The sequence below is a fragment of the Mycobacterium sp. PSTR-4-N genome (assembly GCF_022348085.1).
In the GTDB taxonomy this organism is placed as follows: domain Bacteria; phylum Actinomycetota; class Actinomycetes; order Mycobacteriales; family Mycobacteriaceae; genus Mycobacterium.
The window spans coordinates 109,572-224,482 of record NZ_JAKRFN010000001.1 but is presented as its reverse complement, the minus strand read 5'-3'; the positions used below and the strand labels follow the sequence as shown (position 1 = coordinate 224,482).

Genomic DNA, 114,911 nt, shown 5'->3' with positions numbered 1-114,911 from the left:
TCTCGGCCGAGCCGTTGCGCGCGTTGTTGGCGGTACCGATCATGGTGCGCGAGAGACACTTCGGCACGCTGTATCTGCTCCACGATGAGCCGGGGCGGACGTTCTCCGACCTCCAGGACGCCGCGGTACGGGCGATGGCCACCGCGGCGGCGTCCGCGATCGACAACGCCCGGCTCTTCGAACGGGAACGCGAAGCGGCGAAATGGACGAAGGCCAGTCGCGAAATCACCACCGCGCTTCTGTCCGGCGACCCACGGACCGGACCGTTGCGGTTGATCGTGGACCTTGCCCTGGAACTCGCCGACGCCGAGCAGGCCATCCTGCTGGTTCCCCGTGAACCGGACCTTCCCGCCGACGACGTCGCAACGCTGGTCGTCGCCGCCACGGCGGGGCGGTATGCCGCCGAGGTGATCGGCCGCCAGGTCCCGATGGACGGTTCGACCACCGGAGGCGTCGCGAGGCGGGGACTGCCGCTCATCACCGACTCTTTCCAGTATCCGATCGAGGGTTTCACCGACGTGGGGGAGCGCTCGGCGATCGTGATGCCGCTGATCGCCGACGACACGGTGCTCGGTGTGATCGCTGTCGCCCGGCGCCCGCATCAACCCCCCTTCGGCAACGATTATCTCGAGTTGGTCAGCGATTTCGCCCGGCACGCCGCGATCGCCCTCGCGCTGGCCGCCAGCCGAGAGCACGCACTCAACCGTGAACTGGCACAGGCCGAAACGGTCGACGACGCCCTGCGGGCAGCGGTCGACGAACTACGCAGGCTGTGGCGGGCCAGACGAGTGATGGCGGTGATCTTTCCCGACCGGGCCGACACCGAACCCCGGGTGGTCACCTGCACCGAGTCGACACAGTGGCCGGATCTGTCGACACAGGCACGCGACCAACTGCGTGAGGTCCGCGCCGGCGAGCTGCTCACGCCCGTGATGCCGGAGGCGGGCGTGGCGGCGGTCGCGATCGGCCACCCCGACGGAGTGCTCGTGGTCCGTATCGAGTTGGCCGGAGCGCGGGCGTTCACCTTGGAAGACCAAACCCTGTTGACGGTGCTGGCGGGCCGGTTGAGCCAGGGATTGCACCGCGTGCACCAGGTGGATCAGCAGCGGGAGACCGCTCTGGCCCTCCAGCACGCGATCCTCGGCCCGGCCCGTCTGCCGCCCGGGTTCGCCGTGCGTTACCAGGCGGCGAGCCGGCCGCTCCAGGTGGGCGGGGACTGGTTCGACGTCGTCGACCTCGACGACAACCATGTCGCACTGATCGTCGGTGACTGCGTGGGCCACGGGCTGACCGCCGCCACCATCATGGGGCAGGTGCGAAGTGCCTGTCGTGCATTGCTTTTCGACAACCCCAGTCCGGCCGCGGCATTGTCGCGGCTCGATCGGTTCGCGGCGCGCCTGCCCGGGGCGCAGTGTACGACCGCCGTGTGCGCGATCCTCGACACGGCGTCGGGGGAACTGGTGTACTCCAGCGCCGGACATCCGCCGCCGGCGCTGGTTCTGGCCGACGGATCGATCGACGTACTGGACGGCGGTCACACGATCGCGCTGGGCGTCCGCACCGGCTGGCCGCGTCCCGAAGCACGTGTCGTCGTGCCCGCGGGTGCCACGCTGATGCTCTACACCGACGGCCTGGTCGAGCGGCGGGGGGCGACGCTGGACGACGGTCTCGCCCGCGCCCTGGACATGGTCGGCGAGCACCGCGGCACCGCGCTCGACGAGCTGGTGGACACCGTCATGTCCGGCCTCGCACCCGACGAGGGATACCACGACGACGTCGTGCTGCTTCTGTACCGGCCCACCGCGCCGCTGGAGCTCTCGTTCCCCGCGCACGCCGACCAGCTGGCACCCGCCCGCACAGCGTTGCGCGACTGGCTGCACAGCGCCGGCGTCAGTCCGCAGCAGACCGTCGACATTCTCGTCGCCACCGGCGAAGCGGTCGCCAACGCCATCGAGCACGGTCACCGCGACCACCCCGGCGGGACCGTCGTACTGCGCGCGGCCGCATCCGCAGATCGGATTCGCGTAACGATCACCGATACCGGCGCCTGGAAGATCCCCGATGCCGAGCCCGATCCGATGCGCGGCCGCGGGGTCGCGCTGATGCGCCTGCTGATGGACGACATCACCGTCGACCACTGTGAGGCGGGAACCACCGTTGCACTTTCGGCGAGGATCCTCTGATGCCCACACAGTTCTCCTTCGACGTCGTCGTCGACACGAGGCACCGCCGCCTGGTCGCGGCGGGTGAGATCGACCTCAGCAACATCGGCGCCTTCAGGCAGGCCCTGACCGACGCCGCCGCCGACGCCACGAGATCGGGCACCGCATTGGTCGTCGACCTCGCCGCCGTCGGCTACCTGGACAGCGCCGCGATCAACGCGCTGTACGCCGCCGCCGACGACATCGCCCTCATCGTCGCCGCGCCGCTGTTGCTGACGACCCTACGAGTCAGCGGCCTGGCGGAGGTCATCACCGTCGACACGGCGTCGCACGACCCAGGCGATCCGACCGTCTGACCCGGCGCCTTGCCTGGGCGCACCGGCATTGGCACCCTCGGTGGGTGCCCTCCTGCGTCCTGGCCGCCGCGCGACGGCGGTCCCTGCCGATCGCAGGTCTGGTGATCGGCGTGGTCGTCATGCTTGCCGCACCGTCTCCGCTGGGCGTGGACACCTCGGTCGCGATACCCCGGGCACACGCCGCGCCCGCATACGGGTACTCGGCGCCGCAGGCGGACCTGCCGGCGGTCTCGGCGCTGATGTCGTCGGCGATCGCCGCGCGCCACCTGCCCGGGGCGGTGGTGATGGTCGGCCATGACGGGCAGGTCGCGCTACTGCGGGCTTACGGTGTGCGCAAACCCGCGGGTGAACCGGGCGTCGACGGATTCGCCACCCCCGCGGAACCCATGACGGAGGACACCGTGTTCGACGTCGCGTCGTTGACCAAGGTCCTGGCCACCGCCACAGCCGTCATGCAGCTGTACGAGCAGGGGAAGGTGCGCCTCGACGACCCCGTGCAAACGTACCTCCCGGCGTTCAACCCAGCGCACGACCCGCACCGCGCCGCCGTCACCGTCCGGACCCTGCTCACCCACACCTCGGGTCTGCCCGGCGACGTGAACCTCGACGACCCGTGGGGACTCGCCCACACGGACCGGGCCGAAGGGATGAGACGGGCACTGAGCGCGCCGCTGGAGATGCCTCCCGGCGCGGTGTTCCGCTACTCGGACATCAATTTCGAGCTCCTCGGTGCGCTCGTCGAGGCCGTGACCGGCGAACCGGAGGACGTCTATGCGCGGCGAAACGTGTTCGTGCCGTTGGGAATGACAGAGACGCGGTACCTGCCCTCGACCGGTCCAGTGGCGCGCAACCACACGCTGCTGAGTCGCGTCGCTCCGACACGCCTCGACACGGAGGGTCGGCCATCGACCAATCCGCACTTCGGTTCGGTGATGCGGGGCGTCGTCGACGACCCCACGTCGCGCCGCATGGGTGGGGTCGCCGGACACGCCGGCGTGTTCTCCACGGCGGCCGACGTCGGGCGCTTCGCCCAGGCGCTGCTGGACCGCCTCGCGGGGCGCCCCAGCGCTTTCCCGCTCCGACGATCGACTCTGCAGACCATGACGGCGCCGAATCGGCCGAGCGCTCCCGGCGCCGTGCGCGGCGTGCGCGGGCTCGGGTGGGACATCGACACCGGATACTCCGGGTCGCGCGGCACGGTCTTTTCGGTCGGCAGTTTCGGGCACACCGGTTTCACCGGGACCTCGCTGTGGATCGACCCCGGCTCGGACAGCTACGTGGTGGTCCTGTCCAACGCCGTGCACACCCCCGGCAGCCCGCCGATCTCCCGATTGGCCGGTGCCGTGGCCACCGCGGCCGCCCGCGCGCTGGGCGTCGCGCACCCAGGGTGACCGTTCGACGAACAACGGGACTTCCGGCCCTTAACGACGGCCGGGTAGCGACGTAGCAAGGACATATGAGCCAGAAGGTCACGACTTCCCCGACCATCGACGTCGATGTCACCGTCCGCGGCGATCTGCCCGGTGCCGCCGACTACGCGCGCACGAAGATCGGCGAGCTCGGTCGAGTGTCGCACCGGCGCGTCCTGTCCGCCCGCGTGCGGCTGAGCCGCCACCACGACCCCGCAGTCGACGCGCCGGTCGTCGCCCAGGCCAATCTGATCGTCGGCGGCCGACTGGTGCGCGCCCAGGTGCACGCGGTCACCGCACGAGAGGCGGTCGATCTCCTCCAGGCCAAATTGCGCCGACAGCTCGAACACTTCGCGCTACGACGGGGTGATCGACGCGCCGGGGTGCCTGCGTGGCGTCGAGAACAACGAGCGGTTCAGCCACCGCCCGACGCCACGCCGGCTGTCGGCCGGGTGCGGATCAGCCGTCGCAAAACCTATGCGATGACGCCCTGCACCGTCGACGACGCCATCGACGAAATGGAGCTCCTCGACTACCGGTTCCACCTGTTCACCGAGATCGGATCGGGAACCGTCGGTCTGCTGTATCGCACCGACGACGGCCGCCACCGCCTCGCGCTGGTGTCACCGTCGGTGCGCGATCAGCTGGCACCGTTCGAGGAACCCGTGACCGTCAGCCCCCACCCGCTTTCGTGTCTGCGTGAACAGGACGCACGGGAACGCCTGAGCCTGCTGGGACTGCCGTTCCTGTTCTACATCGACGCCGAAGCCGGTCGTGCCTGCGTGCTCTACCGCCGGTACGACGGGCAGTACGGGTTGATCACCCCGGCGGTCCAGCCGATCCCGCAGGTGAGCCCGCAGGTCCCTCCGCTGTAGGTCTTTAGACCCTCTACATCAATCCCCTCGAGACGACATCCTGTGAGCGGACGTCTCCGCCGAATCGATGAGGATGGACACAGATGACCTCGCAGCTGCCCAATTCCGCCATTCTGCGGTGGGCGCTGGCGCAAGCCGTGCAGGCTCCGTCGGTCCACAATTCGCAGCCGTGGCTGTGGCAGGTGGGGGAGCGCAGCGTCGACCTGTACGCGAATCCCGATCTGGCGCTGCCCCATACCGATCCTGACTCCCGCGACCTCATTCTCAGCTGCGGCGCAGCGCTCAACCACGCGCAGATCGCGTTGGCCGCGGTGGGCTGGCAGGCGAAGATCCGCAGGTTCCCCGACGATGCGCAGCCCGATCACCTCGCCACTGTCGAGCTCCATCGATATCGGCCCATCGAAGCGGACATCGCGCTGGCGGCCGCCATCCCGCGGCGCCGTACCGATCGACGCAACTACAGCAGCCGGCCGGTGCCCGGCGCCGCGATCGCGATGATGGGAGCTCGGGCCGCCCGCTCAGGCGTCATGCTCCGCCAGTTCGACGAGCTGACCACTCTGAGGCGTCGCGTCATGGAAGCGGAGGGACGTCACAACACCGATCCCGGCTACGTGGCCGAATTGACCACCTGGAGCGGCCGGTACGGGTCCACCGCCGGCGTGCCTGCTCGGAGCACACCCGACCCCGACCCGCGGGCGGTGATTCCCGCTCGCGTGTTCGCCGGGGCGGCACTGCAGCAACCGGCCGACGCCGAACCCGCACAGGACAACGGCGCGGTCATCGCGTTGGGCACCGTCGCCGACGACCGACTGTCCCGACTCCGCGCCGGGGAGGCGACCAGCCTGGTGCTCCTCACAGCGACGGTGGCGGGACTCGCGAGTTGTCCCATCACCGGTCCCCTTGAATTCCCCGACCTGCGGGCCGCGGTGGCGCAGGACGTGTTCGGCTCCAGCGGCTACGCGCAGATGGTGTTGCGCGTCGGGTGGGCACCCGCCAACGCCGATGCGCTTCCCCCGACGCCGCGTCGCCCGCTGCACCAGGTCGTCAGCTGGTCCGACCGCGCGCGAGTCGGATAGTGGCCGCGGAGTCATCGTGCGCCCCAACCCGCATCCCGCAGCGACCGCGTTCAGCGTCTGGCTGAGCCGGCTGTCGGGCCACCACCCGCTGGTTCGGTTCAGTGACCGCGTCGAGGCCATCGGTCTGTTGGTCGTCATCGCCGCAGCGCTGTTCGCTCTGTCACCCGCCGATTCGGTGAGAACCTCTGTCCAGGAACAATTCTCCCAGTCCTTTGCCGCGCAGCGTGCCGAGCGGCGGCCCGTCGAGGCGATCGTCACCGGCGACAGCCGCGTCACGGCGCAGGTGTACGACAACCCCTACCTCACACCGATCCGGTGGCAGGTCGACGGCATCGCCCATACCGACGAGGTGCGTACGGCGAAAATGACCGCCGGTGAGCACCTCACGATCTGGGTCGATGCTGCGGGAGATCGTCGGGCGGCTCCGATGACCGACCGGGATGCGGCCGTGCAGGCCGTGATCGCAGCAGCGGCGGTGTGGTTCACGCTCGCCGGCACCGCGCTCGGAGGGTGGGCGGTCCTGCGGATGCGGCTCGACCGACGCCGCCACGCCGACTGGGACCGCGATCTGCGCCGCCTGACGGACAACGGCGGACGCACGAACAACACTGCGTGATCGCGACGATGCCCGAGCGCCGGTAGTGAGGTTGGTCCCGGGGGCAGGGGACATCGTCCCCTTCTGCCGGTGCGCACACTGGCCCGAGAGTGAGAGGGTGGAGCATCTGACCAATCTGGACGCCGGTTTCCTGGAAGCCGAAGACTCCGACTGTCACGTCAGTCTCGCAGTGGGGGGCCTGTCCATCCTCGAAGGTCCCATGCCCGACGTCGACGCGCTCGTCGACGGGATCGCCGACCGGATCGCCGACATCCCCCGGTTCCGGCAGGTGTTGCACACCCATCTGCTCGATTTGGGCCCGCCGGAGTGGGCGGATGACCCGAATTTCGAGCTTTCACACCATATTCGGCGCGCTGCCCTGCCCAGTCCCGGCGACGAGGACGCGCTCGACCAGTTCGTCGGTGACGTCATGGGACGTCGGCTCGACCGAGACCGACCACTGTGGGAATGCTGGATCATCGAGGGTCTGGCCGAAGGCAAGTGGGCGATGCTGATAAAGATCCACCACTGCATCGCCGACGGCATCGCCACCATGCACCTGTTCTCCCGGCTCGTCGACTCCCAACAGACGCCCGGCTACGACACCGAGATCCGTGCCGCCCGGCAATCGAAGGAGAACCAGTCGCCCCTTGCGCAGTGGGGATTGAATCCTGTGCGCTGGGTGCGCGGCATGGGCCGGGCGGCGATCTCCGCGACCCGGATCTCCGCGCTGGCCGTCGGCGGAGCCGTCGAGGTGACCAGCGGCATCATCAGGCCCGCGCAGACGTCGTCTCTCAACGGCCCGGTGTCGTCGATGCGGCGCTTCAGTTTCGGCGTCGTCCCCATGAGCGACGTTGCCCGCATTTGTGATTCGTACGGTGTGACCGTGAACGACGTCGCACTCGCCGCGATCACCAGCAGCTACCGCGCGGCGCTGGAGCGGCGAGGGGAAACGCCCAAGCGGACATCGCTGCGCACCCTGGTGCCGGTCTCGATCCGCTCGAACGACGCCTCGGCCCGCACCGACAACCGGGTGTCGCTGATGCTGCCGGCATTGCCCGCCGACACAGCGGACCCGGTCGAGCAGTTGCACACGGTGCACCGGAGGCTCTCTCGCGCCAAGGGCAGTGGGCAGCGGGAGGCGGGCGGCGTCTTCGTCGCGCTGTCGAACGTGATGCCGTTCCCGCTCACGGCGTGGGCGGTGCGGGCGTTCACCCGGCTGCCGCAACGCGGAATCGTCACGCTGGCGACCAATGTTCCCGGACCCCGGGAGCGGATGACGATACTGGGCCGCAGCATCATTCGCGTGGTCCCCATCCCTCCGATCGCGATGCGATTGCGCACCGGGGTGGCGATCCTCACCTACGCCGACGAGTTGGTCTTCGGGATTCTCGGAGATTACGACGCGGCGGCCGACGTCGACCAACTCGCCGCCGGGATCGAATCCGCGGTGCAGACGCTGGCCGCCGCGGTCGGCTGAGGGGGCGGCGGGTAACGCGGTAGACAAGATCGAGGACTAGACGTCGTTTGCATCCCTCTCGATGTCGCGCCTCTCTATTTCGTAGATCACTGCGCCGACGACCCGCGGAACCGCGGCTGCCACGGCACGGCTCAAGCCGCAGCCGTGGCCGACGTCGGCGGCATCGACGGTGAACACCACTGTGTGCGCCGGCGCACGCCCCAGTGCCCGGCCCAGCGCGAGCACCGCGGCCAGGTCCACACCGTGCGAACTCACTGCGGTCGGCGGTCGCTGCGGGGGTAGCCAGCGCCGGATTCGGCCGGGGACCGCGCCGTCGCCGGCGGCGGCGTCGACGATGACCGCCAACGTGACGTCCCCGATGGCGTCGAGGATCGCCGCCGGATCATCCTGCGCGACAGCGACTCTGACGCCCGACATCTCGAGGCGCGCCACGGCGGCGGCCACGACCGGCCCGACTCCGTCGTCACGCCGGAACCCGTTACCGATCCCGACCACGGCAGCGCTCATCGCCTTCGGATGTGCAATGTCAGGAAGTGCGCCGAGCACGAGATGCACGGGTCGTGGTTGCGGATCGCCCGCTCGCACAACGCGGTCAGCGCAGCGTCGTCGAGCGTCGGATTCGCGGTGATCAGCAGAGCCATCTCGTGCTCTATCGCGGCCTGATTCTGCGCCGTCGGCGGCACCATCGTCGCCGCGCGCACCAGTCCGTCGTCGTCGATCTCGTACCGGTGGTAGAGCAGTCCGCGTGGCGCTTCGCTGACACCGTGACCGACGCCTGCCCGCACCGGAACCTCGACCGACGGCCGCGCGGGTGGTTCGTACGTCTCGATGATGCGCAGCGCTTCGTCGATCGCGTACACCACCTCGACCGCGCGAACCAGAATGCTGCGGAACGGATTACGACATGCCGCCGAGAGCCCGGCCTCGGCGGCCGCCTGCTTCGCCACGGGAGACAGCTGTGCTGAATTCAGTGAGTAGCGGGCCAGGGGACCGGTGAGGTAGCGGCCACCGTCCAGTGTCGCCTGCAGTGCGGTGGAGTGCGGCACCTGGGACTCGACGACGTGGTCGCTGAATTCGTCGACGGCGAAGGGGTCTCCCGCGCTGCGGGCGATGGTTCCGTTCTCGATCGGATAGTGATCGTGATGGGTCAGCGCGACGAACTCGTGATCGACCTCCATGTCGGGGAACTCCAGACGGCTGAGCCTGCCCAGGGTGTGCATCGCGTCGTCGAGCGCCCGGCGCAGCATCTGTCCCAGCGGCCGCAATTGCGCCGCCGGGGGAGTCGCATAGAACCCGCCGAGCTTCACGTTCACCGGATGGATCGCCCGCCCGCCGATCTGCTCCATCACCTGGTTGCCGGCCTTTTTCAGCGCCAGACCGCGCTCCACCAACTCCCGGTGGTCGGCGGCCATCGTGACCACGTCGGGGTAGCCCAGGAAATCGGGCAGGTGCAGAAGGAACATGTGCAGCGCATGGCTGTGAATCCATTCGCCGCAGTACAGTAGGCGGCGCAGCGCTGCCAGTTGCGGATCGATCGTGACGCCGCAGGCGTTTTCGATCGCGTTGCATGCGCTGATCTGATAGGCGACCGGGCAGATGCCGCACACCCGGGCGGTGATGTCGGGCGGTTCGGTGTAGGACCGGCCGCGCAGCAGTGCCTCGAAGAACCGCGGTGCCTCGTAGATGCTGAGTTCGACGTGCTCGACCACGCCGTCGGCCATCGTGACGTTGAGCGCCCCTTCGCCTTCCACGCGCGTCAGCGCGCCCACGGTGAGCGTGCGGGTCTCGCGTTCGCGCGGCCCGCTCATTCCTCGCTCCGCTGCGCGGCGAAACGCGGCGCGTTGAAGGTGGTGAACACCCGCTCGACGTCACCGGAGGACATGCCGTCGCGGTGCAGCAGCGGAATCAGCGCGGCGGTGTTGGGGGTGGCCGCCGGACCGAAGCAGCCGTAGCAGCCCCGCGAGAAGGACGGACACAGCGCGCCACAACCGGCGTGGGTGACCGGACCGAGACAGGGCGTCCCGTCGGCGACGACCACACACGTCACTCCGCGTGCTTTGCACTCGGTGCACACCGTCTTGGCGGGCAACCGCGGCTTACGGCCGACCAGCAGCGCGGCCAGCGTCTCGAGCAGTTGCCCGCGATCGATCGGACACCCCTGCAGCTGGTAGTCGACCGGCACGTGGTCCGACGCCGGCGTCGAGGTGGCCAGGGTGTCGATGTACTCCGGTCGTGCGTAGACCACGGACGTGAACTCGTCGATGTCGGCGAAGTTGCGCAGCGCCTGGATCCCGCCCCCGGTAGCACATGCCCCGATGGTCACCAGAACGCCGGACTGCGAACGGATCTCGACGATCCGCCGTCGGTCGGCGGCGGTGGTGATCGAACCTTCGACCAGCGACACGTCGTACGGGCCCGCCATGATCGCGCTGGACGCCTCGAGGAAAGTGGCGATCTGCACCTGACCCGCCAGGGTCAGCAGGTCGTCTTCGCAATCGAGCAGGCTCAGCTGGCACCCGTCGCACGACGCGAACTTCCACACGGCCAGGGTCGGCGCGGTCATCTACAGCTCCCCGATCCTCAGTAGTGGCTCCGCGATGTCGTAGCCGACGACGGCACCGTCACGGCACAGCAGCAGCGGCCCGAGTTGGCAGTGCCCGCACCAGCCGATACCGCAGGCCATGTTGCGTTCGAGGGAGACGCGAATATCGCTGCTTCGCATGCCCTTCCGGGTCAGTTCGGCCGCACCGTTGCGCATCATGACCTCCGGCCCGCACAGGAATGCGGTGGTGATCGCAGGGCGCAGCGGTAGCCTGCGCAGCGGTTCGGTGACGAAGCCGACCTCCCCCGGCCAGCCCTGCACCGGCACGTCGACGGTGAGGTGGACGTCGATCTCGGACCGCCGGCGCCATGAGTCGAGCTCGGCGGCGAACAAGAAGTCCGCGCGTGCGCGCGCACCGGCGATCAGGGTGACGCGACCGAAGCGCTCGCGGGCGCGCAGGGCAGCGAGCACGACCGGGCGCAGCGGTGCCAATCCCACACCGCCCGCGACGATCACGAGATCGCGATCCGCTGCCCGATGCACGTCCCACGCGGTCCCGAACGGTCCGCGCAACCCCACCACCGACCCCGGCTCGGCATCGTGGAGTTTCCGGCTCACCGCGCCGACAGCGCGGATCGTGTGGGTGATCGTGTGATCGCCGCGTTCGGGGACACCGCTGACCGAGATGGCGACCTCACCGACGCCGAAGGCGTACATCATCATGAACTGACCGGGAGCCGGGGAGGGGAGCGCGTCGCCGACGGGGGACAGCCGAAGTGTTGCCGTGTCGCGGTTCTCGGCGACACGACCGAGCACCCGGTAGGGCATCGGCGCCATGGCCGAGGTCACGCCGGAGGGGAAGGTCGAGGTCGAGGCGTCAGGCATCGTCGGCCTGCGCGTGCAGCGTCGCCATTTCTTCCGTGATGTCGATTCCCGTGGGGCACCAGGCGATACACCGCCCGCACCCGACGCATCCCGAGGTGCCGAATTGGTCGTGCCAGGTGCCGAGCTTGTGTGTCAGCCAGTGTCGATAGCGGGAGGAGCCCGACCGCCGGGTACTGCCCTCGTGAATGAACGTGAACTCGAACTCGAAGCACGACGACCACGACATCCACCGCTCGGCGTAGGTGCCGGTGAGATCGGTGACGTCCTCGACGCTGGTGCAAAAACACGTCGGACACACCATCGTGCAGTTGCCGCAGGTGAGACAGCGCGATGCCACCTCGTCCCACTGCGCCGATTCTCGTGAGTCCACGAGTAGCGACCGGAGGTCACCGTCAGGCATCTGCCGGCCCATGTGTCCAGCGGCCTCGGCCACCTCGGCGCGGGCGCTGTCGATCTCGTCGGGGTCCGCGGTGCGGTGAGCCAGCCGGCCCAGCACATCGGCGCCGGCTGGACTGCCCACGTCGACGACGTAGCGGCTACCGTCGGAATCCGTGCGTTCGGTGAGCGCCAGGTCGTACCCGGGCCCGACGGCGGGGCCGGTGCCCATCGACGCGCAGAAGCACAACCCGCCGGGTTCGGTGCAGTTGACCGCGACGATGAAGGCCCGCCCGAGGCGGCCGGTGAAGTGACGGTGGACGTGGGCGCCGGCGCCGAGCACGCCGTCGAGGATCGCCATCGATGCGAGATCGCACGCACGCACCCCGAGGAACGCGTACCGCGGCGCCTCGTCAGCACGCTCGGCATCTGGCTCGGCCTCGCTCGACCAGACCTTCTGTCGGGGCGGGTGCAGGAACTGCTTCCACGACCCTGGCCCGGCGGAATGGCCGAACGCCGCGTCGTCGTCGCGTCTGCGCATTCGGTACCGGCCCGGCGCCACGTCCACGCCCCACCCGACGGGCAGGTCGTCGGCGCTGTCGAGCTCGTCGAGCACGATGGCGCTGCCGGACACGGTCGGTCCCACCACGCGATAGCCGAGGTCCTTCAGCACGGACACCAGCTGCTCCAAGCCTGCGGTGTCGATCACCGCCACTTCCATGCCGCCATCGTGGGCCGCCTGCCCGCCGTGGGCGAGGGCTCGCAGTCACACGTTTGGGTGACTTTGGACCGCATGGAGCGCTCCCGCTGCGGAGCTAGTGTCAGCTATGGCTCACAAGACCGCGCCCGTGTCGGTGCTCGCCGCGTCGGAATGCTGGGATCGGCTGGCGAGTGTCTCGCTCGGACGACTCGTCACAAGCGTCGACGGCGAACCGTCGATCTTCCCGGTGAACTACGCCGTGCAGAATCGGACGATCCTGTTCCGCACCGCCGAAGGCACCAAGTTGGTGAGCGCCGCGATCAACAGCACGGTGCTGTTCGAAGCCGACGATCACACCGTCACCGACGGCTGGAGCGTGATTGTCACGGGGAGTGCGCGGTCCCTTCGCACAGACGAGGAGATCGCCGAAGCGGAGGCAACGAACCTTCGTCCGTGGACGATCCCGGAAAAATCCCACTACGTGCGCATCAGGCCCCTGAACGTCACGGGCCGGCATTTTGCTTTCGGTGGAGAACACCGCTGATCTCGACGACAAACAGTGACAAAATGGCGACGTGAGTTCTGCCGGTGGCGCGAAGGGAGACCCGGGGGGGCGGCCGCTTCGCGACACCCTCTCCCAGCTTCGTCTGCGGGAACTGCTGATCGAGGTCCAGGAACGCGTCGAGCAGATCGTGGAGGGTCGTGATCGGCTCGACGGGCTGGTCGAGGCGATGCTCGTGGTGACCTCCGGCCTCGAACTCGACGAAACGCTCAAGACGATCGTGCACACCGCGATCGACCTCGTCGACGCCCGCTACGGCGCGCTGGGGGTGCGCGGCGACGACCACGAACTGCTGGAGTTCATCTACCAGGGCATCGACGAGGAAGCCCGCGAACTGATCGGCCACCTACCCGAGGGTCGGGGTGTGCTCGGCGTGCTACTCGACGATCCCAAGCCCATCCGGTTGGACAACATCAGCCACCACGCTGCCTCGGTCGGGTTTCCGGCGAACCATCCGCCGATGCGAACGTTTCTCGGTGTTCCGGTCCGCATCCGGGACGAGGTGTTCGGCAACCTGTACCTCACCGAGAAGGCCGACGGGCAACCGTTCAGCGAGGACGACGAGGTTCTCGTCCAAGCGCTCGCGGCGGCGGCCGGCATCGCGATCGACAACGCCCGCCTCTACGAACAGTCTAAGATCCGCCAGTCCTGGATCGAGGCGACCCGCGACATCGGCACCGAACTATTGGGCGGCACCGATCCCGCGGCGGTCTTTCGCCTGATGGCCGAGGAGTGCCGCACGCTCAGCGGCGCCGTGGCGTCGATCGTCGCGGTTCGGGCCGACCTCGACGAGCCGGTCGGTGAGGTCGACGAGCTCACCGTCGCGGCCACCAGCGGATCCGGTCCCGGAACAGACATGGCGTCGATTCCGGTGGCAGGCACCGACGTCGGCGCGGTGTTCGCCGAGCAGCGGCCGGACCGGTTCGACGTGCTGGAATTGGCGCCCGGATGCGTCGCCGACGGCCCCGCGCTGGTCGTGCCGCTGCGTGCCACCGATACCGTGGCCGGCGTTCTGATCGCGCTACGGCCTGCCGGAGTCCTCGCGTTCAATGCCGGTGAGGTCGACATGATGGCCGCGTTCGTGGATCAGGCGGCGCTGGCGTGGCAGCTGGCGACCACGCAGCGCCGGCTGCGCGAACTCGACGTCCTCTCCGACCGCGACCGGATCGCCCGCGATCTGCACGACCACGTGATCCAGCGGTTGTTCGCCGTCGGGTTGGCGCTGCAGGGCACCATCCCGCGGGCCCGAAGCGCCGAGGTGCAGCAACGGCTCAGTGAGTCCGTCGACGATCTGCAGCAGGTGATCCAGGAGATCCGGACCGCGATCTTCGATCTGCACGGCGGCCAGTCGGGCATCACCCGCCTGCGGCAGCGGCTCGACGAAGCGATCGCGCAGTTCGCGACCCCGAAGATCCGGACGACCGTGCAGTATTCGGGACCGCTGTCGGTGGTCGAGGCGGGACTCGCCGACCACGCCGAAGCGGTGGTTCGGGAAGCGGTCAGCAATGCAGTCCGCCACGCGGATGCCACCTCGCTGGCGATCACCGTCGCCGCCAACGACGAGTTGGTCATCGAGGTGATCGACAACGGCCGGGGCATCAGCGGCTCGATCACCGGCTCCGGGTTGACCAACCTGGGCCAGCGCGCCGCGGATGCGGGCGGATCGTTGACGATCGGACCCGCCGACGGTGGCGGCACCCGATTGAGATGGGCTGTGCCCCTTCATTAGTGGGCGTCAGGGCGTCAGCTGGATCTTGACGTGGCCCGCCGATCTGGACATCGCGGCTGCATAGGCGTCTGCGGCGTCGGTCAACGGCATGGTGGCGGTGAAGATTCCGCTCACATCGAGACGACCGGAGCGCAGCAGCGGGATCAGCTCCGGCCACGTCTGCTGCACCGGCGCCGTCGTCCATCGGATCGTCAGACTGCGTAACAGTCCCAGCAGTGCCGGAAACGGGTACGGCGCCAAGTCGTGCACCCCGACCACCGACACCGTGCCGCCGACCCGCACGGCGGCGATCGCGTCGTCGAGGGTGGTGTCGGTGCCGACCGCGTCGATCACCGCGTCCGCGCCCAGGCCGTTCGTCGCCTCCAGGACGGTGGCTGCCGCAGGCGGCGGTGCCGGGATGGCGCCGGCCAGTGTGGCCCGGTCACGCCGATACTCCACCGGGTCGATCGCGAAAACCCGTGCCGCACCCAGGAACAGGGCACTGCGGAGGGCGCACTGGCCGACCGCTCCTGCGCCGATGACCGCGACGGTACCGCCGACCGGGATGTCCGCGCGTCGGGCCGCCGCCCACCCGGTCGCGAGATTGTCGGTGAGCAGCAGCGCCGCCTCGGTGTCGATACCGTCCGGGATGCGCAGCAGCTGGAAATCGGCGGCCGGGACAGCCATCAGATCAGCCTGTGCGCCGCCCAGCACACCCGCACCGAAGATCTGCGGACCCGACACGCAGCGGACCGGATCGGAGGTGGCGCAGCCCGCGCAGCGGCCGCAGCCCGCCACCGACGACACCAGCACTCGCTCTCCGACCGCGACACTCCTTACCTCCGAACCGATCTCGCGTACGACGCCGACGGCTTCGTGGCCGACCGACACCGGCTCGGCCATCGGGTAGTGGCCTTCCAGGAAGTGGAGGTCGGATCCGCAGATCGCGGTCGCCGCGACCTCGATGACTGCTCCGTCGGGCCCGGGCAGCACCGGATCGGGTCGGTCGTCGACACGCACCGTGCCACCCGGGTCGACGACCACCGCGCGCATGTCAGGCCGTCCCGTCGCGGTCGACGGATGCGTCGATGCGGAAGTGGCTGAAGTCGGGCCGGGCCACCGCGTCATGGTATTCGCAGAGCCGCCACGGACTCACGGTGTGGATCTCCCCGCTGCTGGTCTTGAAGTAGGAGTGCTCGACGGCCGGGTGCGCCCACACGGTCTGGGTGATCCGCTCCTGCGTGCGTCGGTGCCAGTCCCGCGTCGGTTCGGGCAGCGGTTCCATGGCGCGCGCACCACTGTCGATCAGATGGGCAAGGCAGGCATTGATGTAGCGCATCTGCAGTTCCGAGTGCATGATCAGGCTGCCGCCGTGCGCCAGATGCGTTCCCGGGCCGTAGGTCATGAAGAAGTTCGGGAAGCCCGGCACGGTGATGCCGAGGTAGGCGTGCGGCCGCTGCCCCCAGACGTCGTGCAGATCCGCTCCGCCGCGCCCGGTCACCGTCATCGGCAGCAGGAGATCGGTGGCTCGAAAACCGGTGGCGTACACGATCACATCGGCGTCGTAGGCGGTGCCGTCCGTCGTCACGACGCCGCCGGGGGTCACCTCCTGTAGCGGTGTGCGGACCAGCGTGACGTTGGGCCTCTTCAGTGTGGCAAGCCAGCTTCCGTTGTCCTGCAGGGTCCGCTTCGCCGTGGCCGGATAGTCGGGCAGGACCCGGGCCAGCAGATCGTCGTCGTCGCCGACCTGGGAAGTGATCCATTCGGTGAACATCATGCGCGCCAACGCATTGATCTCGCTGACGGCGTGGTGTTGATCTACGTAGTCGGGGTCGACGCGGGCGGCGTCGAGGCCCTTGTCCGCCCCCGGCCAGAACAGCAGGAACCGGTACCAGCGGGCGTAACCGGGCAGGTTCTCCAGCGCCCAGCGCGCGCCGTCGGGGACCGGATCGTGGTACATCGGATTCGGGAACATCCACTGTGCGGTGCGCTGGAACACGGTGAGCTGGGCCACCGTGTCGGCGATCGCGGGCGCTATCTGGAACCCGCTGGCGCCGGCGCCGACCAGCGCGACCCGCCGTCCGGTCAGGTCGACGTCGCGGTCCCACCGCGCCGAGTGAAATGACGGCCCCGCAAACGACTCTCGGCCGGGGATGTCGGGCAGAGCGGGACGGTTGAGCTGACCGACCGCGGTGATCAGCGCGTCGGCGGTCAGCGTCTGCACGGTCTGGCCCGTGCGCACGTCGACGTGCCACCTCGAGCTCTCGTCGTCCCAGCGTGCCGAGCACACCTCCGTGTTCCACCGCACGTGCTCGCGCAAGCCGTGCCGGTCCATCACGTCGGCGAAGTAGGCGGCCAGTTCCGGCTGCTCGGCGAAGAAGTGTTCCCAGTGCGTGCCGGGTTCGAAGCTGTAGCTGTACAGGTGATTGGCGACGTCGACCCGCGCACCGGGGTAGCGGTTCTCCCACCACGTTCCACCAGGGCCGGCGTTCTTCTCGATGATCTCGAAGGCAATCCCGGCCTGCTGCAGCCGAATCCCGGCCAGGATGCCGGATTCGCCACAGCCGATCACGAGTACCCGCCGGCCCGCCGCGCGAGCGGGGTCCACCGACGCGGGCCGCCGCGGATCGGTGCCTTCGAGATCGAGTTCCTCGAGAACCAGCGCGATGTTGGCTTCGTCGACGGGTTCGCAGGCCGCCCAGTCGAGCATCTCCCTGACCAGTTCGGCGGGCAGCGGCGGCAGGGGCGGGCAGCCGCGGTCGCGATAGTCCACGATCACCGGCAGCGCTGCCGCCCTGGCGCGGGCTTTGTCCTCTTCGCTCATGAAGCCCTGGATCTCGTTGAGGAACAGGCCAGCCTGGGCGAAGTCGCGGATGAAGCGCGGATCGCCCGTGAGGTGAACCATCGACAGCAGCAGCGCGGGGATGCTGACATCGACCAGCGCAGCGGCGATGTCGTCGGTGGAGGTGTCGAACCGCCGGGCTGCGTGCACCGTCCGCGTCACTGAGCCTCCCGATCGCCATATCGCAACGTTGCGTAGCGTAACTGGCGGCTAGGTGTTGCGCAATGACACCGACATCGACGCGGCTCAGACGGCAGGAAGGGTCAGCGGTTTGCGCTTCTTGTCCTCGTACATCAGCTGATCGGCGTGGGCGAGCAACTCGTCGAGCGTGCTGACATCGGTCGGCGGAACCTCCAGAACCCCGACGCTGGCGGCCAGTCTGTAGGGTCGCTCGCACAAGCCCTGGAAGTCCCGTAGCGCGTCGGTCAGGCGCTGCTTCAGGGTCGCGCCGTCGCCGCCGTAATCCACGAGCAGCGCGCAGAATTCGTCACCACCGAGGCGTGCCACGATGTCCGACGGTCGGACCGCTGTACGCAGAACACTGCCCACGTCGGCGATCAGGCGGTCGCCGACTTCGTGGCCTGCCTCGTCATTGACCCGTTTGAGTCCGTCCACGTCGAGATAGGCCAGCAGGCAACGTCGCCCACGACTGCGCGCTATCCGCAGGGCCTCCTCGGCCAGCAGGTGGAATCCACGTCTGTTCGCCAGGCCGGTCAGATCGTCGGTCCGCGAGAGACGATGGATCTCCTCGTTGGCCCGTTCCAGATCTGCAGTGCGGTCCCGGACGCGCTGCTCCAACTCCTCGTTGACGGCCACGTTCTCCATGGCTATCGATGTCGAGTCGGCCAGCGCCTGGAGCAGTGACACCTCCCGGGCGGTGGGTTCGTGTTCCCGGGCCCAGTAGTTGCCGATCGCACCGACGGGATCGAGGGTGCGGATGGGCACCATCACGAGGCTGCGGACGAACGTGGGTCGGTACGCGGCATGAGGTACCCGGGGGTCACTGTAGATGTCGGGAATCACCGCCGGAGTTCGATTCAACATCGCCCAGCCGCTGATGCAGATCTCCATCGGGAACCGGCTGCCCTTCCACAGTGGGGCGATCGCGTCCTCGTCCGCGTAGTAGCACTTGCCGTCGTCGCGGAGTACGAAAGTGGCTCCGTCACAACCCGTCAGCTCACGAGCGGCGGTACGCACGATCGCCTGGATCTCTGCGAGGCTGCGCGCCAGCGACAGCTCCTGTACGGCGTGCAGAAGGCGGGTGAGGCCGCGTGCGTCGCCGGGGACCTCGGACACATCGGGCACGTTCGGAATCTCCATGCGAACCTCCGCCTGGCGTCGCCGTTCCAGTCCCCGGTGGCCACACGATACACCGCACCGGGTCGGCCGGCCGCCGGAATCGCGGACGAGGCGAAAGATCACGTGACGTAAATCGCCTGCGCAGAGTGGGTTCGCAGGCGCACAATCGAGGAGTCATGTGCCGGCGGTCGGGCGCTGGGGCCAGTCCACCGGCAGGTCCGCGCCAAAGCGCGGAATCGACGAAGGGGACATGACATGACGAGAAAATGGATGATCGCGGGGGCGGCGGCAGCGGTGGCCGGAGCCGGACTTGCGACAGGGGTGTCGGCGGCGCCGGCGGGCGCGCAACCGTGCAGCAATGCGGTGGTGTTCGGAAACGGCGGTGGGCGTTGCGATTCCCTGCCCGGACCGGACGGCACCTTCCAGCGCTGTGACACCGTGTACGTGCTGGGTATCGGGGGCACCAACTGCTACCAGGTACCCGTCGGCCCACCGCCTGCCTGATCGCCGGAAGTGTCGGCGTCCGCTGTTGTAGCCTCACCGCATGGAAGTACTACGGTCCGTAGTGGTCTTGCTGCACCTCGTCGGTTTCGCGGTCACTTTCGGGGCCTGGGTCGCCGAGGCGGCGGCCCGCCGGTTCGTCACCACCCGGTTGATGGACTACGGCCTGCTGGTCTCACTGCTCACCGGCCTAGCGCTGGCCGCGCCATGGCCGGCCGGGGTCGAGCTGAACTATCCCAAGATCGGGGTGAAGCTCGTCATCCTCGTCGTCCTCGGTGGCGTACTCGGTATGGGCAACGCGCGACAGCGGCGGACGGGAAACCCGGTGCCCCGCCCGCTGTTCCTGTCGGTCGGGGTGCTGGCGCTGACTGCGGCCGCAGTCGCCGTGGTGTGGTGATCGGCTGTCCTCACTGCTCGCCGAGACCCATCAGCTCGGTCACCTGGTGGTCGCGTCCTGCGGTGTAGCCGCCGTCCACCGCGATGGCCTGACCGCTGACGAAACTGGCGTCCGCCGACAACAGGAACGCCGCGACGGCGGCGACCTCGTCGGGCCGGCCGAACCTGCGCAGCTTGTGCTCGTGGCGCACACCTTCGCGCGGGCCGGCCATCCCATCGAGGCCCATCACCGACTCGAACAGCGGCGTCTCGATGAAGCCGGGGCAGATCACGTTGGCGCGAATTCCGCTCGGCCCGTAGTCGATCGCAGCGTTCTTGGTGAGTAGGACGACCCCACCCTTCGACGCGTTGTAGGCACTGCCGCCGGCCGTGCCCTCGAGGCCCTCGACGCTCGACAGGGTCACCACCGCGCCGCGCTCTCCGTCGACTCGATCCTGTGTCACCATCTGGGCCAGGGCTGCGCGCAGCACCACGAAGGTGCCCTTGAGGTTCACGTCGATGACGCGGTCCCATTCCCGGTCGGGCAGCACATGGATCGGTCCGCCACCGCCGACGCCAGCGGAGTGCACCACGCCGTCGAGGCGGCCGGCCAGCTCGACGACGCGCTGCACCGCGCCGTCCACCGCGGCGGCGTCGAGCACGTCGCCGCGCACGTGGTCCCCGGCGGGCGGGGCGTCGGCCGCCAAGTCCAATCCGACGACGATCGCACCTTCGCCCGCCAACCGCCGCACGGTCGCCTCGCCGATGCCCGATGCGGCGCCGGTGACCAGAATCCCTTTGCCCGCAAGCCCGTTCATCGGCACAGTATGGCCGACGGGCCACCGGCGGGGCCGCGGATCCGGCAGCACGGCGAATCGCGACCATCCACCCGCCACGATCTGTATGGTGAGGATGCTCACCGGCACCGCTGAGGCAGGAGATCCGCATGACAGCTCGGTTGGCCGGCAAGGTCGCCCTCATCAGCGGAGCCGCCCGCGGGATGGGGGCCTCGCACGCGCGGGAGATGGTGGCCCACGGCGCCAAGGTGGTGTGCGGCGACATCCTCGACGCCGATGGTGAACGCGTGGCCGCGGAGCTCGGAGAGCACGCGCGTTACGTGCACCTCGACGTCACCGACCCCGACGACTGGCACTCGGCGGTGGCCGTCGCGCAGGACGCGTTCGGTTCACTCGACGTCCTGGTCAACAACGCCGGGATCCTCAACATCGGAACGGTCGAGGATTACGACATGGCCGAGTGGCAGCGCATCCTCGACATCAATCTCACCGGCGTCTTCCTGGGCATCCGCGCTGCGGCCGGCCCGATGAAGGCGGCGGGCCGTGGATCGATCATCAACATCTCCTCCATCGAGGGGATGGCCGGCACGATCGCCTGCCACGGCTACACCGCCACCAAATTCGCGGTGCGCGGTCTGACCAAATCGACCGCGTTGGAGTTGGGGCCGTTCGGTATCCGGGTGAACTCGGTACATCCGGGACTCGTGAAGACGCCGATGGCCGACTGGGTGCCCGAGGACATCTTCACCACCGCGCTCGGGCGCATCGCCCAACCCGTCGAGGTCAGCAACCTGGTGGTGTATCTGGCCAGCGACGAGTCGAGCTACTCGACAGGTGCCGAATTCGTGGTCGACGGCGGCACCATCGCGGGTCTTGCACACAAGGATTTCTCCGCCGTCGACGTCGAGGCCCAGCCCGACTGGATCACCTAATCGGCCGACTGGCGGTCCATCCGTCGACCCAACTCGGCCCGCGATGTGATGCCGAGTTTGCGGTAGATGCGAGTGAGGTTGTGCTCGACGGTCTTGGCGCTGATGAACATGGCCGCGGCGATGTTCTTGTTCGTCGCTCCCGAGGCGGCCATCTCGGCCACCCGGAGCTCCGACGGTGTGAGCGCCGTGAGGTCGTCGGAGGGCGCCACCACCGTTCGGGACAGCTCGGCGCGCGCACGCCGCGCCCACAGTGGGGTTCCGAGGTGCTCGAACGTCTCCAGTGCACCGGTCAATGTCGTTGCGGCGAGCTGCTTTTGCCGCAATCGACGCTGGAGCTGGCCCAGCACCAGGTGAGTGCGCGCCCGCTCGAACGGCATCGGGAGCCGGTCGTGTTCCATCAGCGCCCGGTGCGCAGCCTGCTCGGCGTCGGCCACCTGCCCCGCCGCGGCGAGCACGACGGCGCGACACCGGGCGCCGACCGCCCTCATCCACCCCCGGTCGTGCTCTGCGCCGTCGCGTTCCAACGCGGCGGTCAGCCTGTCGGCCTCGTCGAGTCGGCCCACCGCGACCATGGCCTCGATGACGTCGGGAACATGCCACCCGTAGGCGATCTCGGTCGACAGGCCGGGTTCGGCGAGAAACGACACATCGAGCGCAGCCAGTGCCTCACGATGCCGGCCCAGCGATTCCTCGAGGAAGCAGAGCGCCATCCCCGGCCAGTCGGCGATGTGCGAGGCAGTACGACCGCGGGTGGCCGCGACGACGCGACTGGCATCGGTGCGGGCATCGTCCTCGTGCCCCAGGAACGACGAGACCACCGCACGCACCGTCAGCGGGATGATCAGAACGTCCTCGCCGCCGAGCTGCTCGGCCCGTTCCACCGCATCGGCGGCCTCCACCGCGGCCTCGGCGAAGCGCCCACGCCAGATGTGGTTCATCGCAAGGAAACCCGCGATCGCCATCATGTCGCTTTCCGCCCCGCGCTCCGCGCACACCACCCTCAGCGCGGTCAACTGCTCATGGGCTTGGGTGAGCTTTCCCGTCCAGGACAGCGTGAGCGCGTGCACAAGCGGCGCCCGGAAGATGATGGGGACGTCGAACGCGCTGTCGTAGCACTCCAGCGCGCGGCGAAGCGCCCGCTGGTCGAGTCCGCGCCCGTTCTGGAAGTCGACGTACACCGACCAGGCCAGCGCCGCGCTGATGATGGCGGGTACGCCGAGCTCCTCGGCCAGCTTCACCGCGTCGCGACCGTGGCGTCGCGCGTCATCCGGCTCGCCGATGTTGTTGAGCGCGAAGGATAATCGCAGAAGCACCTGGATCAGCACGGCGCTGTTGCCCGCGGCGTCGTCCGCCGCGCCGCGCAACAGCTCCACCGCGTCGCTGTGTTGGTTCTGATACATCAGCACGGTGGCGAGCAGGCTCGCCGCCAACGCGCGCACGATGTCCGGCTCGCCGGGCGGTATGTCGGCGAGCAACTCACCCGCGCGGGTCACATTGCCGGCCAGGAAATGGTTCTCGGCGGACTTGAGCCGACGCACCGCGGTGTCCCCGCCCAGCCCGATCGCCAGGTCGACCAACTCCGCGGCCGCGGCCGGCGCGCCGCGGGCGCGTGCTGAATCCGCCGCGGCATCCAGCGCGGTGAAGATCTCTCGCGTGCCCGTCGCCGACGCCAGCGCCAGGTGGCGGGCGCGGACCTCGGGCAGCGCCACCGCGGAGGCCAGCCTGCGGTGCATCGCCCGGCGGGCCGGCGATCCGGCGTCGGCATAGACCCCACTGGCCAGCAGGGGATGGCTGAATCGGACCTGATTGCCGGCCAGGGTGAGAACCCCCGCCTCCTCGGCGCGTTCGACGAGGGCGATGACCTCGTCACGGCTCGCGCCGATGGCGTCGGCCAGCACGTCCACGCGTGCGTCGGCCAGGCAGGCCACGCACAGCAGGAATTCGCGCACCTGATCGTCGAGCGAGCCGATGCGGGCTCGTACCACCTCGTTGAGGGTGGGAGGCAGCGCCTGTTCGGCCGGCGCGTGGCCGTCTCCGATCGCGCGGGCCAGCTCCACGGCGAAAAACGGGTTGCCGCCGGAGATCTCGGCGATGCGCAGGATCGTCGGACGGGAGAATGTGCGGCCCGTGCGTTCGGAGATCAGTGTGTGCAACGCGGCGCTGTCGAGCGGACGCACCGCGCTGCGGTGGATGCCGTCGGGTCTGTTCAGCGTCAACCACATCGTCGTCGCGCCGTCACCGGGGTGGCACCGTTCGGTGAGCAACACCCCGAACCGGCCCTGCAGCCGGCGTGCGGCGAAGGCGACCGCTGTGCGGCTCGAGATGTCCATCCACTGGACGTCGTCGATCGCGACCAGGACGGGACCGGCCTCGGCCAGCGCGCGCAGAACCGCGATGAACGCCGCGGCCACCACTCGGTGGTCGGTCGCCGGGCCGTCGTCGCCGGCCCGGAGGAGCACCCGGTCCAGTGCGAGCCGCTGCAGAGGAGGCAGTGCGGCGAGGAGGCCGGTGTCGACATCGGCGAGTAGATCGGCCAGCGCGGCGAACGCCATCACCGATTCCGCCTGCCCTACCCGCGCACTCAGCACCCGGAAGCCATCGGCGCGTGCCTGTTCGACCAAGGAGAGCCACAGGGTGGTCTTCCCGATCCCGGCCTCGCCCTCGATGACCAGCCCGGTCGGTCGCTGGGATGCCGCATCGAGAAAGCCAGCAACCTGTGGATCGACCGTCGATCCTCGTGGAGCGGGCGCCATGATGGTCACTATCGTAGCGGGCAAAGCAGTGCCCGATGACACAGAATTCGCGCCCGTACCGCCGCGGCCGCGAGTCAGCGCAGCGTCACGACGACTTTGCCGCGCGCGGTCCGATCCTCCAGCGATGCGATGGCCTCGCCGGCGCGCTCCAGCGGGTAGACGTCTGGTTCCGGCGGTCGCACCGCGCCGGAGGCCAGCAGCGGCGCGAGCTCGGCCCACTGCTCGGTGAGATAACCCGGGTGCGTCATCGTCCACGCCCCCCAGCCCACGCCGACGGCGTCGACATTGTTGAGCAGCAGCCGGTTGACCTTGACCGTCGGGATGTCGCCGCCGGTGAAACCGACGACCAGCAGGCGGCCGCCCGGCGCCAGTGAGCGCAGCGAGTCGGTGAAGCGGTCCCCGCCGACCGGGTCCAGGACGATGTCGACGCCTCGGCCACCGGTCAGTTCCTTCACCGCGTCTTTGAATCCGTCGGCGAGCACCACGTCCGACGCCCCGGCCGCGCGAGCCACCTCGGCCTTCGCGTCCGTGCTGACGACGGCGATCGTGCGAGCGGCGCCGAAGGCGGGCGCCAGGCGAAGCGTCGAGGTGCCGATACCACCGGCGGCGCCGTGCACGAGCACGGTCTCGCCGTCACGCAGCCTGCCGCGAGTGCGCAACGCGAAGTGCACGGTCAAATCGTTGAACAGCAACCCGGCGCCGGCTTCGAAGGACACGGCGTCGGGCAGTGCGAACACCCGCTCCGGTTGCAGTGCAACCACTTCGGCCATCGCGCCGGACAGCATCGTCAGGCCGGCGACCCGATCACCCGGGCGGACGTGGGCGCCGTCGGGCGCGCTGCGGACCACCCCGGCGATCTCGGCACCCGGGACGTAGGGGAGTTCGGGCTTGTACTGGTAGAGCCCGCGGGACTGCAGCGCATCGGGAAAGGCGACGCCCGCGGCGTGCACCTCGACGACCACGGATTCCTCGGTGGCAGCCGGTTCGTCGATCTCGACCAGCTCGGCGGCGCTGGGCCCGTCCAGCCTGCGGATGTGGATTGCGCGCATGCCGACCATTGAACAACACCGAACAACACCGAACAGCACCGGAGAGTCGCGGCCGCAGCGATACGGTGGGCAGGGCATCATTGCGCGGATGCAACGACGGGGAACAGGAATGGCCGCACGCAGCCGGACGAGGGGCACGAGTTTCGCGCCCGCCCGTGACCTGGCGCCCGGCCGCGTCGTCGACGTGCGATCCCGCGACGGTGTCCGCCTGCACACCGAGGTGTTCGGGCCCGAGGACGCGCCCGCCGTGGTGTTGGCGCACGGCATCACGTGTTCGCTGCGGGTGTGGGCGTGTCAGATCGCCGACCTGGCCCAGGACCACCGCGTGATCGCCTTCGATCACCGTGGACACGGGCGCAGCGGCGTGCCGCCGCGGCGCGGCGGGTACAGCATCGACCACCTCGCCGGTGATCTCGACGCGGTGCTGCGCGCCACGCTGGCTCCCGGTGAGCGCGCCGTCATCGCCGGGCACTCCATGGGCGGTATCGCGATCACATCCTGGGCGGAGCGCTATCCGCACCGCGTCGCCGAGTGTGCGGCTGCGGCGGCGTTGATCAACACCACGACCGGTGATCTCCTGCGGCACGTGAACCTGCTGCCGGTACCGCCGTCGCTCGCCGCTGCGCGGGTGCGGGCGGGCGGCACACTGCTGCGGACGTTCGGGGGAGCGCCGCTGATGCGCATGACCGACGGACCCAGTCGCAGGTTCGTGAAGATGATCGCGGTGGGCCGCGACGCCGAATCCGCGGTCAGCGACTTCGTGTTCGAGCTGTTCCACACCACCCCGCCCGCCGGCCGCGGCGGTTGGGCGCGGGTGCTGGTGGACCACATGGGACCCCAGCACATCAGCCTGAAGAGCCTCACCGTCCCGACGGTGGTGATCGGGAGCACGAAAGACCGTCTGCTGCCCATCATCTCGTCACGGCGTATCGCTGCCACGGCGCCGAACCTGGCCCGCTTCGTCGAGGTGCCGGGCGGCCACTGCGCGATTCTGGAACAGCCCGCCGAGGTCAACGCGCAGCTGCGCTGGCTGATCGGGCAGACTCAGGATCGTCGCGTCAGCTCCTGATGTGCCTCGGCGGCCGCGCGCTGCCCCGAGCGCACGGCTCCGTCGAGGAAGCCCGGCCACACATCGGCGGTTTCGGTGCCTGCCCAGAAGATCCCGTCGACCGGGGCGCGCAACAACCGTCCGTGGGCCGTCCACGATCCCGGCGGGACCGCCGCCGTCGGGCCGCCCGCGGCGAACGGCTCAGCGCCCCAGCAGTGGTCGAGATAGTCCACCGGGTGCGCCGCCGCGTCGCCGAACAGCGCGGCGAAGTTCGACAGCGCGACTTCGCGACGCTGCTCAGGGGGCAGGGGATCGAACAGGCGCGCGTCGGTGAAGCCGAGCAGCACCCCCGGACCGGCGTCGCCGGGGCTGACGTCGAAGGTGATGAACACCGGGCCCTCGTCGGACAGAGCTTCCCCCGAATAGCCGTTCTCGCGCCAGAACGGCCGCTCGTAGGCGGCATAGGCCTTGCTCAGATGCCCCTGGGGCCAGTGCCGGGCCAGCGCGTCGTAGCCGTCGGGAAGGGCCGGCTCGAACGCGATGGCGGTGCGGTGCTCGGGCGGTACCGCGACGATCACGGCGTCACCGGTGAATTCACCGCGGTCGGACACCACGGTCAGGGCGCCGTGGCGGCGTTCGATACGCCGCACCGGGGCGCCCAGCACCACCCGCTCGCCGAGTTCTGCGGCCATCCGGACGGCGATCTGCTGGGTGCCTGCCAGGAAGCGGTCCTGCTGCGCCCCGCCCTTGACGTCGAGCATGCGGTCGAGGCCGCCGGCGGCCTTCACATAGCGCACGGCGTGCAGCATCGACACCGCGTCCGGCTCACATCCCCACGTCACGCGGGCCATGACCGCCATCAGATCGCGCGTCGAGGCACTCGCGTGCATCGACCGCAGCCACCCCTCGAGGGTGAGCGCGTCGAGCTGCCCCGCGAGGGGTGAGGACCACGGATCGGCGACGGGCACCTTCTGGCTGATCCGGCCGAACCGCCACTGGATGCGGGATACGTCGAGGAGTTCGAGGATCGAGAGGCGGGGGATGGTGCTGCGGTAGGTGCGCACCCGACCGCGCCACCGGATCAGGTTCCTGCCGTGGCTGTAGGTCGGCACGGTCTGGCAGCCCAGCTCGCGGGCCAGCGCCAGCACGGCGTCCTGCGTCGGCCCCACGAACGTCGCGCCGAGGTCGACGGGCACTCCGCCGACCTCGCCGGTGTAGGAGCGACCTCCCACGCGGTCGCGGCCCTCGACCACCACGACGTCGCGCCCCAGGCGCGTCAGCTCCCGCGCTGCCGACAGTCCTGCGAAACCGGCTCCCACGATCACCACGTCTGCCATGAAGCGATTCTGGCGTGCCCGTCGTCGCCTGGCGACGATTTGCACGCCGAAGTCGCGGGCACGGGTAAGACTGCAGCCGTGGCGATCACTGTGCGGGAACTGGTCGGGGTCGAGCGCCTCGGGCTGCGGCTGGTCGCGGGTCAGTCGGCGGCGGACAGTCCGATCGCCTGGGCGCACGCGATCGAGCTGGCCGACCCCACTCCCTACCTCGCCGGCGGCGAACTCGTGATGACCACAGGGATCAACATCGGTGCCGACGCCGCCGCGCAGTCCGCGTACGTGACACGGTTGGCCGAGGCGGGCAGCGCGGCGCTGGCCGTCGACACCGGCACGACGCTGCGCGAAATCCCCGCAGGCGTACTCGATGCCGGCGACAGGGCGGGCCTGCCCGTGCTCGAAGTCCCACCGTCGACGCCTTTCATCGCGATCACCAAGACGGTCATCGACGCGTTGGCCGACGACGAACTGCGCGCGGTGCAGCAGGTGGTCGATGGTCAGGAGGTGCTCGCCCGGGCGACGGTCAGCGGCGGCATCCCCGGGGTGGTCGACGCGCTGGCCGACCGGCTTGCCGCGACAGTGGTCGTGCTCGGTGCCGATCGCAGCGTGCTGGCGGCGGCGGGGCCGCAGCGGGCCCGACTGCTCGCAGCGCTCACCGACAGCGCGCCCGCGGCGCGGCGCGGCGCCTACGTCACGGGGGACTCCGACGCGTTCATCACTGTGCAGAATCTGTCTGCGGCACAATCACATCGGGGTCGATTGGCGATCCGATCGACGGCCCCCCTGTCCACCGCGGACCGCTTTCTCCTCGCCCATGCCGTGTCGCTGGTCTCGATCGCACTGGAGAAGCCGACGGGTGTCGTCGAGGCCGAGCAGCGCCTGCGCAGCGCTGTCACCCGCGAGTTGCTGCGGGGGTCGGGTCTGGTCGACGACGGCGTGCTGCGGTACTTCGGGTTCGCGCCGCATGACGAGGTGGTCGTGGTGTTGCTCACCGAGGTGGGCCCGATGCTTGCGGCGCAACAGGAGTGGGGCCGTCGTCTCGCCGCAGCCGGGCCCTACCTGATGGTCCATCTGACGACGACGGGCTCTGAGCTGGTCATCGTGGTGCCCGCTACGGCGCGCCTCGCCGACACCGGATCGGTCCGGGCGCCGGTGGGCGGGGCGAGCGGCCCGGTGCCGCTGAGCGACATCGCCGTTGGCCTCGAGCAGGCTCGTATCGCCTGCCATGCCGGTGGGGCGCGGTTCACGCACTTCCCCGAGCTGGGACCCCTCGATGTGCTGCTGGCCGGCCGCACCGCGGCTGAATTGGCCGTTCTCGCTGCCCCTTTGACGGCGTTGAGTGTGGATTTGGTGGCGACTCTGGAGGCTTATCTGCGGCACAACGGTCACCTCGAGGGCGCCGCAACCGCCACCGGGGTGCACCGACACACGCTGCGCCACCGGATGCGGCGCATCGGCGACGCCCTCGACGACGACCTCGACGACGCCGACACCCGGACGCGGCTGTGGCTCGCGATCAGGGCGAGGCAGCTGCTGGCCGACCGGCCTCAGCCGCCCAGCGGCGGAGGCCCCGAGCGGTAGCTGACCGGGGTGGCCGACAGCGTGACCGGGTTGGCGACCTGCGGGGTGTCCGTATCGGGCATCGCCACCGTGGCTTCGATACCGAGCGAGCGGGCGTACGCGAACGCCTCGGCGACGTCGTTGATCGGTCCGGCAGGCACCCCCGCCGAGGTCAGTTCGGCATACCAATGATCGGCGCCGAAGCGGGCCATCTGGGCTTCGATCAACGCGCACAACACTTCTCGGTTCTGCACGCGGGCCGGGTTGGTGGCGAACCGCGGGTCTTCACCCCAGTCCGCCTGGCCGAGCGCCGCGGCGAAGGCGCGGAACTGCTTGTCGTTGCCGACCGCCACGGCGATCGGCCGGTCGGCGGTGTCGAATGTCTGGTACGGCGCGACGCTGGGGTGGCGATTGCCCATCATCTGTGGCACCACCCCGGCGCCCAGGTATCCCGACGCTTGATTCACCAAGGAGGACAGCAGCACCGACAGCAGGTTGGTGTCCACCCGCTGGCCCTCGCCGGTGCGCTCCCGGTGGTTCAGAGCGGCCAGGATGCCGCTGAGTGCGTGTAGGCCGGCGAGGACGTCGACCAGTGCCACACCGACCTTGGTGGGGTCCCCGGGTTCGGTGCCGGTGACGCTCATCAGCCCGCCGACGGCCTGCAGCAGCAGGTCGTATCCGGGGAGGTCGGCTCCCTGCGCGCGCCCGAATCCGGTGATCGAGCAGTAGATGACGTCGGGGCGTACCGCCCGGACGTCGTCGTAGCCGAGCCCGAGTTTCTCCATGGTGCCTGCGCGGAAGTTCTCGACCACGATGTCGGCCCTGCCGACCAGCTCGCGGGCCCGTTGCAGGTCCGCCGGATCGGTCAGATCCAGTGCCACGGATCGCTTGTTGCGGTTGACCGCGTTGTAATAGGTTGCGACGCCGGCGGAATCGTAGGGCGGCCCCCAGTGCCGGGTGTCGTCACCGATCTGCGGCCGCTCGACCTTGATCACCTCGGCGCCGAAGTCACCGAGCATCATGGTCGCGTAGGGCCCGGCCAGCACACGGCTGAAGTCGACGACCACGATGCCGTCGAGTGCGCCGCCGGTCATGCGACCGGCCTACCGCCGCGCAGGTACACGGTGGTGGTGTGGGTGAAGAAGTCGCGGGCGGCGGCGCCCTGTTCCTTGGGGCCCAGCCCGCTCTTCTTCGCCCCGCCGAACGGTACGTGCGGGTCGGCGCCGGCCGACTCCGAATTGATGTGCAGCACACCGACGTCGATGCGTTCCACCGCGTGCAGGGCCCGGGTGAGATCCTGGGTGAACACCGCCGCGGAGAGCCCGAACTCGCTGTCGTTGGCCAGGGTGAACGCCTCGTCGGCGTCGATGGCCCGCTTGACGGCCAGCACCGGACCGAACAACTCCTCGGTCCACGCGTCCGCCTGCCCGGCGCCCAGTTCGAGGACCGTGGGGGCGACGAAGTAGCCGTCGGCGCGGGCGTCGGAGTAGGGGGCGCCTCCTGTGCGCACCGTGGCACCCTGCCCGGTCGCCATCGCGATCCCGGTGGAGATGCTCTGTTGCGCCTGGGCACTGATGACCGGGCCCATCTCGGTGGCGTCCTCGGTGGGATCGCCGACGCGCAGTGCCGCCGCGCGCTCACACACCGCGTCGACGAATCGATCGGCGATGCCTTCGGTCACGATGAGTCGTGATGTGGCCGTACACTTCTGGCCGGTCGAGCGGAACGCGCCGAGCAGTACCTGCTCCACCGCGAGATCGACATCGGCGTCGTCGAGCACCACAGCGGCGTTCTTGCCACCCATCTCGGCCTGTACCGGAACACCGCGTGCCGCTGCCGCCGCGGCGATCCGGCGCCCGACACCGGTGGAGCCGGTGAACGTGATCGCGTCGATCCGAGGGTGACGGACGAGCGCGTCGCCGATCTCAGAGTCGCCGACCACGAGGTTGAGCACCCCGGGCGGCACTCCCGCCGAGGTGAGTGCGTCGGCGAGGCGCAGCGCCAGCAGCGGCACCGTACTGGCGGGCTTCCACACCACCGTGTTGCCGAACACCAGAGCCGGTGCGATCTTCCACGCCGGGATCGCGATGGGGAAGTTGAACGGTGTGATCACTGCGACCACGCCGAGAGGCTTGCGCGTCACCAGGATCTGTTCGCCCGCGCGCGGGGAGGCGTAGATCTCGCCGGCCTGCCGGTCGCCCTCGTTGCCGTAGTAGCGCAGGATCTGCGCCGCCCGGCGTACCTCGCCGACTCCCTCGGCCTTGGTCTTGCCCTCCTCGGCGGCCAGCTCGAGGCCCCACGCCGCGGCGTGGCCGTCGACGATGTCGGCCGCGGCCAGCAGGACCGCACCGCGCTGGTGGATCGGCATCGCCGCCCACGCGGTGGCCGCGTCGCTCGCCGCGGCGACCGCGGCGTCGACGTCGGCCGTCAGGGCTCCGCCGCCCTCGGCGACCACCACGTCCGGCCGGGCCGGGTTGCGGCTGACGATGGTCTCCCCGCGGCCGGGCACCCACTGCCCGGCGATCAGATGCTCGATCGCAGCGGTCATGACCTGAATGCGGCGTGCCCGGTCAGCGCCTTGCCGATCGAGAGCATGTGCATCTCGGAGGTGCCCTCGTAGGTGAGCACGGATTCGAGGTTGTTGGCGTGCCGAAGCGGTGAGTACTCCAGTGTGATCCCGCTGCCGCCCAACAGGGTTCGGCACTCCCGCGCGATCGCGAGCGCCTCGCGGACGTTGTTGAGCTTGCCGAGGCTGATCTGCTCGGGCCGAACGCCGTCGCTGTCCTTGATCCGGCCCAGGTGCAGTGCCAGCAACATGCCCTTGCCGAGCTCCACCGTCATGTTGGCGAGCTTCTCCTGCGTGAGCTGGTAGCTCGACAGCGGCTTGTCGAACACGTCGCGCGACTGGGTGTAGGCGATCGCGGTCTCCAGGCAGTCGCGCGCCGCACCGAGCGAGCCGAAGACGATGCCGAAGCGGGCTTCGTTGAGGCACGACAGCGGCGCGCCGAGACCGTGGGCGTGCGGCAGCTGCGCCGAGGCGGGCAGGCGCACCTCGTCGAGCACCAGCTCCGAGGTCACCGACGCGCGCAGCGACAGCTTGCGATGAATCGCGTTGGCGGTGAAGCCGGGAGTGTCGGTGGGCACCAGGAAGCCGCGAATGCCGTCGTCGGTCTGTGCCCACACGGTCGCGACGTCGGCCAGGTTGCCGTTCGTGATCCACATCTTCGTGCCGGTGAGCACCCAGTCCGACCCGTCGCGGCGGGCCCGGGTACGCATCCCGGCGGGATTGGAGCCGAAGTCCGGCTCGGTCAGGCCGAAGCAGCCGACGGCGTCCCCGGTCGCGAGCCTGGGCAGCCACTCCTGCTTCTGCTCGTCGGAGCCGTAGCGGTGGATCGAGAACATCGACAGCGACCCCTGGACCGAGACGAAGCTGCGGAACCCACTGTCACCGGCTTCGAGCTCCATGCACGCCAGGCCGTAGCTGACCGCGTTGGTGCCGGCGCAGCCGTACCCCTGAAGGTGCATGCCCAGCAACCCCAGCGAGCCGAACTCCTTGGCCAGCTCCCTGGGCAGGGTGGCCGACTCGAACCAGTTCTCGACCTCCGGTCGCAGCGTGGTGTCGACGAATTTGCGCACCGTCGCGGCGATCTCTCGCTCCTCGTCGTCGAGCAGGCGTGCGATGTCGAACAGCTCCAACGGCGCGTAGGTGCTCTTCGTCGCTGCGGGGGCGGTGGCGGTCATGGGGACTCCGTTCGGTCTCGAGCGTCGCCGGCGTGCGCTCGGCTACCACGGTAGACACCGGGGCCGCCGCGGTACATGTCCAGGGTGTACAGCGAATGGCTGTTGCTTGTACGCGATGGCCAGCAGCTATTGCGGTGGATCGTGGCCACGGTGTGTCTGGATCTCCTACAGTGGGCGGTACGCCTGCGGACCACAGGAGGTACGGGTGGAGGACATCTCGGACGTCGTGATCATCGGTGCCGGCATCTCGGGCATCGGCGCGGCCTACCGGATCTCGGAACGCAACCCCGGCGTGCGGTACACGATCCTGGAACGACGCTCCCGCATCGGCGGCACCTGGGACCTGTTCCGCTATCCCGGAATCCGCTCCGACAGCGACATCTTCACGCTCTCGTTCCCGTGGGAGCCATGGACCCGCCGGGAGAACGTCGCCGACGGCGAGCACATCCGCGACTACCTGACCGAGACCGCGCGCAAGCACGGCATCGACCGGCACATCCAGTTCGACACCCACGTCACCTCCGTCGAGTGGGACTCGGGCAGCGACACCTGGACGGTGCGGGCCCGACAGCACGGTCAGGAGATGGTGTTCCGCGGTCGGTTCCTATTCTGCGGGACCGGCTACTACAGCTACGACGACCCCTACCGGCCCGACATCGCCGGGCTCGATTCCTTCGGCGGACAGGTGATCCACCCGCAGTTCTGGCCCGAGGATCTCGACCTCACCGGCAAGCGCGCGGTGGTGATCGGCAGCGGCGCCACCGCGATCAGCCTGATCCCCGCCCTCAGCGACAAGGCCGCGCACGTCACGATGCTGCAGCGCTCACCGACCTACATGATGTCCATGGCGCGCATCGACCCCATGGTCGACGCCATTCGCAGGCTGCTGCCGCGCCGGCTGTCCCATACGGTGGTGCGCTTCCGGAACGCGATGTTCCACGTGCTGACGTATTTCATGTTCCGCAAGGCGCCCCGCTTCGGGCGCTGGCTGATCCGCAACCGGACGGCCGCGGCACTGCCTCCCGGTTACGACGTCGACGTGCATTTCAAGCCGCGATACAACCCCTGGGACCAGCGGATGTGCCTGGTGCTCGACCATGACCTGTTCGAGCACATCAGCGCGGGTCGGGCCGAGGTCGTCACCGACACCATCGACCACGTCGACGAGAGCGGCATCGTGCTGACGTCCGGCAGGCGCCTCGACGCCGACGTCATCGTGACCGCGACCGGCCTGCAACTGCAGGCCCTCGGCGGCATCCGGGTGTTGGTCGACGGTGCGGAGATCGAGCCGACCGACCGGTTCGTCTACAAGGAGTACCTGCTGGAGGATCTGCCGAACATGGCGTGGTGCATCGGCTACACGAACGCGTCGTGGACGCTGCGGGCCGACATGACGGCGAAGGCCGTGGCGAAGCTGATCGCCTACATGCGAACTCACGGCTACACGCACGCCTATCCGCATCGCGGCGACGCCCCGATCACCGAGAAGCCGACGTTCGATCTCGAGGCCGGGTACATCAAACGAGCACCGCACGCGCTGCCCCGATCCGGCACGCGCCGTCCCTGGAACGTGCGCCACAACTACGTGCTCGACGTCATCGATCACCGCTTCGACCGCATCGAGGAGTCGATGGTGTTCGGCCGCGCCGCCGTGCGGGAACCGCACCCCGCCTGAGCGCAGAGCTCAGGGCGCGACGGAGAGCCAGTCGGCGAAGCCGGACGGATCGTGGCGGCCGAGCGCGCCGTGCTCGAACAGGCCCCAGCCTTCACGCTCGGTGCCGTCGGCGTCGCGGCACACAGCGCGGCCGACATGATCGATCACCCCGAACCCCGCGCGGCCGATGATCGCCGGATCGGTCATGTCGTAGGTCAGACGCTCGGTGAAGCGCTCGCCCCGCCACATGCCGTGCAGCCAGTCGGAGTCCCCGCCGTAGCCACCGCCGATGTGGATCGGCACCGGGAGTTTCGACTCGACGTCGAAATGCACTGCACTGCCGTCGCTTCCGGTCGCCTCGAGGGTGGCACCGGTGGGGATCCGGGTGCCGGAGCGGTAGTGGATGGTCACCCGCGGCCAGCCGAGCTGTTCGACACGGCCGTCCTTCCAGATCCGCGTGCAGTCGTTGAGTGAGCGGAAGCCCTGCGGATCCTCCTGGATGATGATCACGATCCCGAAGTCGTCGAAGGCCATCGGCACATAGAGCCACCACATGCCCTCGAACGGTGGGTCGTCGGGTCGTCCCGCGGGTTCCGCTTCGCCGACGGGACGGATTCCCCAGGACCGGTCGCGGGTGCCGATCCAGCGCGCGGGATCGACCGTGATGTCCTCACCATCGATCGACAGCTGCCCGCTCCAGGACCCCACCTGGGCGAAACGCTGGGCGTCCAACGTGACCCGGGTGCCGCGCCGCATGATGTGCGGCTGCTCCTGGACGACGTCGAACAACCCCTCCCAGGTGAGATCGGCCGCGATGCCCTCGGTGTCGTCGCAGACGATGCGCAGCTTGCGCAGCGGTTCGATCACCTCGACGCGGTAGCCGCCGACGTTCTGGTTGAGCCGATCCTGGTCGATGGCGTCGGACAGATGGACCGCGGTCTGGGTGTCGCCGCGCCTCACGAGGAGGAAAGCGTCCTTCACGCCGAGGTTGGGGTAGTAGCCGATGCCGCTGATCACGAAGATGTCGCCGGTGCGGTCGTGGGCGTTGAAATACGACCGGTCGTAGAAGTTGCGGTCCGAGGACCCCGGCCACGCGATCGGCTGCGGAAGTTGATGTACCGGATATTCGTCCATGGGTCCGAGCATCACGCGGTCTCTCCTAACAACTTCTTCAGCAGTGAGGCGTGGTAGAAGAGCGACTCGACGTCGTCGGGCTGCTCGATCTCGCCGAAGTGCACGCGCCGCGCCCCGGTCCGCATGAACACACAGCACCACACCACCGCGGAGTAGACGTGGAACCAGCGCAGGTCGCCGACCTCGACGCCGGTGAGCTCCCGATACGTGGCGCGGATGTCGTCCTCGGTCAGGAAGTCCGGCATCCCGGGCAGGCCGGCGAGCTTGGTCAGCTCCTGGAACACCATGTGCGCGAAGCCGAGCCACGCCACGTCGAGTTCGCGGGGGCCGACGGTGGCCATCTCCCAGTCGAGGACGGCGACGGGGGAGAAGTCGCGGTAGATCACATTGCCGATGCGTGAATCACCCCATGCGAGAACGGGTTCGGCCGCTGCGACGTCGGAGGGGAAATGCTGCTCGAGCCACGTCAGCGCGCGCTCGACCAGGGGTGCGCGACCGATGTCGGGCACGCAGAACTCGTACCAGTGCCTCAACCACCCGAAGTGGCGGTGCAGTGCGGTCTCGCCGGGGGGATCGACGTCCTGCAGGAAGCCGAATGTCTGCTGTGCGTTGGGGATCGAATGGAGCTTCGCCAGCACCGCGATCGTCTCGTCCTGGAGGCGGCGCTGCTGGGCCGGGTCGGCGTCGAACAGCCAGTTGCCACCGAAGGTGTAGGGCATGACGTCGGGTGGGACGACTCCGTCAACGCGATCCATCAGGAAGAACGGCCGGCCGAGGACGTCACCGGTCGGCTCGAGCCACCGCACCTGGGGCACCGGCACGTCGGTCAGCTCACCGACCAGCCGGATGACCTCGTGCTGGTGATCGAGTCGATAGTGGCCGAACACCGGAACGTCGGCGTCCGACGGTGCGACGCGGGCCACCCAGCGCTGCTCGACAGGGCGGCCGCCGTGGGTCCAGCGACCCGATAGCAGGATGGTCTCCGACGACATACCGTTGGCGTCGATGCCGCTGTCGACGGTGATCTCAGGGATGGTGTCGGGCATCAGGGACGACAGCCAGCGCGACAGCTGGGCCGGCACATCGGTCATGTCGCGGCTCGACCGCTGGAGTCGCTCGACGTCTTCGACTGCGGGCTCGCCGCCGGTGACGCCGCTGGTGTGGCTGGGCACGAGAAGCTCCTTCCCGCCACGGATTCGACGCCGCGGCACCGCGAATACGTTACGGTGGGTAGCGTTATGAAAGCAGACCCGCCGTCGGCTGACAAGCCCCCGAGCGCCGGACGTCCACGCGATCCCCGCATCGACGCCGCCATTCTGCGTGCCACCGCCGACCTGCTGGTCGAGATCGGTTATCCCAACGTGACGATGGCCGCTGTCGCCGAGCGGGCGGGAACGACCAAAACCGCGCTCTACCGCCGGTGGTCGAGCAAGGCGGAACTCATCCACGAGGCGGTGTTCCCGGTGACGCCGACGGCGATCGACGCGCCGCCGGGCGACATCGCCGCCGATCTACGAGCGATGGTGGCGGCCGCGCGAGACGTGTTCACCAGCCCGGTCGTCGCGGCCGCGCTCCCGGGGTTGATCTCCGACGTGTCGGCGGACCCTGCGCTGCTGGGCCGCGTCAGCGCCCGCTTCACGGGTCTATTCGACGCGGTGCGGACACGGTTGCGCGACGCCGTGGATCGCGGCGAGGTCCGCGCGGACGTCGACCCCGACGGCCTCGTCCATTTGATCGGCGGGGCAACGATGTTGGCGATGCTGCAGGCTCCCGACCACCTGGCGAGCCCGGCGTGGGTGGACAGCACCACCTCGATCCTGCTGCACGGGGTGGTCACCTAGTTTCGGCGAAAGCGCGCGTCTGCACGCCGACGCGCCGCCACAGCTGGCATTTCGCGCGCGCTCGCGGCCCGTCAGGGCAGGAATCGCCCCGCCGCGTCGACGACGTCGAGCAGCGGTTGCGGCAGCGCGCCGAGCAGGAACGTCACGATCGCGGTCACCGCGACGACGCCCGTCGTCAGGACGCTCGGCACCACCACGGTGGGGGCGTCGTCGGGCCGGTCGGTGAAGAACATCAGCACGATCACCCGCACGTAGAAGTACGCCGCGATCGCACTGGCGATCACACCGACCACCACCAGCGGAATCGCCCCGCCCTCGCCGGCCGCCTTGAACACCGCGAACTTGCTGACGAACCCACTCGTCAGCGGAATTCCCGCGAACGCCAACAGGAACAGCGAGAACACGATGCCCACCACAGGGTAACGCTTACCCAGCCCGGCCCACCGCGCCAGCGCGGTGTCCTCCTCGCCGTCGGCGTCACGCACCAGACTGACCACCGCGAACGCGCCCACCGTGGAGAACCCGTAGGCGAACAGATAGAACAGCGTTGCGGAGAGGCCCGATTCGGTACCGGCGACCACGCCGGTCAGGATGAATCCGCTGTGCGCGACCGCGGAGTAGGCCAGGATGCGCTTCACGTCGTTCTGCGTGACGGCGGTGATCGTGCCCACCGCCATCGTGGCGATCGCGACCGCCCACAGCACCGGGCGCCAGTCGTCGTGCAGCCCTGGCACAGCCACCGAGAACACCCGCAGCATCGCGCCGAACGCGGCGATCTTGGTGGCGGCGGCCATGAACGCCGTGATGGGCGTCGGCGCTCCTTGATAGACGTCGGGAATCCAGGAATGGAACGGCACCGCGCCCACTTTGAACAGCACCCCGACCAGCAGCAGGGCGATGCCCACCAGTGCGAGCGACGGAGTGTCCGAATCGTCGGACACCGCTGCCGCGATGCCCGGCAGAGACAGCGTTCCCGCGTAGCCGTACAGCATCGCTGCGCCGTAGAGAAAGAACGCCGACGAGAAGGCGCCCAGCAGAAAGTACTTCAGCGACGACTCCTGCGACAGCAACCGCCGCCGGCGGGCCAACCCGCACAGCAGATACAGCGGCAGCGACAGCACCTCCAGCGCGATGAACATCGTCAGCAGGTCGTTGGCCGCGGGGAACAGCAGCATGCCGCCGACGGCGAACATGGTCAGCGGAAAAACCTCGGTCTGGACGACACCCGCTGTGGTGGCTTGTTTCTCGGCGACGCTGCCGGCCACCGCCGAGGCCTGCGGGGTGAACGCGTCCAGCCCTCCGCCCTGGTCGGCCCGGTCCGGCATCGCGATGCGCCGCTCGCCGATGAGCAGCACGCCGAGGACGGCCACCAGCAGGATCGTGCCCTGGAGGAACACCGCGGGCTTGTCGACCGCGACCGCGCCCATCACCGCGGCCACCCCGTCGCCGCCCGCGATCTCTCGCGCCACCAGCAGGACCGCGACGAACGCGCCGACCAGCGCCACCAGGCTGAGCGCGATCTGCGCGCGATACCGATGCTCGCGCGGCAGAAGAGCTTCCAGCAGGACGCCGAGCACCGCCGCGCCGAACACGATCAACATCGGGGCGATCAAGCTGTACTCGACCGACGGCGTTGGAATGGTCATCGCACCGGTCCTTCCGCCGTCCCCGTGGCCGGTGTCGGGTCGGGCCGGTCGATCGTGGTGAGCGTGTGCGTGACCGCCGGATCGATGACGTCGAGCGCCGGTTTGGGATACACGCCGAGGACCAGCAGCAGCGCGAGCAGCGGTGCGACGACGGCGAGTTCGCGGGGCCGCAGGTCGGGCAGGCGCGACTCGCCGTCGGTCAGCGCCTCCGGGGTGGGGCCGGTCATCATCCGCTGATACGTCCACAGGATGTAGATCGCCGACAGCACGAGCGCGCTCGCGGCCAGCACGCCGAACACCGGATAGCGGGTGAACGTGCCGATCAGGACCAGGAACTCACTGATGAACGGAGCCAGACCCGGCAGCGACAGCGTCGCCAGGCCGGCGACCAGGAAGGTGCCGGCCAGCACCGGTGCGACCTTCTGCACCCCGCCGTAGGCGCTGATGAGGCGAGACCCCCGCCGCGACACCAGGAATCCGGCGATCAGGAACAGTGCAGCCGTCGAGATGCCGTGGTTGACCATGTACAGCGTCGACCCCGCCTGACCCTGGCTGGTCATCACGAAGATGCCCAGGATGATGAAACCGAAATGCGAGATCGACGTGTAGGCGATCAGCCTCATCACATCGGTCTGACCGATCGCGACGACCGCGCCGTAGATGATCCCGATCACTGCCAGCGTGATGATCAGCGGACTGAAATAGGTTGCGGAGTCGGGGAACAGGGGCAGGCAGTACCGGATCATGCCGAACGTGCCGACCTTGTCCATGATCGCCATCATCAGGACCGCGCTCGCCGGGGTCGCCTCGACCGCGGCGTCGGGCAGCCAACGGTGCAGCGGCCACAGCGGCGCCTTGATCGCGAATGCGAACATGAACCCACCGAACAGCAGGTGCATGACGATCGGGTTCATCACGAAGTCGCCGGCCGCGACCGCGGCGACGATCGCCCGCAGGTCGAAGGTGCCGGCATCGAACGCGTCGCTCGACGCGGTCGCGACGTAGAGGCCGACCACGGCGGCGAGCATGATGAGGCCGCCGAAGAGGTTGTACAGCAGGAACTTCACCGCGGCCCGGCCGCGCTCGCGGCCACCGAACCCGCCGATGAGGAAGTACATCGGGATGAGCATGGCCTCGAAGAACACATAGAACAGCAGGATGTCCAGTGACACCAGCGAGATCAGGACCATGCCCTCGACGGCCAGCGTCAGCGCGACGTAGACGTGCACCGAACGGCCGTCCCAGCTGATCCGGTCACCCGCGTCGTTCCAGCCGGCGACCATCAACAAAGGAACCAGCACCGCGGTGAGCACCACCAGGGCGAGCGCGATGCCGTCGACGCCGAGGATGTAACCGGTGCCGAAAGACGGTATCCAGCGGTAGTTCTCGACGAACTGGTACTGCTCCCCGCCGGGGTCGAAGCCGACCGCGACGACAACGGTGACCGCGAGGACCACCAGTGACACCGCGAGCGCGACCCACTTCGCCAGCGACCGCGCCGTCGCGGGCAGCAGCATGACCGCCACCGCACCCACCATCGGAACCGCCCACAGGACCGTCAACCACGGCACGGTCGTCACCACAGGTTCACCGCCAAGATCAGGGCGACCACGAACGTCGCGCCGGCGAGCATGGACAACGCGTACGAGCGGGCGAATCCCGTCTGCACGCCGCGCAGACCGTCGGACACCCGGCCGATCGCCGCGGCGAGCCCGCCGGCGGCGCCGTCGACCACCTCGTCGTCCAGTTCGGTGAGCCCCCTGGTCAGTTGGGCGCCCGGCGCCATCAGCACGCGTTCGTTGAACGCGTCGCCGTACAGGTCGCGCCGCGCCGCGACCGTGAGCGCCGAGCCCTGCGGCGCCTCGTCAGGTACCGAGCGGGCGCCGTACATCCGGTAGGCGACCGCGATGCCGACCGCGACGACAGCCAGCACGATCACGGTGACCACCCACACGGGCAGCACATGATGCACCTCGTGCGCGCCGACCACCGGTTCCAGCCAGTGCTCCAACGTGCCCCCGATCGCCAGCGCGGCCCCCGCGCCCACCGAGCCGATCGCCAGCAGGATCATCGGCCACGTCATCACCGCGGGCGCCTCATGCGGATGCGCCGTTGACGCCCAGCGCTTCTCCCCGAAGAACGTCATCAACATCACCCGTGTCATGTAGAACGCGGTGATACCGGCGCCGAGAATCGTTGCCGAGCCGAGGATCACGCCCTTCGCGCCGCCGGCGCCGAGGGCCGCCTCGATGATGCCGTCCTTGGAGAAGAACCCGGCCAGCGGCGGGATGCCGATGATCGCGAGATAGCCGAGGCCGAACGTCGCGAACGTGATCGGCAGCGCCGTGCGCAGACCGCCGTACCGGCGCATGTTCACCTCGTCGTCCATGGCGTGCATCACCGAGCCGGCGCCGAGGAACAGCCCGGCCTTGAAGAAGCCGTGGGTCAGCAGGTGCATGATCGCGAACGCGTAGCCGGCCGGGCCGAGACCGGCGGCCAGCACCATGTAACCGATCTGGCTCATCGTCGACGCGGCGAGCGCCTTCTTGATGTCGTCCTTGGCGCAGCCGATGACAGCCCCGAACAACAGCGTGACCGCACCGACGACCACCACGGCGGTCTGCGCGTGCGGCGCGAGGTCGTAGACCGGCGCCGAGCGCACGATCAGGTACACCCCGGCGGTGACCATCGTGGCGGCGTGGATGAGCGCCGACACCGGGGTGGGGCCCTCCATCGCGTCACCGAGCCACGACTGCAGCGGCACCTGCGCGGACTTGCCGCATGCGGCGAGCAGCAGCATGAAGCCGATCGCCGTCAGCGTCCCCTCGCCCAGTTGCGGTGCCGCGCTGAACACCGCCTCGAACGACACGGCCCCCAGCGCCGAGAACATCACCATCAGCGCCACCGCGAGACCGATGTCACCGACCCGGTTGACGACGAACGCCTTCTTGGCGGCCGTGGCGGCCGACGGCTTGTGCGACCAGAAGCCGATCAGGAGGTAGGACGCCAGACCCACGCCCTCCCAGCCCATGTAAAGCCCGAGGTAGTTGTCGGCCAGCACCAGCAGCAGCATCGCCGACAGGAACAGGTTGAGATAGCCGAAGAACCGCCGGCGGTCCGGGTCGTCGGCCATGTAGCCGATCGAGTAGATGTGGATCAGCGAACCCACACCGGTGATCAGCAGCGCGAAGCACATCGACAACTGATCCAGTTGCAGGCCGAAGTCCACCTGCAGGCCGCCGACCGGAACCCAGCGGAACAGCGTCTCGTGCACGGCGCGCTGCTCGGTGGCGCGGCCCAGCATCGCGACGAAGAGCGTTGCGGCGCAGGCGAATGAGGCCAGCGCCGCGGCCGTGCCCAGGAGGTGACCCCATCGGTCGGTCCGGCGTCCGCCCAGCAACAGCACAGCCGCGCCGCCCAGCGGCAGGGCGATCAGGAGCCACACGGGAAGTGTCATCGGTGCCCTAGTGCCTCAGCAGGCTGGCGTCGTCGACATTGGCGGAGCGTCGTGTCCGGAAGATCGTCATGATGATCGCCAACCCGATCACGACCTCACAGGCGGCGACCACCATCGTGAAGAAGGCCACCACCTGACCGTCGAGGGTGCCGTGGACGCGGGAGAACGTGACGAACGCGAGGTTGCAGGCGTTGAGCATCAGCTCGACGCACATGAACATCACGATCGCGTTGCGGCGCAGCAGGACTCCGGCGGCGCCGATGGTGAAGAGCAGCGCCGACAGATAGAGGTAGTTGTCCGGGCTCACCGCAGTTCCCGATTCCCGTCCCGGCCGGTCTCGGCCGGTCCTGTGTCGCTGGGGACGGGACGTAGCTGCAGGATCGCGCTGACCGACAGCTCCGACCCGCGCCCGTCGGGCAGCCGCGCGGGGATGTCGACCGCGTTGTGCCTGGCGTAGACGCCGGGGTTGGGCAGCGTGGTGGGGTGACCGCCGGGCGCGAACCGCTCGATCGCCAACTCCCGCTGGGTTTTCCGGCGTTCGAACCGCTCTCGGTGTGCGAGCACCATGGCTCCCAGCGCGGCCGTGATGAGCAGTGCGCCGGTCAGCTCGAACGCCCACAGATATTTCGTGAACAGCAGTGCAGCCAGACCTTCGACGTTGCCTTCGGAAGCGAGGCTCGCCGAGCGACCCGGGGATGGAGCATTCGCCTGCGCAGGACCGGTGAACCCGGTCGTCGACACCGTGCCGATCCCCGCGATCAGCAGCACGCCGAAGCCGACGCCGACCACGATCGCCGCGATGCGTTGCCCCCGCAGCGTCTCCACCAACGACTCCGAGGAATCCACCCCGATCAGCATCAGCACGAACAGGAACAGCATCATCACCGCGCCCGTGTACACCACCACCTGTACGACGCCGAGGAACGGGGCGTCGGCGGCGATGTAGAGCACCGCGAGCGCGATCATCGTGACCGCGAGCGAGATCGCCGAATACACCGCCTTGGGCGCTGACACGACGCCGAGTGCGCCGATCACCGCGACCACGGCGAGCACCCAGAACAGAACCGCCTCACCCATGGGTCACCGTGCTTCCAAGGGCTTGATGTGGCCCAGGTAGTAGTCGTCGTCGGTGCTGCCCGGGGCCATGGCGTGCGGGGGTGCTTCCATGCCGGGACTCAACGGGGCGAGCAGTTTGTCCTTGCCGTAGATCAGATCCGACCGGTTGTCGTCGGCCAGCTCGTAGTCGTTGGTCATGGTCAGCGCGCGGGTCGGGCACGCCTCGATGCACAGCCCGCAGCCGATGCATCGCAGATAGTTGATCTGATAGACCCTGCCGTAACGCTCACCGGGGGAGAATCGCTCCTCCTCGGTGTTGTCGGCGCCCTCGACGAAGATCGCGTCGGCCGGGCAGGCCCAGGCGCACAACTCGCACCCGATGCACTTCTCGAGGCCGTCGGGGTAGCGGTTCAGTTGGTGCCGGCCGTGGTAGCGCTTCGCGACCGGGCCTGGCTTCTCCGGATACTCCTCGGTGACAGGCTTTTTGAACATCGCCCCGAAGGTGACGGCGAATCCTGCGATCGCGTCGAGGAACCTAGGCATCGGCACGCTCCTTCCGGGACGTCTGAGGCATCGGGGGCACCGGGAAGGCACCGGACACTGCCGGGGGGACGGGGGCGGGGGAGGACGCCTCCCGGCGCGCCCGCCGGGATCGCCACGAGAACATCACCAGTGCCGCAAGGGCGACCGCGGCGAGACCGATCAGCGCGGTCACCCAGGTCGGCAGGCCCTCCTCGCCGAGCGAGCGGGTGACGGCGACGACCATGATCCACGCCAGCGACACGGGGATCAGGATCTTCCAGCCCAGCGCCATGAACTGGTCGTAGCGCAACCGGGGCAGGGTCGCGCGCAGCCACATGAACACGAACAGGAACATCCAGACCTTGGCGGTGAACCACAGCAGCGGCCACCACCCGTGGTTCGCGCCGTCCCACAGGCTCAGCGGTAGCGGCGCGTGCCACCCGCCGAGGAACAGGGTGGTGGCCAACGCCGACACGGTGGTCATGTTGACGTATTCGGCGAGCATGAACATCGCGAACTTGAGCGACGAGTACTCGGTGTGGAAGCCGCCGACGAGCTCGCCTTCGGCTTCGGGCAGATCGAAGGGCGCCCGGTTGGTTTCGCCCACCATCGAGGTCAGATACACCAGGAACGACGGCAGCAGCAGGAACACGAACCAGGTGTTCTCCTGCGCGGCGACGATGCCCGAGGTCGACATGGTGCCGGAGTAGATGAACACCGCCGCGAACGACAGTGCCATCGCGATCTCGTACGAGACCACCTGCGCCGACGACCGCAGCCCACCGAGCAGCGGGTACACCGACCCCGATGCCCAGCCCGCGAGCACGATGCCGTACACCCCGATCGAGGTGACCGCGAGGATGTAGAGCACCGCCACCGGCAGATCCGTCAGCTGCAACGCGGTGCGGTGCCCGAACACCGAGATCTCCCCGCCCAGAGGGATCACGGCGAACGCCATGAACGCGGGGATCACCGAGATGACCGGCGCGGCCAGGTAGATCCACTTGTCGACCCCCGCCGGGATGAGCCCTTCCTTGAGTGCGAGTTTCACCCCGTCGGCTAGCGACTGCAGCAGCCCGTGCGGACCCACCCGATTGGGGCCCAGCCGCATCTGCATGCGGCCCAAGATCTTTCGCTCCAGCAGGATTGCGACGAGCACGGTCAGCACCAGGAACACGAAGATCCCGAGGGCTTTGGCGAGGATCAGCCACCACGGGTCATGGCCGAACAACGTGGGATCGGGGTAGGTCGTCGGCGTCACGGCTGCTCCCGCCCGATCGACACCACGGCACCCGATGACACACCCAGCGTCGCGTGCACCGTGCAGCCCGGGGAATTGGTCGGGAGCCAGACCACCCGGTCGGCCATCTCGGTCACCACCAGTGGCAGCGTGATCGAGCCCCGCTCGGTGGACACGGTCACCGGATCGCCCGGCTGGACGGCGATCTCGGCGGCCGTGGTCGCTGACATCCGTGCCACCGGAGCGTGTGCGGTGCCGGCGAGGTGCGGTTCGCCGTCCTGCAACCGACCGTGGTCGAGCAGGAGCCGCCAGGTCGCCAGGATCGCCTCGCCCGCGGCCGGTTCCGGCTGCGGCGTCGAGATCGGGCCGTCGTTGCCGGTCCGGTCGCCCGACCACAACCCGATGCGGGCCCGCTCGTCGGCGACGACCGCCGCCGAGGGGGTGCCCAGGTCGATGCCGAGCTCGTCGGCGAGGAATCCGAGCACCCGGAAATCGGGTAGCGCGTTGGTCTGCAGCGACGGCTCGAAGGGACGGATGCGGCCCTCCCAGTTGACAAAGGAGCCGGCCTTCTCCACGACAGGCGCGACGGGGAACACCACGTCAGCGCGGTCGGTGACAGCGCTGCGGCGCATCTCGAGGCTGACGACGAACGGTGCCGTGTCCAGGGCTGCGCGTGCGGCCGCCGGGTCGGGCAGGTCATCGAGCTCCACACCGCCGATCACCAGCGCATCGAGGTCACCGGAGGCAGCGGCCGCCAGGATTCCGGTGGTGTCGCGTCCGCGCCCCGCAGGTAGCGCGTCGACGTTCCATTTCTTCGCCATCAGCGTCCGGGCGGCGTCGTCGTGCACGGGGTGGCCGCCGGGCAGCAGGGTGGGCAGCGCACCGGCGTCCACGGCGCCGCGGTCGCCGGCCCGGCGCGGTACCCATGCCAGCCGCGCTCCGGTGCCGGCCGCGAGCCGCGCCGCCGCGGACAGCGCGCCGGGTGCGCTCGCGAGCCGTTCACCGACCAGGATCACCGCTCCGGGCATCGCCATCAGAACGTTGCCGGCGAGCCCGTCGATTGCGGCGGCCTCCGCGCCGGGTGCGGCGCAGACCAGCTCGCCGGACAGTTTGCGCAGACCGCGCGAGGCGAACGGCGCCACCGACAGCACCTGTAGACCTCGCTTCCGGACCGCCTTGCGCAGCCGCAGGAACACGATCGGCGATTCGTCTTCGGGCTCGAAACCGGCGAGCAGCACTGCCGGTGCGTTCTCCAGATCCGCATACGTGACATCCATCGGCAGCCCGGCGACGTGCGTACCGAGGAAAGCCGTCTCCTCATCGCTGTGCGGACGACTACGGAAGTCGATGTCGTTGCTGTTCAACACGATTCGGGCGAACTTCGAGTAGATGTAGGCGTCCTCGGCCGTGCAGCGCCCACCGACGAGCACGCCGGCGCGACCCTCCGCCGCGGCGAGCCGCCGGGCCGTGACACTGAGCGCCTCGGACCACGACGCGGGACGTAGAGCGCCGTCCTCGCGCATCAGCGGTGTGGTGATGCGGTCGCCGACCGTCGCGTAGGTGAATGCCCAGCGACCCTTGTCGCAGTTCCACTCCTCGTTGACCTCGGGATCGTCACCGGCGAGGCGGCGCAACACCTTTCCCCGACGATGGTCGGTGCGCTGCGCGCAGCCCGACGCGCAGTGTTCACACACGCTCGGGCTGGACACGAGATCGAAGGGCCGCGCGCGGAACCGGTAGGCGGTGCCCGTCAGCGCGCCGACCGGGCAGATCTGCACGGTGTTGCCGGAGAAGTACGACTGGAACGGTTCACCGGTCGCGATCCCGACCTGCTGGCTCGCGCCGCGCTCGAGCAGGTCGATGAACCGGTCGCCGGCGATCTGATCGGAGAACCGGGTGCACCGCGCGCACAGCACGCAGCGTTCGCGGTCGAGCAGCACCTGCGACGAGATCGCGATCGGCTTGGGGAAGGTCCGCTTGACGTCGTCGAAGCGGGTTTCGGTGCGGCCGTGCGACATCGCCTGGTTCTGCAGCGGGCATTCACCGCCCTTGTCGCAGATCGGGCAGTCCAGCGGATGGTTGATCAGCAGCAGTTCCATCACACCGTGCTGCGCCTTGTCGGCCGCTTCGGAGGTGTGCTGGGTGCGCACCACCATGTCGGGGGAGACCGTGGTGGTGCACGACGCCAACGGCTTCCGCTGTCCTTCGACCTCCACCAGGCACTGCCGGCAGGCGCCGACGGGGTCGAGCAGGGGGTGGTCGCAGAAGCGGGGGATCTGCACGCCCATCAGTTCGGCAGCGCGGATCACCAACGTGCCCTTGGGCACGCTCACCTCGGTGCCGTCGATGGTCAGGGTGACCATCTCGACCGCCGGGGCGTCGTGACTGTGCTCAGCCAGCGTCATACGTACCCCCCTTTGTTCCGGCGAGCAGACGCGAACTCGAGCAATCTCGCGGCGTGTCCACTCGAGTTCGCGTCTGCTCGCGCGAAAGAAGGTGCGTCATGCGCCCACTCCCTCCGGTGCGGCCAGCATCGACGCGTACGGGTCGAAGGGGCACCCCGCCCCGCCCAGATGGGCCTCGTACTCGTCGCGGAAGTACTCCAGCGACGACAGAATCGGGCTCGCCGCGCCGTCACCCAACGCACAGAACGACTTGCCGAAGATGTTGTCGGAGATGTCGAGCAGCTTGTCGAGATCCTCCTCGGTGCCCCGGCCCGTCTCCAGGCGCTCGTAGATCTGCGCCAGCCAGTAGGTGCCCTCCCGGCACGGCGTGCATTTGCCGCACGACTCGTGGGCGTAGAACTGCGTCCAGCGCCGGACCGCGCGCACCACGCACGTGGTGTCGTCGAAGATCTGCAGTGCCTTCGTGCCGAGCATCGATCCGACGCCGGCCATCCCTTCGTAATCCAGGGGCACGTCGAGATGCTCGGCCGTCAACAGTGGCGTCGACGAGCCGCCCGGCGTCCAGAATTTCAGCTCGTGGCCGGCCCTTACCCCGCCGGCATAGTCGAGCAACTCCCGCAGCGTGATGCCCAGGGGTGCCTCGTACTGGCCGGGCGTCGTGACATGACCGGACAGCGAGTACAGCGTGAACCCCGGCGACTTCTCCGAGCCCATCGACCGGAACCAGTCCACGCCGTTGCGCAGGATCGGCGGCACGCTCGCGATCGACTCGACGTTGTTGACCACCGTCGGGCAGGCGTATAGACCGGCGACGGCCGGGAACGGCGGCCGCAGTCGCGGCTGACCCCGCCGCCCCTCCAGCGAGTCCAGCAGTGCGGTCTCCTCGCCGCAGATGTAGGCGCCTGCGCCGGCGTGCACCACGAGCTCGAGATCGAATCCCGATCCGCCGATGTCGGTGCCCAGGTAACCGGCCGCATATGCCTCCGCGACGGCGGCCTGCAGCCGGCGCAACACCGGAAGCACCTCACCGCGCAGATAGATGAACGCATGGTGGGCGCGGATCGCATACGCGGCGATGATGGCACCCTCGACCAGGAAGTGCGGCGTGGTCAGCATCAGCGGCATGTCTTTGCAGGTGCCGGGTTCCGATTCGTCGGCGTTGATCACCAGGTAGTGCGGTTTGGCAGCCGCGCCCTCGTCGCCCTGGGGAATGAACGACCACTTGGTTCCCGTCGGGAAGCCCGCGCCGCCGCGGCCGCGCAGTCCCGAGTCCTTGACCAGGGTGATGACCTCGTCGGGGCCCATCGCCAGGGCTTTGCCGAGCGCTTCGTAGCCGCCGTGGCGACGATAGGTGTCCATGGTCCACGGCTGGGGTTCGTCCCAGAAGCTGCTCAGTACCGGAGTCAGTGCAGTCATGAGGCATCCGTCGCGGTCGGATCGGTGTCGGCGGTGTCCCCGCGCGCGGGGACCTCGGCCGACGGTGCGGGTGCAGGCTCGTCTTTCACGGCCTCGGTGGCCGCGGCCTGCTCGTGGCCCGGGGCCGGGGAGGTGCTGTCGGTGGCGGGCGCGTCGGCCTCCGGCGCGCTCATCCCACGCTCGTGGGCGATTCGCAGACCTGCCAGCGTCGCAGCCCCCGGGCCCGCCGCGTCAGCACCGGCGGCGGGATGTCCAACGCCGGCAAGGATTCTCGCCGTCTCGCGGAACGTGCACAGCGAGCCGCTGCGCGACGGCGTCGGCGGCTGACCCGCCTGCAATGCGTCCACCAGATCACGCGCCGACGACGGGGTCTGGTTGTCGAAGAACTCCCAGTTCACCATCACCACGGGCGCGTAGTCGCAGGCCGCATTGCACTCGACGTGCTCGAGGGTGATCCGACCGTCCAGGGTGTTCTGCCCGGCGAGGATTCCGAGGTGCTCCTGCAACGAGTCCAGGATCGCGTCCCCTCCCATCACCGCGCACAGCGTGTTGGTGCACACGCCCACCAGGTAGTCGCCCGTGGGCGTACGGCGGTACATCGAATAGAACGTCGCGACAGCCGTCACCTCGGCCGGTGTCAAGCCCAGACGTTCTGCGCAGAAAGCGATTCCGGCCGGAGTGAGATAGCCGTCCTCGGCCTGCACCAGGTGCAGCAGCGGCAGCAGCGCCGACCGCGCGTCGGGGTAGCGGCCGACGATCTCCTCGGCGTCGCGCGTCAACCGCGCCGTGACGTCGGCCGGATACGTGGCCGGCCCGTGGATCGGCGGACCCGGTTCGTCAGGACGCTGGCCGAGCTCCAGAAAAACACTCACCGGTCCACCCCGCCCATCACCGGATCGATCGACGCCACCGCCGCGATCGCGTCGGCCACCATGCCGCCTTCGCACATCGCCGCCACCGCCTGCAGATTCGTGAACGAGGGGTCGCGGTAGTGCACGCGATACGGCCGGGTCCCGCCGTCGGAGACCATGTGCACCCCGAGTTCGCCTCGGGGCGATTCGACGGCGGCGTACACCTGCCCGGCCGGCACCCGGAAACCCTCGGTGACGATCTTGAAGTGATGGATCAGGCCCTCCATCGACCGTCCCATGATCTTCGCGATGTGCTCATCGGAGTTACCCAGACCATCCGGACCCACCTTCAGGTCCGCAGGCCACGCGAGCTTCTTGTCGTCGATCATCACCGGGGCCCCGGCCAGCCTCTCGAGGCGCTCCACGCACTGCTCGACGATCCTGAGGGACTCGCGCATCTCTTTGACCCGAATCAGATAGCGGCCGTACGAATCACAGCGATCGTCAGTGATGACGTCGAAGTCGTACGTCTCGTACCCGCAGTACGGCTGCGCTTTGCGCAGATCGTGCGGAAGTCCTGTCGAGCGCAGCACCGGCCCGGTGATGCCCAGCGCCATGCATCCCGTCAGATCCAGGTAGCCGACGCCGAGAGTGCGTGCTTTCCAGATGTAGTTCTCGTTGAGCAGGTTCTCCAGATCGCGCAGTCGCTGGGGCAGCAGCGTCAACAGCTCGTGCAGCTGCGGCATGGCCTCGTCCGGCAGATCGACAGCGACACCACCCGGCCGGATGTAGGCATGGTTCATCCGCAGGCCGGTGATCGTCTCGAACACCGAGAGGATGAGTTCGCGCTCGCGGAAACCGAGGAACATCGCCGTCATCGCGCCGAGTTCCATGCCGCCGGTCGCCAGCGCGACCAGATGGCTGGAGATGCGGTTGAGCTCCATCATCATCACCCGGATCACCGAGGCTCGTTCGGGGATCTCGTCGGTGACGTCGAGGAGCTTCTCGACTCCCAGGCAGTACACCGTCTCGTTGAAGAACGGGGACAGGTAGTCCATCCGGGTCACGAAGGTGACACCCTGTGTCCACGTCCGGAATTCGAGGTTCTTCTCGATACCGGTGTGCAGATAACCGATACCGCAACGGGCCTCGACGATCGTCTCACCCTCGATCTCGAGGATGAGCCGCAGCACCCCGTGGGTCGACGGATGTTGCGGACCCATGTTGACCACGATCCGTTCGCCGGCGTGCTCGCCGGCATTCTCGCGCGCGGCGGTGACGACCTGGTCCCAATCCTGGCCGCCGACGACGACCACCCTCTCCGGGCGGTGTTCTGAGATGGTCATCAGTTGTAGGACCTCCGCTGATCGGGCGGCGGGATCTGGGCCCCGTGGTACTCGACCGGCACGCCGCCCAGCGGGTAGTCCTTGCGTTGCGGGTGGCCGACCCAGTCGTCGGGCATCTCGATCCTGGTCAGCGACGGATGCCCGTCGAAGACGATGCCGAAGAAGTCGTAGGTCTCCCGCTCATGCCAGTCGGTGGTCGGGTACACCGAGAACAGCGACGGGATGTGCGGATCACCTTCCGGCGCAGTCACTTCCACCCGGATGCGGCGGTTGTGGGTGATCGACATCAGCGGATACACCGCATGCAGCTCCCGCCCCGTGTCGTCGGGGTAGTGCACGCCGCTGACCCCCAGGCAGAGCTCGAAGCGCAGAGCGGCATCGTCGCGCAGGGCCTGCGCGACGTCGACCAGTCGTCCGCGGTGTACCTCCAGGGTGAGCTCTCCCCGGAACACGACGACCCTCTCGATCGCCTCGGCCGTCACGTCCTCACCGAGGGCGGCGGTCACCGCGTCGACGACCTCGTCGAAGTAGCCACCGTAGGGCCGCGGGCTGCTACCCGGTAGCGCGACCGGCCGGATCAGCCGGCCGTAACCGGACGTGTCCCCACTACCCTTCGCGCCGAACATGCCGCGCCGCACGCCGATCACCTCGGGGCCGGTGCCCTCGGTGCCGGTCACCTCAGCAGGCCTTTCAGCTCGATCGTCGGCGGCACCGCGAGCGCCGCCTGCTCGGCCTCCCTGACGGCCTCCTCGCGGTTGACCCCGAGCGGCATCTGCTGAATCTTGTCGTGCAGCTTGAGGATCGCGTGCAACAGCATCTCCGGACGGGGCGGGCAACCGGGCAGGTAGATGTCCACCGGCACCACGTGGTCGACGCCCTGCACCACCGCGTAGTTGTTGAACATCCCGCCCGACGACGCGCACACACCCATGGCCAGCACCCATTTCGGCTCGGCCATCTGGTCGTAGATCTGGCGCAGCACCGGGGCCATCTTCTGGCTGACCCGGCCCGCGACGATCATCAGATCGGCCTGCCGCGGTGTCGCGGAGAACCGCTCCATGCCGAAGCGGGAGATGTCGAACCGAGGTCCCGCCGTCGCCATCATCTCGATCGCGCAGCACGCCAGCCCGAAGGTCGCCGGCCACAGCGAGCCCTTGCGGACGTAGCCGGCGACCGCCTCGACCGTGGAGAGCAGGATGCCGCCGGGCAACCGTTCCTCTAGTCCCATTGCAGGCCTCCTCTGCGCCACACGTAGGCGTAGGCGACGAAGACGATCACCATGAACAGCAGCATCTCGACCAGCGCGAACACGCCGAGACTGTCGAACGCGACGGCCCACGGGTACAGGAACACGATCTCGATGTCGAAGACGATGAACAGCATCGCGGTCAGGTAGTAGCGAATGGGGAAACGCTGACCGGTGGCGGCGGCCGCGGGATCGCCGGCGTCCATCGGCTCGATGCCGCACTCGTAGGCCTCGAGCTTGGCGCGGTTGTAGCGACGTGGACCGATAAGGACCGCGATGCCCACCGAACCGACCGCGAACACGGCAGCTATCGCACCAAGCACCAGGATCGGGGTGTACAGGCTCATGCTGCGTAGGAGCTCCTCGCGGGCTGTCGATGTGAGCTTTCACACACCCTAACCCTGATAGCGACCTGCGCCATACATTTTGATGAGTATCTCTAAAGGAGTGTCAGGTCGCCCCGGTGACGTCCCGAAAAAGCAAGCGTGACAGGGCGTTAACGTGCGGCTCCGGTCACTGACGGGGCCGTAAGAGCGACACGACGGCGTCGCCGAGCCGGATCGGGTCGATGGGGTGGGGTACCGCGGCCTCGGCACGTGACCAGCGTGCGAGCCAGGCGTCGTCCGGTCGCCCGGTGAGCACCAGCACCGGCGGGCAGTCGTCGACCTCGTCCTTGAGCTGTTTCGCGATTCCCATTCCGCCCACCGGGGTGGCCTCGCCGTCGAGGATCGCCAGGTCGAAGCCACCCGCGTCCATCTGCTGGATCACCATCGGCCCGGTGGCGACCTCGACGTAGTTCAGTTCGGGGAGGTCCGGATGCACCCGTTTTCCGAGCGTCAGCTGCACCTGCTCGCGCGTGCGCGGGTTGCTGCTGTAGACGAGGACCCTCAGCGCGAGTTGCGGCTCGGACGACGACGGCAGCACCATGAGCGCGATGGTAGCCGCGGCGCGTGCGTCGGAGATGCCGTTCGGAGCTCGACCGTTGACCTCAACATTCGTTCAGGTTGAACACTGGGCGAATGGACCAGACACCCGCCCTCGCCCGATTCGACGACTCCTACAAGAACCGGACCCCACCATGGGTCATCGGCGAGCCGCAGCCGGCGATCGTCGCGCTCGAACGCAACGGCCACATCCGCGGCCGCGTGCTCGACATCGGCTGCGGAACCGGCGAGCACACCATCCTGCTCACCCGGCTCGGCTACGACGTGCTGGGCGTCGACGGCGCCCCCACGGCCGTCGAGCAGGCCCGGCGCAACGCCGCGGCCCACGGCGTCGATGCGCGGTTCGCCGTCCGCGACGCCCTCGACCTCGGCGCATCGCCGACCTTCGACACCGTGGTCGACAGCGCCCTGTTCCACATCTTCGATGCCGAGGACCGGGTGCGGTACGTGCACAGCCTGCGCACCGCCACGCCGCCGGGCGCGCTGGTGGCGGTGCTCGCGCTCTCCGACGCCGGGCGCGGGTTCGGACCGCAGGTCAGCGAGGAGGATCTGCGCGGCGCGTTCGCCGAGGGCTGGTCGGTCGAAGAGCTCAGCCCGACGACGTATCGCGGCGTGGTCACCGACCTGCACGCCGACGCGCTCGGCCTCGAGGTGGGCAGCCGGGTCGACGAGCCCGCGTTGCTGTTGCGGGCGCGCCGCGACTGACCGGTCGACCGTCAGCGCTCACCGTAGCCGGGGTGGTCGATCGACAGCCGGTGCGCCACCAGCACTCGCAGACAGGACATGACGTCCTCGGCGCGGTCGTCGAGGTCGCCGGCGCGGATGGCGTAGGCGAGTTCGGCCTCGTCGGCAACCCCCAGTGCGGTCAGCGCGTCCTGCACCGAAGACCCCGTCTCGCAGAGCAATTCGCGTTCGACGATGCGCAGGACGTTCGCCGCGACCCGGGCGTGGAAGCCGACCTGGCCACCGCACGCGGCCCGAACGTCGGTCTCCAGGAACATCGCGACGGCGGCGACGAGCTCGGCGGCGGTGGGACGGGCGGTCATGGACCCCCACCGGAGAGCAGATCGAGCAGATCCCATTCCGTTTCGCTGACCCGTCGCCCGATCGCGGCGAGTTCGACCGACGGCGTCTCCCCGCAGAGATGACGTTCGGCCTGGTGCCGGCAGATCACTCCCCAGCGCAGCGTGGCCACGGTCAGCCACCAGCGCAGCGCGGACCGGTCGACGTGGATGCCTGCCGCATCTTCGTAGGCCCGCACGAACGTCTCGACGCTGCCGAGGCCGCCGGCGCCGAGCGCCGCCGGCGCGCCGAAGCGCCAGGCGCGGATGCAGAACCAGGCCAGGTCCTCATAGACCTCGCCGATGTGAGTCAGTTCCCAGTCGAGGACGGCCGCCAGGCCGGTGTCGTCGACGATCAGGTTTCCCATCCGAAAGTCGCCGTGCACGAGCCGCATCGGTGACGGGGCCGGTCGCTGATCGGCGAGCCGGCGGAAGGTCCACTCGAATGTGGCTGTGGTGTCTCCGATCTCGTCGAGCCGGGCACGCCAGCCGGCGAGGTCATCGGGGGCGCTCAAGCCCGCACCGTCGATGTCGGCCCGGTGGATCGCCGCGAGCGCTTCGGCGCACTGGCGCAACAGCCGGGCCCGGCCGTCGTCGTCGAGCGCACGGAAGATGCGTCGCACGATCGTCTCCCCGGGTACCGCGTCGCAGATCAGAAACGGGCTGCCGACGTCGTCCGCCGAATCGCTGGCCGTCAGGATGTGCGGCACCGGGGCGCCAGCGGCCGCGGCGCGCTGCTGCACCGTGGCCTCGAGCTCCATCCCGGCGTGGATGTCGTCCGGGGGTCCGGTGCGCAGGATCAGAGCTCGCCGGGTCTCGCCCACCGCGTCGAACGCCCACGTGGTGCGGCTCGCGCCACCGGTCAGCCGGGTCAGGTTGTCGACCGTGACGTCGCCGAGCAGCGGGTTCAACACCTCGCGCAGCTGGTCGGCCAGACTCATTTCCGGCCGAATCCGAAGAGCCGCTGGGCGACGCGACGGATCTGGATCTCCTCGGCGCCCTCGGTGATGCGGTACCGGCGGTGGTGGCGGTAGATGTGCTCGAACGGTTCGTGTCTGCTGTATCCGACCCCGCCGTGCACCTGCATCGCGCGGTCGGCCGCCTCGCAGACCAGGCGATTGGCGCGGTAGTTGGCCATCGACACCTTGTCGGAGACCTCCATGTGGTGGTTGGCGTCGAGCTGGGTGGCCGCGTAGTACACCAGCAGCCGCACCATCTGGGCCTCGGTCTGCAACTCCACCAGCGGCCACTGCACGGCCTGGTTGACCGCCAGCGGCTTGCCGAACACCGACCGATGGTTCGCGTAGCCGATTGCCCGATCGATGCAGTACTGGGCTGCCCCGAGGCTGCTCGCCGCCTGTCGAATCCTGTTCTCGTGCAGGAATGTCTGCCCGACGTCGAGGCCGTGGCCGACCTCACCGAGGACTGCCTCGGCGGGGACCCGAACGTTGTCGAGGACGACCTCACCGTGGTCGGTGGGCATGTTGAACGTCCACCAGTAGTACGGCACGGTGAAGCCGGGCGAGTCGGTCGGGACGAGGAATGCGGTGATGCCGCGGGCCTGGCCGGGTTCCCCCGAAGTGCGCGCGAAGATCAGGTCGTGGGTGGCCCGGTGTACGCCGGTGTTCCAGCGTTTGGCGCCGTCGATCACCCAGTCGTCTCCGTCGCGCACCGCCGTCGTCTCCAGCCAGGTGGCGTCGGAGCCGTGGTTCGGTTCGGTCAGCCCGAAAGCCATCGACCGCTCGCCGGTGATCAACGCCTCGGTCCACGCGGCCTTCTGCTCGTCGGTGCCGAACCGGTCCATCATGATGACCTGCGGGAAGTTTCCCACGATCGACGACTCGTCCTGCAGGTCGTTGTGCAGCCCGAGCCCCTTGTGCGCCAGGTGTTCCCGGATGACGGCCATGTCGATGTTGCTGCCGCCGCGCCCCCCGAACTGGGCCGGCAACCCGTAGCGCAGCCACCCCGCCGCGTCCGCGCGCCGCCGCATCTCGTCGAGCAAGTCCTCCCATTCGCGGCGTGGCACTCCACCGTTGTCCCAATCGGTGCGAGCGTGCTCGCGCCGGTGGTCGAAGTACTGGATGTGTTCGCGCTCGAGCGGCGCGATCTCGGCCTCGATGAACGCGTCCATCTCCGCCAGCAGCCCCGGAAGGTGTTCGGGGAGGCTGAAATCCACGGTGATCTCCTTGCTGGTCGTTACTGCCCGTACAGTGTCTTCTTCCAGATTCGCGACAGCGTGGCGATCGCGTCGTCGTCGCTCATCGTGATCCCGACGCCCGCCCCGGTGTCGCCGACGAACACGGTGGTGAAGTTCTCGAACAGCAGCGCGATGGCCGCTGCGGTGTGCTCGGGGTCCAGGTCGGCGGCGAAGCCCTGGTCCTGCGCGCGGCGCACCGACGCGGCGACGATGTCGATGCCGAAGCGGCGGAACTCGTTCTGCAGGGCGGCGAACCTCGGCTGGGTGGCCGCGAGTTGTGCGACCGCGATCATGATGCCGATGTTCTGCGTGAACATCGTCCAGTAACCGGTGACGACGGTGGTGAAGAACGCGTCGTCGTCGGGGGACTGGGGAAGCGGCACGCTCAGGCCCGACGGCGCCACGACCTCGTGCAGGAAGGATTCGGCGAGGTCGGCCAGCAGGTCTTCCTTGTCGGCGAAGTACCGGTAGAACGCGGCGGTGGACCGGCCGGCCGCCGAGGTGATGTCACCCAGCGTGGTGCCGTGGAAGCCGCGCTCGGCGAACAGGTTTCGGGCGGCCTGCTCGATCGCCAGGCGGGTCTGACGGCCTTTCGCGCTCAACTCCGACGGGCTGGGCGGCACGCCGTCAGCCCAGGATCCGGTCGCCGGCACGTAACACCGCACCGGGGAGTTCGTGGCCGACGGCGTCCTGGGCGACCCGGGCGGCGGCGATCGCCTTCTCGAGGTCGACATCGACCCCGATGCCGCAGTCGCGCAACAGGTACACCAGGTCCTCGGTGGCGATGTTGCCGCTGGCGCCGGGCGCGAACGGGCAGCCGCCCAGCCCGCCGACCGAGGCGTCCAGCCGGGTCACCCCCGCCTGGATCGCGGCATAGGCGCTGGCCAGGCCCGCGCCGCGGGTGTTGTGGAAGTGCGCACCCAGCGGCAGGTCGCCGATCAGCGGCCGCACCAGTGCGACCAGTTCGGTGACCCGACGCGGGGTCGCTGTGCCGATCGTGTCGGCGATGGCGAGCCGGTCGGCGCCGCCGTCCAGCGCCGCGGTGAGCACGTCGATCACCCGATCGGTCGGCGTCGGCCCGTCGAACGGACAGTCCCAGGCGGTGGCGACGATGACCTCCACACGGGCGCCCGCATCGTGGGCGATCGCCACGATGTCCGGGATCGCCGCGGCCGCCTCGGCCGACGTACGGCCGACGTTGGCGCGGCTGTGTCCGTCGGCGGCCGACACCACGTACTCGATGGACTGCAGCTCCGCGGCGATCGCGCGCCGGGCACCGGTGGGGCTGGCCACCAGTGCCGAGAACTCGATGTCGGGGAAGTCGCCGAGGTGCTCGGCGAGCTCGGCGGCGTCGGCCAGGGCCGGCACCTTCGACGGCGAGACGAACGCGGTGGCCTCCATCTCGCGCACCCCGGTCGCGGCGATGGCGGCGAGCAGTTCCCGCTTGGCGGACAACGGGATCGGGGCTTCGATCTGGAGCCCGTCGCGCAGCGAGACATCGCGGATCGTGACGTGGGCAGGCAGCGTCACAGCACGCCCTTCGCGCGCAGGTCGGCCAGCTCGCCATCGGTGTGGCCGAGCAGGTCGCGATAGATCTCCTCGTTGTGCTGGCCGGGTCGCGCCGGCCCGGCACTGCGAATGGTTCCCGGCGTCTGGGACAGCACCGGCACCACGCCGGGTCCCTTGACGGCGCGGCCGACGCGCTCGTCGAAGTGGTCGGCGATCATGCCGCGCGCCTGCAGCTGCGGGTCCGTGACGACCTCGGCCACCGTGTTGATCGGGCCGCTGATCACGCCTGCCGCCGACAACGTGGAGATGATGTCGGCGGGTTCGCGGGCCGCGGCCCACGCCCCGATGATCGCGTCGAGCTCGTCCTGATTGCGCCCGCGGGCGACGTGGGTGGCGAAGCGTTCGTCGGTGGCCAGGTCGGGCTGGTCCATCGCCTGGCACAGCCGCCGGAACACGGTGTCCTGGTTGGCGGCGATCACCACCCAGCTGCCGTCGGCCGTCGGATAGATGTTGGACGGGGCGATGCCCTCCAGACGCGTCCCGGACGGGCCGCGCACCACCCCGCCCACGTCGTAGTCGGGAATCGTCGATTCCTGCACCGCCAGGCACGATTCGGTGAGCGCGGCGTCGACGACCTGGCCCTCACCGGTCACGGTGCGGCGGTAGAGCGCGGCCAGCGCGCCCTGGGCGGCGAACATCCCGGCGAGGCTGTCGCCGAGCGAGAGGGCCAGGCGCGGGGGAGGCCCACCGGGGAAACCGTTCATGTGCCGCAACCCGCTGGCCGCCTCGGCGACCGAGGCGTAACCCGCCTTGTGGGCATCCGGGCCCGTCTGGCCGTACCCAGACACCCGCACCAGGATGATCCCTCGATTGCGTTCGCGCAGAACGTCGTAGCCGAGATCCCACTTCTCCAGTGTGCCGGGACGGAAGTTCTCCACCACGATGTCGCTGCGTTCGATCAGCTCGAGGAACAGCTCGCGACCCGCCGGCTCCCGCAGATTGAGCGTGATCGCTTTCTTGTTGCGGGCGTGCACGGTCCAGAAGAAGTGGTGGCCGTCGAGTTCGGCCTGCCCCCAGGTGCGCAGCGGGTCCGGAGCATCCGGTGGTTCGATCTTGATCACGTCGGCGCCCATGTCGCCCAGCAGCCGGCCCGCGAAGGGCCCGGAGATCAGGGTGCCCACCTCGATGACCCGTATGCCGTCGAGCGGTCCTGGGCATATTCCCGGGTCGCTTCGCTCCTGCCCTCCGGTGCCCATCATGCCGAGAGCCCGTGTCTCTGCAGCCAATCGGTGCAGATCCCGACTGCCTCGCGCAGTTTGTCGCGTTGGTCGGGGCCTGCGTAGTAGTGGTTCGCGCCGGGGATTTCGTGCATCTCCTTGTCCGGATGGCCGATCGCGTCGAAGATCCTTCGTGTGTGGCTCGGGGTGCACGCGTCGTCGGCGAGGTTGCCGATCACCAGTGCCGGGACGGCGATGTCGGGGCCGGCCGTCACCGCGTCGGCGCGGGCGTCGTCGTAGCTCCACTGGGACAGCCAGCTGCGCAGCGTACAGAACCGTGCGAGGCCGACGGGGCTCATGTTCACCACAGCAGGATCGCCCAGATAGCAGGTGCCCGGGGTGCGTTCGTTGGGATCCACGGTCGGGTCCAGCCAGCGCGGGTCGGCCATGGTGCCGTGGACGACGAACGCGAACTCGTCATCAGGCCTGCCGGCGGCCTCGAGTTCCGTCAGTTTGCCCTTGACCCAGGCGGTGATGCGCCGGTTGCGCGCGATCTGCGCGGCACGGTAGCGCTCGAGGAAGTCAGCGCTGTAGGGCGGTTGATTCGGGTTGTTCGGGTCGTAGAGGTCGAGGTCGGGATCGCGCTGGGTCGGGTCGGCCTCGTCGAGGATCGAGGCGTCCAGCCACTCGGTGAGCGTGCCGTGACGGCTGATGTGCGCGGCGAGCAGCATGATGCCGTCGGCCGGGATCAGGCCCAGGGTGGTGAGGTCCGGCCCGTCCCCGGACGGACTCGCGGTGACCGTCGGGTGCTGGGCCTGCTGCTGGTAGAACACCGACAGCGAGCCCCCGCCGCTCCACCCCGCGAGAACCACCTTCTGGTAGCCCAAGCGGTTTTTCGCGTCTTTGATGCACTCGCCGAGATCCTCGACGACCTTCTCCATCAGTAGCGCCGAGTCGGTGCCGCGAAACCGGCTGTTGCAATAGATGACGTGATGACCGGCGCGGGCCAGCGCGTTGATCATCGGCAGGTACGCGCCGCCGCCGATGGGGTGCATGAACACCAGCACGGTATCTGATGGCGTCGACGGCTTCAGGAGGTAACTCTCCAGCACCACCAGCTCGGCGACCCCGCCGTAGACGTCGCGGACCGTCGAATTGTTCTGGTAGGCAACCAGATACGGAATGCGCTGGTAGTCGTGGCGCGTGCTCATCAGTGCTGTCCCAGGTCGTGGGCGAGCACCTCGGCCGACGGGGTCAGCCGCCTGCGGGTGTCGATCGCGATGACCTGCCAGTCCACCGAGTGGTATTCGTCGAACTTGCGACGCGCCCGTTCACGCGCTTTCTCCGGCGCCCCGTGGTGCACGCCCTGCGGGGCGTGAGAGATCAGTCCAGGCGGCATCGGGATGCCGTAGAGCGAGCCACCGTGAAAGAACGCGATCTCGTCGAAGTCGACGTTGCGGTGGTACCACGGGGTGCGCTCGGTACCCGGTACTCCCTCTGCCGGCTTGGGGAGGAAGTTCATCACGTAGACACCGGTGGCCTGCATGAACAGGTGCACGGTGGGTGGCAGGTGCACGCTGTCGGAGGTCACCACGTGGTAGTCGCTGATGTTGAACGTGAACGGGAAGTTGTCGCCCCGCCACCCTTCGACGTCGAGCGGATGGTGGTCGTAGTGCAGCGTCGTCGTGTCGCGTCCGTCGATGGGAGAGTGCACGAGGCGCACCTCGTAGTCTCCGCGTCCGTCGTCGTCGCAGGGCGCGGGATCGGGGATCACCACTTGGGAGGGGTCGAAGGGAAAGTGCCGCCCGAGCTGACCGGGTGGCGGTACGCGGAACTCGTCGGTGGCCTGGATCATCAACCACGCACCCGGCTCCTCCGGCAGCTGCCGCCAGGTGCAGGCCTTGGGTAGGTACACCCAGTCACCCGTGCGGTACCGCAACGGCCCGAATTCCGTCTCCAGCGAGCCCGAGCCCTCATGGACGAAACAGAGGAGGTCGCCCTCGATGTAGCGGACCCAGAACGGCATCGCCTCACCGCGCCGGGACAGGAAGATCTGGGCGTCGGAGTTGGAGAACAACAGCAGGGGTGCGCCGAGGGCGTCGCCGGCATCGGAGGGCTTCAGTTCACCGGCCAGGACATCGAGCGGACGCAACGGGCCGTCCGACCGGTATGCCGTCGGGTCGTGTCGCCGGTAGAGGTGTGCGGTGCGGCCGGTGAAGCCGCCGCGGCCGAGCTCGTCGTCTTTGAGCCCGTCCAGGTCGGCGTGGATCCGTTTTGGGACAGTGCCTTTGCTCAGGTGAACGAACGATTCCATCAGCGCTCCTGCGGTCGAAGTGAAAATGACGTTACTTTCATTTCTGCGGACGGGTCAAGGGGGTACCGGCGTTCGGGCCGGCTCAGTCGTCCAGGTCGATCCGGATGGTGAGCAGGTTGGTGCCGAAGGTGCGGACCCCGACGTTGTTGAAGCGGGGCAACTGCTGCATGCGGGCGTGCGGGTCGTCGTCGGGCAGAAGGTGGGCAGTGCCCCGGTGCCAGCGTCCGTTCAGCCGGACGCGGACGTGCGGATCGGCCGCGATGTTGCGCACGTACTGCGACTTCTGGCCGAACTCGGAGACCAGCCAGAACTGGTCGCCGATCCGGCGGCCGCCCACCGGGGTGTGCCTGGGTTGCCCCGATCGGCGTCCCGTCGTCTCGAGCAGCGTCTGGAACGGCATGTGCCGCATCACGGGGTTCGCGATGTTCTTCTGGAAGAACACGGTGAGCGTGTCACGCAGGTCCATGACTCGTGATCCTGCCGCTCAGACCATCGCGGTGCGAGGGATCTTCGCGCCCAAGCTCAACGCCCCGGCGAGTTCGCGGCTGGTGTCGTGGTCGAACACCACGTGCCCCGCCATCACGTCGATGTCGCGCTTGATGCGCTGCAGAGGGTTGTCCAGGAAGTGGGCCCCGGCGCCGGAGGCCTCGAGCAGATCGGCGACGACGGACTTGGACTCGTGGACGATGCGTGCGGCGGCCAGGCGGGCCCGGCCACGCACCGGACGGCCCACCGGCTCCCCGGCCGTGACCATCTGCTCGATCTCGTCGACGGTGTCGGCGAGCAATCCCCGCAGTGCCCGCAGACGTACCTGCGCATCGCCCAGTCGCAGCGCAGCCACGGGCTTGTCCTTCTGGAGCACGCCCTCGTAGGCGAGGAAGCGGTCAGCGAGGCGGGAGGCGTAGATCTCCGCGGCGCGTTCGGCGCTGCCCAGTGCCGGCATGGCCGCGAGCAGCGCCAGCGCGGGAACCATCGGCCACCGATAGGTGGGACTGTCGTGCAGCGCGGCACCCGGAGCGTTACCGGAGTAGATGTCGGCCACCGCGATCAACCGATGGTGTGGGACGAAGACGTCGTCGATCACCACGTCATGGGAGCCGGTGGCGCGCATACCGTCGGTGTGCCAGACGTCCACCACGCGAGCATCGACCATCGGCAGCAGCGCCAGCACCGGCTGGATCGTCTTGTCGCCGCCGTCGACGGTCTCGCGTAGGGCCCCGACCATGATCCAGTTGCCGTCCATCACCCCCGTCGCCCACGACCAGCGGCCGGTGAGCCGTATCCCGCCCGCGCAGTCCACGCCGCGGCCCGTGGGTGCCAGCGGTGCCGGGGCCAGGAACGGGCGGGTCCCGAATGCTTCCTGCTGGGCTCGCTCGTCGAAGAGAGCCAGCATCCAGTTGTGCAGGGCGTAGAAGCCGAGCGTCCATGCGCTGGACGCGCAGCCGTGCGCCATCTGCCGGACCGGGTCGAGAATCGCCGGAAACGGCGCCTGCCGGCCGCCGTAGCGGGCGGGTACGAGCAGGTCGAACAATCCCGCGGCGGTGGCCTCGGCCAGAGTGTCCGCCGGCAGCCTTCGGGAGCGCTCCGCCTCACCGGCCCGCTCGGCGAGGCGGGACACGAACTCGGGGGTGAGCGTGGTTTCGGGCGCGATCGTCGAGGCCACGCGGCGACCGTAACATACTTTTTGGTATGGAAGTCAGGGGCGGAGCATCAGGTCGAGGAAGTCCTCCTGCTGGCGGACCATCCGGGGGTCGGCAGGACCGTCCGAGAGGTGCAGGAACCCGATCCCCGCCGCGAAGGTGGCGTGCGCGCGCATGTCGGCGTCGGCGGCGGCGAAGCCGGCATCGCGATACGCCTGCCTGACCGCCGAGAGAACCCTCTGGTCGGACGCGCGCACACTCTCGGCCACATGACTGTCGGTGCGGGCCCACTCCCGCATCGCCCTTTCCAGGCTGCGCTGACGCTCACCGCGCAGGGACGCCATCATGAGGCGTAGCCGCTCCCGCGGTGGCGCCGTCGACAGCTCGGCGAACCCGCTGCGGTCACGGTCGCGCAACTCCGCCCACGCGCGGATCAAGGCCGACCGGAACGCAGCCATGTCGGCGAAGTGCCAGTAGAAACTGCCCTTCGTGACACCGAGGTGGGCGCACAGCCGGTCCAGTTTGAGTGCCTCCACACCGGCATCGGCAACCAGTGCGTAGCCGGCTTCGATCCAATCGTCGGCGGTCAGCCGGCGGGCTTCCGAAGCGCCTTTCGCCATCACCGGAGACTATGCGGGACGCCGATGTGAGCGCCGTCACTGCGCGAAGTGTCCGGCGTGGGGTAGAAGTGCGAGTTCGACTGCACGTGCTGCTGCCCGACTGGGCGGTGCGCCGGAATCCCAGGTAGCGTTCCGGGAGGAAACCGGCGTGTTCGCCGTGCCCGGACTTTGTCGGTTCGTGGTCACATGTTTTACTGCAACCGCTACAACTGAACTCTTCTCGGCCCATCCCGCGCCGTCAGGGCATCTTCGGGATGGCGCCACAACGCGGTGAAGACATCGCTGTGGTGTCGGCGACCGCACGGGAAACCGCAGGACGAACCGCCACGCGCGGTACACCGAAGATGGGTGGAATGACCGAATGAGACTTCTTGACAGGGTTCGTGGCCCGTGGGCACGCCGTCTCGGCATCGCCGCATTCGCCGCGATTTTGCTGCCGGGCATCATCGGCTTCGCCGGGGGATCGGCGACCGCCGGGGCGTTCTCGCGGCCGGGCCTGCCGGTGGAGTACCTGATGGTGCCCTCGCCGTCGATGGGCCGTGACATCAAGGTGCAGTTCCAGAGCGGCGGCCCGAACTCGCCGGCGCTCTATCTCCTCGACGGCCTGCGCGCCCAGGACGACTTCAACGGCTGGGACATCAACACCCAGGCGTTCGAGTGGTACCTCGACTCCGGGATCTCGGTGGTCATGCCCGTCGGCGGCCAGTCCAGCTTCTACTCGAACTGGTACAAGCCCGCCTGCGGTAAGAACGGGTGCCTGACCTACAACTGGGAGACCTTCCTGACCCAGGAGCTGCCGAACTTCCTGTCCTCGCAGCGCCAGGTGAAGCCGACCGGCAGCGCCGCCGTGGGTCTGTCGATGGCGGGCAGCGCCTCGCTGGTGCTCGCGGCGCACCACCCGGCTCAGTTCACCTACGCCGGTTCGATGTCGGGCTTCCTGAACCCGTCCGAGGGCTGGTGGCCCGGCCTGATCAACATCTCGATGGGTGACGCCGGTGGCTACAAGGCCAACGACATGTGGGGCCCCGCCGAGACCGATCCGGCGTGGAAGTACAACGATCCGATGGTGCAGATCCCGAACCTGGTCGCGAACAACACCCGGATCTGGGTGTACTGCGGCAACGGCCAGCCCAACGAGCTCGGCGGCGGCGATCTGCCCGCCACGTTCCTCGAGGGCCTGACCATCCGCACCAACCGGACGTTCCAGGACAACTACGTCGCCGCCGGCGGCAACAACGGTGTGTTCAACTTCCCGAACAACGGCACGCACAACTGGGCGTACTGGGGTCGCGAGCTGCAGACCATGAAGCCCGACCTGATCTCGCACCTCGTCGGATAGTCACCGACCAGAGATCGACCAGAGATCGACGAAGCCCCCGGCCGACTGCGGCCGGGGGCTTCCTCGTTGTCCAGTGGTGGCTATCGTGGCGACATGACCGAGATCAACGCGATGGTGGCGCATGAGGACGGCGAGGGCGGCATCGTGCTGCGTCACGAGGTGGTGGACGAGTCGTTCCTGCCCAACGGCGATGTCGAGATCCACGTCGAGTACTCCAGCGTCAACTACAAGGACGCGCTCGCCGTCACGCCCAAAGGTGGCGTGGCGCGGGCCTATCCGCTGATCCCCGGCATCGACGTCGCCGGAACGGTCACCGCCAGCACGTCACAGGAGTTCGCCGTCGGCGACACCGTGTTCGCTCACGGCCAGGACATCGGCACCGGACGGCACGGCGGCTACGCCCAGGTCGCCCGGTACCCGGCCGACTATCTGGTCAAGCTCGGGACGATGAGCACGGCCGACGCCGCCGCCATCGGCACGGCCGGCTTCACCGCCGCGCTGAGCGTCGATGCGCTGCGTGGCCACGGGGTGCAACCCGGCGACGGACCGGTGCTGGTCACCGGCGCCACCGGGGGAGTGGGCAGTGTCAGCGTCGACTTGCTGGCCGGTCTGGGCTACGAGGTGGTGGCGTCGACGGGCAAGGCGCAGGCGCGCGACCTGCTGCGTGATCTCGGCGCCTCCGAGGTCATCGACCGTGTACCCGGTCCCGATGAAAAGGTCCGGGCGCTGGGCAAGGCGCACTGGGCCGCGGTGGTGGACTGCGTCGGCGGGCCCACACTGGCCTACGCCCTCAGCACACTGAAATACGGTGGGGTGGCCGCGATCTCCGGCCTGGCGGGGTCACCCGACCTGCCCGCGACGGTGATGCCCTTCATCCTGCGCGGGGTGACGCTGGCGGGGATCGACTCGGTTCTGTTGCCGATCGCCCGGCGCCGCGAGGTCTGGGCGCAGATCGAATCCGGCCTCGCCCCACGTCATCTCGCGCGTGTCACCACCGACGTACCGGTTCGCCGCGTCGACGAGGTGCTGAAGACCATCGTCGGCGGCGGCGTCACCGGTCGAACCCGCGTGGTCGTGCACGACGGGTTCTGACCGGCGTCACCCGGGGGCGACCTACTTCAATTCGGCCGAGGACAAGCCGAGCAGGCGGCGGGCCACGACGAGCTGCTGGATCTGCTGGGTGCCCTCGAAGATGTCGAGGATCTTCGAGTCGCGGGCCCACTTCTCCAGCAGAGTCTGTTCGGAATAGCCTGTGGTGCCTGCCATTTCGACGGCCTTGAGGGTGATGTCGGTGCCCACCCGGGCGGCCTTGGCCTTGCCCATCGACGCTTCTTTGGAATTCGGGATCTTGTTGTCGGCCTGCCATGCCGAGCGCACGGTCAGCAGGTAGCCGGCCTCCCAGTCGGCCTCCATCCGCAGGAATTCCGCCGCCGCGGCGCTCTGGGCGTGTGCGGGCTTGTCGTAGGAGATCTCGATGCCGGCGTCGGTGAGGATCGTGCGCAGCTCCTCCAGCGCCGCGCGGGCGACACCCACGGCCATCGCCGCCACGATCGGCCGGGTGTTGTCGAAGGTTTCCATCACTCCGGCGAAGCCCTTGTCCACCTGGATCTCCGGGCTGCCGAGCAGGTTGTCCTTCGGGATGCGGGCGTTCTCGAACCGGATCGCCGCCGTGTCGGAGGCCTTGATGCCGAGCTTGTTCTCCAGCCGCTCCACGGTCACCCCGGGATGGTCGCGCGGCACGATGAACGACTTGATCGCCGCACGTCCCTTGGACTTGTCCAGCGTCGCCCACACCACGATGTGGGTGGCACGCGATCCGGCGGTCACATAGATCTTCTCGCCGTTGATGACGTACTCGTCTCCGTCGAGGACGGCCGTCGTCGTCACCGCCGCGGAGTCCGAGCCGAACCCGGGCTCGGTGATGGCCATCGCGGCCCACACCTTGCCCAACCGCTCCAGCTGTTCGGGGGTGGCCACGCTGGAGATCGCCGCGTTGCCGAGGCCCTGATAGGGCACCGACAGCAGCAACGCGACATCGCCCCAGCTCACCTCGAGCGCGTTGAGAAGCGCAGACATGTTGGCGCCGTTGATGTTTCCCTTCGGCCCGTCGCCGTCCTTGCTGAACGCCTCGGCGCCGGCGAACGAGATCGTGTTCGCTTCCGAGATGCCCTCGAAGAGGGTCGCCAGTGTGTCGAGCTCGACGGGGTAGTCGTGCTCGCGCAGGTCGTACTTGCGCGAGATCGGTCGCAGCATCTCTGCCGCGCCCTGGTGGCCCTTCTCGATGACCGCCTGCAGCTTCTTCGGCATTTCCAGATTGATCGCCATGTTGGTTCGCCTTCCTAGTGAAATGCTGCTGCTAGAGGACCACGACACCCTCGGCGACGCCGAGAGCACGCAGGTCGCGGTACCACCGCTCGACCGGATGTTCCTTCGTGTAGCCGTGGCCGCCCAGCAACTGCACGCCGTCGAGGCCGATCTGCATGCCCTTGTCGGTGCCCAGCTTCTTGGCCAGCGCCGCTTCGCGCGCGAACGAGAGTCCCTGTTCGGCGCGCGCGGCGCCGCGCCAGGTGATCAACCGCAGACCGTCCAACTCGATCGCGATGTTGGCGCACATGAACGCCACCGACTGTCGGTGGGCAATCGGTTCGCCGAACGCTTCGCGCTCCTTGACGTAGGGGACGACGTAGTCGAGAACGGCGTGCGAGGTGCCGACCGCCAGCGCTGCCCACCCCAGCCGCGACAGCGCGATCGCCTCGGAGTAATTGCTGTCGTGCTCGGCCTCGCTGACGTCTTCGCCGAGGCGAGCGCTCAGCGGCACGGTGACCTTGTCGAGTTCGACTCGACCGAGCGCAGCCGCCCGGATGCCCATGCTGGGATCGGGGGTGACCGTCACCCCGCCGGCCGACGACTCGACCAGGAACAGCGTCGGCTTGCCGTTCAGCTGCGCGGCGATAACGAACAGTTCCGCGTCGGCGGCCGCCGGTACCAGCGATTTGACGCCGTCGAGCCGGTAACCGCTGGGGGTGCGCACCGCGGTCGTCTTGAGCGAGGTCGGGTCGAACAGCGGGTGCGGTTCGGCGATCGCCACACACGCCTGCGGCACGTTCTCGCCTGCGAATTCCGGCAGGTAGGTCGCCTGCTGGTCGGCGCTTCCCCAGTGGGTCAGGGCCGACGCCACGCCGCCGGGCGCCAGGATGGGCAGCGCCAGACCCATGTCGCCGTAGGCGAGCGCCTCGGCCACCAACGCGTTGGTGACGGTGCTGCGGTGCTCGGCGATGCCGTCGAAGTCCTCGGGGATGTTGATCGCGGTGACGCCCAGTTCGGCGGCCTTGGTGATCAGGTCCGGGGGATAGGCGGCCGCAGCGTCGGCGTCGTGTGCGGCCGGACGCAGGATCTCCTCGGCGAATTCCTCGACGGTCGAGACGATCATCTTCTGGTCGTCGTCGGGGGTGAGGTCGAAGTAGTCGGCGCCGCTGGGCTTCAGCCGCGTCGCGGGCTTGCCGAGACTCTGTACGCGCTTGAACTGGCGCGTGGTGGCGCCCGCGGCGGAGAACGCGTGTTTAACGCCGTATTTCAGGCCACGGTTGAGCGGGTCACGCAGGTTGTACTTGTCGAGGAACTCCTGCCCGATCAGGGGCGTGAGCAGCGCGATGCCGATATCGGTCGCAGAACGCTTGTGCTTACGCAAGCCCACGGCGCTTTCCTGGCCGCTTCGCTTGGACGGCAGGGTGTTCGTCATCGGTCAGCTGCCTCCAGTGGGATCGGATGAGCGCAGATGCGCAACTGACTCCAGAGTAAGGTATCGGAACTGACTATTGAGTAAGGTCGGTCGATTGTTGCCTATTTCACAAGCGCGGCGAGTACCGCGTCGTGCAACAGCCCGTTGGTGGCCACGGCGCTGCCACCGTGCGGCCCCGGCCGGGCGGAGAGGTCGGTGAACCGGCCGCCGGCCTCTCGGACCAGGATGTCGAGCGGGGCGAGGTCCCACAGCTTGACCTCCGGTTCCACCGCGACGTCGACAGCGCCCTCGGCCACCAGGCAGTACGACCAGAAGTCGCCGTAGCCGCGGGTGCGCCAGACCGCGTCGGTGAGATCGACGAACGTCGAGCGCGCGGCCTCCCACCCGGTGGTCAGATCGGAGTAGGAGAGGCTGGCCGAGCCGAGGTCGGCCACGCCGGAGACCGAGATGGGGCGCGTCGCGCTCGCGGGTCCGGAAAAAGAGGTGAAGGCACCCTGGCCGCTCCCGGCCCACCAGCGCCGCGCCAGCGCGGGTGCGCTCACCACGCCGACCTGGGGCACACCGTCGACGAGCAGCGCGATCAACGTCGCCCACACCGGCACGCCGCGGACGAAGTTCTTGGTTCCGTCGATCGGGTCGACGACCCACTGCCGGCCCGCGAACTCCGTCGTGCCGCCGAACTCCTCGCCGAACACCGAGTCGGCGGGGCGTTGCTGGGCCAACCGGTCCCGCAACAACCTCTCGGCGTCCAGATCGGCGTCGGTGGCCGGGGTCATGTCCGGCTTCGTCTCGACGCGCAGATCCACCGCACCGAAGCGCTGCATCGTCAGCGCATCGGCCTCCCCGGCCAACGTGAGGGCCAGGGCGAGGTCGTCGGCGACGTCAGGGGAATCGGTGCTCATATGTGGAGTCCTACCATGGCGGTGTGGTTGAACTCGCGATCATGCTGTTGATCATCGGCGCCATCGTGCTCGTCGCAGCGCCCCGGATCATGCGCAAGCGCGGCGTGGGCAACGACTGGGTGCCGGGCACACTCCTGGTCACCGGGGTGAGTCCGCGCCCCGACGACGTGACCGGGGAGCAGTACGTGACGATCACCGGCGTCATCAACGGCCCCACCGTCAACGAGTACACCGTCTACACCCGGATGGTCGTCGACGTGACCGCCTGGCCGACGATGGGCCAGCTCATGGACGTGGTGTACTCGCCCCGCAATCCGGAGAAGTGGGCGTTCGGCTCACCCGTGCCCAATCCGGAGTAACTCCTCCACGCTGGTCAGCTTGATCCGCGGGCGCCCCGACCCCTGGCCGGTGCTTCGCTCGTGCGCGTCGATCAGCCGCCAGTGATCGTTGGTGACCAGCTTGGGCTGACGGTCGAGTAGCCACTGCTCGACGTTCGCGGCGTGGTCCTCGCCGCGGTCGGTCGGCTCGGCGGCCTGCAGGTCGGCGAGCAGAGTGTGGACGGTGTCGGCCGAATCGCTCTTGTTGCTTCCGATCACGCCGGTGGGGCCGCGCTTGATCCACCCGACGACGTACTCGTTGCGGCTTCCCTCGATCCGCCCGTCGGTGTGCGGGATCGTGCCCGACCGATCGTCGAACGGCAGACCTGGCATCGGGACGCCGCGGTATCCGACCGCGCGCACGACCAGCTGGGCGGGCACTTCCTCGCGCTCACCGGTGTCGCGGGCAGACACCCGGCCGTCGTCGCCGCGCACCAACTCGTTGCGGCCCAGCACGATCGACTCGACCTTGCCGTCGCCCTTGATCTCGATCGGTGAGGTGCGGAACCGGAAGACGATCCGCCGCTTGGCGCCCGTGAGCTCCTTCTCGCCGTAGGCGCGCAGCACCTTGATGTTGTTGCGCACGGTCTTGCCTGCGTCGTCGAGGTCGGCGTCGGTGATGTCGGCGAACTCGGCCGGGTCGACGATCACGTCGACGTCACCGAGCGCCTCCAGCTCACCGAGTTCGCGCAATTCCAGCGTCGTGAACGGCGCCTGCAGCGGACCGCGGCGGCCGATCACGAGCACCTCCTCCACCCCGCGCTCGCGCAGGGAGTCCAGCGCGTGGTCGGCGATGTCGGTCTCGGCCAGCAGATCCGGATCGCTGACCAGGATGCGGGCCACGTCGATGGCCACGTTGCCGTTACCGACCACCACCGCGCGGCCGCACGAGATGTCGGGGGCCATCGATTGGTAATGCGGGTGTGCGTTGTACCAGCCGACGAAATCGACCGCGGCGACACTGCCCGGCAGGTCCTCACCCGGGATGCCCAGCGGACGGTCGGATTGGGCGCCGTTGGCGTAGATCACCGCGTCGTAGGTCTGCGCGAGTTCGGCGGGTTGGACGTGCTCGCCGACCACGACGTTGCCGAAGAACCGGAATCGCGGGTCGGCGGCGATCTTGTCGAACTGCGCGGAGATCGACTTGATCTTCGGATGGTCGGGCGCGACACCCGATCGGACCAGACCCCACGGGGTGGGCAGCATCTCGAGCATGTCGACGCAGACGTTGCGGCCGAGGTCCTCGCCGTCGGCGGCCTTCAACAGGGCGGCGGCGGCGAAGAACCCGGACGGTCCCGAGCCGACGATCGCCACATGGTACGGACGCATTGGGGGCATGTGGGCTGCCTTCTGTCGCGGCCCGGCCACGCGCAGGGGGCTGTCGCGTCGCGGCCGGACGAGGTTGCCTCCCGATGCTAGAACGCGGTCGGCGTCGGTCGAGGAGAACGCGCGGACCGGTACCCTGAACTCCCGTGGATCCTGACCGGCAAGCCGATATCGCAGCCCTCGACTCCACGCTCACCACTGTGGAGCGTGTTCTCGACGTCGAGGGCCTTCGCGGGCGCATCGCGCAGCTCGAGGAGGAGGCGTCCGACCCGAAGCTGTGGGATGACCAGGCGCGGGGCCAGAAGGTGACCAGCGACCTGTCGCACGCCCAGAACGAGCTGCGCCGGGTCGAGGAGCTGCGGCAGCGGGTCGAGGATCTGCCGGTGCTCTACGAACTCGCCGCCGAGGAGGAGGGCGAGGCGGTCGCCTCGGCCGTGTCAGAGGCCGACGCGGAGCTGCGGCAGTTGCGCGAGGACATCGAGGCGCTCGAGGTGCGCACCCTGCTCTCCGGCGAGTACGACGAGCGGGAGGCGCTGGTCAACATCCGTTCGGGCGCCGGGGGCGTGGACGCCGCCGACTGGGCGGAAATGCTGATGCGGATGTACATCCGATGGGCCGAGCAGCACAAGTACCCCGTCGAGGTCTACGACACGTCGTACGCCGAGGAGGCCGGCATCAAGAGCGCGACCTTCGCCGTGCACGCACCGTTCGCCTACGGCACGCTGTCGGTTGAGCAGGGCACGCATCGATTGGTTCGGATCAGCCCGTTCGACAACCAGGGGCGCCGCCAGACGTCGTTCGCCGAGGTGGAGGTTCTGCCGGTCACCGAGACCACCGACCACATCGACATCCCCGAGCAGGACGTGCGCGTCGACGTGTACCGCTCGAGCGGGCCCGGCGGGCAGTCGGTGAACACCACCGACTCGGCGGTCCGGCTGACTCACATCCCCACCGGCATCGTCGTCACCTGCCAGAACGAGAAATCGCAGCTGCAGAACAAGGTGTCGGCGATGCGCGTTCTTCAGGCCAAGCTGCTCGAACGCAAACGGCAGGAGGAACGCGCCGAACTCGATGCGCTCAAAAGTGACAGCGGCAGTTCCTGGGGTAACCAGATGAGGTCCTACGTTCTGCACCCCTATCAGATGGTGAAAGACCTCCGCACCGAATACGAGGTCGGCAACCCGGGCGCTGTCCTCGACGGCGACATCGACGGGTTCCTCGAGGCCGGGATCCGGTGGCGTAACAGGAAAGATGACGACTAACACGGTGCTCGCGCTCAGCCTGTCCGACGGGTGGCGAGGATTCTGGGCCGGCGAAACCGGTGTCTGGATCCTCGGCCGCGGCGTGCCGATCGCGCTGCTTCTGATCGGCGGCCTGCTGGCCGCCCGGTTCATCAACTGGACCGCTCAGCGGGTCACCCGTCGCATCGATGCGCAGTACCAGGAGAGCGACCAACTGGTCCGCACCGAGAGTGCCAAGCATCGGCAGGCAGTGGCCTCGGTGATCTCCTGGGTGTCCGTCGCGCTGCTGTTCGTCATGGTCGGTGTCCAGATCACCGACATCCTGGCGATCCCGGTCAGTTCGCTGGTCGCACCGGCCGCAGTCATCGGCGCGGCGCTCGGTTTCGGTGCCCAGAAGCTCGTGCAGGATCTGCTGGCCGGTTTCTTCATCATCACCGAACGCCAGTACGGCTTCGGCGACCTGGTGCAGGTCAACATGCTCGGGGCGCCGGAGGCGGCCGAGGGAACCGTGGAGGAGGTCACGCTGCGGGTGACCAAGCTGCGCACCAGCGAAGGCGAGGTGTGGACGGTGCCCAACGGCAACATCGTGCGCTCGCTGAACATGTCGAAGGACTGGGCGCGCGCGGTCGTCGACATCCCGGTGCCCACCACCGCGGACCTCAACAGCGTCAACGAGGTCCTGCACCGGGTCGGCGAGCGGGCGATGGACGACCCGGGACTGCGCGCGCTGCTGCTGGACACCCCGCAGCTGATGGGTGTGGAGAGCATCGAGCTCGACACGGTGAACCTGCGGATGGTGGCCCGCACACTTCCCGGCAAGCAGTTCGAGGTCGGTCGCCGCCTGCGCATCCTGATCATCGCCGCGCTGGCGACGGCCGGTATCGCGACCCAGGAGCACACTCCGACGGTGAGCAACATCAGCGCCACCGGCGAGGGCCCCCACGAGGCCGCCGAGCCCGCGAGAGCGGAGCGCACGTCGTGAAAACGCCCGAGTTCGTCAACAAGTTGCGGCGGCGCGACCGCCATTCGCGGGTCTACCTCTTCGGCGGCAAGGTCCGGGCCTCCACCGTCGTGTTGCTCGTCGCCTTCATCGCGCTGTACTGGGTCAACCAGACCTATGCCCCCGAGCCCGCGGCCACACCGCAGGATTCGACGGGGCAGGTGGTGCCGCCCGGTTTCGTGCCCGACCCCAACTACACGTGGGTGCCCCGCACCAACGTCGCACCGCGGGAGACCACGACCACCACCAGCCCGACGACGACCACCACGACAACTCCTTCGCCGACGCCCACGTCCACTCCGTCGCCGTCGGAGTCCGACGGCGCCACGACGTCACCCACCACGACCGGCACGGCGCCCGGCGGTGCGACGACCACCGTCATCGATCCCGACGGTTCCGGTCCGCTCGGTCCGATCACGTTGACGCAGGCGCCGCCGCTGCTGGCACCGACGTCGGTGCCGCCACCCGGCCCACCCGCGATCACGACCCCAGAGCCGCCTCAGTGAGCCCGCGTCGCCCCGTCCGGCGATGTGGTGACCGCATTCCTCCCCGCTACACTGGCGTGCCGTGATGATCACCCTCGACCATGTCTCCAAGCAGTACAAGTCGTCGGCGCGTCCCGCCCTCGACAACGTCTCGCTGAAGATCGACAAGGGTGAGTTCGTCTTCCTCATCGGTCCGTCCGGCTCTGGCAAATCCACGTTCATGCGTCTGCTGCTGGGCGAGGAGCACCCGTCCACCGGCGACATCCGAGTCTCCAAGTTCCATGTGAACAAGCTGTCCGGCCGGCACATCCCCGGCTTGCGGCAGGTCATCGGCTGTGTGTTCCAGGATTTCCGGCTGTTGCAGCAGAAGACGGTGTTCGAGAACGTGGCGTTCGCGCTCGAGGTGATCGGCAAGCGGTCCGACACCATAAACCGGGTGGTGCCCGACGTGCTCGAGATGGTCGGCTTGTCGGGAAAGGCCAACCGGCTGCCCGCCGAGTTGTCCGGCGGCGAGCAGCAGCGGGTGGCCATCGCCCGCGCGTTCGTCAATCGGCCGCTGGTGCTGTTGGCCGACGAGCCGACCGGCAACCTCGACCCGGACACCAGCAAGGACATCATGGATCTGCTCGAGCGGATCAACCGCACCGGCACGACGGTGCTGATGGCCACCCACGACCACCACATCGTCGACTCCATGCGTCAGCGGGTCGTCGAACTCGAACTCGGCCGGCTGGTTCGCGACGAACAGCGCGGCGTCTACGGAATGGATCGCTAGTGCGCTTCGGCTTCCTCGTCAACGAAGTCCTGACCGGCCTTCGTCGCAACGTCACCATGACGATCGCGATGGTGCTCACCACCGCGATCTCGATCGGGCTGTTCGGTGGCGGTCTTCTGGTCGTGCGGCTCGCCGACCAATCCCGTGCCATTTACCTCGACCGCGTGGAGAGCCAGGTCTTCCTCACCAACGACGTGTCGGCCAACGACCCGACCTGTGACGCGGATCCCTGCAAGGCGCTGCGCCAGACCATCGAGGATCGCGACGACGTCCGTTCGGTGCGCTTCCTCAACCGCGACGAGGCCTACGACGACGCGATCCGAAAGTTCCCGCAGTACAAGGACGTCGCGGGCAAGGATGCGTTCCCCGCGTCGTTCGTCGTCAAGCTCGACGATCCCGAGCAGCACAAGGACTTCGACGACGCGATGATCGGCCAGCCCGGCGTGCTCAACGTGTTGAACCAGAAGGACCTGATCGACCGGCTGTTCGCGGTCCTCGACGGCATCAGCAACGTCGCGTTCGCGGTGGCGCTGGTGCAGGCCATCGGAGCGGTGCTGTTGATCGCCAACATGGTTCAGGTCGCGGCGTACACCCGCCGCACCGAGATCGGGATCATGCGCTTGGTCGGCGCCACCCGCTGGTACACCCAGCTACCGTTCCTTCTGGAGGCGATGCTGGCGGCCTTCGTCGGGGTGGTGATCGCGATCGCGGGGTTGATCGCGGTGCGGGCACTGTTCCTGGAGAGCGCGCTCAACCAGTTCTATCAAGCAAATCTGATCGCCAGGGTGGACTACGCGGACGTGCTCTACTACAGCGCGCCGTGGATGTTGCTGCTCGGCCTCGCGATGTCCGGCATCACCTCATACGTCACGTTGCGTCTCTACGTGCGGCGGTAGCGATGGCGAAGAAGACCAAAGGCGTCAAAGACACCAACAACCAGGTGGTGGCGACGAACCGCAAAGCCCGCCACAACTTCTCGATCCTCGAGACCTTCGAGGCCGGCGTCGCGCTGATGGGCACCGAGGTCAAGAGTCTGCGGGAGGGGCAGGCGTCGCTGGCCGATGCCTTCGCCACCGTCGACGACGGCGAGATCTGGCTGCGCAATCTGCACATTCCGGAGTATCACCACGGCACCTGGACCAACCACGCCCCGCGACGTAACCGCAAGCTGCTGCTGCACCGGCGAGAGATCGACACGCTGGTGGGGAAGACCCGCGACGGGAACCTGACCCTGGTGCCGCTGTCGCTCTACTTCACCGGCGGCAAGGTCAAGGTCGAGCTCGCGCTGGCCCGCGGTAAGCAAGCACACGACAAGCGTCAGGATCTGGCGCGCCGAGACGCCGAGCGTGAGGTCACCCGCGAGCTGGGACGCCGCGTCAAGGGCATGACCTCCTGACCGGGATTCTCAGTGCGCTGATCGCGGCGCTGGGCTACGGCGTCAGCGACTTCGTCGGCGGGTTCGCGTCGCGCCGCGTCGCAGCGTTGCGGGTGGTCGTCCTGTCCTATCCGCTGGCGCTGATTCTGCTGACCGTCGTCGCCGTGCCAGTGGGCGGTGAGCTGAGCCGGGCCGCGGTGCTGTGGGGACTGTTCGCGGGCGTGGGCCAGGCGTTCGGGGTGTGGTGGTTCTATGCCGCTCTGGGGTCCGGGCCCATCTCGGTGGTGTCGCCCATGACATCGGTGCTGGTCGCGGCCGTGCCGGTGGGTTTCGGCGTGGCGTTGGGGGAGCGGCCCAGCGCACTCGCCCTTGTGGGCGTGGTCGTAGCGCTGGTCGCGGTCGTCATGGTCAGCCGGCAGGCGGAGAACCTCGACGGCGATCCGAGCCCGCACCGGTTCACCGTCAAGGTCGCCTGGTTGACGGTCGGGTCGGGCATCGCGTTCGGCATGAACTTCGTGATCCTCGATCAAGTACCAGTGTCGGCGGGACTCTGGCCGCTGGTGTTCGGGCGGTTGGCGGCGACGGCCATCGTCATGATCGCTGCGCTGCTGACCGCGAACTTCGTGCTGGTGCGTGGGGTTCCGCTGCGGCTGGCGCTGCTCGCCGGCGTGCTCGACACCGTGGCCAACGTGGCGACCCTGCTCGCGCTGCACTCGTCGCTGCTGTCCTTGACGGGTGTGTTGGTGGCGCTGTACCCGGCGGCGACCGTGGCGCTCGCGGTGGCGGTCCTGCGGGAGTCCGTCACTCGCTCGCAGGTGTTCGGAATGATTCTCGCGTTCGCCTCCGTCGCGCTGATCGCCGCTGGTTAGCTACTTCTAGCGCGGGTAGCCGACGCGCGTGTCGTCAGTCGAGGGAGGTGGCCGTACGGGGTTCGGGGCGCGTGTCTCGCTTGTCGTTGCCGTCACCGCGCTGTTGGCGGTCAATACGTTCGCGCCCTGGGGTGATGAGGTGTCCCACCGAATCGCCGCGGCGGTCATGTGCTGCACCTCTGTGGGCGCCATCGGCTACGGCCTACTCGTCGTGCGGCGGGTGCACGGCACCGCTCGGTGGTGGCGTCTGCTGGCCATCGGTGCCATCGCAAGTCTGCTGGCGGGTGAGGCGTGCTGGTGGCTGCTCGGCACCGATTCGTTCCCGGTGTGGGTGGCGTTCTACTGGCTGTTCCCGCCGCTGAGCTTGGCGTCGGTGCTGGTGTTGGCGCTGCGCGGGGGCCGGCTCTCCGTACCGCGCGACGGGTCGCTGCGACACGCTGCGGCGCTGACGCTGCTGGACGGATTGGTGGCTGCCGCTTCCTTCGCGATCCTGGTCATCTTCGGCCTGGGCGATCCGTCGACGTCGTCGTTTCCACGAATCGACAGTGCGGCGGTGCAGGTTCCCTTCGCGCTGGCCGAGATCGTCGTCGTGGTCGTCGCCGCCGTGACCGGCATGGTGTATCACGCCGAACATCCGTACCGCGTCAACTACCTGCAGCTGGGCAGTGGACTCGTGCTGATCGCGGCCTCCGATCGGGTGGTCGCCTATTTCGACACACTGGGCATGCACGGCGCGGCGATGTGGGGCGAGATGGGCTTGGCGCTGGGGCCGCTGTTCGTCGCGCTGTCGATGCGACCCCGCGATCCCGAGCCGGTGCCGACGACGGCATCGCGACTCATCGACTGGGCGCAGCTGGTGCTGCCGTACTCCGGGTTTCTCGGCATCACGGTGCTGTTGGCGTTCCACATCCTCACGGGCAACGAGTTGGGCCCGATGGTGGTCGCCACCGCGGTCGTCATGGTGGTCCTGGTGGCGGCGCGGCAGGTCGTGGCGATGGGGCAGCAGCGCCTGTTGACCCGCAGGCTCTACGAGGTGCAGCGGCGCCTCGCCCATCAGGTCATGCACGATGCGCTGACCGGGCTGCCCAACCGGCTCTTGTTCGCTCAGCGACTCGAGGCCGCGATGCGCGACGGCGAATTCGGACTGATCTTCGTCGACCTCGACGACTTCAAAGACGTCAATGACCGGTACGGGCACGCGGCCGGTGACGAACTCCTGCGCGCCGTCGGGGAGCGGCTGCAGAAATGCCTGTCCGAGGCCGACATCCTCGCGCGCATCGGCGGTGACGAGTTCGCGATACTGATCGACGCTGAAGCGGAGCACCCCGACGTCGTCGCCGATCGGCTCCGGATCGCGCTGCGGGACCCGTTCCCGTTGCACGGCTGGTCGTTGAGAGTGCGGGCGAGCATGGGCCTGGTGCATTCGGGAGTTGGGCCCAGCGCGCTGAGCTCGGACGATCTGCTCCGGCAGGCCGACATCTCGATGTATGCAGGCAAGCGACTCGGCAAGAACACCGTGGTGGTGTACCAACCCTCGGCCGGGCTGCATGCGGACTTCCCGTCCACGTTGCGCGCCGCCGCCGGTGGGGTGCCGGCCGGTTTCAGCCTGCTCTACCAACCCATCGTCGCCCTACCCGACGAAAAGCTGGTCGCGGTGGAGGCGCTGGCCCGGTGGACGACCCCCACCGGTCTGCAGATCCCGCCCGAGACGTTCGTCGCGGCGGCAGAATCTGCGGGTCTGGGGGCCGTGCTCGACGAGATGGTGCTGCACTTGGCCTGCACCCAGGTGGCCGGTACCGGCCTCGACGTCGACGTCCACGTCAACATCGGGGCGTCCAGGCTGGGTCATCCAGGATTCGAGGACAACGTCCGGCGAACCCTGTCGGTGTGCGACGTCGAACCGGGACGCCTGGTGCTGGAAATCACGGAAACGCTGCCCATCGTGGACCTGGTCGGTGCGGCCGCCCAGATCGACCGGTTCAACGGGATGGGGGCACGTGTCGCCCTCGACGACTTCGGTGCCGGATACAACTCCCTGGCGTATCTGCACGCGTTGCCGATCGACATCGTCAAGCTCGACCGCAGCCTGACGGTGGGCTCAGAGGCCGTGCGGGAATTGACGCTGTACCGGTCGGTGGTGGGACTGTGCGCCGACCTGGGTCTCGACGTGATCGCCGAGGGCATCGAAACGGCCGATCAGGCGACGACGGTGTTGGCGGCGGGCTGCCGACTCGCACAGGGCCACCTGTTCGGCCGGCCGGCGCCGCTCGCCGATATCGTCGCCGAGTACGGAGCCGTCCGCGGCGACACCCGAGAAGATGTCGCACTGCCCGCGGACTAAAAACCCACTGGATCATGTTGAACGGGCCGGTAGTATGAACCTTCCTGCTGAAAGTCAGCGGGGGTGCGAGGGGCTGAACGGTTTCGACTTCGCGCATCGAATCAAGGGAAGCGTGCCGGTGCAGGCAATTGACCACCGTAAGCGTCGTTGCAACCAATTAAGCGCCGATTCCAATCAGCGCGACTTCGCCCTCGCTGCCTAAGCGACGGTGAGTCTGTCAGACCGGGAGCGCCCTCGGCCCGGACCCTGGCATCAGCTAGAGGGACCCACCCATACATCCGGTCGCGGGATGTACGGGGACATCAAACAGCGACTGGGATCGTCATCCTGACTTGTTCGCGTGATCAGGAGATCCGAGTAGAGGCATAGCGAACTGCGCACGGAGAAGCCTTGAGGGAATGCCGTAGGACCCGGGTTCGATTCCCGGCAGCTCCACCAAGACGGACAGGCCAGAGACACAGTCTCTGGCCTGTTTTTCTGTTCATCGGCTCGTTCAGCCCTGACGGAAGAACACCCCGTCCGCTCGGACCGTGACGCCGGCCTCGGTGGCGAGGTGCCCGACCGCGAAGACTTTGCGACCCTCGACGCGGTCGATGCGTGCTTTGGCGTGCAGCGGGCCGAGCGGGGTGCCCGCCTCATAGCGGACGGTCAGTGTTCCGGTGACGGCTGGTCGACCAGACTCGTGTGCCGTGGCCCCCAACATGTGGTCGAGGAGCAAGGCGCAGATCCCGCCGTGCACGTGTCCGGGCGGACCCTCGTAGGCAGCGCCGAGTACGACATCTGCCCAGACCTGTCCATCGGGAGCGTGGTGGACGATCAGCGGCGGCGCGAAGGGATTGCGCAGTCCCATGACGACATTGCCCCAGGCGCGAGACGACCCGTCGGATGCCGGCTGGTTCCCTAGGTAGTCCGCGAGTGGCGCTCGGCTCAGCTCTTCTGCGGCGTCATCGATCGTGGCCTTCGCTGCCGTGAGGGTGGCGGTGTCGGCCTCGCTGCGGATCGTCACGTCGACCAGTCGGCGCACCGACCGGGTCAACCCTCGATAGAGCTCTTCTGGAACGTGGTGGTCGGCTGCACTCACGACACCGACATCGCTTCGCCCACGGGCCCGTCGGCGAAGCCGCCGAAGTCACCGCGGTAGAACAGCAGCGGTCGGCCACTGTGCGCCTGAAGTGCGGTGACATGGACGACGACGATGGTGTGATCACCGGCGCCGTGCTCGAACTCCACGTCGGCCTCGATGGTGGCCAGCGCGCCGTGGATGCGCGGGGCTCCATTGCCGGCGGGACTCCACTCGACGGTGGCGAACTTATCGTCCGATCGGCGGGCGAACTGCGCGCAGACGGCTTCCTGATGGTCGGCCAGAACGTTGATGCAGAGACGGCCTGTAGCGCGGATCGCCGGCCAGCTGGTGGATGACAGGGCGGGGCAGAACGACACATAGGGCGGGTCAAGGGAAACCGAGGTCACCGACTGGCACGTGAAACCCAGCGGACTACGGCCGTCATGGCCGGTGATGACGGCGACACCGGTGCAGAAATGCCCGAGCACAGCGCGCATGTCCTGCGGCGCCGGCCGCAACGGTGTCGCAGGTCCAGAAGTGTCGGCTTGCATGGTGATCGCGTCCCTTCGGTGGTGGCCACCCAACGATCGTCGGGAGCGACGCCGGCGTGCAATGGTCCGTCCCGCCCAGCGGTTCATCAGATGCAGGCCGATGACCTGGGTTGTTACGCTCGGTCAGTGACAGATTCCGAACCGTCGGGCAAGCCGCAGCTGGCCGCCACCAGCTGGGCACTGCTGGGCATGCTCTCCTACGAGCAGGAACTGTCCGGGTACGACATCCGCAAGTGGATCGACTGGAGCATGCGGTTCTACTACGGCAGCCCCGCGTACAGCCAGATCTACTCGGAGTTGAAGAAACTCGAGAAGCGCGGATATCTGACCTCGCGGGTGGAGAACAACGGCACCCGATCCCGCCGGCTCTACAAGATCACGCCATCAGGCTTGGACGCCGCCACCCAGTGGGCTCGCGAAGCTCCGGTGGAGCCGCCGTCGCTGAAACACCCAGCGCTGCTTCGGATCACACTTGGCCACCTGAGCGATCCCGCAGCGCTCAAGGCCATGCTCCAGGAACACATCGCCTACGTCGACCAGATGCAGAGCGACGCTGCCAAGGAGGCGCGGTGGGCGGGAGCGGACCCGTCGTGGGCCTATGCCAAGATTGCCCTGGACTGGGCCGAGCGCTACTACACCTCAGAGCGAGAGCTGACCTTGAAGCTCATCAAGGATCTCGACGAGGCCGAAGCCAAGTTCCCGAAAGTCGGTGAGGACGCCAAGATTCCGTGGCCGGATCCAACGTTCTGGTACGAGATCGAGAAGCAGGTCGAAGCCGAGGACGCCGAGTAGCCGGACGCGTCAGACGCGGACGGGCTGGCGTTGCGCGGCGTCGAGTGCGGCGATGTAGCCGTACACTAATCCCTGAGCGATGGTCGCCCCTGCACCGGGATAGGTGTGCCCGAAGGCGTTGGCTGCAGTGTTCCCGATGGCGTAGAGCCCGTCGATGACAGTGCCGTCCTCACGCAGTACCCGCGCGTGCTCGTCGGCGCGCAACCCGCCGCAGGTGCCGAGATCGCTGAGTACCATCTTGACCGCGTAGAACGGACCCTTGACGAGCGGGCGCAGATTCGGGTTCGGGGTGATGGTGGGGTCGCCGTAGTAGCGATCATAGGCGCTACGACCGCGTTCGAAATCGGGATCCTGCCCCGCCGAGGCGTTTTCGTTGAAACGGGTAACGGTCGACTGGAAGTCGCCTACCGGAACCCCCATCTTGGCGGCCAGTTCGGCGAAGTCTTCGGAACGTACCGCGATGCCCGCGTCGTACCAGTGCTGCGGAATGGGCATGCGTGGGAACAGTTCTGCGGCAAAGACATAGCTGTTGCGGTACTGCTGGTCGAACACCATCCACATCGTCTCGACGGGCGTGCCGGCGCTCTCGAGAGCCAGGATGCGCTGCCCGAAGCTCATGTAGTCCGCCGATTCGTTGGCGAACCGCTGCCCGTGCTGATTCACGATGAACGATCCGGGCAGTGACCGCTCGGCCAGCAAGACTGCGGGCGCCGCGTCGGGCAGCGGTGCGACCGCAGGGAACCACCATGACTGATCCATCAGCGCAATGTCCGCGCCGACGTCCTGGCCGATGCGGATGGCGTCGCCGGTGTTGGTGTCCGCGCCCAAACTCAGATGAGCACCAAGGCTTTCCGACTGGAACTTATGACGCATGTCCATATCGTGGTCGAATCCGCCTGCCGCGAGAACCACGCCGCGGCGGGCGGTGATCGTGTAGCTGGCGCGGCGGTGTTCGATGACAGCGCCGGTGACTCGGGGACCTTCGGTGGTCAGAGACGTCAGCGTGGTGTCGAGCCAGATCGGAATGCCGGCGCGGACGGCGCCGGCGAACAGTCCCGCCGCCAACGCTTGGCCTCCCGCGGCGTAGCGACGGCCCAGGAGCAAGCCACCGACGCCTTGCGCCAACCGCTTGGCGATGGTCGGAATTCCCTTGCGGGGGACTCGGCTCATCAGGTTCAGCCACCGGTAATCGGCTCCGGTGGTCGGCATGGGAATGCTGACCTCCATGATCCCCGGTCGCAGCGCCGATCGGTACGGGCCCAACATCGCGGTGTCCAGAGGACGGCATTCACAGGTTCGTCCGGCCGCGGATCCGCCGGCTGCCTCGGGGTGGTAGTCGGAGTAGTCCTTGGCCCAGAACAGCTTCATCGGCGTCGTACGCCGCAGCATGTCGACGGTGGCGGGCAACTGCTTCAGGTACGCCGCTGAGCGCGCTTCGGGCGCGGAGTCGCCGACCACCGCACGCAGATAGGTCTCCGCGCGACTCGAGGGATCATTTCCCCCACCCTCGGCGATGACGGGACTGGCCGGCAGCCACAGCGCACCCCCCGAGCGCGCTGTGGAGCCGCCGACTACCCCGGATTTCTCGATGACGAGCACGGTTAGGCCTCGCTCGTGCGCAGCGAGGGCGGCTGCGAGACCAGTGCCGGAACCGACGACCAGCAGGTCGACTTCGGTGTCGGCAACGGTCAAGCCGGCGGGGATGGTCTGGTGGCGGGGGGCGGTCACGGGGGTGACGATAAGCGCTTTCGCGCCAGCGGAATTCCCGTGTCCTGGTGAGCGGAACGCGTGCCTGACGACGGCGAGGGCCCGCGGTTGGATGGAGCCACACGCGTTCACCGCACTGATCGAAGGACGGCATCCGATGACCACGCACGCTGACGCCGACGACATCCGGCTCATCGAGACAGGTTCAGTCCCGACCAGGTTCGCGCGGGGGTGGCACTGCCTGGGGCTGATCCGCGATTTCACCGACGGTCAACCGCACCAGATCAACGCTTTCGGGCAGAAGCTCGTGGTCTTCGCCGGCGAGGACGGCGTCATCAACGTCCTCGACGGGTACTGCCGTCACATGGGCGGCGACCTGTCGCAGGGCACGATCAAGGGCAACGAGATCGCCTGTCCCTTCCACGATTGGCGGTGGGGCGGGGACGGTCGCTGCAAGCTGGTGCCCTACAGCAAGCGCACCCCGCGCCTGGCGCGCACGGCGTCGTGGCCCACGCTCCAACAGGACGGCATGCTCTTCGTCTGGAATGACCCCGAGCGCAAGGCGCCGCCGGCAGATGTCACGATCCCGCGCATCGAGGGCGCCACCAGCGATGCGTGGACTGACTGGCATTGGTACAGCACGGTCGTGCACACCAATTGCCGGGAGATCATCGACAACGTCGTCGACATGGCGCACTTCTTCTACATCCACGGCTCGCTGCCCACCCACTTCAAGAACATCTTCGAAGGCCATGTCGCGACGCAATACATGAAAAGCGCGGGGCGCCCCGACCTCGCCGACCCCGAAGGCTCCAAGTTGACAGGCACCACGTCACTGGCGTCCTACCACGGCCCTTCGTTCATGATCGACGATCTGACCTACCACTACGGCGATTTCGACCAGCGCACCGTGCTGATCAACTGCCACTACCCGATCGATGCGAATTCCTTCGTGCTGCAGTACGGCATCGTGGTCGAGAAGAATGCGTGCATGCCCGACGAACTGGCAGTGCAGACCGCGGTCGCGCTGGGAGACTTCGTCAAGATGGGCTTCGAGCAGGACGTCGAGATCTGGCGCAACAAGGCCCGGATCGACAACCCGCTGCTGGTCGAGGAGGACGGGCCCGTCTATCAGCTGCGCCGGTGGTACGAGCAGTTCTACGTCGACGCCGCCGATGTCACGCGCGAGATGGTGGATCGCTTCGAATTCGAACTCGACACCACCCGGCCCACCGAGGCGTGGATGAAGGAAGTGGAAGCCAACATCGCCGCCCGCTCGGCCGCGGCCACGGCCGGATGACCGTCCGCCCCGACAATCGGCTGGCTGACGCGCCGATGGTGTCGGTGACGTGCCGGCGGTGCCGTGCGGATGTGCAGGTGCGTAAGAGCAGCTGGAATCAGACCAGCGTTCAGTGGACGGCCGCAGCATCGCAGCTGTGTGAGGAACGTTGCCAGGCAGCTCAATTGGAGTCGCACGGCGGTCGGCTGTTCTTGACGTGCAGCGCACTCGCCGAGTCGATCACCGCTGCGGTGCACAGCGGTTCCCTCTCGGTCGTGGACACAGACGCCTTTTGAGTTCGGGGCGCCCGGTATGCGGCGCGTCAGGGACGATCGAGAGATTCCAGGGATCCGGTGATCATCCGCATCGCCGACGACAAGGTGGCTCGCAGGCGTGCGAAATTTCCGTGCTCGGCCCATTCTTCGTACGCATACCGGCAGGCTTGAACGATCAATTGCGCAGGTAACTCGCGAACGTACGGCTCGCTGTCCAGGTCGAAACGCCGATCCAAGAAGGCGGTGATCGGCTCGACGAGGTCTTGACCCCAGTCCAGCCAGCGCAGCCGATATTGGGGATCGCTGATCATCAGGGCAAGAAATGCGCGGTCGACGTCCATCCGCCCGCGCCGAGGCACCTCGGTGCTGAAGGCTTCGACCAACACCTCGACTGCGTCGCCGTCGACGCCGGCGTCGGCCAACACGTCGAGACTCAACGAGCCGAACCGTCGGAACAAGGGGAGGACCACGTCCTCCTTGACCGGGAAGTGGCGGTGAAACGTCCGCGGAGCGATGCCGGCGGCCTCGCAAATGCGTTCCACCGTTGCCGATGTCGATCCGGCAGCCAGAAAAATGTCGCGCGCGGCCAGAGCGATGGTCAACCGCAGTTCGTCGGCCCGTCGCGCCGTCAACGTCGCCGGCTTGTCCACCGTCATCAACCCCAGCCCTCCTCGGCGACCAGCCCGTCGATCCTAACCACCCGTGTGCGCCGCGGGCTGTCTCACTCGCGGACGTCCCGTTGAGCGGGAACGCGTCATCAGTGTTCGGCGCGTCCCACCTAACGTTTCCATAGTCAGATTCTGCCACCGAGGCAGAAACTGACTGCGATACATCGGCGAGCCGCGTGTGTGACAGCCCGCGTCCGCGCTCCCCGCCCGAAACCGGCACCCAGATTGGAGTTCCAATGACCCTCGCTCCCGAGGATTCGACCCCAGATACCGAGGAACTGAACTACGACGACTACACCCATGACTTCATGGGCAAGGTGGGCAATGTCGCGGACTTCTCCCGCGACTTCCTCGTGGGCCTGGCGCGCGTGTTCGAAGACGTCCTCAACTTCATGCCGTACGCCCACGTCAAGATCTACTCGGAGAAGGTCGGTATCGATGCCGCCATGGATGTCACCGCGAAGGTCTCGCGCGCCGGAATGCGTCAGGTGATGCCGATGGGCCGTTACATCGCGCCTCCCGGGTGGGATTTGAAAGACGCTCAGTATCAGGCGATTCCGTTCGATGTGCAGACCGAGGATCTGACCAAACCGGCACTGATCCGACTCATCAAGACCTATTGGGACCAGTATCTGAAGGGGCACAACTACCTCATCGATCAGTGGACGAAGATCATCCCAGAGGAAGAGGTGTGGCTCGCTCTGCCGGACATGTACCAATTGATCATCGACTACCAGTACCCGAAGCTCGCCAAGGTCCTCAAGATCGAACCGGTCCACGTCGTCGACTTCTTGAAGCTGGCGGTCTTGAGCATCGATGGAACGCTGGGCTACGGCGGCGAGTACATCGTGTACAACCCTGATCACGTCGTCCTGAACATGCGCCGCTGCGAGGTTCTGCAAAGATACACCGACGAAGGTCTGTACCCTCCGGCGCGGGCGCGGATGAATTGCACCTTCGAGCAACGCATCTCGGCACCGTTCTTCCCCGGCTGCAAGCTGGCCATCAACCTGCCGCCGAAGGACTTCAAGTTCGCCCAGGGTGAGCCGTTCTGCGTGTGGACCTACACACGGGGAGAGGAGAACCACGCCGCCGCCGAGGCGGCGCCGGATCCTCGGGCAACCGCCATGGAGCGTATCCCGTTGATGGATGTGACGGTGAGCAAATAGATTCAGTCAGTCATGCGTCGAGGGATGAGGCCCAGCGGGCATCACGACGTGCTGGGCCTCATCCGTCAGACAGTGGTGATGAGCTCGACGCCATCGACCGTCACGCGTGCGCGCCGCCGTCGACGCGGATCTCCGTTCCGGTGATGAAGGCGCCGTCATCGGAAGCTGCCATGGCGATGACCGATGCGACGGCACTGGCGTCACCCAGGATGGCGTTGTCGGTCCCGTGCAGCAGAGGGGTTTGCTTGGCCCACAGGCCCAGGTCGTAGCCCTCGGGCATCTTGTCCAGGGTGCTGTTCGCCAATGCTGTCGACACCCCACCGGGCTGGATGTTGACCGCGCGCAGTCCCTGCTTCGAATATTCCAGTGCCAGCGAGTGAGTGAAGCTGAGGATGCCGCCCTTACTGGCCGCATAGGCCGCCATGTAGGGGTGGGCGAACGTGGCGGCGGTCGAGGTGAAGTTGATGACCACGCCCCGGCCGCTGGCCAGCAGTGCCGGCAACGCTTGCCGAGTCATCAGGAAGGTGCCGGTCAGATTGACCGCCAGCGTTCGGTTCCACTCCGCCAGGGTCGTCTCGTGGGTGTGAGAGCACGTCTGCATCGCTGCCACGTTCACGAGAACGTCCAGGCCGCCGAGGTCGGCCACCGCTGTGTCGACGGCAGCGACGACGTCATCCTCGACGGCAATGTCGAGCGCAGCCGTGGTCAAGCGCTTGTCGGTGCCGGCATCGGCGGCCGTCGCGGCGGTGGCGGCCAAGCCGTCGGGCGAGATGTCGAGAGCCACCACGGTGGCGCCCTCGTCGAGCAGCCGTGCGGTGGTGGCCGCGCCGATGCCCGAGCCGGCGCCGGTCACGATGACGCGGCGATCAGCGAAACGGTCCATGACAGTGTGCCTTTCGCGCTAGGCCAGCTGAAACGCGCTCAGCGGGGCGTGTTCGGGATAGCTGGTGGGCCCACCCAGGTCATAGGCGGCATTGAGAGCGCCGATGAATGCCGGATCGTGCAATGGCGCGCTGGGGATGTCGAGTTTGATGCCCTGCTTGGCGAGGTTGTCGACCAGCATGTCGATGGCTTTGTCGATGGTCAGGTCGTCGGATCCGTCCATGTTCTTCTTGAGCTCGTCGTAGTCGGTGAACACCTCGGCCGACCAGTGCACCAGGAACCGCAGCTCGTCGGTGCGATGGCGAGCGATGACGTCATCACCGTTCTTGAGCAGCCAGGCATCACGGTCGGCGGGATCACCGGTGAAGACGGTGTCGAAGGCGAGGCCGGCGGGAACCTGCTGTTCCACTGGGCCATTGGCTTCGCCACGATGCACCATCATCTCGTTCTGCACGACGACGCCGCGGTTGTTAATCGGCGGGAGAACGCGAGCAGGTGGCTTCAGGGGGCCGTCGGGCCAGTAGGTGAACCCCGATCCCTCATCAAGGGAGAACCACGTGATGACCTGCGCCATCTTGATCAGGTAGTCGGTGAACAGACCTGACTTGCCCATCACGCTGCACAACCACGTGGGGGCGTTCTCGTGCCGCACGCCGCGAAAGCTGGGGGAGTCCAGGTGACCCGGATCGCGATTGGCGCACGGGCCGTTGATGTTGAACAGCATCAGTTCCGGCTTGGCGTGCTCGGCACTCCAGTACCGCTTGGCGTGCTCGAGGAACTCGGCGTTGTAGAAGCAGTCATGCAGCTCGGGGTAGAGCACGGTGCCGTAATTGGCGAGATAGCCGCGGAACGTGGGGGTGAGGAACAGATCCAGCGTCGGCTCGAAGCCCTCGGGGAACGCGCCGCTCATCGTGGCCATGAGCTCGTCTGCCGATGCGAAGTGCTGGGCGATGATCAGCTTCCACGGCCCGTTCGCGCGCACGACGTCGAAGAGACGCTCGCGTTGGTCAGCGGTGTAGACGTCGGTGATCTCGCGCGGCGGCGCGACCGGCCGCAGCACGTCGGACAGCTCCAGGCGGCGCTCGTCAGTCAGCATCGTGTTCTCCTTCGGTGATGTGATCGTCGATTGTGGGCGTCACCGCAGCCGGCGATGTGGTGACCGTCCGGTGATCGGGACGTGGTCCAAAACTGATGGGATGCGCGAACTTCGCAGCCAAGAGCGCACCGATTTCAGCGATGGCCAATCGCCCGCGAGCGGTCGCGTCCGAGCGCATCAGAAAGCCGTGGTACGTGCCGGGATAGCGGGTGAGGGTGGTCTGCACCCCGGCGTCGCGCAGCCGGCCGGCGTAGCGTTCCCCCCAGTCGCGGATCGGGTCGCATTCGGCGGTGACGATGATGGCCGGGGGCAGGCCGCCGACATCGGTGGCGTGGGCCGGGACCTGGTAAGGCGAGTGCGCGGTGGCGCCTCCGTCGACCGTCTCGTGCATGAAGACGATGTCGTCGTGTGCCAGCATGGGTGCATCGGGCATGGCGGTGATGGACGCAGCGCCCATGTCGCGATCCAAACCGGGATAGAGCAAGACCTGCACCGCAATGGCGGGTCCGTTGTGGTCGCGGGCCGCCAGAGCCACTGCGGCGGCCAGGGATCCGCCGGCGCTGTCCCCGACGACGGCGAGCCGCTCGGCATCCACCGACAGCCGGTCAGCTTGGGCGGCAAGCCATTCGGTGGCTGCGTACGCATCGTCGAACTGCGCCGGTGGCGGCGATTCGGGAGCCAATCGGTAGTCCACCGCAGCGACCGCCGCGCCGCTGGCCCGAGCCAGTTCCCGCGCAAGAGGTTCGAACGAATGATTCGAACCCATCACCAACCCGCCTCCGTGGAAGTACACGAGCACCGGGCACCGTGCAGCGGTGGTCGGCCGGTACAACCGCACGGCGATGGGGCGCCCGCCGGGGCCGGGTGCGGTGAGGTCGTCGATGCGCGCCATCTCGGGCATCGACGGATGCGGCGCCGATTCGACGGCGGCGCGCACGGCCGCGAGCCCACGGGTTCGCATCGGCGTCGGGACGCCGAACGCAGCGACCCGCGCTGCGGCATCCGGATCCAAAGTGGGAGAACGCACATCAGCTCCGTGATGGATCGAAACGGCGCTCCGTGCGCAACCGCGGCGCCTCTTGGCTGGTCAGGACGCGGGCACGCTCGAGCATCGCCGAACTGACATAGTCGGGCTGGGTGAGGAGGTAGAACCGACCCTCGGCGGCCTGGTCGAACACCACTTCGGCGGCAGCCAGGGGATCCATGGCGGCGGCTTTGATGTCGAGCATCGCGGCTCGTTGAGACTCGGCGGCATCGGTGTCGCCACCGTCGACCCCACCGGCGGATTCGAAGATGTTCGACACCACTGCGCCGGGGAGCACTGCCTGCACGTGCACATGGTCGGCGTGCCCGGCAGCTTGGACCTCGAGGTGCAGGCACTCGGTGAGCGCGAGCACCGCGTGCTTGCTCATGATGTAGGGCGCTTGCAGCGGTACGACGGCGACCCCGCCGATCGAGGAGAGATTCCACACCCAAGCCGGCGTGTCGCTGGCGAGCATGTGCGGAAGGAACGCCCGGATGCCGTGGTAGACACCGTTGATGTTCACCTCGACGACGCGGCGCCAGTTGTCGACGGGCGTGTCCCACAGGTAACCGAATTGCTCGACGCCTGCGTTGTTGACCAGCAGACGCACCGGCCCCAGATCGTCGTGCACCGCGGCGGCGAGCGCCTGTACCGCCTCGGCATCGCGGACGTCGCAGACCTTGTCGATCGCCGTGCCCCCGGCGGCGCGTAGTTCGTCGCGTAGCTCCGCCACGGCGCCGGCGTCGATGTCGACGAGGACGACGTTCATGCCGAGCCGGCTGGCTTGACGGGCCAGGCCCGCGCCGATCCCGGCACCGGCGCCCGTGATGACGGCGACGCCGCCCCCGAACACTTCGGCGGCGCTCACGCGGGCTGTGCGCTCGCCGAAGCGGTCTTGGCGGCGTGCTCGGCGAAAGGGATCGAGTCGTCGGCGTCGAGCATCACCGTCATCGAGGTGAACACCAGACCGTCCCCCTCCCGGCGGATACCTACGTCTGCGACGCCGCTGGAGACAGCGAAGGGAACGTTGTTGGTGATCTGGTTGACGAACATGTTGAAGCGGACGTGTGTGACGTCGCCTGCCGGACCAGAGCTGTTGCCGGTGCGAAAGATGTTGGTGGCATGGTGCCGACACGGGTAGGGGTTCTCGTTGCGGTGTTCGATCAGCCAGGCGAGAGTTTCTGCGCCGCCGTGCAGTTCGGCGGCCAGCAGGTGCTCGAACGGACAATTCCCGGACAGCGACCGGCTCAGGTACTGCATCTCCTCGCCGATCCGGGTACGCAGCTCGTCGAAGTGCCCTTCGTCGTAGTGGTACCAGAAGGCGGCGATGAATTCCTGAACCTCAGGCAGCGTGATCTCGGTGCTCATGACAGATCAGTCAAACTGACGGTGCGGCACCGCCGAGCTGTTCTGACCGGTGAGCGGGACGTTGATGCGAGCGCAGCAGGCGCGCCGGAGAAGTCATCAATGACAGTAGGCAAGTGTGTCCGGTGATCGGGACACGGTGTGGCGTAGGACACACCTGGTGGGCACGCTCTGGCTGCCTCACAACCACTTCCCAGGAAGGTCATCCTCATGCAGGCAGCGCCGTCACACCCGCGGGATTCCGCGCGACCACCGACCGTCGTATCTCAGCCGTCGCACCGCACCCAGGCGCGCACAGTGGCCAAGGGAGTGGGTATCGCAGCGGGATTCGCCGCATCCGCGTGGATGATGACGTCTGTCGCCACCGGAGTGGCGTCCGCCGACGACGGTGAGTCCTCGTCCTCGGCGGCACGATCGGCGTCCTCGCAGAGCGCCTCCGGTGCTTCCGCGCGGTCGGCAGGCCCGTCCCGCGTCGCGAAAGCGCGGGAAGCCCGTCAGCAGAGCAAGGGTGACGCCGTCCGCGCGACCGGGTCACTCAAGGAGCGGCGTGCAGAGCGATCCGCCCGCACCGCAACCTCCTCCGAGGCCGCCGTGTCCGGGGGCAAGGATGACGCCACACCGGTACGGCGGAGTCTTGGTTTCGCGCCGAAGCGCGAGAGCACGGCGGTGGACACCCCGCCGGCGGGCCAACGTCTCAAGCCCCTGGCGGCTGTGGCGACCTTCCTGCAGCGCAACGTCTTCAATGCCGCACCGGTCGTCACCGACGTCCAGATCAACCGTCAGGGCCCCAACGGGACCATCACCGGCGACCTCGACGCCCGCGACCCCGATGAGCTCGGACAGCGCGTACAGATTCGGTCGACGGTACGGGCCGGCGCACCATCGCCGGCGATCTGCGGATGTGAGGAGGTCCCAGGGTTGATCGCGCTCGCGTACACCAACCCGGCGGTCATCGGCGGCGAGGCAGGAGACAACTGGAACGCTCCCGCCGCGGTCGACAGCACGACGGTCTACCTGAATCCTGATTTCTCCGTGGCGTACTACGCGGGCAAGGAAACAGGGACGGTCACCATCGACGGCCTCGGTACCGGTGACGTGGTACTCGACTTCGTCGGCAACCTTTTTGCGGGCGGGACCGCCGAGAAATCGGTGGCGACACTCAACGGCGACCTCGGGACGGGTGATCTGAAGGGCGTGGAGGGGACAGTGTCCAGTCAGAGTGCGCTCAACGCGGACGGCACGGCGCTCGGCGTGCTCACCGGCGAGGTCGTGCGCCCAGAAATCCGTTACATCGTGGTACGCAAGCCCGTCAACGGTACGGTCACCATCGACGAGATCACAGGCACCTTCTCGTATCAGGCCGACGCGGCGTTCCTCGCCGCAGGCGGCGGAACCGACTCATTCGAGGTGCTCGTCACCGACAACCGGTTCAGCCTCGCCAAGCTGTTCAAGCGCTACAACGGCGACCCGGTACAGTCCGTCGTCCTCACCGTCGTCTGAGGTTCGAGCCGATCGGGGGGCGCCGGGTCATCGCGACCCGGCGTCCCCCGCCGGTGAATCACGTTCCGCTGATGATCTCCCACAGGCCCGAACGTCCGCCCGTGCTGGCCGCAGCGGCAACCCGCATGTCCCACGAACGCGCGGAGCCGAACTCGGATCGCCACGCCAGCGCACCCCGCGTGTACTCGTGCAGGCGGTGCTCGATCGTGGTCCCCATCGCGCCGTGCACCTGATGGGCGTTGCGTGTCACCACCAGCGATGCTTGTCCAGCGCAGGAGCGCGCAACAGCGATCTGGAAATCGAGACATGCTGCACGCCAGCTGCTGTCGATCGCCGTGTTCAGGGCCGCCTCGGTGGCGATGCGAGCCAGTGCAGCCTCGGCGGCGGCGTCGGCGATGAGATTCTGGATGGCCTGGAACTTCGCGAGCGGCCTGCCGAACTGAACCCGCGATGCCGCGTGCTCGATGGACAGAGCCACAGCATGATCGAGTGCCGCGCACACCTGCAAGGCTCGTACCATCGCAGATTTGCGGCCGACGACATCGGCCACTTCCGGCGGCACCGCGACGCCCCGCAGTGTCGAGACATCGACCGTCACGCGATCACGCGGCTCACCGATCCTGTTGGTGCCGTGGGTGATCTGTACATCTGCGGTGTCGATCTGGGCCAGTAGATGTCCTTCGTCTGCGCGCCACAGGACGGCTAGACGGTCCACCTCTGCCGCCCACGGTGCCAAGCCGGTCGACGAACCGGGGGCCAGCTGACAGAGAGTGTGAAGCACGGGAGCGGCGGGCCCCGACACCTCGTCGATCAGCCAGCAGGCGAGAAGATCGTGTTCAGCCAACGGCAGGTGAACGCCGTGACGAACAGCCGCGGTGATCAGCTCTGCCGCCTCGGCCCATCCTGCGCCACTCCCGCCGTCACGTTCGGCGCCTGTCAGGCGTACCAGACCCAGCGAATCGAGTTGCTGCCAGAAGTCGCGGTCGCAACGTCTGCGCGTGCCGGCGCCGACGGGCGCAGCCGTGGCGCGATAGTCGTCGAGCACACCGTTGATCATGGCAGCGAGCTCAGGATCCACTGCGGACGAAACATGTGTCACTGTATCGCTGCTCATCGCAACCCCAATCCACGCGCGATCACTCCGCGCATCACCTCGTTGGTCCCGCCACGCAGAGTGAAGCCTGGCCGTTGGTCGGCGGCGTTGACCACCAACGCTTCCCACGGCCGGTCGGATGGCGCGTCGTCACCGCAACCGTAGGCCGCGAAATCGGCGATATCGCCCTCGGTGGTGGTACCGAGAACCTTGACGACCGCAGCCGGGACGTCGGCGTTGTCGCCCCGCTGCAACGCATCGGCGATCGCGGTCGACATGTGGTGCAGCGCGCTGACGCGTGCCACCAGCTGTCCCCATGCGGCATCGGTACTCACCGGCGGTACGGCGGGGGAGTCGATGGCCGCGGCGAGCAGGGGAAAGGTGGACAGGAACCGTTCCGGTCCGCTGCGCTCGAAGCTGAGCTCCGAGGTCACCTGTTCCCAGCCGCTTCCGATCTCACCGAAGATCCGGGATTCGGGAACGAAGACGTCATCGAGGATGACCTCGTTGAAGTGATGGTTACCGTTCATCGACACGATCGGACGCACCTCGACCCCGGGACTGCGGAGGTCGACGATGAACTGGCTGAGGCCGGCGTGGCGGTGCGCCGGGTCCACCGGCGCTGTGCGGGCGAGCACGATGAAGGCGTGTGCGTGGTGCGCTCCGGAGGTCCACACCTTGGTGCCGGTGAGCGCCCAGCCGCCGTCGACCGGTACGGCGCGGGTGCGGACGCTGGCCAGATCCGATCCCGAGTCGGGTTCGCTCATCCCGATGGCGAAGAAACACTCTCCGGCCACGATCTGAGGCAGGAAGTGTGACTTCTGTTCCTCCGTACCGTATTTCAGCAGTGACGGCACGATCTGCCGGTCGGCGATCCAATGCGCGGCCACCGGTGCGCCGGCGGCCAGCAGCTCCTCGGTGACGACGAAGCGCTCACCGAACGTGCGGCCGTGCCCACCGTAGCGCTGGGGCACCGTCATTCCCAGCCACCCGCGTCGCGCCAGAGCCTTGGTGAACGCTTCATCCCACCCGCACAACCACGAGTCGACCGACGGGGTGAACGCGCCGGCGGCGAGCTGCTCGGCCACGAAGGCGCGGACCTCCACACGGAGCCTTTCGGCGGCCTCGTTTCCTGCAGGGGGGGCCAGGCGAAGCCGTGGAAACGTCATAAGGTCCTCCACTTCGCGATGCGATGGTCGTGTTCGGTGTCGTGATGAGCCAACGGCTGCATCGATGCGGCCATCGCCAGGGTGGATTCCAACGACCCGCTCACCGACTCCTGCAGCAACCGTTTTGCCATCCGCAGGGCGTGCGGCGGGTTGACGGCAATCCGATCAGCCAATGCCCTTGCTGCGGTGAGTAGTTCTTCGTGTGGGACGACGCGGCTGACCAAACCCCACTCCACGGCGGTGTCGGCGTCGATGCGTTCGCCGGTGAAAGTGAGTTCGGCGGCGCGGGCGTACCCGATGGCGCGGGGCAGGAACCAGGTGCCGCCGTCACCCGGGATCAGGCCCAGGGTGACAAAGCTCTCGGCGAACGATGCGCGATGTGAGGCGATCCGGATGTCACACATCATCGCCAGGTCGCAGCCCGCACCGATGGCCGCCCCGTTCACCGCGGCGATCAGCGGCACCTCGAGGCGGGCGAGCGCTCGCGGGATGCGTTGGATGCCGTCGATGTAGGCGCGGCGCTGATCGATCGGGGCGAGGCCGAACATGCCCTGACGGTCCGCCATCTCCTTGACGTTGCCGCCGGCGGAGAAGATCTTGCCGGCACCGGTGAGGATGACCGCACGAATGGCGTTGTCGCGGTTGGCCTCATCGACGAGCGTCTCGAACCCGGCGATGACGTCGGCCCCGGTGATGGCGTTGCCGACCTGCGGAACATCGATGGTCCACACCTGTACCGGCCCGTCGGTCTCGACACGCAGCGGGGTGCTCATCGGCGCCCGTTCAGTTCGGGGGACTGGGTCAGTTGGAGGGATTTGGTCTGCAGGTATTCCTCGAATCCGAATCGACCCAGTTCGCGGCCGATACCCGATTTCTTGTAGCCGCCGAAAGGTGCGCGCGGGTTGTAGGCACCGCCGTTGATGTCGAGCTGACCGGTTTGCACACCTCGAGCGAAGGCGATCGCGGTGTCGTCGTCAGCGGCCCACACCGCCCCTGACAACCCGTAGGGGGTCGCGTTGGCGATGCGCAGGGCGTCGTCGTGGTCGGTGTAGGGGATGACCGCCAGCACCGGGCCGAACACCTCTTCCTGGCCGAGTTCTGACTCGGGATCGACATCGGCGAACACGGTGGGAGCAAGGAAGAACCCGACGTCGCGTACCGGTTCGGCCCCCCCGACGAGGAGGCGCGCGCCGTCGCGTTGCGCCCGCTCGATGTACCCGCGGACCGTGTCGAACTGTGAACGTGAGGCCGACGGCCCGATGCGGGTAGCCGGATCCCACGGGTCGCCCACGGTGTAGCGGCCGACGGCGCTCTCCACGAGGTCAAGCGCCTCGTCGTAGCGGGACTGAGGAACCACCATCCGCGTCCAGGCCATGCAGGTCTGTCCGCCGTTGAGGAACGCGTTGCCGACCCCGACCTTCACCGCGGTGGCCAAATCGGCGCCGTCGAGAATGACGTTGGCCGACTTGCCACCCAGCTCCAGCGCCACCTTGGTGACCGACTGGCCGGCCAGCTCACCGACCCGCGCGCCCACCTCGGTGCTGCCGGTGAAGGACACGAAATCGACGTCGGGATGGCTGGCCATGCGCTCGCCGATCACCCGGCCGGGGCCAGAGACGACGTTGAGCACCCCCGGTGGAAGTCCGGCGTCCTGACAGGCCTCGACGAATTCGAAGACCGACAGGGGTGCGTCGTTGCTGGGCTTGAGCACCACGGTGCACCCGGCGGCGATCGCCGGGACCACCTTGGCGACCACCTGGTAGAGCGGATAGTTCCACGGGGTGATGGCCGCGACGACGCCGTACGGCTCCCGCAGTACCAGTGAATTGCCGATGCGCTCTTCGAATTCGAAGGTGTCCACGACGTCGGCGATGCCCTTGGCGACCGCCAGCGGCACCTGCGTCTGTACTGTCTGCGCGATGCGGACGGGCGCGCCCATTTCAGCGGTGATCAGTTCGGCGATGTCGGGCAGACGTTTCTCGAGAGCATCGATCACCCGGTGCAGGCGGTCGCGACGCTCGGCGATGGTGATGGTGGGGTCGAAGGCGCGACGGGCCGCGGCGACCGCCGCATCGACGTCCTCGGCAGTGCCGGCCGGGACATGGCCGATCACCCTCTCGGTGGCCGGATCGACGACGTCGATGACGCCGCCCCCGGCCGGTGTGACCCATTGGCCGTCGATGAACAGCAGGGGACGCTCGTAGGTGGGCATGGTCATCCTTCTGTCGGGTGGGGGACGATGCTGGCGCGGACGTCGCGCTTGCCGTCGGCAGCGGCGAATGCGTCGTTGATGTCGGCGAGCGGGTAGCACGCCGCGGCGAGCCGATGCAGCGGCAGCTGATCCTGATGGCGTTCCAGGAAGGTCAGGGCTCGAGACAGGACCGCCGGGTCGTAGAGCGACACCCCGACCATGGTCTTGTTCGAGAACACGAACCGGGACGGGTCGAAGGCGAAGGTCTGCCCGATGTTGATGTTGCCGATTTCGACGTAGCGGCCGAACTGGCCGAGCATCTGCAGGCCTTCGTCGATGGCAGCCGGGTGTCCGACGACTTCGACGACCACGTCGGCGCCGTGCCCGCCGGTGAGCTTGCGCACCGCCTTGGCGCGGTCCCGGGGCGTGGCGACCTCGTTGAGATCGATCACGGTATCCGCACCGAACGCGGCGGCCAGTTCAAGTCGCTCGGAAACGGCGTCGATGGCGATCACCTGCGCAGCGCCGCGCGCTTTGGCCACCGCGACGGCGTAGAGTCCGAGCGCGCCCGCACCCTGGACCACGACATGCTCGCCCAGCGTCATGTCGACGCGTTCCAGACCGTACATGACTTGTGACAGAGCGCAATTGGCGCCGGCGGCGATGTCGTCGCCGACGCTGTCGGGCACGGTGTAGATCACCGCACCGGCGGGCAGGAGGTAGTAGTCGGCGTACCCGCCGACGAAGTAGGGCGGCTCGTCGGCGCGGCCGAGCATGGCCATCGTCAGATTCAGGCAGGCGTTGCGGCGCCCGGCCAGGCAGTTGCGGCACGTATGGCAGCTGTAGAAGTACGGAAACACCACGCGGGCACCGGTGGTCAGGGGGACGCCGTTGGAGTCCGTGTGCACCCCGTCGCCGAGCGCTTCGATCGCGCCGACCATCTCGTGGCCGAGCACGGTGGGCAGCTGGCCGCCCAACCCTCTGGTGGCGAATGTGCCGTGCCAGGCGTGCACGTCGGAACCGCAGATGTTCGCGCGCAACACGCGGATGAGAACCTGCCCCGCACCGACTTCGGGCAGAGTGACGGTCTCGAGGGTGAAGGGTGTGCCGGGTTCGTCGAATCGGGCGATACGGCCGGTGTACACGCTGATGTGGCCTTTCAGTTGGTGGCGGGGTGGGGGGTGAACCGCTGCCGCAGATCGCGTTTGAGCAGTTTTCCACTGGGGTTCTTCGGCAGGGCATCGACGAAGAACACCTGTTTGGGTGTCTTGAAGCCGGCCAGGTGTTCGCGACAGTGTGCCACGACGTCGTCTTCGGTCAGCTCGCAGTCTGCGCGCGGGACGACCGCTGCGACGACCGCTTCCACCCACAGCGGATGCGGCAGCGCGAACACGGCCGCTTCCTGAATACCGTTGTGGCGGTAGAGCACCTCTTCGACCTCCCGGCTGGCGACGTTCTCTCCACCGGTCTTGATCATGTCCTTCTTGCGGTCCACCACGTGCAACAGCCCGTTTTCGTCGTAGAAGCCCAGGTCTCCGGAATGGAACCAGCCCCCGGAGAACGCCTGTGCCGTCTTCTCCGCGTCGTCGAGATATCCGAGCATCAGATGTGGACTGCGATGGGCGATCTCGCCGACGACACCGGCCGCCACCGGTGTGTCGGCCTCGTCCAGGATGACGGTTTCGACGTTAACCACGGGGCGTCCCGCCGCCCCGGCGTGGGCGTCCTGTTCGGCAGGGCCCAGAGCAGAGGCCAGTGGCGCCATCTCGGTTTGGCCGTAGAAGTTCCACAACCGCAATTGCGGGAGGCGATCGCGCATCTCGTTGATGATCTCGGTGGGCATCGGCGATGCGCCGTAGTAACCCTTGCGCAGGCTGGACAGGTCCACCTGGTCGAAAACCGGACTGCGCAGCAAGCTGATCCACACGGTGGGCGGCGCGAAGTAGTTCGTCACTCCGTAGCGCTCGATGGTGCGCAGCACCAGCTCGGGTTCGGGGCGCGGGAGGATGATGCTGGTCGCCCCGAGGTAGATGTCGGTGGCCAGGAAATTGTCCAGCTGCGCGCAGTGGTAGAGCGGCAGGGAGTGCACCTCGACGTCGTCTCCGGACATCGACCCGGCGACGATGGTGCTGATGTACTGCCACATCAGGCTCCGGCTGCTGTGCATCACGCCTTTGGGACGCGATTCGGTTCCGCTGGTGTACATGATCCGTACCAGCTGGTCGTCATCGAGGTGGCAATCCGGCGCCGCGCTGGAGGTGCGCAGCCAGTCGACGAAATCCGCCCAGTCCGGCGGGCACCCTTGTCCCGGGTGGACGAGTGCCGCGCGGCAGGCGAGAGTGCGGTCGGCCATGGCGTGCTCGGCGACGGACACGAGATCGCCTTCGACGATGAACCCGCGAGCGTTGCAGTGGCCGAGAATGTAGCTGATCTCCTCGGCGGTGAGCATGAAGTTGATCGGTACCAGCACGACGCCGGCGCGGGCAGTGGCGAACGCTAGGACAGCGTATTGCCAGCAGTTGCGCGACAGCAGGGCCAACCGGTCGCCGGGGCGTAGTCCGTTGTCACGCAGTGCGGCCGCGGCCCGGTCCACCCAATACTCGAAATCAGCGAAGGACAGCACGACGTCACCGTCGATGATCGCGGTCTTGTCGGGCTGCTTACGCGCCGAGCGACGGGGGATGTCGGAAAGGCTGTGGCTGCGGGCTCTGGCGATGACGGCGGCGAGGTCGTCGTGGTGCATGGGCTGCAGCGTGGCACGAGAGGGCGTACTGCGGTGGTTCGTCTCCCGCTCAGTAGACAGACCTGCACCACCGAGGCGTCACCGCTTCGATACTCACAACCATGACCGCCACCACGGAATCATCCTCACCGGCTGACAGCGCAACGGTTCCCGACGTCCTGCGTGCCCACTTGTTGCAGGCCGATCCCGGTGTGCTGGTAGCGGTCCTGGCGCAGATGACCGGCGACGCGACCGTGATCGAGAGGTACGCCGCCAAGATCTCCTACGTTCCCGACCCACCCGAGCGGGCCGGCCACACTGATCCGCAGACCGCGGAGGCGTTGGCCGACAACATCATCGCCGCCTTGGGCGCCGAACGGCCGGCCGACGCCCCGGCCCCGGACGACCGTGAGTTCTTCGCCCGGCTGTTGCCGGTGGCCCTGGGCAGCGAGGTGGACGACGAGCAGGTCGACCTGTTGCTCGAGCAAGGTGGTTTCCGGCCGTCGGCCCCCACCCTCCCGCGTACTGTTCCGATCCCGACGACCACCAGCGTCGCGATCGTCGGCGCCGGATTGGCCGGCATCGCGGTCGCTCTGGCCGCTGCCGAGGAAGGCGTCGCCTTCACCGTGTACGACCGCAACGACGAAGTGGGTGGCACCTGGCTGACCACCACCTACCCCGGTATCGGTGTGGACACCCCGTCGGCCTACTACTCGCTCTCGCGTGAGGTCAACCCCGAGTGGTCGAACTACTACCCGCAGGGCGCGGAGTACCAGAAGTATCTGGTCGCGCTCGCCGACAAGCACGACCTGCGCCGAAACATCCGGTTCGGCACCGAGGTGGAAGCCCTGCATTGGGATGAGCAGCAACAGCACTGGGAGATCCACATCCGCCGCGCCGACGGCACGGTGGATGTGGATCACGCTCGGGTGGTCGTCACCGCAGCCGGCTACCTGAACCGCCCCCGGTTCCCGGACATCACGGGGCGAGAAACGTTCGACGGCATCAGCATTCACTCCGCCCAATGGGATTCCGATCTGGACCTGACGGGAAAGAAGGTGGCGATCATCGGCGCGGGCTGCACGGCGGTGCAGATCGTCGATGCGTGTGTCGACGAGGTCGAGCATCTGACGGTGTTTCAGCGCCAACCGCACTGGGTGGCGCCGCGCAAGCGGCTCTCCGACGACGTCCCAGAACACCGCCGTCATCTCGGCCGGGTGCTGCCCTACTACGCGATGTGGCACCGGGTGAAGTCCTATTGGGGCACCGCCGACAACAACTACCCGATCATCTTGCGGGACCCTGAGTGGTCCAAGACCCACCTCTCCATCAACCCGACCAACGATGTGCTGCTGAAGATGTGCATGGACTACATCGAGCAGACCTTCGGCGCCGACAGTGAACTGGCCCGCAAGGTCACTCCGGACTTCGCGCCCTACGGTAAGCGCATCATCCGCGACCCGGGCGGCTACTACGCCGCGCTGACCCGCGACCATGTCGATGTCGAGGCCAGCGAGCCTGCGCAGATCAACGCCGCGGGGATCGTCACCGCCGACGGCCGCCAGATCGACCTCGACGTGATCATCTACGCGACCGGCTATCACCTGGATTTCCTGTCCACGATGGACATCCGCGGTCGCGACGGCAAGACCCTGGCCGGGGAGTGGGGCGACAGCCCTCGCGCATACCGCGGCGGGACCGTGCCGGGATTCCCGAACCTGTTCATCACCTCCGCGCCCAACTACAGTCCCGGACACGGCGCCGGCGCCAACTTCTCGATGGAGGTGCTGGCGCACTACATCATCGAATGCCTGCAGCTGATGGCTCTGCGCGGAGCGACCTCGATGGAGGTCACCGAGAGTGCGTTCTCCGACTACGTGGCCGGCGTGGATGCAGCGATGCAGAACACCGTGTGGTGTCACACGCCCAATGCCCACACCTACTACCGGTCGCCCTCCGGCCGCGTCGTCGTCGCCACCCCCTTCCGGTTGGTCGATCTGTGGCAGCAGCACCGCGCCCCCGTCGAATCGGACTTCGTTCTGCGATGACCGGATTACTCACGGGCAAGACGGCTCTGGTGACGGGAAGTAGTCGCGGCATCGGGCGGGCCATCGCGCAGCGACTGGCCGCCGAGGGCGCCACCGTCGCGGTCACGGCGCGCTCGTATGAGCCCTCACTGTCGGTGCGGGCCGGCGCGAGCGAAGCGATCCCCGGCACCATCGACGAGACCATCGCGCTCATCGCGGCGGCGGGCGGATCGGCCTTCGGGGTCGCCGCCGATCTGGAGGACGACGCTGCGCGCGCCGGGCTCATCCAGTCGGTGGTCGACCGCGCGGGTGGCATCGACATCCTGGTCAACAACGCAGGCTTCGCTGATTACGCGCTCGTGGAGGACATGCCGCGGGCGACGTTCGACCGCACCGTGGCCCATTACCTCACCACGCCGTTCACGTTGACCCAGGCGGTGATCCCGCATATGCGCAACCGGGGTGCGGGGTGGATCGTCAACATCGGCTCGGTCACCGGCGTCGCGCCGCTGCGGCCCTACCGGGAGTACAACAAGACGGCGGGCGACGTGATCTACGCGTCGTGCAAAGCGGCGTTGCATCGCTTCACTCAGGGCGTCGCCGCCGAGTTGCTCGACGACAACATCGCGGTGAATTGCGTGGGTCCCTCCACGGCGGTGCGCACTCCTGGCGCGGCATCATTGATTCCGGACAGCTTCCCCACCGAACCGGTGGAGTATCTGGCCGAGACGGTGCTGGCCATGTGTCACCTACCGGCTCAAACCCGCACCGGGCTGGTCGCTTTCAGCCTCCATTACCCGTGGGCGCAGAATCTGCCGGTGCACACGCTGGACGGGCATACCGTGCTGCCGCCTCTCGAGCCTCCGGCGACAGCCAATCCGAACATCCTGCCCGCCGGCATCTAGGACTCTCCTAGAGCACGGGGGCGACCAGATCGCAGAAGCTGTGGCACACCCGATCCCGGACGATCACGTCGGTGGTCTCGGGATCGAACCACCGGTCCACGACCGCCCAGTGGACGGGGTGCATCAGATAAGGGCCCATCAGTCCGTCGACGTCGGTGAACTCCTGCTCGAACACATGCGTCCACCCCGTGGCTCCGATTGCCTCGTCCACCCGACTGAGTTGCCAGGCGGCGATCGTCGGAACGTAGGCCGCCATCATCGCCAGTTCGCGTTCGAAGTCGGCCACCGTCGTTGGATCGGCCTCGGGTGACACGCGCAGCAGCAGAGCCCGGTACACGGTGCCGGCTGAGCTGCGCACTGCGCTGCCGCGGTACGTGGCGCCATTGACACGCGAGATGGCAGGGTCCGACAGTGCCGCATCGACATCGCTGTCGGCCGCGGCCTGCGGATCGTCGAATCTCAAGTGCAGCAGGATGTCACCACCGTTGCGTGACCCCGGCAGGGTCGGGGCGACCACGCTTCGGACGGCCCCGCTGCGCGCTGCCGCAGCTTGAAGGTCAGCGAGTACTCGCTCGCGGTCCGGCTCGGCGACGTCGATCAACCGGGTCATCGCCACGGTCGACGTGGCGGCCACATCGGCAGGGGGGACCGCGGTGGCGGGTGGCGCCTCGACGTCGGTGACGGCGGTGGCGACGCTGCGGGTGCGGTCGACGACGAGATCCGCCACGGTGGACCACCACTGAGCGAGTGTCGGGTCGGGTCGACCCTGCCACGTCATCTGCCACCAGGCCAGGGGACTGGGCAGGGCCCAGGTGATGGTGACGGCGTTGGTGCGGTCGGGAAACCAGATCGGTGGGCTCACGAGCACGTCACGCAGGGTCATCCCGCGCTCGCGCGCGCCGGGGGCATAACCGGTGAGGTAGGCGTCGATGAACTCGCGGGCGCGGCCCGGGGCAGTGATCACCCGGTCGACGACGAAGACCTCACTCATGGCGCGAGGCTACGTTCGCCTCCTGCGTCGACGTGATGGCCTTCCCGGCTGCCGGGAGGCCCCTGTTGACCGCCGATTCGACCGACGCGATGGTGATTCGATGAGCGATCCGTTCAGTCCTGCCCGGCTAGGACCGGTGACGCTGCGTAACCGTGTCATCAAAGCGGCCACCTCGGAGGGCCGGTCACCCGACGGTCAGGTGACCGACGACCTGATCGACTTCCATCGCGCTTTCGCCGAGGGCGGTGTCGGCATGACGACCGTCGCGTACTGCTGTGTGTCTCCCCAGGCGGCCAGCGCGCCAGGCCAGATCGTGATGAGCGCGGCCGCGCTGCCGGGTCTGCGCAAGCTGACCGACGCGGTGCACGACGCCGGCGCGGCGATCTCGGCGCAACTCGGCCATGCCGGGGTGGTGGCGCCCCGCAAGCTCACCGGGGTGACTGCTGTGGCGCCCAGCAGATTCGTCAACCCGACGTCGATGGCGTATTGCCGTGCCATCACCGTCGAAGAGATCCGAACTGTCATCGCACAATTCGGCACGGCCGCCCAGGTAGCCGTGGATGCGGGCTTCGATGCGGTGGAGCTGCATTTCGGGCACCTGTATCTGCCCAGCTCCTTCCTCAGTCCGTTGATCAACCGGCGAAAGGACGGCTACGGCGGGTCGATCGACAATCGCTCACGGTTGGTGCGTGAGATCGCCGAGCATGTCCGCGCGGTGGTCGGCGATCAGATCGCGGTGATCGCCAAGCTCGACATGGATGACGGAGTGCCCGGCAGCATCTGGATCGATGAGGCCCTGCGAACCGCGCAACTGCTCGACGCCGACGCCACCCTCGATGCGCTGGAGTTGACGCAGGGCTCGTCGGTCTACAAGCCGATGTATCTCTTTCGCGGGGACACGCCGGTGAAGGAGTTCGCGCGGGTGATGCCCCGTGCGCTGCGTCCGGCGATACGGGTGGTGGGCAAGCAGGCGATGGGCGACTATCCCTACCACGATCTCTACATGCTCGACGCGGCACGCCAATTCGTGCCGCTGATGGCCAACACGAAGCTGATTCTGCTCGGTGGCATCACCGAACGCGCCCACCTGATGACCGGCATGGCCGAAGGATTCGACTTCTTCGCCATCGGGCGGGCGCTCCTGCGCGAACCCGACCGGGTGAGGACGATGATGGCCGAGCCGGCGTCACGCAGCCGCTGCAACCACAACAACAAGTGCATGGTGACGGTGTTCGAGCGGACGCACTGCGTGCTCGACCCCGACCAGCGCTACGGTCCGGTGGCGTCCGGGCAGGACGCGCCGACGACGGCGTCGCTACCGGTCGAGCACCTGCCGTAAGGCCTCGCCGGCTTCGCGGCGGGCCTCGTGGGCGATGTCGAGCATCGGCATCGTCATGAAGCCGTGGATGCCGCCCTCGTACAGGCAGCGGGTCACCGGCACGCCTGCCGCCGACAACGCATCGGCGTATGCACAGCCCTCGTCTCGCAGCGGGTCGTGACCGGCGAGCACCACCACTGCCGGCGGAAGGTCTGCGAGGTCGGCGCCCAGCGGACTCGCATAGGCGTGGGAGCGGTCACCGACGGTCGGCACGTATTGGTCCCAGTACCACTGCAGGGCGGGGCGGGGGTTGTAGTAGCCGGTTCCGAACGCCCGGTAGGAGGGCGTGTCGAAATCGGCCGCGATCACCGGATAGAGCAGCAGCTGCGCAGCGAGGTCCGGGCCTCGACGGTCACGGGCCATCAGCGCTGTCACTGCGGCGAGGTTGCCGCCGGCGCTGTCACCACCGACGGCCACGCGGGCGGCGTCGGCGCCGAAGTCGGCGGCATGGTCGACCGCCCACTCGATGGCGGTGTACAGATCCTCGGCGGCCGTCGGCCAACGGTGCTCGGGTGCCAGTCGATAGTCGACCGAAACCACCACCGCGCCAACGCTGTTGGCCAAGTTGCGGCACAGCCCGTCGTGACTCTCGAGATCGCAGAACACGAACCCGCCGCCGTGGGCGTAGACCAGCAGCGGCAATGGCCCCGCCGCGTCGGGTCGGTAGACGCGGACAGCGACGCTGCCGCCGTCGACGGCCATGTCATGGTTCTCCACCAGGGCGACCGGTTCGGGTGCCGGGTTGGGTACGAACCGGGCGCGGATCGCGGCGCGCGCCTGCGCCCCGGTCATCTCGTGCACCGGTGGGAACCCCGAATCGAGTCCCTCGATGATGGCAGCGACCTGCGAATCGAGTCTCACGCCGGCAACAGGGTGGCGTGGCGCGTCTCCATCGGCCGTGGCGCGGGTCCGCCCCGCAGCGGGCGAAGCGGCTGCAGAGTGGGCGCGACGCGGTCGGGCCCGTCTTCGGCATTGCGCCAGATCCCCATCGCGGTCATGCGCACCGGTGCCGCCATGCGGTGGTCGAAGGTCATCCGCGAGATCGGGCCGCACACCGACACCGCCGCCACAGCCTGACCGGCAGGGCCGATCGGCGCGGCGACGCACCCGAAGCCGACCAGGGACTCCTCGCGCTCCACGGCGACCCCATGGGCACGCACTCGGGCCAGTTCGGCGCTCCACTGGGCGGCGTTGGCGATGGAGTAGCGGGTCTTGCGGGTCGACAGATCGACGAGCGCGTTCTCGTTGTCGGCGAGGATGGCCTTCCCGACGGCCGTACAGTGCGCCGGTTGGCGTCCCCCGACCCGGGTCGGGATGGCCGCCGCCATCTGGTCGCCGATCTTCTCCAGGTACACCACGTCAGAGCCGTCGAGCACGGCGAGGTGCACCACGAGGCCGGTGGCCCGATGCAGATCGCGCAGCAGTGGGATTGCGGCACGATGGATGCGGTCCTGATGCAGCGCCAGCGAGCCCAATTCGACCAGCCGCATGCCCAATTCGTAGTCACGGCCGTCGCGGCGCAGCCAGCGAAGCGCGACCAGGCGTTCGAGCATGCGGTGTGCGGAGGAACGGGGTAGGCCCGTGCGGCGCACGATCTGCGCCAGGGTGAGCCGTCCCGGTCCGTCGAAGGCGTCGAGAACCAGGGAGATCCGGTCGATGACCGCGCTGGGTGTTTCGTTCGTCTTGTCCACAGCCTTCTCGACCGTAACCGTCACGATGCGCTCCTCCGTGCTCCACACATACCGCTGAGGCATATGCCTATTAGTAATATGCCTCTTTGTAGCACAGGGCTGTGGGCGCTGTCACATGAATCGCGTGACGGCGTGTTTCGGTAAAGGTGTCTGACGGGGCCCACAGAGCGATACCCGCCGTGGTCGGCGCGGTACCTGAATTAGCCCCGGTGAGTCAGCCGCGCGCGGCGGCGCGTCCGGCGCGGCGTCCGTAGAAGCTCCCGTCGCCCAGCGAGACGCCGCTGGCGTAGCCCCAGGCCGCGAGTCCGGCGCTGCAGCGTCCGGCGGCGAAGAGTCCGGGGATCGGATCTCCGCTGACGTGCAGAACCTCGGCGTCGAGGGTGGTGTGTAGTCCGCCGAGGGTGAACCCGCCCGTGGACTCCCGCAGATCGATCGCGGCGATCGGCGATCCGAGGGGCCGCAGCCACATCGGTTTCTTGTGCAGCAGCGGATCGCGACCCTCGGTCGCGCCGTCGTTGTAGGCGGCGACGGTAGATTGCAGTGAGCCAGAGGGTAATCCGATCTCGGCCTCGAGCTCGGCGACGGTTTCGCAGACCCAGGTCGGTGGGCGCATCATCAGCTGCGGCGAGAGAGAGGCCATCGCCTCGGCCTGCGCGGTCTCATCGAGGACGAGGTAGGCGGTGTTGTTCTGGTGGTAGAGGGTCAGCTGTCCGACCCGACCGGGGTAGGTGTCTTCGGCGACGAAGCGTTGGCCCCGTTCGTTGACCAGGACACCGCGCACCAGTTGCTGCGGATCGACGAACAACGCCACCTCGGTGGCGTCCATGTGTGCGAGGTCCGCGCCGAGCGCCTGGGCCATCCTGATCGCGCGGCCGTCGTGCTGTTCGATGGAGGCGGCCGGTCTGCCGGCGATGCGCGGCGCGTATCGCGCCACCATGTCGTCGTTGTAGGCGAAGCTCCCGGTCGCCAGCACCACCCCACGCCGGGCGCGGATGTCGATCGTCGTGCCGTAGCGGCGGGCCCGAACACCGACCACCCGGCCGTCGGATTCGACGATCAGCGCCTGCACGCGCACGTCGTACAGCGCCTGGGCGCCTGCGGCCGTGGCCGTCTCGACGAGGCCTTTCATCAGCATGAAGCCGGCGCTCGATTCCCCCTGCTTCTTGTTCTGCATCTGCGGTACGTGGCCGCGCGGCGCGGGGTCGGCGATGGTGTTGAACGGGTAGGAGTTCTCTCCGCCGCTGTACATCAGCCCTTCGTCGCCCATCGGCTCCCAGCCGGGCTGATCAAAGAACTCGGCTTTGAAGGGCACGCCGCAGCCGGTCAACCACTCGAAGTGGGCGACACTGCCGGCGCAGTAGTCGGCGATCCGGCGCTCGTCGGCGCCGGGGCCCATGGCGGCATTGAGGTATGCGGCCATGTTGTCCACGGAATCAGTGAAATCACAGGCGGTTTGGATCGGCGTGCCACCGCCGAGGTAGATGAACCCGCCGGCCATGGCCGCCGCCCCACCCCAGGATCCGCTGCGCTCGAGCACCAGGACCTGGGCCCCCGCACGGGCGGCCTCCACGGCGGCTGCCGCGCCCGCGACGCCGTAACCGGCGATCACGACGTCGGCGTGGTGGTCCCAGGACGTGACGGTCGCGGCGGCGACGGGGACGACATCTGTCACGGGCGCATGGCCGCCGGTAGGTCGGACACCCACTGATGACCCCAGTAGCTGTCGGCGGTGATCTCCTCGGCGGTGTAGTGCTCGTCGTCGACGAGCATGCCCTCGGTGCCGAACTCGATGTCCCAGTCGCCGGGGGCGCGCACATAGAACGACACCATCTTGTCGTTGGTGTGCCGTCCCAGGGTCGAGGACAGCTGGAATCCCTCGGCGTTGACCCGGTCGAGCGCCTGACCGACGGCGTCGAGAGCGTCGACCTCGACCATCAGATGGATGAGGCCGGGGTCGCGCACCGTCTGTGCAGGGCAGATCGCGAGGCTGTGGTGGCGCTGATTGACGCCCATGAACCGGACGCGCACCGGCCCGAACTCCGGAGGCACGGGGACGCGGAACGCGCCGCGGGACGTGAAACCCAGTACCTCCGTGTAGAACTCGAACACAGCGTTGACGTCGAGGGCGGGCAGGACGACGTGGCCCAGCCCCTGCGCACCGGTAACGAAGCGGGCTCCGTGGGGAGTGACGACGGGGGAGTGGTCGAGCACCGCGCCGTGGAACACCTCCAGCGAGGTGCCCGCCGGGTCCTCGAAGGCGATGACCTCCTCGACGCGTCGCGCGTCGGCTTCCTCCAATGACAGCTGCTTGTAGGGCACACCGGCGCCGTCCAGGGTCGCTTTGACCTGTTCGAGATCGGCGTGGTCGCGGACCTCCCATCCGACGGTGACGATCTTGTCGACGTCCCCGGGGATGACGATGATGCGGGCGGCCCGTTCGTCCATCCGTAGGTACAGGGCGGAGGAGTCAGGACCGTGCCCGCGGGCGAAACCGAGGACGTCGTAGGCGAAGTGGCGCCACCGGTCGATATCGGAGGCCGCCACGGTGACGTAGCCGAGGCTCTTGATCAATCCCATCGCAGGGGTGCTCCTAGATCATGGCCCGCAGCGGACCCTGCGGGTCGACGCCGAGGGAACTCAGTGCTGACGCGTGGTAGACGGTGCCGGGGACGTGGATGGCATGCGCCTGACCGACGTGCACATCGCGCCAATACCGTTGCAGCGGCTTGTCCATCCGGGCGGCGTTACCGCCGCAGCGTGCGAAGATCTCGTCGACTGCAGACACGGCGCGCCACACCGCGCGGACCTGGGTGCGCCGCCCGGCCGCCCGGTCCTCGAAGGACACCTCACGACCGGAGTCGACCATGTCGTAGATGCGGTCGGCGTTGGCCAACAATTCCTGGCGGGCGGCGTTGATGTCGGCGGCAGCCTCGCCGATCGCGTACATGACGTAGGGATCGTCCTTGATCGCCACGCCACTGGAATTGACACGCTGACGCTGATAGTCCAGTGCGGCGGCCAGCGCGCCTTCGGCGATGCCGATGGTCGCTGCGCTGATGCCCAAGGGGAACATCGTCGACCACGGCATGAGGTAGAGCGTCTCGGTCATCCCGGCGTCGCGTTGAGCGGTGCCGTCCATGACCTTCATCGCATCCATCGTCCGGTACGACGGCACGAACGCATCCTTGACGATGACGTCCTTGGAGCCGGTGCCTCGCAATCCCACGACATTCCAGGAGTCATCGACGATCTCGTAGTCGGTGCGCGGCAGGATCATGTGCAGCATCTGCGGGGGCATCAGCGGCTTGCCCTCGGCGTCACCGATCATCGCCCCAAGGAAGATCCAGTCGCAGTGGTCGGTGCCGGAACTGAACTGCCAGCGGCCGTTGAAGATGTAGCCGCCGTCAACCGGTGTGGCGACGCCCTGCGGAGCGTACGGTGAGGCGACCCACGTGTCGACGTCGTCGGCCCAGATCTCGGCAGCCACCCGCGGATCGGCGTAGGCCAACTGATACGGGTGCACGCCCACCACACCGTTGATCCAGCCGGCCGACGGGTCGAGCGCTGCCGTGGCCATCACCGTCTCCGCGAACTCGCGCGGGTGCACCTGCAGGCCACCGTGTTCGGTGGGCTGCAGCAGGCGGATGTTGCCCGCCGACTTCATCATCTTGACCGTCTCGTCGGTGAGCTTGCCGATCTTCTCGGCCTCTGCGCCTTGGGTGCGCATCTGCTCGGCATACTCGCTCAACCGGTCGATTACCCGCTCAGTCATGTCGTGGTCCTCTTCGTCGCTGGCCTGTGTCAATGGTGTACCGCGGTCTGGAGTGCGGCGGGCGGGATTCCCGGTCAGCGGAAGCCCCGGAAAGTGAATTCAGAATTCGATGTGGAGGTCGTCGGTGACCGGCCGAGCCTGGCAGCCGAGGATGAGCCCGTCGGCGATGTCGTCAGCTTCGAGGATGTCGCTGGTGGCCATGTCGACCTGACCGCGGATCAACGTCGCCGCACACGAACCGCATTGGCCCTCCCGGCATGAGTACGGCGCCTCCAGCCCGGCCGCCAGCATGGTCTCCACCAGCGTGGCGCGCCGCGGCCAGCGCAACTCGTGAGAGTGACCGTCGAGGTCGACGCGCACAGCGGCGGCATCCGCATCGTCGGCCAGTGCCGCCGCGGTGCGGGCATCGTCGGTGAACGGGTCACCGGAGAGCGACTGGAAGACCTCGAGGTGAATCCGCTCGCGCGGCACCCCGGCCTCACTCAGGGACTCCTTGATCACGGCCATGAACGGGGCCGGACCGCAGATGAACGATTCGACGGCGGTCGATCCGCCGAAGACGGTGCGGACGAAACCACTCATCTGCGCGCGGGTGGGCAGCCCCTGCAGCGACTCCAGCCAGTGCAGCACCGTCAGGCGGCCGGCGTACCGTGCCGCGAGATCACGCAACTCCGCGGCGAAGATCACCGAGGCGTCGTCCCGGTTGGCGTAGCACAGCACCACCCGTCCGCTGCCGGCGAACAGGACCGACTTGAGGATGGACATCACCGGGGTGATGCCGCTGCCGGCGGCCCACAGCAGGAAGTCTGCATCGAGGTCCGCCGGGGTGAACACGCCCGCCGGGGGTAGGACCTCGAGGTGATCCCCAGCAGAAACGTTGTCGCACAACCAGTTCGAGGCGTATCCATCGACGGTGCGCTTCACGGTCACCTTCGGGGCCGCATCGGTGTGCGGGGAGCTGGCCAACGAGTAGCAGCGGGCCACCGATCCGGTCTGATCGCTGGGCACCCGGATCGTCAGGAATTGTCCGGGCCGGTAGGCGAACGCGTCACGTTCATCGTCGGAGATGTCGAAGACCAGTGATCGGGCGTCGGCGCTCTCGTCGATGACCTCAGCCACCCGGAGCACCACCCCGCGGCCTGCGCCGACGATTTCGGTGCCGGTGTCGAGGTCGGTCATGGGCGCTGATCCTGGCGGTCGTCGCGCCTATCGCCAACCCGGTCGGTCCGATGGCCGGGAGATCCAGTCACGTCGCCCGGTGACCGGGAGAATCGGCGGGAACCCCGTCGAAGACGGCCTACCGTTCGGCGCGTGAGCAGTGGATCGATTTCTCGCGTGGATGTGGTTGTGGTGGGCGCCGGCTTCGGTGGCCTGTACGCCGTGCACAAGTTTCGCGAGCAGGGCCTGTCCGTGCGCGTCTTCGAAGCCGCCCCCGATGTCGGCGGCACCTGGTACTACAACCGCTACCCTGGCGCGCGCTGCGACGTCGAAAGCGTCGACTACTGCTACTCGTTCTCCGATGACCTGCAACAGCGGTGGACGTGGTCGGAGAAGTACGCCACCCAACGCGAGATCTTGGCCTACATCAACTGGGTGGCCGACGAACTCGATCTGCGGCGCGACATCACGTTCAACACTCGGGTCACGGGCGCTGCACTCGACGAATCCGCATTGAGGTGGACGGTGACGACCGACTCCGGTGAACGGGTCGACGCCCGGTTCGTCGTGATGGCCACCGGACCGTTGTCGGCGGCGATGACGCCGGACATTCCCGGGCTGGACACCTTCGGCGGCGAGACCTACCACACGGCGCACTGGCCGCACGACGTCGACTTCACCGGTAAGCGCGTCGCGGTCATCGGCACCGGATCTTCGGGTATCCAGTCCATTCCCATCATCGCCGAGCAGGCCGAACACCTCTACGTCTTTCAGCGCACCCCCAATTACAGTGTGCCCGCGGGCAATCGACCACTGGACAGCGACGAGGTCGCCGATATCAAAGCGAACTACGCGCAGCGCCGCCACATGTCCTGGCGCAGCGGCGGCGGCTCGCCGCACGTCGCTCATCCGAAGCTGACCATGGAGGCCACCCCCGACGAGCGTCGCGCTGCCTTCGAGAAGCGATGGGAACTCGGCGGTGTGCTGTTCTCGAAGACCTTCAGTGATCAGATGATCTCGTCGGAGGCCAACGACGAAGCCCGGAAGTTCTACGAGGAGAAGATCCGCGCCGTCATCGACGACCCGGACGTCGCCGAACTGCTCATCCCCACCGACCATCCCATCGGAACGAAGCGGATCTGCACCGACACCAACTATTTCCAGACCTTCAATCGACCCAACGTCACCCTGGTCAGCGTCCGCGCGACGCCGATCCAGTCGATCGACCGCACCGGCATCAGCACCTCGGAGAAGCATTACGACATCGACGCGCTGGTGCTGGCAACCGGTTTCGACGCGCTGACCGGCACGCTGGCGAAGATCGACATCACCGGCCGCGGGGGACAGAAGTTGGTCGACGACTGGTCTGCCGGGCCGCGGACGTATCTGGGCTTGGGCACCGACGGATTCCCCAACCTGTTCCTGGTGTCCGGACCGGGGGCGCCCGCGGTGCTGGCCAACATGGTGTTGCATGCTGAGGCGCATGTGAACTGGATCGCCGAGGCCATCGCCTACCTCGACGACCGGGGGTACGCCGCGATCGAACCGACCGCGGACGCTGTGGACAGTTGGGGCGCCGAATGTGCCCGGCGCGCTGAGGCCACACTCTTCACGCGGGCCAACTCCTGGTACATGGGCGCCAACGTGCCCGGCAAGCCACGCCAGTTCATGCTGTTCATCGGCGGGTTCGGCACGTATCTCGATATCTGCCGCGAGGTCGCAGACGCCGGCTACAAAGGCTTCGAGCTGCTCGCGGCGCCCTGATGTCGGGTCTGCGCGGCAAGGTCGTCCTCGTCACGGGTGCCGCCGGTGGAACCGGACGCGTGCACTGCGAACGATTCGCCGACGCCGGAGCCGACGTACTGGCACTCGACCGCGCCGAGACCGCCGAGGGCCTGCGGCAGACCGCGGACGCGGTGATCGAGCGGGGTCGCCGCGTGGTCACCGGCCTGGCCGACGTCAGTGACCTCGAGGGGATCACCGCGGCCGTTGACGCCGGGGTCGCCCAGTTGGGACGCCTCGACGTGATCGTCGCCAACGCCGGCATCCACAGCGCCGGCGGACCAGCGTGGCAGATCTCCGCTCGAGACTGGCAGCGCACCCTGGATGTCAACCTCACTGGCGTCTGGCACACCGTCAAAGCGGGTGTCCCGCACATCGGCGCCGACGGTGGCACGATCGTCATCATCAGCTCCACCAACGGGATACGCGGCACCGCGGGGAGTGCCCACTACACCGCCAGCAAGCACGCCGTGGTGGGACTGGCGCGCACCCTGGCCAACGAACTCGGGTCACGAAGCATCCGCGTCAACACCGTGCACCCCGGCGCCGTCGCCACGCCCATGGTGCGTAATCCCGAGACGTTCGCACGGCTGCGACCCGATCTGGTCAACCCGACCGAG

The 114,911-nt window shown here is 68.0% G+C and carries 107 protein-coding genes and 1 other RNA gene (2 of these 108 cut by a window edge); 39 read left to right on the top strand and 69 right to left on the bottom strand.

The annotated features are described in order from the left end of the window. The 7 genes from MHN84_RS01230 to MHN84_RS01200 all read left to right on the top strand — a co-directional run. On the top strand, positions 1–2,183 hold the 3' portion of the coding sequence (locus MHN84_RS01230; protein WP_241202815.1) for a SpoIIE family protein phosphatase. The gene continues 316 nt to the left of window position 1, outside the view; only the last 2,183 of its 2,499 coding nucleotides appear in the window; its start codon lies off the left edge, out of view; it ends in the stop codon at positions 2,181–2,183. Further along, positions 2,183–2,518, top strand: coding sequence for an STAS domain-containing protein (locus tag MHN84_RS01225; RefSeq protein WP_241202814.1), 336 nt, complete (start codon positions 2,183–2,185; stop codon positions 2,516–2,518). Before MHN84_RS01230 ends, MHN84_RS01225 begins: the two co-directional genes overlap by 1 nt. Before the next feature lie 119 nt (positions 2,519–2,637). After that, positions 2,638–3,909, top strand: coding sequence for a beta-lactamase family protein (locus tag MHN84_RS01220; RefSeq protein WP_241203185.1), 1,272 nt, complete (start codon positions 2,638–2,640; stop codon positions 3,907–3,909). 65 nt (positions 3,910–3,974) lie between these two features. Beyond that, positions 3,975–4,802 carry an HPF/RaiA family ribosome-associated protein gene (locus tag MHN84_RS01215; protein WP_241202813.1) on the top strand — a complete coding sequence of 276 codons (828 nt, stop codon included), beginning with the start codon at positions 3,975–3,977 and terminating at the stop codon, positions 4,800–4,802. A gap of 83 nt (positions 4,803–4,885) precedes the next feature. After that, positions 4,886–5,878, top strand: coding sequence for an NAD(P)H nitroreductase (locus tag MHN84_RS01210; RefSeq protein ID WP_241202812.1), 993 nt, complete (start codon positions 4,886–4,888; stop codon positions 5,876–5,878). A gap of 16 nt (positions 5,879–5,894) precedes the next feature. Further along, positions 5,895–6,494, top strand: coding sequence for a hypothetical protein (locus MHN84_RS01205; RefSeq protein ID WP_241202811.1), 600 nt, complete (start codon positions 5,895–5,897; stop codon positions 6,492–6,494). Between the two features lie 97 nt (positions 6,495–6,591). After that, entirely contained in the window at positions 6,592–7,953 is a 1,362-nt protein-coding gene (locus MHN84_RS01200) for a wax ester/triacylglycerol synthase family O-acyltransferase (RefSeq protein WP_241202810.1), read from the top strand. Positions 7,954–7,989: 36 nt separating this feature from the next. On the opposite strand, the gene MHN84_RS01195 is transcribed toward MHN84_RS01200, so the two are convergent. From MHN84_RS01195 to MHN84_RS01175, 5 genes are read right to left on the bottom strand one after another with little or no spacing between them, the layout of a single operon-like run. Then, a complete protein-coding gene (locus tag MHN84_RS01195; RefSeq protein WP_241202809.1) occupies positions 7,990–8,460 on the bottom strand; it encodes a hydrogenase maturation protease in 471 nt (156 codons plus the stop codon). Beyond that, complete coding sequence (locus tag MHN84_RS01190) at positions 8,457–9,761, bottom strand: Ni/Fe hydrogenase subunit alpha (RefSeq protein WP_241202808.1); 1,305 nt, start codon at positions 9,759–9,761, stop codon at positions 8,457–8,459. The genes MHN84_RS01195 and MHN84_RS01190 overlap by 4 nt, the downstream gene beginning before the upstream one ends. Beyond that, on the bottom strand, positions 9,758–10,516 hold the full coding sequence (locus MHN84_RS01185; protein ID WP_241202807.1) for an oxidoreductase: 759 nt from the start codon (positions 10,514–10,516) through the stop codon (positions 9,758–9,760). Before MHN84_RS01185 ends, MHN84_RS01190 begins: the two co-directional genes overlap by 4 nt. Further along, on the bottom strand, positions 10,517–11,380 hold the full coding sequence (locus MHN84_RS01180; protein WP_241202806.1) for an FAD/NAD(P)-binding protein: 864 nt from the start codon (positions 11,378–11,380) through the stop codon (positions 10,517–10,519). It abuts the gene before it with no gap. After that, the gene (locus tag MHN84_RS01175; RefSeq protein WP_241202805.1) at positions 11,373–12,476 is read right to left on the bottom strand and encodes a 4Fe-4S dicluster domain-containing protein; all 1,104 of its coding nucleotides are present in this window, start codon (positions 12,474–12,476) and stop codon (positions 11,373–11,375) included. Before MHN84_RS01175 ends, MHN84_RS01180 begins: the two co-directional genes overlap by 8 nt. Before the next feature lie 106 nt (positions 12,477–12,582). On the opposite strand from MHN84_RS01175, the gene MHN84_RS01170 reads away from it, so the two are divergent. Both MHN84_RS01170 and MHN84_RS01165 read left to right on the top strand, forming a co-directional pair. Then, positions 12,583–12,999, top strand: a complete 417-nt coding sequence (locus MHN84_RS01170; RefSeq protein ID WP_241202804.1) for a pyridoxamine 5'-phosphate oxidase family protein — start codon at positions 12,583–12,585, stop codon at positions 12,997–12,999. Positions 13,000–13,030: 31 nt separating this feature from the next. Further along, complete coding sequence (locus tag MHN84_RS01165; RefSeq protein ID WP_241202803.1) at positions 13,031–14,746, top strand: GAF domain-containing protein; 1,716 nt, start codon at positions 13,031–13,033, stop codon at positions 14,744–14,746. Positions 14,747–14,752: 6 nt separating this feature from the next. On the opposite strand, the gene MHN84_RS01160 is transcribed toward MHN84_RS01165, so the two are convergent. The 3 genes from MHN84_RS01160 to MHN84_RS01150 form a co-directional block, all read right to left on the bottom strand. Then, positions 14,753–15,778, bottom strand: a complete 1,026-nt coding sequence (locus MHN84_RS01160) for an alcohol dehydrogenase catalytic domain-containing protein (RefSeq protein WP_241202802.1) — start codon at positions 15,776–15,778, stop codon at positions 14,753–14,755. A gap of 1 nt (position 15,779) precedes the next feature. After that, the gene (locus MHN84_RS01155) at positions 15,780–17,729 is read right to left on the bottom strand and encodes an NAD(P)/FAD-dependent oxidoreductase (protein WP_241202801.1); all 1,950 of its coding nucleotides are present in this window, start codon (positions 17,727–17,729) and stop codon (positions 15,780–15,782) included. 84 nt (positions 17,730–17,813) lie between these two features. Further along, positions 17,814–18,887 carry a sensor domain-containing diguanylate cyclase gene (locus MHN84_RS01150; protein WP_241202800.1) on the bottom strand — a complete coding sequence of 358 codons (1,074 nt, stop codon included), beginning with the start codon at positions 18,885–18,887 and terminating at the stop codon, positions 17,814–17,816. Positions 18,888–19,121: 234 nt separating this feature from the next. Between MHN84_RS01150 and MHN84_RS01145 the strand changes: the two genes are divergently transcribed. Together MHN84_RS01145 and MHN84_RS01140 are read left to right on the top strand one after the other, a co-directional pair. Beyond that, the gene (locus MHN84_RS01145; protein WP_374238289.1) at positions 19,122–19,370 is read left to right on the top strand and encodes a hypothetical protein; all 249 of its coding nucleotides are present in this window, start codon (positions 19,122–19,124) and stop codon (positions 19,368–19,370) included. A gap of 40 nt (positions 19,371–19,410) precedes the next feature. Continuing rightward, on the top strand, positions 19,411–19,764 hold the full coding sequence (locus tag MHN84_RS01140) for a Fe-S protein (RefSeq protein ID WP_241202799.1): 354 nt from the start codon (positions 19,411–19,413) through the stop codon (positions 19,762–19,764). A 10-nt stretch (positions 19,765–19,774) separates the two neighbouring features. On the opposite strand, the gene MHN84_RS01135 is transcribed toward MHN84_RS01140, so the two are convergent. Beyond that, entirely contained in the window at positions 19,775–20,560 is a 786-nt protein-coding gene (locus tag MHN84_RS01135; RefSeq protein ID WP_241202798.1) for an SDR family NAD(P)-dependent oxidoreductase, read from the bottom strand. A gap of 128 nt (positions 20,561–20,688) precedes the next feature. On the opposite strand from MHN84_RS01135, the gene MHN84_RS01130 reads away from it, so the two are divergent. Further along, positions 20,689–21,471, top strand: coding sequence for a glucose 1-dehydrogenase (locus MHN84_RS01130; RefSeq protein ID WP_241202797.1), 783 nt, complete (start codon positions 20,689–20,691; stop codon positions 21,469–21,471). On the opposite strand, the gene MHN84_RS01125 is transcribed toward MHN84_RS01130, so the two are convergent. Continuing rightward, positions 21,468–24,224: an AAA family ATPase gene (locus MHN84_RS01125; protein WP_241202796.1), complete on the bottom strand. Its 2,757-nt coding sequence runs from the start codon at positions 24,222–24,224 to the stop codon at positions 21,468–21,470. The two genes, MHN84_RS01130 and MHN84_RS01125, sit on opposite strands and share 4 nt — an antisense overlap. A gap of 74 nt (positions 24,225–24,298) precedes the next feature. Continuing rightward, on the bottom strand, positions 24,299–25,273 hold the full coding sequence (locus MHN84_RS01120) for an NADPH:quinone oxidoreductase family protein (RefSeq protein ID WP_241202795.1): 975 nt from the start codon (positions 25,271–25,273) through the stop codon (positions 24,299–24,301). A gap of 109 nt (positions 25,274–25,382) precedes the next feature. On the opposite strand from MHN84_RS01120, the gene MHN84_RS01115 reads away from it, so the two are divergent. After that, positions 25,383–26,342: an alpha/beta fold hydrolase gene (locus MHN84_RS01115; protein WP_241202794.1), complete on the top strand. Its 960-nt coding sequence runs from the start codon at positions 25,383–25,385 to the stop codon at positions 26,340–26,342. On the opposite strand, the gene MHN84_RS01110 is transcribed toward MHN84_RS01115, so the two are convergent. Beyond that, positions 26,318–27,658 (bottom strand): flavin monoamine oxidase family protein, encoded by a 1,341-nt coding sequence (locus MHN84_RS01110; RefSeq protein ID WP_241202793.1) that lies wholly within the window; start codon positions 27,656–27,658, stop codon positions 26,318–26,320. The two genes, MHN84_RS01115 and MHN84_RS01110, sit on opposite strands and share 25 nt — an antisense overlap. A gap of 78 nt (positions 27,659–27,736) precedes the next feature. Between MHN84_RS01110 and MHN84_RS01105 the strand changes: the two genes are divergently transcribed. Beyond that, positions 27,737–29,236 carry a PucR family transcriptional regulator gene (locus MHN84_RS01105; RefSeq protein WP_241202792.1) on the top strand — a complete coding sequence of 500 codons (1,500 nt, stop codon included), beginning with the start codon at positions 27,737–27,739 and terminating at the stop codon, positions 29,234–29,236. Here the strand turns inward: MHN84_RS01105 and MHN84_RS01100 are convergent. From MHN84_RS01100 to MHN84_RS01090, 3 genes are read right to left on the bottom strand one after another with little or no spacing between them, the layout of a single operon-like run. Then, entirely contained in the window at positions 29,203–30,309 is a 1,107-nt protein-coding gene (locus MHN84_RS01100) for a CaiB/BaiF CoA-transferase family protein (protein ID WP_241202791.1), read from the bottom strand. The two genes, MHN84_RS01105 and MHN84_RS01100, sit on opposite strands and share 34 nt — an antisense overlap. Beyond that, entirely contained in the window at positions 30,306–31,763 is a 1,458-nt protein-coding gene (locus MHN84_RS01095) for an aldehyde dehydrogenase family protein (protein WP_241202790.1), read from the bottom strand. Before MHN84_RS01095 ends, MHN84_RS01100 begins: the two co-directional genes overlap by 4 nt. Beyond that, positions 31,760–32,956 (bottom strand): acyl-CoA dehydrogenase family protein, encoded by a 1,197-nt coding sequence (locus MHN84_RS01090; RefSeq protein WP_241202789.1) that lies wholly within the window; start codon positions 32,954–32,956, stop codon positions 31,760–31,762. The genes MHN84_RS01095 and MHN84_RS01090 overlap by 4 nt, the downstream gene beginning before the upstream one ends. A 205-nt stretch (positions 32,957–33,161) precedes the next feature. Here MHN84_RS01090 and MHN84_RS01085 point away from each other — a divergent pair, with 205 nt between their 5' ends. Next, a complete protein-coding gene (locus MHN84_RS01085) occupies positions 33,162–34,631 on the top strand; it encodes an FAD-dependent oxidoreductase (protein WP_241202788.1) in 1,470 nt (489 codons plus the stop codon). A gap of 9 nt (positions 34,632–34,640) precedes the next feature. Here MHN84_RS01085 and MHN84_RS01080 read toward each other — a convergent pair whose 3' ends face one another. Both MHN84_RS01080 and MHN84_RS01075 read right to left on the bottom strand, forming a co-directional pair. Then, positions 34,641–35,756, bottom strand: a complete 1,116-nt coding sequence (locus tag MHN84_RS01080) for a hypothetical protein (RefSeq protein ID WP_241203183.1) — start codon at positions 35,754–35,756, stop codon at positions 34,641–34,643. Continuing rightward, on the bottom strand, positions 35,756–36,835 hold the full coding sequence (locus MHN84_RS01075; protein WP_241203182.1) for a phosphotransferase family protein: 1,080 nt from the start codon (positions 36,833–36,835) through the stop codon (positions 35,756–35,758). Before MHN84_RS01075 ends, MHN84_RS01080 begins: the two co-directional genes overlap by 1 nt. Before the next feature lie 147 nt (positions 36,836–36,982). Here MHN84_RS01075 and MHN84_RS01070 point away from each other — a divergent pair, with 147 nt between their 5' ends. Continuing rightward, the gene (locus tag MHN84_RS01070) at positions 36,983–37,585 is read left to right on the top strand and encodes a TetR/AcrR family transcriptional regulator (protein ID WP_241202787.1); all 603 of its coding nucleotides are present in this window, start codon (positions 36,983–36,985) and stop codon (positions 37,583–37,585) included. A 71-nt stretch (positions 37,586–37,656) separates the two neighbouring features. Here the strand turns inward: MHN84_RS01070 and nuoN are convergent, their stop codons facing one another. From nuoN to MHN84_RS00995, 15 genes are all read right to left on the bottom strand, one after another. Further along, the gene (nuoN, locus tag MHN84_RS01065) at positions 37,657–39,231 is read right to left on the bottom strand and encodes an NADH-quinone oxidoreductase subunit NuoN (RefSeq protein WP_241202786.1); all 1,575 of its coding nucleotides are present in this window, start codon (positions 39,229–39,231) and stop codon (positions 37,657–37,659) included. Continuing rightward, on the bottom strand, positions 39,228–40,814 hold the full coding sequence (locus MHN84_RS01060) for an NADH-quinone oxidoreductase subunit M (protein ID WP_241202785.1): 1,587 nt from the start codon (positions 40,812–40,814) through the stop codon (positions 39,228–39,230). Before MHN84_RS01060 ends, nuoN begins: the two co-directional genes overlap by 4 nt. After that, entirely contained in the window at positions 40,808–42,688 is a 1,881-nt protein-coding gene (gene nuoL / locus MHN84_RS01055; RefSeq protein WP_241202784.1) for an NADH-quinone oxidoreductase subunit L, read from the bottom strand. The genes MHN84_RS01060 and nuoL overlap by 7 nt, the downstream gene beginning before the upstream one ends. Before the next feature lie 7 nt (positions 42,689–42,695). Then, entirely contained in the window at positions 42,696–42,995 is a 300-nt protein-coding gene (nuoK, locus tag MHN84_RS01050; protein ID WP_241202783.1) for an NADH-quinone oxidoreductase subunit NuoK, read from the bottom strand. Next, complete coding sequence (locus tag MHN84_RS01045) at positions 42,992–43,765, bottom strand: NADH-quinone oxidoreductase subunit J (RefSeq protein ID WP_241202782.1); 774 nt, start codon at positions 43,763–43,765, stop codon at positions 42,992–42,994. The genes nuoK and MHN84_RS01045 overlap by 4 nt, the downstream gene beginning before the upstream one ends. A gap of 3 nt (positions 43,766–43,768) precedes the next feature. Next, a complete protein-coding gene (nuoI, locus tag MHN84_RS01040; RefSeq protein WP_241202781.1) occupies positions 43,769–44,287 on the bottom strand; it encodes an NADH-quinone oxidoreductase subunit NuoI in 519 nt (172 codons plus the stop codon). Continuing rightward, a complete protein-coding gene (gene nuoH, locus MHN84_RS01035) occupies positions 44,280–45,527 on the bottom strand; it encodes an NADH-quinone oxidoreductase subunit NuoH (RefSeq protein ID WP_241202780.1) in 1,248 nt (415 codons plus the stop codon). The genes nuoI and nuoH overlap by 8 nt, the downstream gene beginning before the upstream one ends. Beyond that, complete coding sequence (locus MHN84_RS01030) at positions 45,524–47,911, bottom strand: NADH-quinone oxidoreductase subunit G (protein ID WP_241202779.1); 2,388 nt, start codon at positions 47,909–47,911, stop codon at positions 45,524–45,526. Before MHN84_RS01030 ends, nuoH begins: the two co-directional genes overlap by 4 nt. Positions 47,912–48,007: 96 nt before the next feature. Beyond that, on the bottom strand, positions 48,008–49,327 hold the full coding sequence (nuoF, locus tag MHN84_RS01025) for an NADH-quinone oxidoreductase subunit NuoF (RefSeq protein WP_241202778.1): 1,320 nt from the start codon (positions 49,325–49,327) through the stop codon (positions 48,008–48,010). Next, positions 49,324–50,199 (bottom strand): NADH-quinone oxidoreductase subunit NuoE, encoded by an 876-nt coding sequence (gene nuoE, locus MHN84_RS01020; protein WP_241202777.1) that lies wholly within the window; start codon positions 50,197–50,199, stop codon positions 49,324–49,326. The genes nuoF and nuoE overlap by 4 nt, the downstream gene beginning before the upstream one ends. Beyond that, positions 50,196–51,524, bottom strand: coding sequence for an NADH dehydrogenase (quinone) subunit D (nuoD, locus tag MHN84_RS01015; RefSeq protein WP_241202776.1), 1,329 nt, complete (start codon positions 51,522–51,524; stop codon positions 50,196–50,198). The genes nuoE and nuoD overlap by 4 nt, the downstream gene beginning before the upstream one ends. Next, positions 51,524–52,201, bottom strand: coding sequence for an NADH-quinone oxidoreductase subunit C (locus MHN84_RS01010; RefSeq protein WP_241202775.1), 678 nt, complete (start codon positions 52,199–52,201; stop codon positions 51,524–51,526). Before MHN84_RS01010 ends, nuoD begins: the two co-directional genes overlap by 1 nt. Beyond that, positions 52,198–52,752 carry an NADH-quinone oxidoreductase subunit B family protein gene (locus MHN84_RS01005; protein WP_241202774.1) on the bottom strand — a complete coding sequence of 185 codons (555 nt, stop codon included), beginning with the start codon at positions 52,750–52,752 and terminating at the stop codon, positions 52,198–52,200. The genes MHN84_RS01010 and MHN84_RS01005 overlap by 4 nt, the downstream gene beginning before the upstream one ends. Beyond that, positions 52,743–53,117, bottom strand: coding sequence for an NADH-quinone oxidoreductase subunit A (locus MHN84_RS01000; protein WP_241202773.1), 375 nt, complete (start codon positions 53,115–53,117; stop codon positions 52,743–52,745). Before MHN84_RS01000 ends, MHN84_RS01005 begins: the two co-directional genes overlap by 10 nt. A gap of 166 nt (positions 53,118–53,283) precedes the next feature. After that, entirely contained in the window at positions 53,284–53,697 is a 414-nt protein-coding gene (locus MHN84_RS00995; RefSeq protein ID WP_241202772.1) for a hypothetical protein, read from the bottom strand. 92 nt (positions 53,698–53,789) lie between these two features. Between MHN84_RS00995 and MHN84_RS00990 the strand changes: the two genes are divergently transcribed. Further along, entirely contained in the window at positions 53,790–54,419 is a 630-nt protein-coding gene (locus MHN84_RS00990) for a class I SAM-dependent methyltransferase (RefSeq protein ID WP_241202771.1), read from the top strand. An 11-nt stretch (positions 54,420–54,430) separates the two neighbouring features. Here the strand turns inward: MHN84_RS00990 and MHN84_RS00985 are convergent, their stop codons facing one another. From MHN84_RS00985 to MHN84_RS00935, 11 genes are all read right to left on the bottom strand, one after another. Next, complete coding sequence (locus MHN84_RS00985) at positions 54,431–54,760, bottom strand: DUF6285 domain-containing protein (RefSeq protein WP_241202770.1); 330 nt, start codon at positions 54,758–54,760, stop codon at positions 54,431–54,433. Next, complete coding sequence (locus MHN84_RS00980) at positions 54,757–55,716, bottom strand: phosphotransferase family protein (protein ID WP_241202769.1); 960 nt, start codon at positions 55,714–55,716, stop codon at positions 54,757–54,759. The genes MHN84_RS00985 and MHN84_RS00980 overlap by 4 nt, the downstream gene beginning before the upstream one ends. Next, on the bottom strand, positions 55,713–56,951 hold the full coding sequence (locus MHN84_RS00975; protein ID WP_241202768.1) for an acyl-CoA dehydrogenase family protein: 1,239 nt from the start codon (positions 56,949–56,951) through the stop codon (positions 55,713–55,715). The genes MHN84_RS00980 and MHN84_RS00975 overlap by 4 nt, the downstream gene beginning before the upstream one ends. Positions 56,952–56,971: 20 nt before the next feature. Beyond that, positions 56,972–57,595 (bottom strand): TetR/AcrR family transcriptional regulator, encoded by a 624-nt coding sequence (locus MHN84_RS00970; protein WP_241203181.1) that lies wholly within the window; start codon positions 57,593–57,595, stop codon positions 56,972–56,974. Positions 57,596–57,599: 4 nt separating this feature from the next. Then, the gene (locus MHN84_RS00965) at positions 57,600–58,502 is read right to left on the bottom strand and encodes a hydroxymethylglutaryl-CoA lyase (protein ID WP_241202767.1); all 903 of its coding nucleotides are present in this window, start codon (positions 58,500–58,502) and stop codon (positions 57,600–57,602) included. Beyond that, positions 58,499–59,740, bottom strand: a complete 1,242-nt coding sequence (locus MHN84_RS00960; protein WP_241202766.1) for a CaiB/BaiF CoA-transferase family protein — start codon at positions 59,738–59,740, stop codon at positions 58,499–58,501. The genes MHN84_RS00965 and MHN84_RS00960 overlap by 4 nt, the downstream gene beginning before the upstream one ends. Further along, positions 59,737–60,909, bottom strand: a complete 1,173-nt coding sequence (locus tag MHN84_RS00955) for a lysophospholipase (RefSeq protein ID WP_241202765.1) — start codon at positions 60,907–60,909, stop codon at positions 59,737–59,739. Before MHN84_RS00955 ends, MHN84_RS00960 begins: the two co-directional genes overlap by 4 nt. Next, positions 60,909–62,012, bottom strand: coding sequence for a homogentisate 1,2-dioxygenase (locus MHN84_RS00950; RefSeq protein WP_241202764.1), 1,104 nt, complete (start codon positions 62,010–62,012; stop codon positions 60,909–60,911). Before MHN84_RS00950 ends, MHN84_RS00955 begins: the two co-directional genes overlap by 1 nt. 82 nt (positions 62,013–62,094) lie before the next feature. Continuing rightward, on the bottom strand, positions 62,095–62,478 hold the full coding sequence (locus tag MHN84_RS00945) for a nitroreductase/quinone reductase family protein (protein ID WP_241202763.1): 384 nt from the start codon (positions 62,476–62,478) through the stop codon (positions 62,095–62,097). A gap of 18 nt (positions 62,479–62,496) precedes the next feature. Beyond that, on the bottom strand, positions 62,497–63,675 hold the full coding sequence (locus MHN84_RS00940) for an acyl-CoA dehydrogenase family protein (RefSeq protein ID WP_241202762.1): 1,179 nt from the start codon (positions 63,673–63,675) through the stop codon (positions 62,497–62,499). Positions 63,676–63,708: 33 nt separating this feature from the next. After that, entirely contained in the window at positions 63,709–64,272 is a 564-nt protein-coding gene (locus MHN84_RS00935) for a TetR/AcrR family transcriptional regulator (protein WP_241202761.1), read from the bottom strand. Between the two features lie 361 nt (positions 64,273–64,633). Between MHN84_RS00935 and MHN84_RS00930 the strand changes: the two genes are divergently transcribed. Beyond that, positions 64,634–65,611, top strand: a complete 978-nt coding sequence (locus MHN84_RS00930; protein ID WP_241202760.1) for an esterase family protein — start codon at positions 64,634–64,636, stop codon at positions 65,609–65,611. A gap of 93 nt (positions 65,612–65,704) precedes the next feature. Continuing rightward, positions 65,705–66,703, top strand: a complete 999-nt coding sequence (locus tag MHN84_RS00925) for an MDR family oxidoreductase (protein WP_241202759.1) — start codon at positions 65,705–65,707, stop codon at positions 66,701–66,703. A gap of 21 nt (positions 66,704–66,724) precedes the next feature. On the opposite strand, the gene MHN84_RS00920 is transcribed toward MHN84_RS00925, so the two are convergent. The 3 genes from MHN84_RS00920 to hisN form a co-directional block, all read right to left on the bottom strand. Beyond that, positions 66,725–67,936, bottom strand: coding sequence for an acyl-CoA dehydrogenase family protein (locus MHN84_RS00920; RefSeq protein WP_241202758.1), 1,212 nt, complete (start codon positions 67,934–67,936; stop codon positions 66,725–66,727). Positions 67,937–67,967: 31 nt separating this feature from the next. After that, on the bottom strand, positions 67,968–69,350 hold the full coding sequence (locus MHN84_RS00915; RefSeq protein WP_241202757.1) for an acyl-CoA dehydrogenase family protein: 1,383 nt from the start codon (positions 69,348–69,350) through the stop codon (positions 67,968–67,970). Between the two features lie 101 nt (positions 69,351–69,451). After that, positions 69,452–70,252: a histidinol-phosphatase gene (hisN, locus tag MHN84_RS00910; protein WP_241202756.1), complete on the bottom strand. Its 801-nt coding sequence runs from the start codon at positions 70,250–70,252 to the stop codon at positions 69,452–69,454. A gap of 41 nt (positions 70,253–70,293) precedes the next feature. Here hisN and MHN84_RS00905 point away from each other — a divergent pair, with 41 nt between their 5' ends. Next, a complete protein-coding gene (locus MHN84_RS00905) occupies positions 70,294–70,611 on the top strand; it encodes a hypothetical protein (protein ID WP_255729784.1) in 318 nt (105 codons plus the stop codon). Here the strand turns inward: MHN84_RS00905 and MHN84_RS00900 are convergent. Then, on the bottom strand, positions 70,588–71,967 hold the full coding sequence (locus MHN84_RS00900; protein ID WP_304654300.1) for an FAD-dependent oxidoreductase: 1,380 nt from the start codon (positions 71,965–71,967) through the stop codon (positions 70,588–70,590). The genes MHN84_RS00905 and MHN84_RS00900 overlap by 24 nt on opposite strands. 134 nt (positions 71,968–72,101) lie before the next feature. Between MHN84_RS00900 and prfB the strand changes: the two genes are divergently transcribed. From prfB to ssrA, 9 genes are all read left to right on the top strand, one after another. Beyond that, a complete protein-coding gene (gene prfB / locus MHN84_RS00895; protein WP_241202753.1) occupies positions 72,102–73,217 on the top strand; it encodes a peptide chain release factor 2 in 1,116 nt (371 codons plus the stop codon). Beyond that, positions 73,207–74,178, top strand: coding sequence for a mechanosensitive ion channel family protein (locus MHN84_RS00890; protein WP_241202752.1), 972 nt, complete (start codon positions 73,207–73,209; stop codon positions 74,176–74,178). The genes prfB and MHN84_RS00890 overlap by 11 nt, the downstream gene beginning before the upstream one ends. Then, positions 74,175–74,702: a hypothetical protein gene (locus tag MHN84_RS00885; RefSeq protein WP_241202751.1), complete on the top strand. Its 528-nt coding sequence runs from the start codon at positions 74,175–74,177 to the stop codon at positions 74,700–74,702. Before MHN84_RS00890 ends, MHN84_RS00885 begins: the two co-directional genes overlap by 4 nt. A 64-nt stretch (positions 74,703–74,766) precedes the next feature. Then, entirely contained in the window at positions 74,767–75,456 is a 690-nt protein-coding gene (gene ftsE, locus MHN84_RS00880; RefSeq protein ID WP_143819003.1) for a cell division ATP-binding protein FtsE, read from the top strand. Beyond that, positions 75,456–76,352 carry a permease-like cell division protein FtsX gene (gene ftsX / locus MHN84_RS00875; protein ID WP_241202750.1) on the top strand — a complete coding sequence of 299 codons (897 nt, stop codon included), beginning with the start codon at positions 75,456–75,458 and terminating at the stop codon, positions 76,350–76,352. Before ftsE ends, ftsX begins: the two co-directional genes overlap by 1 nt. Before the next feature lie 2 nt (positions 76,353–76,354). Beyond that, positions 76,355–76,852, top strand: a complete 498-nt coding sequence (gene smpB / locus MHN84_RS00870; protein ID WP_143818969.1) for an SsrA-binding protein SmpB — start codon at positions 76,355–76,357, stop codon at positions 76,850–76,852. Further along, positions 76,849–77,700, top strand: a complete 852-nt coding sequence (locus MHN84_RS00865) for an EamA family transporter (protein WP_255729782.1) — start codon at positions 76,849–76,851, stop codon at positions 77,698–77,700. The genes smpB and MHN84_RS00865 overlap by 4 nt, the downstream gene beginning before the upstream one ends. A 139-nt stretch (positions 77,701–77,839) precedes the next feature. Then, a complete protein-coding gene (locus MHN84_RS00860) occupies positions 77,840–80,041 on the top strand; it encodes an EAL domain-containing protein (RefSeq protein WP_241202749.1) in 2,202 nt (733 codons plus the stop codon). A 69-nt stretch (positions 80,042–80,110) separates the two neighbouring features. Further along, positions 80,111–80,479, top strand: a transfer-messenger RNA (tmRNA) gene (ssrA, locus tag MHN84_RS00855). 55 nt (positions 80,480–80,534) lie between these two features. Here the strand turns inward: ssrA and MHN84_RS00850 are convergent. Then, on the bottom strand, positions 80,535–81,122 hold the full coding sequence (locus MHN84_RS00850; RefSeq protein WP_241202748.1) for a PaaI family thioesterase: 588 nt from the start codon (positions 81,120–81,122) through the stop codon (positions 80,535–80,537). Then, the gene (locus tag MHN84_RS00845; protein ID WP_241202747.1) at positions 81,119–81,655 is read right to left on the bottom strand and encodes a flavin reductase family protein; all 537 of its coding nucleotides are present in this window, start codon (positions 81,653–81,655) and stop codon (positions 81,119–81,121) included. The genes MHN84_RS00850 and MHN84_RS00845 overlap by 4 nt, the downstream gene beginning before the upstream one ends. 126 nt (positions 81,656–81,781) lie before the next feature. Between MHN84_RS00845 and MHN84_RS00840 the strand changes: the two genes are divergently transcribed. Beyond that, positions 81,782–82,447, top strand: coding sequence for a PadR family transcriptional regulator (locus MHN84_RS00840; protein ID WP_046362769.1), 666 nt, complete (start codon positions 81,782–81,784; stop codon positions 82,445–82,447). Positions 82,448–82,456: 9 nt separating this feature from the next. Here the strand turns inward: MHN84_RS00840 and MHN84_RS00835 are convergent, their stop codons facing one another. Beyond that, complete coding sequence (locus MHN84_RS00835; RefSeq protein WP_241202746.1) at positions 82,457–84,175, bottom strand: 3-ketosteroid-delta-1-dehydrogenase; 1,719 nt, start codon at positions 84,173–84,175, stop codon at positions 82,457–82,459. Between the two features lie 136 nt (positions 84,176–84,311). Between MHN84_RS00835 and MHN84_RS00830 the strand changes: the two genes are divergently transcribed. Together MHN84_RS00830 and MHN84_RS00825 are read left to right on the top strand one after the other, a co-directional pair. Further along, positions 84,312–85,454 carry a Rieske 2Fe-2S domain-containing protein gene (locus MHN84_RS00830; protein ID WP_241202745.1) on the top strand — a complete coding sequence of 381 codons (1,143 nt, stop codon included), beginning with the start codon at positions 84,312–84,314 and terminating at the stop codon, positions 85,452–85,454. Next, complete coding sequence (locus MHN84_RS00825; RefSeq protein ID WP_241202744.1) at positions 85,451–85,729, top strand: ferredoxin; 279 nt, start codon at positions 85,451–85,453, stop codon at positions 85,727–85,729. Before MHN84_RS00830 ends, MHN84_RS00825 begins: the two co-directional genes overlap by 4 nt. Positions 85,730–85,755: 26 nt before the next feature. Here MHN84_RS00825 and MHN84_RS00820 read toward each other — a convergent pair whose 3' ends face one another. Further along, entirely contained in the window at positions 85,756–86,364 is a 609-nt protein-coding gene (locus MHN84_RS00820; RefSeq protein WP_241202743.1) for a TetR/AcrR family transcriptional regulator, read from the bottom strand. Positions 86,365–86,612: 248 nt separating this feature from the next. Between MHN84_RS00820 and MHN84_RS00815 the strand changes: the two genes are divergently transcribed. Beyond that, on the top strand, positions 86,613–87,545 hold the full coding sequence (locus MHN84_RS00815) for a hypothetical protein (RefSeq protein WP_241202742.1): 933 nt from the start codon (positions 86,613–86,615) through the stop codon (positions 87,543–87,545). A 100-nt stretch (positions 87,546–87,645) separates the two neighbouring features. Here MHN84_RS00815 and MHN84_RS00810 read toward each other — a convergent pair whose 3' ends face one another. The 5 genes from MHN84_RS00810 to MHN84_RS00790 are packed head-to-tail and all read right to left on the bottom strand — an operon-like array spanning position 87,646 to position 91,915. Then, positions 87,646–88,428, bottom strand: a complete 783-nt coding sequence (locus MHN84_RS00810) for an SDR family NAD(P)-dependent oxidoreductase (RefSeq protein ID WP_241202741.1) — start codon at positions 88,426–88,428, stop codon at positions 87,646–87,648. An 18-nt stretch (positions 88,429–88,446) separates the two neighbouring features. Next, complete coding sequence (locus MHN84_RS00805; RefSeq protein WP_241202740.1) at positions 88,447–89,523, bottom strand: hypothetical protein; 1,077 nt, start codon at positions 89,521–89,523, stop codon at positions 88,447–88,449. After that, positions 89,513–90,550, bottom strand: coding sequence for an alpha/beta hydrolase (locus MHN84_RS00800; protein WP_241202739.1), 1,038 nt, complete (start codon positions 90,548–90,550; stop codon positions 89,513–89,515). The genes MHN84_RS00805 and MHN84_RS00800 overlap by 11 nt, the downstream gene beginning before the upstream one ends. Before the next feature lies 1 nt (position 90,551). Continuing rightward, a complete protein-coding gene (locus tag MHN84_RS00795) occupies positions 90,552–91,415 on the bottom strand; it encodes an SDR family oxidoreductase (RefSeq protein ID WP_241202738.1) in 864 nt (287 codons plus the stop codon). Then, positions 91,412–91,915, bottom strand: coding sequence for a polyketide cyclase (locus MHN84_RS00790; RefSeq protein ID WP_241202737.1), 504 nt, complete (start codon positions 91,913–91,915; stop codon positions 91,412–91,414). Before MHN84_RS00790 ends, MHN84_RS00795 begins: the two co-directional genes overlap by 4 nt. Before the next feature lie 294 nt (positions 91,916–92,209). Here MHN84_RS00790 and MHN84_RS00785 point away from each other — a divergent pair, with 294 nt between their 5' ends. Further along, positions 92,210–93,412 carry a hypothetical protein gene (locus MHN84_RS00785; protein ID WP_241202736.1) on the top strand — a complete coding sequence of 401 codons (1,203 nt, stop codon included), beginning with the start codon at positions 92,210–92,212 and terminating at the stop codon, positions 93,410–93,412. A gap of 58 nt (positions 93,413–93,470) precedes the next feature. On the opposite strand, the gene MHN84_RS00780 is transcribed toward MHN84_RS00785, so the two are convergent. Genes MHN84_RS00780 through MHN84_RS00755 form a run of 6 tightly spaced genes read right to left on the bottom strand, consistent with a single transcriptional unit; the run spans position 93,471 to position 100,608 of the window. Then, on the bottom strand, positions 93,471–94,526 hold the full coding sequence (locus MHN84_RS00780; RefSeq protein ID WP_241202735.1) for an acyl-CoA dehydrogenase family protein: 1,056 nt from the start codon (positions 94,524–94,526) through the stop codon (positions 93,471–93,473). Then, positions 94,523–95,674, bottom strand: coding sequence for an acyl-CoA dehydrogenase family protein (locus MHN84_RS00775; protein ID WP_241202734.1), 1,152 nt, complete (start codon positions 95,672–95,674; stop codon positions 94,523–94,525). Before MHN84_RS00775 ends, MHN84_RS00780 begins: the two co-directional genes overlap by 4 nt. After that, positions 95,671–96,447, bottom strand: coding sequence for a crotonase/enoyl-CoA hydratase family protein (locus MHN84_RS00770; RefSeq protein WP_241202733.1), 777 nt, complete (start codon positions 96,445–96,447; stop codon positions 95,671–95,673). The genes MHN84_RS00775 and MHN84_RS00770 overlap by 4 nt, the downstream gene beginning before the upstream one ends. Beyond that, positions 96,444–97,886 carry an aldehyde dehydrogenase family protein gene (locus tag MHN84_RS00765; protein WP_374238288.1) on the bottom strand — a complete coding sequence of 481 codons (1,443 nt, stop codon included), beginning with the start codon at positions 97,884–97,886 and terminating at the stop codon, positions 96,444–96,446. The genes MHN84_RS00770 and MHN84_RS00765 overlap by 4 nt, the downstream gene beginning before the upstream one ends. A gap of 2 nt (positions 97,887–97,888) precedes the next feature. Further along, positions 97,889–99,010, bottom strand: a complete 1,122-nt coding sequence (locus MHN84_RS00760) for a zinc-binding dehydrogenase (RefSeq protein ID WP_241202731.1) — start codon at positions 99,008–99,010, stop codon at positions 97,889–97,891. 14 nt (positions 99,011–99,024) lie between these two features. After that, positions 99,025–100,608 carry an acyl-CoA synthetase gene (locus tag MHN84_RS00755; RefSeq protein ID WP_241202730.1) on the bottom strand — a complete coding sequence of 528 codons (1,584 nt, stop codon included), beginning with the start codon at positions 100,606–100,608 and terminating at the stop codon, positions 99,025–99,027. A gap of 101 nt (positions 100,609–100,709) precedes the next feature. Here MHN84_RS00755 and MHN84_RS00750 point away from each other — a divergent pair, with 101 nt between their 5' ends. After that, entirely contained in the window at positions 100,710–102,635 is a 1,926-nt protein-coding gene (locus MHN84_RS00750; protein WP_241202729.1) for an NAD(P)/FAD-dependent oxidoreductase, read from the top strand. Next, entirely contained in the window at positions 102,632–103,519 is an 888-nt protein-coding gene (locus tag MHN84_RS00745; protein WP_241202728.1) for an SDR family NAD(P)-dependent oxidoreductase, read from the top strand. Before MHN84_RS00750 ends, MHN84_RS00745 begins: the two co-directional genes overlap by 4 nt. 7 nt (positions 103,520–103,526) lie before the next feature. Here MHN84_RS00745 and MHN84_RS29845 read toward each other — a convergent pair whose 3' ends face one another. Further along, positions 103,527–104,129, bottom strand: a complete 603-nt coding sequence (locus MHN84_RS29845; RefSeq protein WP_308192904.1) for a Dabb family protein — start codon at positions 104,127–104,129, stop codon at positions 103,527–103,529. A gap of 481 nt (positions 104,130–104,610) precedes the next feature. On the opposite strand from MHN84_RS29845, the gene MHN84_RS00735 reads away from it, so the two are divergent. Beyond that, positions 104,611–105,849, top strand: coding sequence for an NADH:flavin oxidoreductase (locus tag MHN84_RS00735; protein ID WP_241202726.1), 1,239 nt, complete (start codon positions 104,611–104,613; stop codon positions 105,847–105,849). On the opposite strand, the gene MHN84_RS00730 is transcribed toward MHN84_RS00735, so the two are convergent. From MHN84_RS00730 to MHN84_RS00705, 6 genes are all read right to left on the bottom strand, one after another. Next, positions 105,826–106,749 carry an alpha/beta hydrolase gene (locus tag MHN84_RS00730; RefSeq protein WP_241202725.1) on the bottom strand — a complete coding sequence of 308 codons (924 nt, stop codon included), beginning with the start codon at positions 106,747–106,749 and terminating at the stop codon, positions 105,826–105,828. The genes MHN84_RS00735 and MHN84_RS00730 overlap by 24 nt on opposite strands. Continuing rightward, the gene (locus tag MHN84_RS00725; RefSeq protein ID WP_255729727.1) at positions 106,746–107,642 is read right to left on the bottom strand and encodes an IclR family transcriptional regulator; all 897 of its coding nucleotides are present in this window, start codon (positions 107,640–107,642) and stop codon (positions 106,746–106,748) included. Before MHN84_RS00725 ends, MHN84_RS00730 begins: the two co-directional genes overlap by 4 nt. Positions 107,643–107,793: 151 nt before the next feature. After that, on the bottom strand, positions 107,794–109,251 hold the full coding sequence (locus tag MHN84_RS00720) for an FAD-dependent oxidoreductase (protein ID WP_241202724.1): 1,458 nt from the start codon (positions 109,249–109,251) through the stop codon (positions 107,794–107,796). Continuing rightward, positions 109,248–110,156: a biphenyl-2,3-diol 1,2-dioxygenase gene (gene bphC / locus MHN84_RS00715; protein ID WP_241202723.1), complete on the bottom strand. Its 909-nt coding sequence runs from the start codon at positions 110,154–110,156 to the stop codon at positions 109,248–109,250. Before bphC ends, MHN84_RS00720 begins: the two co-directional genes overlap by 4 nt. Positions 110,157–110,169: 13 nt before the next feature. Next, the gene (locus MHN84_RS00710) at positions 110,170–111,351 is read right to left on the bottom strand and encodes an acyl-CoA dehydrogenase family protein (protein WP_241202722.1); all 1,182 of its coding nucleotides are present in this window, start codon (positions 111,349–111,351) and stop codon (positions 110,170–110,172) included. 99 nt (positions 111,352–111,450) lie between these two features. Next, on the bottom strand, positions 111,451–112,530 hold the full coding sequence (locus MHN84_RS00705) for a ferredoxin--NADP reductase (RefSeq protein WP_241202721.1): 1,080 nt from the start codon (positions 112,528–112,530) through the stop codon (positions 111,451–111,453). Between the two features lie 132 nt (positions 112,531–112,662). Here MHN84_RS00705 and MHN84_RS00700 point away from each other — a divergent pair, with 132 nt between their 5' ends. Both MHN84_RS00700 and MHN84_RS00695 read left to right on the top strand, forming a co-directional pair. Continuing rightward, positions 112,663–114,273, top strand: a complete 1,611-nt coding sequence (locus tag MHN84_RS00700; RefSeq protein WP_241202720.1) for an NAD(P)/FAD-dependent oxidoreductase — start codon at positions 112,663–112,665, stop codon at positions 114,271–114,273. Continuing rightward, positions 114,273–114,911, top strand: the 5' portion of a protein-coding gene (locus MHN84_RS00695) for a mycofactocin-coupled SDR family oxidoreductase (protein WP_241202719.1). The gene runs 168 nt beyond the window's last position; the window shows 639 of its 807 coding nt (coding positions 1–639); its start codon is at positions 114,273–114,275; its stop codon lies off the right edge, out of view. The genes MHN84_RS00700 and MHN84_RS00695 overlap by 1 nt, the downstream gene beginning before the upstream one ends.

Coding starts and splice junctions, on each gene's coding strand:
- MHN84_RS01225 (WP_241202814.1), top strand. CDS start 2,183: ATGCCCACACAGTTCTCCTTCGACGTCGTCGTCGACACGAGGCACCGC.
- MHN84_RS01220 (WP_241203185.1), top strand. CDS start 2,638: ATGCTTGCCGCACCGTCTCCGCTGGGCGTGGACACCTCGGTCGCGATA.
- MHN84_RS01215 (WP_241202813.1), top strand. CDS start 3,975: ATGAGCCAGAAGGTCACGACTTCCCCGACCATCGACGTCGATGTCACC.
- MHN84_RS01210 (WP_241202812.1), top strand. CDS start 4,886: ATGACCTCGCAGCTGCCCAATTCCGCCATTCTGCGGTGGGCGCTGGCG.
- MHN84_RS01195 (WP_241202809.1), bottom strand. CDS start 8,460: ATGAGCGCTGCCGTGGTCGGGATCGGTAACGGGTTCCGGCGTGACGAC.
- MHN84_RS01190 (WP_241202808.1), bottom strand. CDS start 9,761: ATGAGCGGGCCGCGCGAACGCGAGACCCGCACGCTCACCGTGGGCGCG.
- MHN84_RS01185 (WP_241202807.1), bottom strand. CDS start 10,516: ATGACCGCGCCGACCCTGGCCGTGTGGAAGTTCGCGTCGTGCGACGGG.
- MHN84_RS01180 (WP_241202806.1), bottom strand. CDS start 11,380: ATGCCTGACGCCTCGACCTCGACCTTCCCCTCCGGCGTGACCTCGGCC.
- MHN84_RS01175 (WP_241202805.1), bottom strand. CDS start 12,476: ATGGAAGTGGCGGTGATCGACACCGCAGGCTTGGAGCAGCTGGTGTCC.
- MHN84_RS01170 (WP_241202804.1), top strand. CDS start 12,583: ATGGCTCACAAGACCGCGCCCGTGTCGGTGCTCGCCGCGTCGGAATGC.
- MHN84_RS01160 (WP_241202802.1), bottom strand. CDS start 15,778: ATGCGCGCGGTGGTCGTCGACCCGGGTGGCACGGTGCGTGTCGACGAC.
- MHN84_RS01150 (WP_241202800.1), bottom strand. CDS start 18,887: ATGGAGATTCCGAACGTGCCCGATGTGTCCGAGGTCCCCGGCGACGCA.
- MHN84_RS01145 (WP_374238289.1), top strand. CDS start 19,122: ATGACGAGAAAATGGATGATCGCGGGGGCGGCGGCAGCGGTGGCCGGA.
- MHN84_RS01140 (WP_241202799.1), top strand. CDS start 19,411: ATGGAAGTACTACGGTCCGTAGTGGTCTTGCTGCACCTCGTCGGTTTC.
- MHN84_RS01135 (WP_241202798.1), bottom strand. CDS start 20,560: ATGAACGGGCTTGCGGGCAAAGGGATTCTGGTCACCGGCGCCGCATCG.
- MHN84_RS01130 (WP_241202797.1), top strand. CDS start 20,689: ATGACAGCTCGGTTGGCCGGCAAGGTCGCCCTCATCAGCGGAGCCGCC.
- MHN84_RS01125 (WP_241202796.1), bottom strand. CDS start 24,224: ATGGCGCCCGCTCCACGAGGATCGACGGTCGATCCACAGGTTGCTGGC.
- MHN84_RS01120 (WP_241202795.1), bottom strand. CDS start 25,273: ATGCGCGCAATCCACATCCGCAGGCTGGACGGGCCCAGCGCCGCCGAG.
- MHN84_RS01115 (WP_241202794.1), top strand. CDS start 25,383: ATGGCCGCACGCAGCCGGACGAGGGGCACGAGTTTCGCGCCCGCCCGT.
- MHN84_RS01110 (WP_241202793.1), bottom strand. CDS start 27,658: ATGGCAGACGTGGTGATCGTGGGAGCCGGTTTCGCAGGACTGTCGGCA.
- MHN84_RS01100 (WP_241202791.1), bottom strand. CDS start 30,309: ATGACCGGCGGCGCACTCGACGGCATCGTGGTCGTCGACTTCAGCCGT.
- MHN84_RS01095 (WP_241202790.1), bottom strand. CDS start 31,763: ATGACCGCTGCGATCGAGCATCTGATCGCCGGGCAGTGGGTGCCCGGC.
- MHN84_RS01090 (WP_241202789.1), bottom strand. CDS start 32,956: ATGACCGCCACCGCCCCCGCAGCGACGAAGAGCACCTACGCGCCGTTG.
- MHN84_RS01080 (WP_241203183.1), bottom strand. CDS start 35,756: ATGCTCGGACCCATGGACGAATATCCGGTACATCAACTTCCGCAGCCG.
- MHN84_RS01075 (WP_241203182.1), bottom strand. CDS start 36,835: ATGACCGATGTGCCGGCCCAGCTGTCGCGCTGGCTGTCGTCCCTGATG.
- MHN84_RS01070 (WP_241202787.1), top strand. CDS start 36,983: ATGAAAGCAGACCCGCCGTCGGCTGACAAGCCCCCGAGCGCCGGACGT.
- nuoN (WP_241202786.1), bottom strand. CDS start 39,231: ATGACCATTCCAACGCCGTCGGTCGAGTACAGCTTGATCGCCCCGATG.
- nuoL (WP_241202784.1), bottom strand. CDS start 42,688: ATGACACTTCCCGTGTGGCTCCTGATCGCCCTGCCGCTGGGCGGCGCG.
- MHN84_RS01045 (WP_241202782.1), bottom strand. CDS start 43,765: ATGGGTGAGGCGGTTCTGTTCTGGGTGCTCGCCGTGGTCGCGGTGATC.
- nuoI (WP_241202781.1), bottom strand. CDS start 44,287: ATGCCTAGGTTCCTCGACGCGATCGCAGGATTCGCCGTCACCTTCGGG.
- MHN84_RS01030 (WP_241202779.1), bottom strand. CDS start 47,911: ATGACGCTGGCTGAGCACAGTCACGACGCCCCGGCGGTCGAGATGGTC.
- nuoF (WP_241202778.1), bottom strand. CDS start 49,327: ATGACTGCACTGACTCCGGTACTGAGCAGCTTCTGGGACGAACCCCAG.
- nuoD (WP_241202776.1), bottom strand. CDS start 51,524: ATGACCATCTCAGAACACCGCCCGGAGAGGGTGGTCGTCGTCGGCGGC.
- MHN84_RS01005 (WP_241202774.1), bottom strand. CDS start 52,752: ATGGGACTAGAGGAACGGTTGCCCGGCGGCATCCTGCTCTCCACGGTC.
- MHN84_RS01000 (WP_241202773.1), bottom strand. CDS start 53,117: ATGAGCCTGTACACCCCGATCCTGGTGCTTGGTGCGATAGCTGCCGTG.
- MHN84_RS00995 (WP_241202772.1), bottom strand. CDS start 53,697: ATGGTGCTGCCGTCGTCGTCCGAGCCGCAACTCGCGCTGAGGGTCCTC.
- MHN84_RS00990 (WP_241202771.1), top strand. CDS start 53,790: ATGGACCAGACACCCGCCCTCGCCCGATTCGACGACTCCTACAAGAAC.
- MHN84_RS00985 (WP_241202770.1), bottom strand. CDS start 54,760: ATGACCGCCCGTCCCACCGCCGCCGAGCTCGTCGCCGCCGTCGCGATG.
- MHN84_RS00980 (WP_241202769.1), bottom strand. CDS start 55,716: ATGAGTCTGGCCGACCAGCTGCGCGAGGTGTTGAACCCGCTGCTCGGC.
- MHN84_RS00960 (WP_241202766.1), bottom strand. CDS start 59,740: ATGATGGGCACCGGAGGGCAGGAGCGAAGCGACCCGGGAATATGCCCA.
- MHN84_RS00955 (WP_241202765.1), bottom strand. CDS start 60,909: ATGAGCACGCGCCACGACTACCAGCGCATTCCGTATCTGGTTGCCTAC.
- MHN84_RS00950 (WP_241202764.1), bottom strand. CDS start 62,012: ATGGAATCGTTCGTTCACCTGAGCAAAGGCACTGTCCCAAAACGGATC.
- MHN84_RS00945 (WP_241202763.1), bottom strand. CDS start 62,478: ATGGACCTGCGTGACACGCTCACCGTGTTCTTCCAGAAGAACATCGCG.
- MHN84_RS00935 (WP_241202761.1), bottom strand. CDS start 64,272: ATGGCGAAAGGCGCTTCGGAAGCCCGCCGGCTGACCGCCGACGATTGG.
- MHN84_RS00930 (WP_241202760.1), top strand. CDS start 64,634: ATGAGACTTCTTGACAGGGTTCGTGGCCCGTGGGCACGCCGTCTCGGC.
- MHN84_RS00925 (WP_241202759.1), top strand. CDS start 65,705: ATGACCGAGATCAACGCGATGGTGGCGCATGAGGACGGCGAGGGCGGC.
- MHN84_RS00920 (WP_241202758.1), bottom strand. CDS start 67,936: ATGGCGATCAATCTGGAAATGCCGAAGAAGCTGCAGGCGGTCATCGAG.
- MHN84_RS00915 (WP_241202757.1), bottom strand. CDS start 69,350: ATGACGAACACCCTGCCGTCCAAGCGAAGCGGCCAGGAAAGCGCCGTG.
- hisN (WP_241202756.1), bottom strand. CDS start 70,252: ATGAGCACCGATTCCCCTGACGTCGCCGACGACCTCGCCCTGGCCCTC.
- MHN84_RS00905 (WP_255729784.1), top strand. CDS start 70,294: ATGCTGTTGATCATCGGCGCCATCGTGCTCGTCGCAGCGCCCCGGATC.
- MHN84_RS00900 (WP_304654300.1), bottom strand. CDS start 71,967: ATGCCCCCAATGCGTCCGTACCATGTGGCGATCGTCGGCTCGGGACCG.
- MHN84_RS00890 (WP_241202752.1), top strand. CDS start 73,207: ATGACGACTAACACGGTGCTCGCGCTCAGCCTGTCCGACGGGTGGCGA.
- ftsE (WP_143819003.1), top strand. CDS start 74,767: ATGATCACCCTCGACCATGTCTCCAAGCAGTACAAGTCGTCGGCGCGT.
- smpB (WP_143818969.1), top strand. CDS start 76,355: ATGGCGAAGAAGACCAAAGGCGTCAAAGACACCAACAACCAGGTGGTG.
- MHN84_RS00845 (WP_241202747.1), bottom strand. CDS start 81,655: ATGCAAGCCGACACTTCTGGACCTGCGACACCGTTGCGGCCGGCGCCG.
- MHN84_RS00830 (WP_241202745.1), top strand. CDS start 84,312: ATGACCACGCACGCTGACGCCGACGACATCCGGCTCATCGAGACAGGT.
- MHN84_RS00825 (WP_241202744.1), top strand. CDS start 85,451: ATGACCGTCCGCCCCGACAATCGGCTGGCTGACGCGCCGATGGTGTCG.
- MHN84_RS00820 (WP_241202743.1), bottom strand. CDS start 86,364: ATGACGGTGGACAAGCCGGCGACGTTGACGGCGCGACGGGCCGACGAA.
- MHN84_RS00815 (WP_241202742.1), top strand. CDS start 86,613: ATGACCCTCGCTCCCGAGGATTCGACCCCAGATACCGAGGAACTGAAC.
- MHN84_RS00810 (WP_241202741.1), bottom strand. CDS start 88,428: ATGGACCGTTTCGCTGATCGCCGCGTCATCGTGACCGGCGCCGGCTCG.
- MHN84_RS00805 (WP_241202740.1), bottom strand. CDS start 89,523: ATGCTGACTGACGAGCGCCGCCTGGAGCTGTCCGACGTGCTGCGGCCG.
- MHN84_RS00790 (WP_241202737.1), bottom strand. CDS start 91,915: ATGAGCACCGAGATCACGCTGCCTGAGGTTCAGGAATTCATCGCCGCC.
- MHN84_RS00780 (WP_241202735.1), bottom strand. CDS start 94,526: ATGAGCAGCGATACAGTGACACATGTTTCGTCCGCAGTGGATCCTGAG.
- MHN84_RS00775 (WP_241202734.1), bottom strand. CDS start 95,674: ATGACGTTTCCACGGCTTCGCCTGGCCCCCCCTGCAGGAAACGAGGCC.
- MHN84_RS00770 (WP_241202733.1), bottom strand. CDS start 96,447: ATGAGCACCCCGCTGCGTGTCGAGACCGACGGGCCGGTACAGGTGTGG.
- MHN84_RS00765 (WP_374238288.1), bottom strand. CDS start 97,886: ATGCCCACCTACGAGCGTCCCCTGCTGTTCATCGACGGCCAATGGGTC.
- MHN84_RS00755 (WP_241202730.1), bottom strand. CDS start 100,608: ATGCACCACGACGACCTCGCCGCCGTCATCGCCAGAGCCCGCAGCCAC.
- MHN84_RS00750 (WP_241202729.1), top strand. CDS start 100,710: ATGACCGCCACCACGGAATCATCCTCACCGGCTGACAGCGCAACGGTT.
- MHN84_RS00745 (WP_241202728.1), top strand. CDS start 102,632: ATGACCGGATTACTCACGGGCAAGACGGCTCTGGTGACGGGAAGTAGT.
- MHN84_RS29845 (WP_308192904.1), bottom strand. CDS start 104,129: ATGACCCGGTTGATCGACGTCGCCGAGCCGGACCGCGAGCGAGTACTC.
- MHN84_RS00735 (WP_241202726.1), top strand. CDS start 104,611: ATGAGCGATCCGTTCAGTCCTGCCCGGCTAGGACCGGTGACGCTGCGT.
- MHN84_RS00725 (WP_255729727.1), bottom strand. CDS start 107,642: ATGCCTCAGCGGTATGTGTGGAGCACGGAGGAGCGCATCGTGACGGTT.
- bphC (WP_241202723.1), bottom strand. CDS start 110,156: ATGGGATTGATCAAGAGCCTCGGCTACGTCACCGTGGCGGCCTCCGAT.
- MHN84_RS00710 (WP_241202722.1), bottom strand. CDS start 111,351: ATGACTGAGCGGGTAATCGACCGGTTGAGCGAGTATGCCGAGCAGATG.
- MHN84_RS00705 (WP_241202721.1), bottom strand. CDS start 112,530: ATGACCGACCTCGACACCGGCACCGAAATCGTCGGCGCAGGCCGCGGG.